The sequence below is a fragment of the Marinobacter sp. G5_S1_61_S3 genome (assembly GCF_054968585.1).
In genome coordinates, this window is record NZ_JBQKUK010000003.1 from 1 (window position 1) to 115,343 (window position 115,343).

96 protein-coding genes, 1 other RNA gene and 1 pseudogene (1 of these 98 running past the window's edge) are annotated in these 115,343 nt (G+C 57.3%); 71 read left to right on the forward strand and 27 right to left on the reverse strand.

Annotated features, from left to right (window positions below; all coding sequences use genetic code 11):
* The 7 genes from ACTRWH_RS02925 to ACTRWH_RS02955 all read right to left on the reverse strand — a co-directional run.
* On the reverse strand, positions 1 to 940 hold a 940-nt coding region (locus ACTRWH_RS02925), incomplete at its 3' end, for a PA14 domain-containing protein (protein ID WP_462825870.1).
* Between the two features lie 128 nt (positions 941 to 1,068).
* Positions 1,069 to 3,765: a tetratricopeptide repeat protein gene (locus ACTRWH_RS02930; RefSeq protein WP_462825871.1), complete on the reverse strand. Its 2,697-nt coding sequence runs from the start codon at positions 3,763 to 3,765 to the stop codon at positions 1,069 to 1,071.
* 52 nt (positions 3,766 to 3,817) lie between these two features.
* A complete protein-coding gene (gene prsR, locus ACTRWH_RS02935; protein WP_036205429.1) occupies positions 3,818 to 5,191 on the reverse strand; it encodes a PEP-CTERM-box response regulator transcription factor in 1,374 nt (457 codons plus the stop codon).
* A gap of 121 nt (positions 5,192 to 5,312) precedes the next feature.
* Positions 5,313 to 7,445 carry an XrtA/PEP-CTERM system histidine kinase PrsK gene (prsK, locus tag ACTRWH_RS02940; RefSeq protein ID WP_091641154.1) on the reverse strand — a complete coding sequence of 711 codons (2,133 nt, stop codon included), beginning with the start codon at positions 7,443 to 7,445 and terminating at the stop codon, positions 5,313 to 5,315.
* A 61-nt stretch (positions 7,446 to 7,506) separates the two neighbouring features.
* Positions 7,507 to 8,454: an SDR family oxidoreductase gene (locus ACTRWH_RS02945; RefSeq protein ID WP_036205431.1), complete on the reverse strand. Its 948-nt coding sequence runs from the start codon at positions 8,452 to 8,454 to the stop codon at positions 7,507 to 7,509.
* The gene (locus tag ACTRWH_RS02950; protein ID WP_036205432.1) at positions 8,454 to 9,269 is read right to left on the reverse strand and encodes a lysophospholipid acyltransferase family protein; all 816 of its coding nucleotides are present in this window, start codon (positions 9,267 to 9,269) and stop codon (positions 8,454 to 8,456) included. The genes ACTRWH_RS02945 and ACTRWH_RS02950 overlap by 1 nt, the downstream gene beginning before the upstream one ends.
* A 7-nt stretch (positions 9,270 to 9,276) precedes the next feature.
* Complete coding sequence (locus ACTRWH_RS02955; protein ID WP_462825872.1) at positions 9,277 to 10,170, reverse strand: aldose epimerase family protein; 894 nt, start codon at positions 10,168 to 10,170, stop codon at positions 9,277 to 9,279.
* Between the two features lie 177 nt (positions 10,171 to 10,347).
* Between ACTRWH_RS02955 and ACTRWH_RS02960 the strand changes: the two genes are divergently transcribed.
* The 21 genes from ACTRWH_RS02960 to ACTRWH_RS03060 all read left to right on the forward strand — a co-directional run bounded on the left by ACTRWH_RS02960 (position 10,348) and on the right by ACTRWH_RS03060 (position 29,502).
* Positions 10,348 to 11,040, forward strand: coding sequence for a 2OG-Fe(II) oxygenase (locus ACTRWH_RS02960; protein WP_228209720.1), 693 nt, complete (start codon positions 10,348 to 10,350; stop codon positions 11,038 to 11,040).
* A 70-nt stretch (positions 11,041 to 11,110) separates the two neighbouring features.
* Positions 11,111 to 11,207, forward strand: an RNA gene (ffs, locus tag ACTRWH_RS02965) — signal recognition particle sRNA small type.
* Between the two features lie 121 nt (positions 11,208 to 11,328).
* Positions 11,329 to 13,257: a DNA polymerase III subunit gamma/tau gene (dnaX, locus tag ACTRWH_RS02970; RefSeq protein WP_462825959.1), complete on the forward strand. Its 1,929-nt coding sequence runs from the start codon at positions 11,329 to 11,331 to the stop codon at positions 13,255 to 13,257.
* Positions 13,258 to 13,316: 59 nt separating this feature from the next.
* On the forward strand, positions 13,317 to 13,640 hold the full coding sequence (locus ACTRWH_RS02975) for a YbaB/EbfC family nucleoid-associated protein (RefSeq protein ID WP_174447635.1): 324 nt from the start codon (positions 13,317 to 13,319) through the stop codon (positions 13,638 to 13,640).
* Positions 13,641 to 13,653: 13 nt separating this feature from the next.
* On the forward strand, positions 13,654 to 14,256 hold the full coding sequence (gene recR / locus ACTRWH_RS02980) for a recombination mediator RecR (protein WP_007152558.1): 603 nt from the start codon (positions 13,654 to 13,656) through the stop codon (positions 14,254 to 14,256).
* Between the two features lie 19 nt (positions 14,257 to 14,275).
* Positions 14,276 to 15,424 (forward strand): HRDC domain-containing protein, encoded by a 1,149-nt coding sequence (locus ACTRWH_RS02985; protein WP_462825874.1) that lies wholly within the window; start codon positions 14,276 to 14,278, stop codon positions 15,422 to 15,424.
* Positions 15,421 to 15,714: a YcgL domain-containing protein gene (locus tag ACTRWH_RS02990; RefSeq protein WP_127401415.1), complete on the forward strand. Its 294-nt coding sequence runs from the start codon at positions 15,421 to 15,423 to the stop codon at positions 15,712 to 15,714. Before ACTRWH_RS02985 ends, ACTRWH_RS02990 begins: the two co-directional genes overlap by 4 nt.
* Positions 15,711 to 16,157, forward strand: a complete 447-nt coding sequence (locus ACTRWH_RS02995) for a YcgN family cysteine cluster protein (RefSeq protein ID WP_036205444.1) — start codon at positions 15,711 to 15,713, stop codon at positions 16,155 to 16,157. The genes ACTRWH_RS02990 and ACTRWH_RS02995 overlap by 4 nt, the downstream gene beginning before the upstream one ends.
* On the forward strand, positions 16,157 to 16,501 hold the full coding sequence (locus ACTRWH_RS03000) for a hypothetical protein (RefSeq protein WP_036205445.1): 345 nt from the start codon (positions 16,157 to 16,159) through the stop codon (positions 16,499 to 16,501). The genes ACTRWH_RS02995 and ACTRWH_RS03000 overlap by 1 nt, the downstream gene beginning before the upstream one ends.
* A gap of 38 nt (positions 16,502 to 16,539) precedes the next feature.
* Positions 16,540 to 18,528 (forward strand): VWA domain-containing protein, encoded by a 1,989-nt coding sequence (locus ACTRWH_RS03005; RefSeq protein ID WP_462825875.1) that lies wholly within the window; start codon positions 16,540 to 16,542, stop codon positions 18,526 to 18,528.
* A gap of 108 nt (positions 18,529 to 18,636) precedes the next feature.
* Positions 18,637 to 19,479, forward strand: a complete 843-nt coding sequence (locus tag ACTRWH_RS03010; protein WP_036205447.1) for an AAA family ATPase — start codon at positions 18,637 to 18,639, stop codon at positions 19,477 to 19,479.
* 22 nt (positions 19,480 to 19,501) lie between these two features.
* The gene (locus ACTRWH_RS03015; protein ID WP_007152565.1) at positions 19,502 to 20,680 is read left to right on the forward strand and encodes a vWA domain-containing protein; all 1,179 of its coding nucleotides are present in this window, start codon (positions 19,502 to 19,504) and stop codon (positions 20,678 to 20,680) included.
* Positions 20,681 to 20,985: 305 nt separating this feature from the next.
* Entirely contained in the window at positions 20,986 to 21,546 is a 561-nt protein-coding gene (locus tag ACTRWH_RS03020; RefSeq protein WP_052479513.1) for a hypothetical protein, read from the forward strand.
* A gap of 9 nt (positions 21,547 to 21,555) precedes the next feature.
* Complete coding sequence (locus tag ACTRWH_RS03025; protein WP_462825876.1) at positions 21,556 to 23,199, forward strand: tetratricopeptide repeat protein; 1,644 nt, start codon at positions 21,556 to 21,558, stop codon at positions 23,197 to 23,199.
* On the forward strand, positions 23,196 to 26,000 hold the full coding sequence (locus ACTRWH_RS03030) for a tetratricopeptide repeat protein (RefSeq protein ID WP_462825877.1): 2,805 nt from the start codon (positions 23,196 to 23,198) through the stop codon (positions 25,998 to 26,000). The genes ACTRWH_RS03025 and ACTRWH_RS03030 overlap by 4 nt, the downstream gene beginning before the upstream one ends.
* A complete protein-coding gene (locus ACTRWH_RS03035) occupies positions 25,990 to 26,457 on the forward strand; it encodes a tetratricopeptide repeat protein (RefSeq protein WP_199480484.1) in 468 nt (155 codons plus the stop codon). The genes ACTRWH_RS03030 and ACTRWH_RS03035 overlap by 11 nt, the downstream gene beginning before the upstream one ends.
* Positions 26,458 to 26,808: a hypothetical protein gene (locus ACTRWH_RS03040; protein WP_462825878.1), complete on the forward strand. Its 351-nt coding sequence runs from the start codon at positions 26,458 to 26,460 to the stop codon at positions 26,806 to 26,808.
* Positions 26,809 to 26,826: 18 nt separating this feature from the next.
* Positions 26,827 to 27,471 carry a MotA/TolQ/ExbB proton channel family protein gene (locus ACTRWH_RS03045; protein ID WP_036205450.1) on the forward strand — a complete coding sequence of 215 codons (645 nt, stop codon included), beginning with the start codon at positions 26,827 to 26,829 and terminating at the stop codon, positions 27,469 to 27,471.
* Positions 27,472 to 27,486: 15 nt separating this feature from the next.
* The gene (locus ACTRWH_RS03050; RefSeq protein WP_036205451.1) at positions 27,487 to 28,002 is read left to right on the forward strand and encodes an ExbD/TolR family protein; all 516 of its coding nucleotides are present in this window, start codon (positions 27,487 to 27,489) and stop codon (positions 28,000 to 28,002) included.
* Positions 27,999 to 28,493: an ExbD/TolR family protein gene (locus ACTRWH_RS03055; protein WP_036205453.1), complete on the forward strand. Its 495-nt coding sequence runs from the start codon at positions 27,999 to 28,001 to the stop codon at positions 28,491 to 28,493. The genes ACTRWH_RS03050 and ACTRWH_RS03055 overlap by 4 nt, the downstream gene beginning before the upstream one ends.
* Entirely contained in the window at positions 28,486 to 29,502 is a 1,017-nt protein-coding gene (locus ACTRWH_RS03060) for an AgmX/PglI C-terminal domain-containing protein (RefSeq protein WP_462825879.1), read from the forward strand. The genes ACTRWH_RS03055 and ACTRWH_RS03060 overlap by 8 nt, the downstream gene beginning before the upstream one ends.
* Positions 29,503 to 29,520: 18 nt before the next feature.
* On the opposite strand, the gene ACTRWH_RS03065 is transcribed toward ACTRWH_RS03060, so the two are convergent.
* Positions 29,521 to 30,006, reverse strand: a complete 486-nt coding sequence (locus ACTRWH_RS03065; RefSeq protein WP_036205454.1) for a MaoC/PaaZ C-terminal domain-containing protein — start codon at positions 30,004 to 30,006, stop codon at positions 29,521 to 29,523.
* Between the two features lie 193 nt (positions 30,007 to 30,199).
* Here ACTRWH_RS03065 and ACTRWH_RS03070 point away from each other — a divergent pair, with 193 nt between their 5' ends.
* The 3 genes from ACTRWH_RS03070 to ACTRWH_RS03080 all read left to right on the forward strand — a co-directional run bounded on the left by ACTRWH_RS03070 (position 30,200) and on the right by ACTRWH_RS03080 (position 37,181).
* The gene (locus ACTRWH_RS03070; protein WP_091641125.1) at positions 30,200 to 31,876 is read left to right on the forward strand and encodes a long-chain fatty acid--CoA ligase; all 1,677 of its coding nucleotides are present in this window, start codon (positions 30,200 to 30,202) and stop codon (positions 31,874 to 31,876) included.
* Between the two features lie 155 nt (positions 31,877 to 32,031).
* A complete protein-coding gene (gene hrpA, locus ACTRWH_RS03075; protein ID WP_462825880.1) occupies positions 32,032 to 35,958 on the forward strand; it encodes an ATP-dependent RNA helicase HrpA in 3,927 nt (1,308 codons plus the stop codon).
* A 101-nt stretch (positions 35,959 to 36,059) separates the two neighbouring features.
* Positions 36,060 to 37,181, forward strand: a complete 1,122-nt coding sequence (locus tag ACTRWH_RS03080) for a beta-ketoacyl-ACP synthase III (protein WP_462825882.1) — start codon at positions 36,060 to 36,062, stop codon at positions 37,179 to 37,181.
* 24 nt (positions 37,182 to 37,205) lie between these two features.
* Here the strand turns inward: ACTRWH_RS03080 and ACTRWH_RS03085 are convergent, their stop codons facing one another.
* Complete coding sequence (locus tag ACTRWH_RS03085; RefSeq protein ID WP_075195252.1) at positions 37,206 to 37,613, reverse strand: acyl-CoA thioesterase; 408 nt, start codon at positions 37,611 to 37,613, stop codon at positions 37,206 to 37,208.
* Between the two features lie 95 nt (positions 37,614 to 37,708).
* Here ACTRWH_RS03085 and ACTRWH_RS03090 point away from each other — a divergent pair, with 95 nt between their 5' ends.
* The 5 genes from ACTRWH_RS03090 (at position 37,709) to dinG (ending at position 44,793) form a co-directional block, all read left to right on the forward strand.
* A complete protein-coding gene (locus tag ACTRWH_RS03090) occupies positions 37,709 to 38,500 on the forward strand; it encodes an MlaA family lipoprotein (protein WP_041333267.1) in 792 nt (263 codons plus the stop codon).
* Positions 38,501 to 38,536: 36 nt separating this feature from the next.
* A complete protein-coding gene (locus ACTRWH_RS03095; protein ID WP_462825883.1) occupies positions 38,537 to 40,024 on the forward strand; it encodes a DUF3336 domain-containing protein in 1,488 nt (495 codons plus the stop codon).
* 98 nt (positions 40,025 to 40,122) lie between these two features.
* Positions 40,123 to 41,835, forward strand: coding sequence for an AAA family ATPase (locus tag ACTRWH_RS03100; protein ID WP_036205460.1), 1,713 nt, complete (start codon positions 40,123 to 40,125; stop codon positions 41,833 to 41,835).
* Between the two features lies 1 nt (position 41,836).
* A complete protein-coding gene (locus tag ACTRWH_RS03105) occupies positions 41,837 to 42,604 on the forward strand; it encodes a general secretion pathway protein GspB (RefSeq protein WP_462825884.1) in 768 nt (255 codons plus the stop codon).
* Entirely contained in the window at positions 42,604 to 44,793 is a 2,190-nt protein-coding gene (gene dinG, locus ACTRWH_RS03110) for an ATP-dependent DNA helicase DinG (RefSeq protein ID WP_091643854.1), read from the forward strand. Before ACTRWH_RS03105 ends, dinG begins: the two co-directional genes overlap by 1 nt.
* Positions 44,794 to 45,084: 291 nt before the next feature.
* Here dinG and ACTRWH_RS03115 read toward each other — a convergent pair whose 3' ends face one another.
* Positions 45,085 to 47,808, reverse strand: a complete 2,724-nt coding sequence (locus ACTRWH_RS03115) for a winged helix-turn-helix domain-containing protein (protein WP_199480489.1) — start codon at positions 47,806 to 47,808, stop codon at positions 45,085 to 45,087.
* A gap of 248 nt (positions 47,809 to 48,056) precedes the next feature.
* Here ACTRWH_RS03115 and cysB point away from each other — a divergent pair, with 248 nt between their 5' ends.
* A complete protein-coding gene (gene cysB / locus ACTRWH_RS03120; protein ID WP_036205465.1) occupies positions 48,057 to 49,034 on the forward strand; it encodes an HTH-type transcriptional regulator CysB in 978 nt (325 codons plus the stop codon).
* A 14-nt stretch (positions 49,035 to 49,048) separates the two neighbouring features.
* Here cysB and ACTRWH_RS03125 read toward each other — a convergent pair whose 3' ends face one another.
* Complete coding sequence (locus ACTRWH_RS03125; protein ID WP_273623410.1) at positions 49,049 to 49,771, reverse strand: phosphoadenylyl-sulfate reductase; 723 nt, start codon at positions 49,769 to 49,771, stop codon at positions 49,049 to 49,051.
* Between the two features lie 199 nt (positions 49,772 to 49,970).
* Here ACTRWH_RS03125 and thrH point away from each other — a divergent pair, with 199 nt between their 5' ends.
* On the forward strand, positions 49,971 to 50,585 hold the full coding sequence (gene thrH, locus ACTRWH_RS03130) for a bifunctional phosphoserine phosphatase/homoserine phosphotransferase ThrH (protein ID WP_273623408.1): 615 nt from the start codon (positions 49,971 to 49,973) through the stop codon (positions 50,583 to 50,585).
* Positions 50,586 to 50,646: 61 nt separating this feature from the next.
* Here thrH and pabB read toward each other — a convergent pair whose 3' ends face one another.
* On the reverse strand, positions 50,647 to 51,945 hold the full coding sequence (pabB, locus tag ACTRWH_RS03135; protein ID WP_273623407.1) for an aminodeoxychorismate synthase component I: 1,299 nt from the start codon (positions 51,943 to 51,945) through the stop codon (positions 50,647 to 50,649).
* A gap of 127 nt (positions 51,946 to 52,072) precedes the next feature.
* On the opposite strand from pabB, the gene ACTRWH_RS03140 reads away from it, so the two are divergent.
* Complete coding sequence (locus ACTRWH_RS03140) at positions 52,073 to 52,675, forward strand: hypothetical protein (RefSeq protein WP_273623406.1); 603 nt, start codon at positions 52,073 to 52,075, stop codon at positions 52,673 to 52,675.
* A gap of 173 nt (positions 52,676 to 52,848) precedes the next feature.
* Positions 52,849 to 53,784, forward strand: coding sequence for a DUF6160 family protein (locus tag ACTRWH_RS03145; RefSeq protein ID WP_085680530.1), 936 nt, complete (start codon positions 52,849 to 52,851; stop codon positions 53,782 to 53,784).
* 139 nt (positions 53,785 to 53,923) lie between these two features.
* Here the strand turns inward: ACTRWH_RS03145 and ACTRWH_RS03150 are convergent, their stop codons facing one another.
* Positions 53,924 to 54,556: a hypothetical protein gene (locus ACTRWH_RS03150; RefSeq protein WP_036205472.1), complete on the reverse strand. Its 633-nt coding sequence runs from the start codon at positions 54,554 to 54,556 to the stop codon at positions 53,924 to 53,926.
* A 225-nt stretch (positions 54,557 to 54,781) separates the two neighbouring features.
* Between ACTRWH_RS03150 and ACTRWH_RS03155 the strand changes: the two genes are divergently transcribed.
* From ACTRWH_RS03155 to ACTRWH_RS03200, 10 genes are all read left to right on the forward strand, one after another.
* Positions 54,782 to 55,825, forward strand: a complete 1,044-nt coding sequence (locus tag ACTRWH_RS03155) for a DUF58 domain-containing protein (RefSeq protein WP_273623402.1) — start codon at positions 54,782 to 54,784, stop codon at positions 55,823 to 55,825.
* The gene (locus ACTRWH_RS03160) at positions 55,822 to 57,900 is read left to right on the forward strand and encodes a transglutaminase TgpA family protein (RefSeq protein WP_273623400.1); all 2,079 of its coding nucleotides are present in this window, start codon (positions 55,822 to 55,824) and stop codon (positions 57,898 to 57,900) included. The genes ACTRWH_RS03155 and ACTRWH_RS03160 overlap by 4 nt, the downstream gene beginning before the upstream one ends.
* 25 nt (positions 57,901 to 57,925) lie before the next feature.
* Positions 57,926 to 58,930, forward strand: a complete 1,005-nt coding sequence (gene holB, locus ACTRWH_RS03165) for a DNA polymerase III subunit delta' (RefSeq protein ID WP_273623650.1) — start codon at positions 57,926 to 57,928, stop codon at positions 58,928 to 58,930.
* A gap of 146 nt (positions 58,931 to 59,076) precedes the next feature.
* Complete coding sequence (locus ACTRWH_RS03170; protein ID WP_007152597.1) at positions 59,077 to 59,427, forward strand: PilZ domain-containing protein; 351 nt, start codon at positions 59,077 to 59,079, stop codon at positions 59,425 to 59,427.
* 8 nt (positions 59,428 to 59,435) lie between these two features.
* Positions 59,436 to 60,353 carry an alpha/beta fold hydrolase gene (locus tag ACTRWH_RS03175; protein ID WP_075195244.1) on the forward strand — a complete coding sequence of 306 codons (918 nt, stop codon included), beginning with the start codon at positions 59,436 to 59,438 and terminating at the stop codon, positions 60,351 to 60,353.
* Positions 60,343 to 61,245 carry a DUF4892 domain-containing protein gene (locus tag ACTRWH_RS03180; protein ID WP_273623397.1) on the forward strand — a complete coding sequence of 301 codons (903 nt, stop codon included), beginning with the start codon at positions 60,343 to 60,345 and terminating at the stop codon, positions 61,243 to 61,245. The genes ACTRWH_RS03175 and ACTRWH_RS03180 overlap by 11 nt, the downstream gene beginning before the upstream one ends.
* 5 nt (positions 61,246 to 61,250) lie before the next feature.
* On the forward strand, positions 61,251 to 62,456 hold the full coding sequence (locus ACTRWH_RS03185; RefSeq protein ID WP_036205477.1) for a patatin-like phospholipase family protein: 1,206 nt from the start codon (positions 61,251 to 61,253) through the stop codon (positions 62,454 to 62,456).
* Positions 62,457 to 62,550: 94 nt separating this feature from the next.
* On the forward strand, positions 62,551 to 63,435 hold the full coding sequence (gene prmB, locus ACTRWH_RS03190) for a 50S ribosomal protein L3 N(5)-glutamine methyltransferase (protein ID WP_036205478.1): 885 nt from the start codon (positions 62,551 to 62,553) through the stop codon (positions 63,433 to 63,435).
* Between the two features lie 24 nt (positions 63,436 to 63,459).
* Positions 63,460 to 64,554, forward strand: a complete 1,095-nt coding sequence (aroC, locus tag ACTRWH_RS03195; protein ID WP_273623393.1) for a chorismate synthase — start codon at positions 63,460 to 63,462, stop codon at positions 64,552 to 64,554.
* Between the two features lie 271 nt (positions 64,555 to 64,825).
* Positions 64,826 to 65,989: an MFS transporter gene (locus ACTRWH_RS03200; RefSeq protein WP_462825885.1), complete on the forward strand. Its 1,164-nt coding sequence runs from the start codon at positions 64,826 to 64,828 to the stop codon at positions 65,987 to 65,989.
* 28 nt (positions 65,990 to 66,017) lie between these two features.
* Here the strand turns inward: ACTRWH_RS03200 and ACTRWH_RS03205 are convergent, their stop codons facing one another.
* Positions 66,018 to 66,884, reverse strand: coding sequence for a LysR substrate-binding domain-containing protein (locus tag ACTRWH_RS03205; RefSeq protein ID WP_462825886.1), 867 nt, complete (start codon positions 66,882 to 66,884; stop codon positions 66,018 to 66,020).
* Between the two features lie 166 nt (positions 66,885 to 67,050).
* Between ACTRWH_RS03205 and leuC the strand changes: the two genes are divergently transcribed.
* The 20 genes and pseudogenes from leuC to cobA all read left to right on the forward strand — a co-directional run.
* Positions 67,051 to 68,469, forward strand: a complete 1,419-nt coding sequence (gene leuC, locus ACTRWH_RS03210) for a 3-isopropylmalate dehydratase large subunit (protein WP_126812540.1) — start codon at positions 67,051 to 67,053, stop codon at positions 68,467 to 68,469.
* Between the two features lie 17 nt (positions 68,470 to 68,486).
* A complete protein-coding gene (leuD, locus tag ACTRWH_RS03215) occupies positions 68,487 to 69,134 on the forward strand; it encodes a 3-isopropylmalate dehydratase small subunit (RefSeq protein WP_036205483.1) in 648 nt (215 codons plus the stop codon).
* Between the two features lie 44 nt (positions 69,135 to 69,178).
* Positions 69,179 to 70,252 carry a 3-isopropylmalate dehydrogenase gene (gene leuB, locus ACTRWH_RS03220; RefSeq protein ID WP_136633070.1) on the forward strand — a complete coding sequence of 358 codons (1,074 nt, stop codon included), beginning with the start codon at positions 69,179 to 69,181 and terminating at the stop codon, positions 70,250 to 70,252.
* Positions 70,253 to 70,370: 118 nt separating this feature from the next.
* Positions 70,371 to 71,486 (forward strand): aspartate-semialdehyde dehydrogenase, encoded by a 1,116-nt coding sequence (asd, locus tag ACTRWH_RS03225; protein ID WP_036205486.1) that lies wholly within the window; start codon positions 70,371 to 70,373, stop codon positions 71,484 to 71,486.
* Between the two features lie 381 nt (positions 71,487 to 71,867).
* Positions 71,868 to 75,011: a FimV/HubP family polar landmark protein gene (locus ACTRWH_RS03230; protein WP_228209709.1), complete on the forward strand. Its 3,144-nt coding sequence runs from the start codon at positions 71,868 to 71,870 to the stop codon at positions 75,009 to 75,011.
* 107 nt (positions 75,012 to 75,118) lie between these two features.
* The gene (truA, locus tag ACTRWH_RS03235; RefSeq protein ID WP_228209708.1) at positions 75,119 to 76,015 is read left to right on the forward strand and encodes a tRNA pseudouridine(38-40) synthase TruA; all 897 of its coding nucleotides are present in this window, start codon (positions 75,119 to 75,121) and stop codon (positions 76,013 to 76,015) included.
* Positions 76,016 to 76,022: 7 nt separating this feature from the next.
* Entirely contained in the window at positions 76,023 to 76,652 is a 630-nt protein-coding gene (locus ACTRWH_RS03240) for a phosphoribosylanthranilate isomerase (RefSeq protein ID WP_252971506.1), read from the forward strand.
* Entirely contained in the window at positions 76,645 to 77,853 is a 1,209-nt protein-coding gene (trpB, locus tag ACTRWH_RS03245; protein ID WP_197061310.1) for a tryptophan synthase subunit beta, read from the forward strand. Before ACTRWH_RS03240 ends, trpB begins: the two co-directional genes overlap by 8 nt.
* Positions 77,854 to 77,928: 75 nt before the next feature.
* Positions 77,929 to 78,741 carry a tryptophan synthase subunit alpha gene (gene trpA, locus ACTRWH_RS03250; RefSeq protein WP_036205493.1) on the forward strand — a complete coding sequence of 271 codons (813 nt, stop codon included), beginning with the start codon at positions 77,929 to 77,931 and terminating at the stop codon, positions 78,739 to 78,741.
* Positions 78,742 to 78,781: 40 nt separating this feature from the next.
* A complete protein-coding gene (gene accD, locus ACTRWH_RS03255; RefSeq protein ID WP_041333302.1) occupies positions 78,782 to 79,708 on the forward strand; it encodes an acetyl-CoA carboxylase, carboxyltransferase subunit beta in 927 nt (308 codons plus the stop codon).
* Positions 79,692 to 81,017: a bifunctional tetrahydrofolate synthase/dihydrofolate synthase gene (gene folC / locus ACTRWH_RS03260; RefSeq protein ID WP_085680548.1), complete on the forward strand. Its 1,326-nt coding sequence runs from the start codon at positions 79,692 to 79,694 to the stop codon at positions 81,015 to 81,017. Before accD ends, folC begins: the two co-directional genes overlap by 17 nt.
* 112 nt (positions 81,018 to 81,129) lie before the next feature.
* Entirely contained in the window at positions 81,130 to 81,792 is a 663-nt protein-coding gene (locus ACTRWH_RS03265) for an SPOR domain-containing protein (protein ID WP_036205496.1), read from the forward strand.
* Positions 81,793 to 81,887: 95 nt separating this feature from the next.
* Entirely contained in the window at positions 81,888 to 82,457 is a 570-nt protein-coding gene (locus ACTRWH_RS03270) for a CvpA family protein (protein WP_036205497.1), read from the forward strand.
* Positions 82,458 to 82,492: 35 nt separating this feature from the next.
* Positions 82,493 to 84,016 (forward strand): amidophosphoribosyltransferase, encoded by a 1,524-nt coding sequence (gene purF, locus ACTRWH_RS03275; protein ID WP_036205498.1) that lies wholly within the window; start codon positions 82,493 to 82,495, stop codon positions 84,014 to 84,016.
* Between the two features lie 29 nt (positions 84,017 to 84,045).
* Entirely contained in the window at positions 84,046 to 85,287 is a 1,242-nt protein-coding gene (locus ACTRWH_RS03280) for an O-succinylhomoserine sulfhydrylase (RefSeq protein ID WP_036205500.1), read from the forward strand.
* A gap of 6 nt (positions 85,288 to 85,293) precedes the next feature.
* Positions 85,294 to 87,873: a DNA translocase FtsK gene (locus ACTRWH_RS03285; protein WP_228209707.1), complete on the forward strand. Its 2,580-nt coding sequence runs from the start codon at positions 85,294 to 85,296 to the stop codon at positions 87,871 to 87,873.
* Positions 87,874 to 87,885: 12 nt separating this feature from the next.
* Positions 87,886 to 88,542, forward strand: coding sequence for an outer membrane lipoprotein periplasmic chaperone LolA (lolA, locus tag ACTRWH_RS03290; protein ID WP_085680552.1), 657 nt, complete (start codon positions 87,886 to 87,888; stop codon positions 88,540 to 88,542).
* Complete coding sequence (locus ACTRWH_RS03295) at positions 88,542 to 89,885, forward strand: replication-associated recombination protein A (protein ID WP_085680554.1); 1,344 nt, start codon at positions 88,542 to 88,544, stop codon at positions 89,883 to 89,885. Before lolA ends, ACTRWH_RS03295 begins: the two co-directional genes overlap by 1 nt.
* A 90-nt stretch (positions 89,886 to 89,975) precedes the next feature.
* On the forward strand, positions 89,976 to 91,250 hold the full coding sequence (gene serS, locus ACTRWH_RS03300) for a serine--tRNA ligase (RefSeq protein WP_085680556.1): 1,275 nt from the start codon (positions 89,976 to 89,978) through the stop codon (positions 91,248 to 91,250).
* 14 nt (positions 91,251 to 91,264) lie between these two features.
* Positions 91,265 to 92,086: pseudogene (gene cobA / locus ACTRWH_RS03305) on the forward strand (uroporphyrinogen-III C-methyltransferase); the annotation flags it as partial.
* A 2-nt stretch (positions 92,087 to 92,088) separates the two neighbouring features.
* Here cobA and ACTRWH_RS03310 read toward each other — a convergent pair.
* Complete coding sequence (locus ACTRWH_RS03310) at positions 92,089 to 93,162, reverse strand: 3-deoxy-7-phosphoheptulonate synthase (protein ID WP_036205509.1); 1,074 nt, start codon at positions 93,160 to 93,162, stop codon at positions 92,089 to 92,091.
* A 124-nt stretch (positions 93,163 to 93,286) separates the two neighbouring features.
* Between ACTRWH_RS03310 and ACTRWH_RS03315 the strand changes: the two genes are divergently transcribed.
* Both ACTRWH_RS03315 and ACTRWH_RS03320 read left to right on the forward strand, forming a co-directional pair.
* Entirely contained in the window at positions 93,287 to 95,110 is a 1,824-nt protein-coding gene (locus tag ACTRWH_RS03315) for a DUF1631 family protein (RefSeq protein WP_036205510.1), read from the forward strand.
* A gap of 29 nt (positions 95,111 to 95,139) precedes the next feature.
* Complete coding sequence (locus ACTRWH_RS03320; protein WP_036205924.1) at positions 95,140 to 95,550, forward strand: PilZ domain-containing protein; 411 nt, start codon at positions 95,140 to 95,142, stop codon at positions 95,548 to 95,550.
* Between the two features lie 46 nt (positions 95,551 to 95,596).
* Here ACTRWH_RS03320 and ACTRWH_RS03325 read toward each other — a convergent pair whose 3' ends face one another.
* The 7 genes from ACTRWH_RS03325 to gloB form a co-directional block, all read right to left on the reverse strand.
* Complete coding sequence (locus ACTRWH_RS03325) at positions 95,597 to 96,382, reverse strand: enoyl-ACP reductase FabI (RefSeq protein WP_036205512.1); 786 nt, start codon at positions 96,380 to 96,382, stop codon at positions 95,597 to 95,599.
* 104 nt (positions 96,383 to 96,486) lie between these two features.
* Complete coding sequence (locus ACTRWH_RS03330) at positions 96,487 to 98,076, reverse strand: ABC transporter ATP-binding protein (RefSeq protein WP_085680560.1); 1,590 nt, start codon at positions 98,074 to 98,076, stop codon at positions 96,487 to 96,489.
* Position 98,077: 1 nt separating this feature from the next.
* Positions 98,078 to 99,097 (reverse strand): microcin C ABC transporter permease, encoded by a 1,020-nt coding sequence (locus tag ACTRWH_RS03335; protein WP_462825961.1) that lies wholly within the window; start codon positions 99,095 to 99,097, stop codon positions 98,078 to 98,080.
* A 5-nt stretch (positions 99,098 to 99,102) separates the two neighbouring features.
* Positions 99,103 to 100,188, reverse strand: a complete 1,086-nt coding sequence (locus tag ACTRWH_RS03340; protein WP_041333313.1) for a microcin C ABC transporter permease YejB — start codon at positions 100,186 to 100,188, stop codon at positions 99,103 to 99,105.
* Positions 100,189 to 100,226: 38 nt separating this feature from the next.
* The gene (locus ACTRWH_RS03345) at positions 100,227 to 102,050 is read right to left on the reverse strand and encodes an ABC transporter substrate-binding protein (RefSeq protein ID WP_462825889.1); all 1,824 of its coding nucleotides are present in this window, start codon (positions 102,048 to 102,050) and stop codon (positions 100,227 to 100,229) included.
* A gap of 25 nt (positions 102,051 to 102,075) precedes the next feature.
* A complete protein-coding gene (locus ACTRWH_RS03350) occupies positions 102,076 to 103,800 on the reverse strand; it encodes a lytic transglycosylase (protein WP_379865115.1) in 1,725 nt (574 codons plus the stop codon).
* Positions 103,801 to 103,987: 187 nt separating this feature from the next.
* Positions 103,988 to 104,782: a hydroxyacylglutathione hydrolase gene (gloB, locus tag ACTRWH_RS03355; RefSeq protein WP_379865113.1), complete on the reverse strand. Its 795-nt coding sequence runs from the start codon at positions 104,780 to 104,782 to the stop codon at positions 103,988 to 103,990.
* Between the two features lie 93 nt (positions 104,783 to 104,875).
* Between gloB and ACTRWH_RS03360 the strand changes: the two genes are divergently transcribed.
* From ACTRWH_RS03360 to ACTRWH_RS03375, 4 genes are all read left to right on the forward strand, one after another.
* On the forward strand, positions 104,876 to 105,697 hold the full coding sequence (locus ACTRWH_RS03360; RefSeq protein WP_085680564.1) for a class I SAM-dependent methyltransferase: 822 nt from the start codon (positions 104,876 to 104,878) through the stop codon (positions 105,695 to 105,697).
* A complete protein-coding gene (rnhA, locus tag ACTRWH_RS03365; protein WP_091643897.1) occupies positions 105,697 to 106,143 on the forward strand; it encodes a ribonuclease HI in 447 nt (148 codons plus the stop codon). The genes ACTRWH_RS03360 and rnhA overlap by 1 nt, the downstream gene beginning before the upstream one ends.
* A gap of 36 nt (positions 106,144 to 106,179) precedes the next feature.
* The gene (gene dnaQ, locus ACTRWH_RS03370; protein WP_036207494.1) at positions 106,180 to 106,890 is read left to right on the forward strand and encodes a DNA polymerase III subunit epsilon; all 711 of its coding nucleotides are present in this window, start codon (positions 106,180 to 106,182) and stop codon (positions 106,888 to 106,890) included.
* A 251-nt stretch (positions 106,891 to 107,141) separates the two neighbouring features.
* Positions 107,142 to 108,848 carry a FimL-related protein gene (locus ACTRWH_RS03375; protein WP_041333321.1) on the forward strand — a complete coding sequence of 569 codons (1,707 nt, stop codon included), beginning with the start codon at positions 107,142 to 107,144 and terminating at the stop codon, positions 108,846 to 108,848.
* An 85-nt stretch (positions 108,849 to 108,933) separates the two neighbouring features.
* Here the strand turns inward: ACTRWH_RS03375 and ACTRWH_RS03380 are convergent, their stop codons facing one another.
* Entirely contained in the window at positions 108,934 to 109,248 is a 315-nt protein-coding gene (locus ACTRWH_RS03380) for an SCP2 sterol-binding domain-containing protein (RefSeq protein ID WP_007154761.1), read from the reverse strand.
* A gap of 231 nt (positions 109,249 to 109,479) precedes the next feature.
* Between ACTRWH_RS03380 and sohB the strand changes: the two genes are divergently transcribed.
* Together sohB and ACTRWH_RS03390 are read left to right on the forward strand one after the other, a co-directional pair.
* A complete protein-coding gene (sohB, locus tag ACTRWH_RS03385) occupies positions 109,480 to 110,544 on the forward strand; it encodes a protease SohB (protein WP_036207487.1) in 1,065 nt (354 codons plus the stop codon).
* A gap of 24 nt (positions 110,545 to 110,568) precedes the next feature.
* The gene (locus ACTRWH_RS03390; protein ID WP_462825891.1) at positions 110,569 to 111,567 is read left to right on the forward strand and encodes an acrylyl-CoA reductase family protein; all 999 of its coding nucleotides are present in this window, start codon (positions 110,569 to 110,571) and stop codon (positions 111,565 to 111,567) included.
* Positions 111,568 to 111,746: 179 nt separating this feature from the next.
* Here the strand turns inward: ACTRWH_RS03390 and ACTRWH_RS03395 are convergent, their stop codons facing one another.
* The 4 genes from ACTRWH_RS03395 to metH form a co-directional block, all read right to left on the reverse strand.
* Positions 111,747 to 112,250, reverse strand: a complete 504-nt coding sequence (locus ACTRWH_RS03395) for a DUF934 domain-containing protein (RefSeq protein ID WP_036207481.1) — start codon at positions 112,248 to 112,250, stop codon at positions 111,747 to 111,749.
* Positions 112,243 to 113,895, reverse strand: a complete 1,653-nt coding sequence (locus tag ACTRWH_RS03400; RefSeq protein WP_036207478.1) for a nitrite/sulfite reductase — start codon at positions 113,893 to 113,895, stop codon at positions 112,243 to 112,245. The genes ACTRWH_RS03395 and ACTRWH_RS03400 overlap by 8 nt, the downstream gene beginning before the upstream one ends.
* Positions 113,896 to 114,226: 331 nt before the next feature.
* The gene (locus ACTRWH_RS03405) at positions 114,227 to 114,493 is read right to left on the reverse strand and encodes a DUF2970 domain-containing protein (protein ID WP_036207475.1); all 267 of its coding nucleotides are present in this window, start codon (positions 114,491 to 114,493) and stop codon (positions 114,227 to 114,229) included.
* Positions 114,494 to 114,535: 42 nt separating this feature from the next.
* On the reverse strand, positions 114,536 to 115,343 hold the end of the coding sequence (gene metH / locus ACTRWH_RS03410) for a methionine synthase (protein WP_036207472.1). The gene runs 2,900 nt beyond the window's last position; 808 of the gene's 3,708 nt are visible here — the last part of the coding sequence; its start codon lies off the right edge, out of view; it ends in the stop codon at positions 114,536 to 114,538.

A 115,343-nucleotide genomic window follows, 5' to 3' on the forward strand; every position in this document is an offset into this window, starting at 1 on the left:
TGGCGTCTCCAGGATCAAGAGGATCCATACCGTAGGCATACTCAGCGCCATCGGGAATGCCGTCTCCGTCTGTGTCGGCGTTGTTTTCGGCGGTTCCCAGCAGGAACTCATCCGCCGCACTTAACAGGTCATCGTCTGGGTCAGAGGTGGCGTCAGCCGGGTTGGTTGGGTTTAGCCCGTAAACGGTTTCCCACTTATCGTATAAACCGTCCTGGTCTTCATCGAGTGGTGGGTATTCGGAGTTGAAGGCTATACCTTGGTCACCATCCAGATAGCCAACACGATAGCCCAATGAGTATGCTTCCCTCTCGGAAAGGCCGGCTGTCTCACTTGGCTGTGCATACGAATGGATATAACCGGAGCCGATTATTTGTTGGCTAATTCCAGGACCTTCCCAGGCAACTGCGAAATGGTCACTCCCGGCGCCCTCCTTATGGAGAACTTCGAAATAGTAGCGCTGAGAAGCATCCATTGTTATGTATGGGGATGTTTGGGAGCTGTATTTAGTAAACTGATTGATGTAGGTCCAGCCTGGCACTGTGGCAAGAATGTCGGCGTCATCCGGTGAGCTTGAAGTACTCAGCCAGAATTCAACCTTGTCGTTACCGCTAACAAAGAAGCGATATTCGCCGGATGCCGGTGGCTTAATGAACCCTCTGACGTAGGACCCATAGTTATCGACACGATTTTCGGGGTCTTCGAGGCTGGTTAACGTATCAACGTCATCCGGGTTATTCGGAAATTTGGTGGCGGAGGTCAGGGAGTCAATCTCGACACCATCAAGGTTATCGTAATACCGAATTTCGACGGCACCAGGTTCGCTGGTTTCGGGGAGGGCAGCCGTTGGAGGAAGGTCCTCGATGTCGTGAAACTGCCAGCTTTGACATCCGCTGATGAGTATTACCGTACCACCGATACCAAGTGCTTTCGTAATAGACATCATGCCTCACCTCATCGTTCCCGGATTCAGTAGGACAAGTATTGTTTGATAAAGTGAGGGCTGCCAGTTATTGGTTGTACCGTTTTGATCTTTGAGGGCAAAGGTTATATCGGATGGTCATGACGCGATTAACCCTGCCCATTAAATTTTTCGAGCACTTTCTGTGCTTCGTTGTTTTTACCTGATGCGCGATACGCCTCTGCCAGATGCAGTGCGATTTCTTCCGACTCCGGTTGTAGTTCATGGGCCTTTTCGAGAATGGGTACACTGGCTTCGTGATTACCGGCCTTGAGCATGATCCATCCGTAGGTGTCCGCGACTGCCGCGTTGCCAGGGCTAAGCTCGTAGGCTTGCTTCGCCAGATCGATTGCCCGCTTGTCCCCATTTTCGTGATAGATCCAGGCCAGGTTATTTAGCACCACAACGTTGCCGGGTGCGCTTTCAAGCAGGGTCTCATAATTCGACTTGGCGCTTTCATACTGGCCCTCGGATTGCTGCAGCAGCGCCAGCGTAAGAAGCAGCTGGTTACTGCCGGGATACGTTTTGCGGGCGGACTCGAGGAAAGAGAGTGCTTCCTGCGCCTTGCCGGATCGTTGCAGGTTTGTCGCGTATCCATTTGCGAGCTCGGCGCTGGGGCGCTTGTCGAGGGCGAGTTGGTAGAGTTCAGCCGCTTGCTGATACTCTTTTTGCCGTTCGAAGTAAGCGGCTTCCGTTACGTAGGGCGCAGAAGATTCCGGGTGTTGCTGCTTGGTTTCCTGAATAATTCTCCGCGCTTCGTCTTCCTCGCCTTCGTTGAAGGCTTGCTGAGCGGCTTGAAGAGCGATGTCCTGGTTGTCCGGGAACAGTGCGCGAGCCCGGTCAAGGAGAGCGGCCGCCCGGGCTGTTTCTCCCGAGCTCTGGAATGCGGTTGCTGCGCTGCTATAGATGCCTGCAACGAAGGGCGTTGCGGGTGATGGGGTCGATTGCTCGTTTCGCTCCAGCAGGGAGGCGGTTAAATCGTCCGCTTCCTGCTGGTTGTTATCCATGAGGGCAACCTCAAGCAGAATCAGGCGAGGGCCGGTCGCTTCCGGATTCTCTTTGAGAATCTCCCGCATGAAACCTGTGGTTTCTTCGCGATCCAGAACGGTCGCCAGCCCTTGAAGCGCCTGGCGGCTATCCGGGGCGAGCCTGACTGCTGCCCGGAACTGCTTCTGCGCTTCCGCTTGATCGTTCTGAGTCAGCGCCAGTCTACCAAGAGCGATCAGCGGTGCTGGTGATTCTGGCGCTTTCTCCCTGGCCTTGTTGAAGTCTGTTTTAGCCGCGTCCACATTGCCTGCGGTGGCTGCAAGGCTTCCCCTGGTCATCAGGGCATTGATACTGTCAGGAGCTTCTTTAATCCACTGAGAGGCGGATTTTACAGCCTCGTCCATGTTGCCAGAGCGAGCCTGAGCTTCAACGATGACGCTGCGTGCCTGCTCCAACTCAGGGGCGCTTTCAAGAACCCGGGTTGCCTCGGCGATCGCTCGGTCATGTTCACCCCGCTGGTTGAGGTAGGTCGCATACCGTAGCCTCAGCTGGTGGTTGTCGGGGTTGCTTGCCAGGGCCTTGTCCATAAGCGTTTCGCCCGTTTTCAGGTCGCCGCTGGCAAGCGTGGCAATGGCCACCATGGCAAGCGTTTCCGGATCGGAGTCTTTGTCCTCCAGATTCGAGAGTATGGCCTGGGCGCCTTCTGGATTTCGCATTTGCAGCCGTGCGGCGGCCAGTAATTTGCTGGCGGTTTCTGAATTTCCCGCTTCTGCGATGGGTGCCAGCAGCTTTTCAGCATCCTCTACCCGGCCTTGCCTGAACCGGACAAGGCCGAGCATCAACGATGTCTGCTCATGGTTGGGAGCTTGCGCCAGAACTTCCTCCAGATAGCGCGCGGCCTCATCGAGGTCACCCTGTTCCACTGCCGCCTGGGCGGCCATCAGGTTGCTCTTAATCGTACCGGGGGCGGACTTGGCCAGTATTTCTTCGTATACGAAAGCTTCTGACTGCTTCCCCTGGGCTCTAAGGACGCGAATAAGGGACGAAATCGTGGCGTATTTGCGCTGGGTCATTACATCGTACTGACCGATGTCTTCGAGGGCCCGGATATAGGCATCTTCCGCTTTTTGCCACTCTTCCTGAGAAGCTGCGAGCTCGGCCTTCCAGAGCCATAATTCACCATTCGCCTCATCGACCTCTTCCGCCTCGGTGACCAGTTTTCGGGCCTTCGATACGTCGCCGCCGGCGAACGCTGTTTTCGAGAGTCCTATCACCGATTCAACTTCCCCGGAGTCTATTTCCCGTGCTCTGTTGAACGCAGTGCGGGCTTTTTCAAGTTCATTGGATGCCAGGTAAATCTGGCCTTCCAGCAGTGCCGCCTGGGTTTCCACCGGTCGGTCCGGGGAGGTGATGTCATCGAGAGCCGCCAGGGCGTCTTCAAAATCTTCCTGAAGCAGATTGGCTTCTGCGAGGATCAGGCTGGCGCGGTTCCGAACCTTTGCATCGATCTGCTCTGCAGGGAGGCGCTCCAGGATCTGGTTAAGGTGCCGTTCGGCATTGGCCGCATCGCCTGCCTTGAGGAGATTGTTGACGATCAGGAAATACGGTTCGATCTTTTCCGGTTGAAGCTCGATCGCGCTCCTGGCTTCCAGTGTGCTCGCCTTGAGTTCACCCTGACGCTGGAAAAAACGTGACTGGTCAATATGACTCAGGTACTGGATGTCGTCCTGGCTCATCTCATTGCTGTCGCCACAGCCGGCGAGAGCGAATGAGATTGCGACTGAGAGGAGGGTGGCACGTACTGCTGAAACTGGCTTCATGGCCCTGGTCCTTTTCCTTATCGGGTCTTGTTCTGGATTCCTTGCCTGCTATTCAGGCGCCTGACGATTCGGGGGATGTTTCAATCCGATATTTATCAGTCAGGTTATACAGCGTTGGTCGGGTTACGCCGAGCAGACGTGAGGCCTGCGCCATATTAAAGCTACAGGACTGCAGTGCCTGCACAATGGCGGCACGTTCCGCATTTTCCCTGACCTGCCTGAGATTCAGTTGGCTTTCGGGGCCTTCAAGGTCGCAGTTTAGCTCAAGGTCGGCGGCGGTAACACGTTTGCCGTCGGCCATGATTGTGGCCCGTTTCACCTTGTTGATCATTTCACGCACGTTGCCGGGCCATGGGTGTGTCTTGATGGCCTTGATGGCGTCTTCGGTAAAGGCCAGGTTGGGCCGATCCATTTGTTTGCCCAATGACTGCAACAGCGACTGCGCAACAACGAGGGCGTCGCCTTCGCGCTCACGAAGTGCGGGAACGTCGAGAGTAATTTCACTGATCCGGTAATAAAGGTCCTCGCGGAAAGTCTCCTGATCGATCAACTGCTGTACGTCCCGGTGAGTTGCGCACACCACGCGGACATCGACAGGAACCGGGTTGACCGAGCCCACCCGATCGACCACGCGCTCCTGGAGAAAGCGGAGCAGCTTGGCCTGGAGGGGCATGGGCATGTCGCCAATCTCGTCCAGGAATAGGGTGCCGCCATTGGCGCTTTCGATTTTGCCTTTCTTGCTCTGGGTGGCGCCGGTGAACGAGCCCTTCTCAAAGCCAAAGAGTTCGCTTTCAAGGAGGTTCTCAGGAATAGCGGCACAGTTAATGGCCGCAAAAGGTTTATCGAAGCGGTGGCTCAAATCATGAAGCGCCCTTGCCAGCAGCTCCTTGCCCGTGCCGGTTTCACCGGTAATCAGGGTAGTGACGTCGGTGGGGGCCACTTTTTCGAGGGTGCGACAGATGCCAAGCATCTGTGGGCTGGCCGCGACGATACCTTTGATGTTGGTGCCATTACGCTGACGGGCCAGCTCCCGGTTGTCACGTTCCAGTTCGGCCAATCGCAAGGCACGGTTCACCACGAAGGTCAGAATGTCCGCGTCCAGCGGCTTCTGGTAGAAGTCACTGGCCCCCATACCGATGGCCTTGACGGCGTTCTCCTTGTCTTCCCGTCCGGTGACCACAATGATCTTGGTCATGGGCGACAACCGAAGAATTTCTTCAAGCAGTAGAAAGCCTTCTTTTGCACCGCCTGGATCCGGAGGCAGACCCAGATCCAGAGTAATGACATCGGGTTCGCTTCGACGCAGTGCGGTCAGGGCTGACTCCCGGTCAGCCGCAACGCTTACTTCCAGATCTTCGCTGAAACACCAGCGCATCTGGCTTTGTAAACCCGGATCATCTTCTACGATTAGCAGTCGTCTACTCACAACGGTTACAAATCCCTTTTTGTAATGGTGACGGTCTTGCGATCAATCCTCTAAACCCTGATTCTTAACCGAAGATTGACACTTTGCAATGATAGTGTTCGCTGTATTTCGGTTTCGCCAATTATTTGGCATTCTGCTGCGGCAGTGGGTCGCCGGTAATCAGTCGCTCGGGTTCTTCCGGAGCCTGTTCCGGTTTGAACCGGGCAAGCGGGAACCGGATTGAGAAACAGGAGCCCAGGTCCGGTTCGCTGGTTACATCTATATTACCCCCAACATTGCGCACATACTCCCTGGCCTGATAGGCACCAATGCCCATGCCCGTCAGCCCCTTGGTACTTTCGAACGGTTTGAATAACTGGGTCTGGATAAAGTCCTCGGTCATGCCGGAACCGGTGTCCTGGATGAACAGCACAACGTTGCCCTTGGCGGTTTTCAGGGTGAGAGTGATTTCGCCATCGGGTGGGGTGGCATCCTGCGCATTCTGAATCAGGTGGCCGAGAATACTGTAGAGTTGCTCCCGATCGGCATTGATGAAAATGTTTCCGGGATTATCGGCAACCCTCGGTGCAGGTTGGCGGCGGGAGTAGTGCTCCGCCAAATGGCTGACAACCTCAGTCAGGTCGATCACTTCGGTCACCAGGGTTTCGTCCGCTGGCTTGCGGATGTGATCCACCAGGTTCGACATCTTGCGCACGGCATGGTCAGTGGTGTGAATCATATCGTCGATAAAGGCCGGGTTGTTCCGGTGCCTGGGGGCGTTTTTCACCAGCAACGATAGTTGAGCAATCAGTGTTTTCAGGTCATGCACCATGAAGGCAGACGCTTTGCTTACGGCCTCAAACTGCATGGCCCTGGAAAGTCGGTTCTGGGCGTCAGTTTGTGCAAGCAGGTTACAGGTCTGTCGGGCGACAACCTTGATCAGGTCAAAGTTCTCCCAGTTGAGTTCAACGCGCGCGTAAGGGTTGCCGACCATGGCAATACCGTATAAGTCGTTGCTGAGGTATAGGGGAATGACCAGCCAACCATCCGGTGTATGTGATATCGGGTCGGGGATCTCCAGCAGGTTGTAGCTGACCGGATCGCCACGATATTCATGAAGGTCGATAATCCACTCCCGTTCCCCAAAGAAGCGGACAAGTTCGGAGTTGGCGTCGATGGTCGTGTACTTGGGCGTGACCATGTTGACTGCGTTCTTGAGGATGAAGTCGCCTCTTTCCTCTCGTATCCAGAGTGCGCCGGCGTTGCTTTCAACCAGGCTCGAAAGAATGCGGATGACCCGTTCCGGAAGTGGTGGGCTGTCGCTGAGGTCGGCCATTTCCCGGGTCATTTTCAGCCATTCGTCGCGGTAGTCGTATTTGTAATCGAAAAAGTTCTGGCTGATAAACACCATTAGCCGGGAACGCACACGGCGCGAGACCAGCAGGGTGACGAGGAATACCAGTGCGATGCTGAAGAAGAGTACCTGCAGGGCGTCGCCCCATTCGCCTCCCAGGGTTTTGACGTAGTAGCCACCCAGTGACAGGAACAACAGGTAACCACCGGCGAGTATCAGGGCTCCGGCGTGGAAGACGGCTGAACGGGAGAGCTGGAAATCCACTGGCTGTTTGCGGGTGTTAATCACGTTGACAGCAAACAAGGGCACCAGTGCAGCGTTGACCAGGCCACGGGCGTTCCAGAACGACTCCGAGACCTGGCCAAAGAGCAGGGTGTCGGCATACATGAAGAAATCAAAGGCAAACAGGCTGCCAACGGCAATACAGACATACTTCATGCTGGACCGACCGAATGACACGGAGTTTCGCCAGATCTGCTCAATCAGCGATAAGCCGAGTAAGGATAGGGCTATCTGGCCAACCACTTTGGTTTTACCGTCCAGAATGCTGAGCCCGAAGAAATATTCCAGGACACCGCTGCCGAGTAGGAGAGCAACCAGGATCAGGGTGGCTGCCGCCAGCACTTTTCGTAGGCGACCGACAAGATTGGCAGACCGGAATGAATCGCGAAGTAGGGCGAAGAGGACGGTAATCCACGCGGCATCACGCAGAAGTTCCAGCAGGTAGCGAATAAAAAAGCTTGGTTCGCCCCAAAGGCTTTGGGTAACAAGTGAGCCGGCCCACAGCGTGGTGACCACGGCGGCGAGGAGCAAAGAACGATCAATGTCCCGGCGCAGGTATCGTGTGGCAATCAGCAGCGATAGCAACCCAAAGGCAATGGCTGCCGTGGAATGACTGATCAGGCTGAAATTATTCAACATGTTTCGCTTCCTGCGCTATGCGCCACTTTCCATAACGGCACCGATTTCGATCCTGTGCCGTTCACACCGGCTTCTTGTTCTCCCGGTAGAACCGGAATATCTCTTTTAGCGGGCGCCTGGGAGTGAAACCGAATTCCCTGGCGAACGCCCTGCCGTCGATGACTACAGGATACTTGAAAAAGTGCATCAGGTACGAAGGAAAACTTCGCAGGTTGAGTGTGCGCAGTATCATCCTGGGCAGTATGGGGGGAATGGATGGTACTGGTATGCGGCCGCAGCCGCAGAGCTTCAACGCATGCTGGTAGGCCACCCAGTCCTGCGGCGCGACATTGAAAATTCCCCGCTGGGGTTTGTTGTAAGCCAGCACGATGGCATCCGCCATGTCATCGATATGGATAAACTGCATCATCGGTGAAAAACCGGCCAGAACAGGTGCCCGTTCCATGCCCAGCAAGGTGCTGATGGAGTTGCGCACGCCTGGGCCGACAATGTTGCAGGGCCGCAGAATGGTGATATTCAGGTCCGGGTAGCGCCACAGGTAGATGTTGGCCAGGTTCTCCAGTTCCACGGAATCAATCAGGTCCGCGCTCAGCCCCGCACTTTTCAGCGGAGCTTCCTCGTCTATCAGCGCCGGGTTGTAGGCCACCGCGCCATAGACGTGGAAGGTCGACAGGACCACCACCCTTTTGATGTTGTACTTGTGGCTCAAGTCCAGCAGTTTCTGGGTACCGAGAACGTTGGCGTTGTACCGGCGCATTCGGGTGAGCTGGCTCGACATGATGCGGCCGAGATGAATGACGCCATCAAACCGGTAACGCCGGAAAAGGTCTTCGAAGGAGCGTTTGTTGAAGTCGATGCAGTAGCTGGGGATATCGTCGCCCAGATAGACCTGTTCTCGAAAATCCACGGCAACGAGGTTGCAGGTATCCCGCAGGCGGCTGATTACCTGTTGAGCCAGGGCGCCAGCTGCACCTGTTACAAGAATCTGGGGTCTGCTTTTTTCAACCATCAGAACAGCCTTTTCCTTTCGCTCAGTCCGGTATCGATCAATTCACTGATCGCTGCCTTCACCTGTTCAACCCGCTCTGTCACCTGTTCTTCGGGAATTTCCAGGTCGTCAAACACCATTGGATCGCCAAAGTTCAGGTGGACTTTGGCCGGCAAGACAAACGGCATGGCCACCGGAGCGTAGGGAATGCCGAGCCACCGAGCCAGTGGTTTGATGTTGGCGATGGCGGGAATGGTTTCCTCACACCCGACCACGCCCACTGGCACAATGGGTGCCTTGTACTTCATGGCCAGGTGCATGAAGCCGTTACCGAACCGCTTGAGCTGGTAGCGATCCTGATACAGCTTGCCAGACCCGCGAATGCCTTCGGGGAATACGATGACGGCCTCGCCGTTGGCCAGCATCTTGGCGCAATTGGTGGGATCGCCCAAAACCGCGCCAAACTCGTTCAGCAAATTGCCGAGGTAGGGGACGGTCGGGAAAAAACGTTCGATCATTGCCCGGGGAATGCGCGGGTTTTTCTCGCGAGAGGCAAGGGCGTAGGCGATCAAAAGTCCATCTACCGGCAACTGCCCACTGTGATTCGGGACGATCAGCACCGGCCCCTCCGAGGGAATTTTGTCAACGCCGGTGGCCTCCACTCGAAAATACTTTTCGTAGATCTGGCGGGTCAGGGAGAAGCCGTACTTCATCACTTCGTTGTTATAGCCCCAGGGATCGTACCCCAGAGAACCAATCGGCTTGCGGATGCGATTGATGTGATTTTCCAGCTCTGCCGGGATCAACCGTGACTTCAGAATCGATGCTAGACCCATGTGATTTCTACTCTCTTCCTATCATAACGCCAAGGGTATGGCTCTGGCCCGCATTAAGCACACGGTAGTCACCAAGGGCATTGGCACTTTCAACGCACAGCATGGACTGCCAGGCAACGTCAGGAAAATCCGATAAACGTGCCGCCTTCTCCGGCCCCGGATTCCAGACAACCGTGGAGTCGCTGCCAATGGCGGCGATGCGCTGGTTCCCGGACGGGGTTTCAACCATCAGCGAATGACCGCTTTCGTAGATGCGGTCAGTTTCACCCTCGAAGGTCACCGGGCCTTGCTGTGTGTGGTAACTCCAGTCTTTCAGGGAATCTATATATCCACAGTTCTCGAGGCCCGTGACCCGGGTTTTGGAAATGTCCGGGGTCGGAAGGTAGGTGTGAAGTGCCTGGGTAAAGGCCAGAGGCTCCGAGCCCGAATTGCTGGTGGTTAATGCCAGTTGGCAGCCGTTAGCAGAAAAGTGGAAGGTCATCAGTAACCGGGCGCGGCCGTTCCAGGCATCGGAAAAGTCACTGTTTGCGTCCAGAGAAAGGCTGATCTCCACATCGTGCGCGGTTTCCTGCACATCCTCCAGTTCCCACACCGCAGTGCGGGCAAACCCGTGGGAGCTGGTGGTCAGTAGCCTGCGGCGAACTTCCGGGGGATTTTTCTCGGGCGCCCCAAACCAGGGCCAGCATATGGGGATGCCACCACGGATGGCCACGCCGGGTTCAAAACGCGCGATGTCGCTCATCCACAGCCAGTCTGGCTCGTCGCGGGCGGCAAAGTGGGTGAGGTGAGCGCCCTGCAGAAAAAGGCGGGCGCGGAACAAGGGGTGATGTACCTCCATGGCTTCCAGTTGCCCGACGGTTGCCCATCGGGTGAACGACCAGTGCCCGGGTTTTAGTGTCACGTAGTGCCTCGTTACAGCGTTCTGAGTGGTCAAAGGATTGTCGGTCTGAGTTCGGCCAGAGTTCCGGCCAAAGCTCCGATCATCATTACGGCATGTCCTTATACTCAGGGTAAATTAAAACTGTCCTTACGGCGAGAAACCATCATAAAATCGGCCGTCCCCGTCGGAGTTTGATGAATGATTGACCAGATTACTGCCTCAGTTCCCGAGCCTTGTCAGGCTGGACTCGATCTTTCGACGCCGGGAAGCGATCAGTGGCTTGATGACTTGGCCGATGGTCTCACGGAGCACGGCTGGATGAGCCAGGATGTGTCTTTGCTGTTAACTCCGTCCCTTTTAAAGGGGCTTAGCAGTGAAGTTCGGATATTGGACCGGACCGAGGCACTGCGTAAGGCGGGTGTGGGGCGTGGTCAGGACTTGCTCCAGGACAGATCCGTAAGGCGAGACAAGATTGCCTGGCTGCAGGGGGTGACACCAGTTCAGGCGGCGTTGTTCGAGTTCTTCGAGTCGGTCAGGGTGGGGTTGAATGAGCGGCTGTTCCTGGGGCTGAAACGGTTTGAGGCGCACTACGCCACCTATCACAACGGTGACTTTTACCGTCGCCATGTGGATAGCTTCCAGGGCAGGGCGTCGCGGGTTGTCAGCCTGGTGTTATACCTTAATGAGGGTTGGCAGGAAGCCGACGGCGGCGCGTTGCAGATTTTCAATCGTGAAAACGAGAACGAGGTATGTGGCGTCATATTGCCGCTGGCAGGGCGGATGGCGCTGTTCATGAGCGAAGAGATTCCCCATGAGGTGTTGCCGGCCCACCGTACCCGTTACAGCGTCGCCTGCTGGTTCCGATGCGATGAAGTGCCACTGCCATTGTAGTGCCGGAACCCTTTTGCTAATATGCGCGCCGCTTTGAGGGATTTCGCCCCAAAGCCCGTTATGGTGGCTCCATTGGTGCCTCCGCAACGATAAACCGTGAACCCGGTCAGGCCCGGAAGGGAGCAGCCGAAGCGGTGGACTTGTGTGCCGGAGTGTCGCTGATGGAGTCACCCCCAGATTTTTCCTTTTAACGCCCCGATTATCCCTCTCTGATTGCTTCTTGTTGGCTTCTTCTAACATCCTGACCGTGCTATGGTTAAACCCATTTTTAACGGCAGTTGGCAGAACATGAGCTACCAGGTACTTGCCCGTAAGTGGCGCCCCCGGACATTCGAAGATATGGTCGGCCAGGAGCATGTGCTCCAGGCACTGATCCACGCCCTGGACAACCAGCGGCTGCACCACGCCTATCTGTTTACCGGTACCCGGGGCGTAGGCAAAACAACCATTGGCCGATTGCTGGCCCGATGCCTGAACTGCGAAACCGGCGTTACCGCCACGCCGTGTGGAACCTGCTCCAGTTGCCAGGAAATCCAGGAAGGGCGGTTTGTTGATTTGATCGAAATCGACGCAGCCTCCCGTACTGGCGTGGATGATATGCGGGAACTCACCGATAACGTCCAGTACTCGCCAACCCGTGGCCGCTTCAAGGTGTACCTCATTGACGAGGTGCATATGTTGACCAACCAGTCCTTTAACGCCTTCCTCAAGACCCTTGAAGAACCCCCGGAACACGTCAAATTCCTGCTGGCGACCACGGATCCCCAGAAGCTGCCGGTGACCGTGTTGTCCCGTTGCCTGCAGTTCAACCTCAAGCGGATGACGCCCGAACACATTGCCGGGCACCTGCGCCACGTGCTGACCCAGGAAGGCATTCCTTTCGAGGAACCGGCCCTGTGGCTATTGGCACGTGCCGCGGATGGCAGTATGCGGGACGCCCTGAGCCTGACAGACCAGGCCATTGCCTTCGGCAATCAGACGCTCAGCGGCAGTGATGTCAGCAACATGCTGGGCACGATTGATCAAAGTGATATCGAGAACCTGGTGAATGCGCTGGTGGAAGACGATGGGCCCGCGCTGCTGTCCGAGATCAATCGTATTTCCGATTTTGCGCCGGATTACAGCGTGATCCTGGCGGACCTGTTGTCGCTGTTCCATCGGGTGACGATGGAACAGGTGGTGCCGGGCAGTGTCGATAATGCCCTTGGGGATGCCGCGCAGGTGGAGTCCCTGGCGCGCCGGCTGAGCGCGGAAGACGCGCAACTCTTCTATCAGGCCGCGCTGATGGGCCGTAAGGACCTGGCGGTCACTCCCGATGCCCGCATGGGGTTTGAGATGACGTTGCTGCGAATGCTGGCCTTCCGGCCTGGCACTGACCGCCGTGAACCACCGGTGGTGGTCTCCGGGACTTCATCATCAGGGCAGGAGTCCCGGGAAGACCCTGAGCCTGGCCCGGCAGCGTCGGAGAAAGAAGCAGCGGCTGCCGGGTCTGAACAAGTGCCTCAACCAGAGCCGGAGCGGCTTGCGGCAACGGAACCTGAGCCGGCACCTCAACCGGAAACTCAGGAGCCCGTACTGGAATCCCAGCCCACTCCCGCGCCAGAGGAACCTGATGCTGCCTGGCTGGCGAGCCTGGATGAGGCGGCTGAGTCTGCAGCGGCCGAAGCTGCCAGCGCTGAGGATTATGATCCCGAACCCGTGGCGCCTGAGCCGGAATTCATTGAAGAGCCCAAGGTCGAAGCATCCCAGGCTGAGCCCGCAAAGCCCGAAGAGCCGAAAGAGTCGACAGGGCCAGCTGAACCGGTTGAAGAGCTCGTGGATAACGGCGAATTTGCCTGGGAGCGTGATTTCCGCAGCCTGGGCATTGTGGGCATGCCGGGTAACCTTGCCAGTAACGCTGCCATGACCCGCCACGGCGATGAAATCGTGCTGACCATCGATGAAGGTCACGCGCGGTTGCTGAACGCCCGCCATGAAGAAAAAATTCTCGAGGCGTTGAGGAATCGGTTCGGTGCCACCATAACCCTGCGTGTGGAGCAGGGCGATGCGGGTGGCAAAACGCCGGCCGCCTGGGAAGAACGCCAACGACAGGCGCGCCAGAAGGCGGCGGAAGACTCAATTCGCAATGACCCCGCAGTGCAGTCGATTGTTGAACGATTCGAGGCTCGGGTCGTCGAAAACAGTATCCGGCCGCCGAATCAGGCAAAGTCCGGCTAAGGGCTGCGGTTGGAGCCACATGGTGGCAACTCTCTAAGGCAATTCTGTAAAAGGTGAGCGTGATGAACAATATGGGCGACCTGATGAAAAAGGCCCAGCAGATGCAGGAAGAAATGAAGAAGGCCCAGGAAGAGGCTGCCAAGGCCGAGATCACCGGTGAAGCCGGTGCGGGTCTGGTCAAGGTGACCATGAATGGCCGCCATGACGTGCGGAAAGTGGATATCGATCCATCCCTGCTGAGCGAAGACAAGGAAATTCTGGAAGACCTGCTGGCGGCTGCTATCAACGATGCCGTGCGTCGTGTTGAGGAAAACCAGAAAGACAAAATGTCCGGCATGATGTCCGGTATGGGTATGCCTCCGGGCTTCAAGATGCCGTTCTGATAGAGGATCGCTGATGGCTTTTAGTCCGTTGGTAGACGAACTGGTGGAGTCTCTCCGCTGTCTGCCTGGTGTCGGCCAGAAAACGGCCCAGCGCATGGCGTTCCACTTGCTGGAGCGGGGCCGTTCCGGAGGCTCGCGGCTTTCTGACGCACTGGATCGGGCCATGACCGGTGTGCGCCGCTGCGAAAGCTGCCAGAACTTCGCCGATACGCCTACCTGCAATATCTGCGAAAACCCCGAGCGACGTACTGGTACGCTCTGTGTGGTGGAAAGCCCCTCCGACCTCCTTGCCATCGAGCAGGCGGGCGATTACCGCGGCAGCTATTTCGTGCTGATGGGGCACTTGTCGCCCATCGACGGCGTGGGCCCCGAGGAAATCGGTATTGAGCGCCTGCTGAAACGCATCCACGGAGAAGGGGTTACGGAGCTCATTCTCGCAACTAATCCAACCGTGGAAGGTGAGGCAACTGCCCACTACATTGCCGACAGGCTGGATGGACGCGATATCCTGATTACCCGTCTTGCCCATGGTATCCCGGTGGGGGGCGAACTGGGTTATGTTGACGGATTCACCCTGACCCATGCCTTCCGTGGCCGAAAACCTCTGACTGAATAAACCTGACCGGGATTATTATATGGATTCCAACTCCCCGGCCGCTTCCGTTCCTGCGGCTCCCGACACGGTTACCTGGATTCGGGAGCCGGACGACCTGGACCGCTGGCTTGCCGAAGGGCAGGACGAACCGCTTGCATTGGATACCGAGTTCGAGCGCGTAAACACCTTCTTTCCGATTCCGGGCCTGGTCCAGTTGGGGTTGGGGCAGAGGTTCTGCCTGGTGGACCCTTCGGTTGCAGAGGCTTCCGAGGGCTTTCGCAATGCGCTTACCGACCCGGGCACTCCAAAACTGCTATACGCCATGAGCGAAGACCTGGAGCTGTTCCGACATTGGTTGCAGTTGGAACCGGAGGGTGTTGTCGACCTTCAGATTGGTGCTGCGCTGGCTGGCGCCGGCTTTTCCGTCGGTTATGCTCGACTGGTCGAAACCCTCTTCGGTGAGTCACTGGATAAATCGGCGACGCGATCGGATTGGGTCTCTCGCCCGCTTTCAGCGGCTCAGGAACGCTACGCTCTGGATGACGTTCGCTTCCTTGTTCCCTTGTATCACTGGGTGATTACTCGGTTGCAGAAACGGGGCCTTGAAGCGGCATTGGCTGACGAATCCACTCGATTTTCAAAGGAACTGGCAGCCCAGGATAATCCCGACAACCATTACCTGAAATTGCGAGGCGGCTGGACATTGAGCCGCCAACAACAGGGGGTGCTGAAAACCCTCGTGTGTTGGCGGGAACACGAGTCACGCAGCAGGGATCGGCCCCGCAACAGGGTTGTGGCCGATGCACTGCTGATTGCCATCGCCCAGAGACTGCCACAGTCAGTACGGGAGCTATCGAATATCCAGGGCTTGCCTCCGGCCGTGGTCAGGCGCTACGGGGATACGATTATTAATATGGTTGCGGAGGCATCGACCGCGGATAATTCCGGCATCGACGTTATCGCCGCTCCCCTGAGCCGCCAGGACCAGATGTTCTATAAACAGCTCAAACGGCTGATGGTGAAGGCGGCGGAGGAACGGGATGTGCCGGTGGAACTGCTGGCGCCTCGCAAGCGCCTTGAGGCTGTTGTACAACAACGAAACCTGGCTGCCGGGCTGTTTGACGAGGGTTGGCGCCGTGACCTCCTGGCACCGGTGCAGGAACAGATTGAGGAATTACTGAAATCATGACCGAAAAGACCTTTGTGTCGGTGTTTCGCAGCAGTAAAAAGCCGGACACGTATATCTACGTTCGACGGGGCCAGGCCTGGGAAGACCTGCCGGATAGCCTGCGGGGCATATTCGGCCAGCCAATACACGCCATGGACCTGATCATGACACCGGAACGGAAGCTTGCCCGAACGTCTGGCAAGCAGGTTCTGGAGGCTATTGCCGACAAGGATTTCTTCCTGCAGATGCCTGAGGAATCCAGCGGCTACGTTGTAGACTTTCGCCGTAAACCGGAGCCCGGCCGGGAATGATTGCAGAGATTCCGTTCTGGCAACGCAAACGTCTCCATGAGATGACCGCCAAGGAATGGGAGTCCCTGTGTGACGGCTGCGGAAAATGTTGTCTGGCCAAGCTGGAAGACGAAGACACCGGCGATGTCTACTACACTGAGCTGGTATGCCGTTACATGGAGCAAGACACCTGTCAGTGCAGCGTGTACTCCGAGCGTTTGCAGAAAGTGCCTGCATGCACGGTGCTGACACCGGATACGCTGAGCGACTACCATTGGCTGCCGTATACCTGTGCCTACCGCACACTGGCGGAAGGGCGTGCGCTTGCAGACTGGCACCCGCTACGGTCGGGTGACCCCGATACGGTTCATGAAGCGGGTGTATCGGTGCGTAATCGCGTGATCTCGGAAGCCGATGTACCGGAAGACGATTGGGAAGAACACATAATTCACTGGATCCTTTGATGATAGACGCAGAAACAAACCTTGCTTACGGAATATTCTGGGCCCTGTACGCCGTCGCCTTCGTGGTGTTCTTCTACACCATATCCCGCCTGTTTCGGGTAATTCCGGTTTATGCCATCCGCACGCTGTTGCAGGCCGCGTTGATTGTCCTCCTGTTGACCCCGGTCGAGTCCGGAGAGGTAGCTGGCTGGTGGATGCCGGCCTGGTTGCACGGCGGCTACGAAACCATTCTGGGTGATGCCGCCAACGCGGGCCGGGCCTTTGTGAACATGGGTATAGCATCCCTGGTTATGGTGTTGGTGTGGGTTCTTGACCTCGTCAGATACCGGCTGGTTAAACGCTGAGACTTTCCTTGATCACCACCTCGCATGGAGCTGCCCTGATGCGACTTCTAAGCCGCCTGTTTGCTGTCATCCTCATCCTGCCAATTACGGCGCTTGCACAGCAGGCGCCAACCCTGCAGTTACCCGACAGTGCCGATGTCCGAATTATTGTCGACATCTCCGGCTCCATGAAAACCAACGATCCGGACAACCTGCGCCGCCCGGCTGTGCGCCTGTTGGCGCGTATGCTGCCTCGGCAAGCCAATGCCGGAGTCTGGACCTTTGGTCAGTACGTCAACATGCTGGTGCCCCATGGCAAAGTCACTGATGACTGGCGGGGGCTGGCTGTCGAACGCTCAGATGAGATTAATTCGGTCGCCCTTCGGACCAATCTGGGGGAGGCGATTCAGGTTGCCAGTGATGATTACCTGTTGGGCTCGGAGAGCCTCGATAATACGGACTTCATTCTACTCACCGATGGCAAAGTGGATATCTCCGACAACGAGAGCGCCAATGATCGGGAGCGTGAGCGGATTCTGGGGGCATTGCTGGACGATCTGAGCAGCCGCGGTGCCACCCTTCATACCGTCGCATTGTCCGAGGAGGCAGATCTTGCTCTTTTGAAGAGCCTTGCGGAACGCACCGGGGGCCGCTATGCCCTTGCGTCGTCCGCTGATGCACTGACTCTGGCTTTTCTTGAAGCGCTGAACACCGCTGTACCGCAGCAGCAGATTCCCATTGAGGATAATGGCTTTCAGGTGGATGGTGGCGTAGAGGAATTTACCGCGCTGATTTTTCGCGCTGGTAACGAGTCTGCCGCTAACCGAACGCTTGAACTGGTCAGTCCCGGCGGCACCAAGGCAGGGCCGGACTCAGCCACCGAGGGAATGCGTTGGGTGCGCGAAACGGAATACGACCTGATTACCGTCACCGATCCTGAGGCGGGCGACTGGACGATCAACGGCGAGTTGGGTGAGGGCAGTCGGGTCACTGTCGTCAGCGATCTGCGGATGGTGGTGAGCCCGGTCCCGCCAACATTCACGGAGAACGAACCAGTATCCCTTCAGGTGGCCTTCTTTGAGGAAGACCGAAAAATTGAAAACCGGGACTTCCTGGGGGTTATCGATGTCAGTGTGTCACTAACCTCAGAGGACGGGCGCAGCGGTAACAAGGTGTTGTCTCCGGATGAGCCGCCGCAGGACGGCGTCTATACGGACACCATCACACGACTGCCTGATGCCGGTGAATACCAACTCAGCGTTGTTGCGGACGGTCAAACGTTCTCCCGACGCTTCAGTACCGTTACCCGATATATTCAGCCCGAGGGCGAACAAGCCCCAATTGAGGCAGTCGTTTCTGACGAGCCCTCGCAGGAAGCGTCAGTGATGGAGGATGAGTTGCCAGAGGCCTCACCCGCTCCCGAAATTGAATCGCCTGTGTCCAGTTCCGGGCCGATCGATATCAGCCAGGTTGAAGAGCCAGAACCGAAGCCGCTTGAGGAGCAGCCTGTCGATAAGGAAGAGGCGGAACCGGAAACGCCGGCCACCGTTGAGGAGGCGGCGAGCGGCATTCCGTTCTGGGTATGGGCCGCTGCCGGCACCTTGGGTGTGGTGGCTGTCGCCGGGGTGGCATTCCTGTTCGTCAAGCGCAGAAAATCAGCGCAGGATCAGGGCAACAACGAGGAGCCGCCCCTCGTCGCAGAGGAAACGCCGGAGGAAGAGGCTACCGCCGCACCCGAATCTGAACAGGCGCCTGAAGACGTACCCGCAGAGATACCAGAACCGGTGCCGGAACCCGAACCGGAACCCGAACCCGAACCGGAAGAATTGCCGGAACCTGAAGAAGTGCCGGAACTTCAGCAAGACGAAGCGTTGCCCGAGGACGATATCCCCGTTGCTGATGCGGAGGTGGAGGACGGTGAAGACGAATTCGGGCTGGAGGACTTTGATCTCTCCGAGTTCGACGATTTGCCAGCCACTGATGAGGATAGTGAGCCCACCGACGACGAGTCTGAAAACGACGATAAGGATGGCGGAAAGGATCGGTAGTTGGCGGTTAATCGAACAGGGCTCTTATCAGAACGGCTTCGGTTCTCTATACTCTGAGTCTATTTTCAAACAGACGTTTAACCGTTAATTGAACAGGACACTATCAGCATGAAGTTTACCGGTACCGAGAAATATGTTGCCACTGATGACCTGCAGATGGCCGTCAACGCAGCCATAACGCTGCAACGCCCGCTACTGATCAAGGGCGAGCCCGGCACTGGTAAAACCCTCCTGGCCGAAGAAATGGCTGCGTCCCTCGGCCTGCGCCTGATTCCCTGGCACATCAAATCCACCACTAAGGCTCAACAGGGACTGTACGAATACGATGCGGTCTCCCGTCTGCGGGATTCCCAGCTCGGTGACGAGAAGGTCAAGGACATCAGCAACTACATCGTCAAGGGCAAGTTGTGGGAAGCCTTCGAATCCGAGGAACAGGTGGTACTGCTGATCGATGAAATCGACAAGGCGGACATCGAGTTCCCGAATGATCTTCTGCTTGAACTCGATCGCATGGAATTCTTCGTCTACGAGACACAGCAGTCTGTGCGTGCCAAGCATCGGCCTATCATCGTGATCACCAGTAACAACGAAAAGGAACTGCCGGACGCTTTTCTGCGCCGTTGTTTCTTCCACTACATCAGCTTCCCGGATCACGACACCATGAAGAGCATTGTGGACGTGCACTTCCCGGGTCTGCAGCAGCAGGTAGTTCGCGATGCGCTGGAAGTTTTCTTCGACGTTCGCAAGGTGCCAGGGCTGAAGAAGAAGCCGTCCACTTCAGAACTGATCGATTGGCTCAAACTGCTGATGGCGGATGAGCTGTCTGCCAAAATGTTGCAGGAGAAGGACACCAGTTCCGCCTTGCCGCCGCTGTATGGCGCACTGGTGAAGAACGAGCAGGATGTTCACCTGTTGCAGAAGCTGGCCTTCATGGCCCGTCGTCGCAGCTGAAATTCAGCAAGAGCAGCACCCTATGTTGATTGATTTCTTTCTCGAAGTCCGGCGGGCCAAGGTGCCCGCCAGTCTGCGCGAACTCCTCGACCTGCTTGAAGCTCTGCAGAACAGGCTCGCCTTTGCGAATATGGAAGAGTTTTACTACCTGGCTCGTGTCTGCCTGGTCAAGGACGAGCGCCATTTCGATAAATTCGACCGGGCGTTCCAGGCCTATTTCGAGGGCATAGAAAACCTCGATGACCTGATGCAGGCGTTGATTCCGGATGATTGGCTGCGCGCGGAATTTGAAAAGCAGCTGTCAGAAGAGGACAAGGCCAAAATCGATTCCCTCGGCGGGCTGGAAGAGCTGATCGATACCTTCAAGAAACGCATGGAAGAGCAGAAGGAGCGTCATCAGGGCGGCAACAAGTGGATTGGCACTGGTGGTACCTCACCCTTTGGTGCGAACGGTTACAACCCGGAAGGTTTTCGCATTGGCCAGAACAAGGGGCGTCATGGCCGCGCCGTAAAGGTTTGGGAAAAACGGGAGTTCAAGGACCTGGACGACAGCGTCACTCTCGGCATTCGCAATATCAAGGTGGCCATGCGTCGGCTGCGTAAGTTTGCTCGCCAGGGTGCCGCGGACCAGCTCGACATGGACGATACTATCCGCTCCACTGCCCGCAATGCCGGGTACCTCGACTTGAAGATGGTTCCCGAGCGGCACAATGCGGTCAAAGTCCTGATCTTCTTCGACGTGGGTGGCTCCATGGACCCTCACGTGCGGGTCTGCGAGGAGCTCTTTTCGGCTGCTCGGCTCGAATTCAAGCACATGGAGTACTTCTACTTTCATAATTTCATCTATGAAAGCGTGTGGAAAAACAACATCCGCCGGATGAACGAAACAACGAGCACCTGGGACATTCTTCACAAGTACACGCCGGACTACAAAGTGATCTTTGTAGGGGATGCCACCATGGCGCCCTATGAGGTGTCACACCCCGGCGGGTCCATCGAACACTGGAACGAGGAAGCGGGCGCAACGTGGTTTCAGCGCATTACCGATCACTTCCGCAAGGTGGTGTGGATCAATCCATTGCCGGAGAGCTACTGGGGCATGGGTGGGTCGCTCGGTATGACCCGTCAGCTGGTTAATGACCACATGTATCCGTTGACCATTGAAGGCCTGGAATCGGCCATGAAACAACTGAGCAAATAAAAAAAAGCCGATGCGGTTGAGAGCATCGGCTAAGCTCGGCATATCAAACGGGGTGGCCAAAAGGCTGTCCCGCGCTTCTCTCGGAGCAAATCCGGGGCCAGTTTAAAATAGTTAATATAAATCAGTTAATTAGAATAATTTTCGTGCATCTCCCGTGAACGGGAGATTCCTCGACGTTTTGCTCCTGTCAAAAAATCCGACGGTTTCGGATTTCCAATTGGTGATCTGGATACCGTTCTTGCCTGTTACCAAGTGTTACTCTTTCTGCCGGTTTGTTACAGAACATTGCTAGAGGCAGGAAGCGTATGGTCGCCGGAGCGCAGCAAACAGTAACGGTCGGGCGCCAGGTCAGGGTGGCGTGGCTGGTCATTTTGGTCATGATGGTGGCATCTCAGCTCGGTTTGACGCGTAGCGCCTTTGCTGAATCGCTGGACCAGGAGATCGACCGCCTGAAAGCCGATGTGGCGGACCTCAGCCAGACCTTGTACCAACTGGAGGAGAACGTACTCTACCCAGTCGACACGCAAGTGGCAGTTTTCCTGACACTCAGGAATCGGGAGGGGCTGGATCTGGACTCGGTTGAACTGTACCTGAACGACACGCCAGTTGCTTCTCACCTCTATACCGACCAGGAACGTGACTCCCTGAAGCAGGGCGGTGTCCAGCGGCTCTATATCGGTAACCTGCCTCATGGCGCCCATCAACTAAAAGCGGTTCTGACGGCACGTTCAGCGAACGAGCGCTTTGTTCGCCGTGAAGCGACCCATCAATTTCGGAAGCGGCCCGGTGAATCCCGCATACAGATGTCTCTGGATGCCGCGGCGCCGGACTACGAACCAGTGGTTTCGTTTCAGGAATGGAAATAGGGCGAAAGGATGGTCGTGCTCGCTAAGCTTCGGAAAGTCTCCACACTGTTTGCTCTCAGTCTGACCGCGGCCCTTATCCCGGGGCTGGCGTCCGGAGGCAGCGATTTGGTGTCGTTGCACTTGGGGCTCGCACAATTCGCCCTGGACACCCATGACCCGGCTGCAGCATTGCGTTATACCCGGAATGCCACTACCGAAGCCGAACGCCTGGTTCGCGCTAAAGCACTTTTGGTTACGGGGAGTCATCAAGAGGCTGAACGGCTGCTGAAAGAACTGATCGAAGGACAGTATTACCGGGGGCAGGCGGCACTATTGCTGGCGGAACTGCCGACGGACTCTGGAGACAACAAAACCCGGGAATACCTTGAAACTGCTGCGAAGCGGGCCAGTGGCAGTGACCGGCAAAAGGCGCTTTATCGATTGGCCGAGATTGAGCGGGAGGCGGGGCATACCGATCGGGCCGGGAAGGTGCTGGCGTCCATGGAGCCAGGCTATTGGGCTGCGCTGGGTTACATGAACATTGCGGCTGACTACGGCAGGCAGGACCGGAATCCATCGCGAGCACTGGTTGCACTTCGAGTGGCTCTGGCCATGTCCGAAGAAGACGTCGACAGCCAACGCAGCCAGGAACTCAGAAGCCGACTACTGGTTCGCGCCGGCTACCTTGCTTACGATCACGGAGACTACGAAAAGGCCATCGGCTTCCTGGAGAAAATCCCCCTGGAAAGCTACAGCACATCCCATGGCCTCTACCTTCACGGTCTTGCGCTCTCTGCCAGTGGCAACCAGCGGGCGGCAATGCAGTCCTGGCATCGCGCCAAAAAGTACCCACTGGCCTATCCTGGTGTGGCCAATGCCTGGCTTGGAACGGGTAGGGGGTACGACCTCGCCGGTTACCTGGGGCAGGCGGGTGAAGCTTATCTAGCAGCAAATGCGTCCTATGAAAGTGAACGGGTGACCCTTCGCAAACTGGCTGACCAGATCCGTCAGAAAGGTGCGTATCAGGCGCTGGTACTGGATGCACGGAACTCTGAGGCCCAATGGTTCCTTGCCGACAACCGTACGCTCACACAGCCCCGTACTGCCTATCTAATTCGTTTCATTGAGCAGCCCGCTGCCCAGGCCGCCGTCAACCGGGTGGCTGAACTGAAGGAGATGAGGCAAACACTGAATCAGCGGGAAGACAGCCTTGCTGTTTTTCGGGGGGCCATCAGTGAACGTTTGGGGCCTGTGGGGCACAACGTTGATGGCGGTCCCTTCAACGAAGAAATCAAAGAGCTGGTGCAGCGGTTGGCGAACCTGAAAGCCCGGACCATCTCTCCTGCACAACAAGAGGCGCTGAAAGGTGTAGCCAGGACATTGGCCGATCTGAAAGTGTCCGTTGGCAGGCTTGATGGAAGATTGAAAAAGAAAGATCGCAAGCTCAATGAACTGATGACACGCACCGACCATGCGCTGGAGCGGATACGGACGGTCCGTCGCACGGCCGATGCACTTCTGAGCAGGGCGGAGTCGGAACTGGATGAACTGGCTCTGGCCTATGTCGAAGAGCAGGATCACCGTATGGCGTTTGCGTTGGATCGGACCGAGCAGCAGATTGCCCACCTCTACGAGTACCTGGCCCTGGAAAACCTTGAGCGAGGTCAGCCATGAAGCCAGTGGTGTCAATTTCCCTGACGGTGCTGTTTACAGCGTTCGCGGCGAGTGCCCAGGCACAGGAATCTTTCCGGGTAGAGCTGGGTCGCGACGGCGAAACCATCGCTGATATGCGCCCGGTTTTTCTGGAATTCCAGTCCCGACCGATGCCGGCCATATCGCCAACAGAAGTTGCCCGTCGATACCAGCGATTGTTTGAACACTCTGATGAACCTGAAGTACGCATTGATGCACTTAACCGACTTTCCAATATCCAGAAGGTGACTGACGAGGACGTCAGCTTCAGCGAAGAACGCGAACAACAGGTATACCGACAGGCGCTGGAAAGTTACGAATCCATTCTCGACAGGGGCGCCTACCAGGGCCGGCTTGATGAATTGCTATACCAGATGGCGAAGGCTCATGCCTACACGGGGCAGGCGGAGGAGTCTATTGACCGGTTACGCCAACTGGTTGGTCTGTATCCTTCGTCCTCCCTGGTACCTGAGGCCCGCTTCCGCATTGCCGAGGCAGCGTTTTCGGCGGGAGACTATGCCGAGGCTGAGTCCGAGTACAGCCGTGTGATCTCGAGTGACGGCACCGATAGCCTGAAAACCAAGGCCCGATATATGCAGGGCTGGAGCCAGTACAAGCAAGGGTCTTCTGGCCGGACAAGGGCCGCAAAGACGTTCCTGGCGGTACTGGACGGTGTCGGTGAGGAAACCAGTGGGTTTCGCCGCATTCCTGCCAGCGACGCTGAACTGGTTGACGACACCTTCAGGATTGTCGCTCTGATGGCGGCGGAAGACCGGGGCGTTGAATCCCTGGCAAGCTGGTTGACCGATGCGGGTGGCAAGGGCTTCGGGTACCTGCTGTACGACAGGCTGGCAGATTACTACGCCAGCAACCGGCGTTTTGAAGACAGCGTGGCGGTGAACAATGCCTTTGTTCGCGATTTCCAGGCGCATAACGCCGTACCGGCCTTTCTGGCCCAGAATGTGGATGTCCGGCGCATGGCGGGGCAAACTGATCGCGCAAGGGCCGCCAGGGCTGAGTATGTCCAGGCATTTGCGGGCGATGCCCGTTACCAGCAACTCGCGAAAGCGGATCAGGAACGCTGGCAGAATTTCAGCCGGTCACTGGCGGACTATCACTATGATCAGGCCGAAGAGGGGCAAGCGGAGCGCCAAGTGGCATCTTTCCGGTTGGCTGGGGGTTACTACAGCCAGTTGGCTGGCCGGAGCGGCGAGAAGGGGGGCGTTCTTCGCCTGGCCGGTGATGCGTTCCTGCAGGCAGGTGACCACACTGACGCCTTCGAGCATTACCAGCGTGCGGCTTATGACACGGATCATGAGACAAAAGAGTATCCGGGGGCGGCGGATGCCGCCTGGGCTGCCATCGTAATTCAGCGTGATGCGCTGGACAATCGCAATTCACTTCCCGCGACACTGGACGACCTGGCTGCAGCCGCCGACCGCTTTGCGGCTGAGTTCCCAGAGGACGAACGTCAGGCTGGTCTGACGGCGGATATCGCCAACCGAATGCTCGCGGAGCATCGTTATGCTGAGGCCCTTCGGTTTGCCGAGCTTGCCATAGCCCATCCGTTGGTCAGCCCAGCCGAACGCTACAGTGCCTGGGTCGCAGCCGGTGAGGCGAACCTGGCGATGGCGTCTTATGGGCTTGCTGAAAATGCCTGGCGTCAAGCACTGGCACTGATTTCAGAGGGGCTGTTACAGGAAGGGCGGGCCAAAGATACCGACAGTCTGAAACGGCAACTAGCCAGCAGCATCTACTACCAGGGGGAGAAAGCGGCGAGTGAGGGCCGGATTGATACCGCCGTGGCGCATTTTCAGCGTGTGGAGTCTGCGTTTCCGGGGTCGGACATTGCGATCAAGGGCCGTTACGACGCAGCGAATACACTTCTGAAGGCAGAGCGCTGGCAGGCTGCCGTTAATGAACTGACCCGATTTCGCACGGATTACCCGCAGCATGACCTGACCCCAACCGTAGGCGAAAAGCTGGTGTTTGCCTATCAGTCATCGGGCCAACGGGTGCGCGCGGCGGATGAAATCATGCGTGCCGACGAAGGAGAGTCGCCGTCCTGGGATCAGCAACTGAGGGCGGCTGAGCTGTATCACAAGGCAGAGGCCCATGCGCGTCGCAATCGCATCTACGTCGCGTGGCTCAACCGCGATTCCGCTGCCGCCGATTCCGAGAGCCATATCCGTAGTCAGACCCTGCGCCAGCGTCTTGTGCTCGACGATGTGGAGCCGCGGCGATATCGAATCGAGTTGGTAGAGCGAGAGCTCGCCAGCCAGTGGCATTCGGAAGACACGCTGGCGTGGGCTGGTCGGGCAGCCATCGTGCTGGGGGCGGAGGACTCCGAGCGCTTTGCCGATGTTTCGCTACAGATTCCATTGGCCGAATCCCTGGCGCGTAAACAAGCGGCCCTCTCGGCTGCGCGGGAGCGTCTATCACAAGCTGAGAAGCTGATTGGTGAGGGTGCGCGTTCGGAAATTCTGTTCCGTCGGGCGGAGCTGTACCGGGTGATGGCGCAGGATCTCATGACGTCAGAAGCGCCGGCGAATCTGAGCGACCTTGAGGCAACCCAGTACCGGATGTTGCTTGAAGAAGAGGCCTACCCGTTCGAAGAGAAGGCTATTGACCTGCACGCAAGGAATCATCAACGCCTGGCGGAAGGCCGGTTTGATGAGTGGATGGAACGCAGCCTGCAAGTTCTGGCGGACCTGTTCCCCGGCAGGTACGACCGGGAGGTGCGCTGGATGACGTGGAATGAGGAGGTCAACGATGATGCCTGAAACAGCACGTGCGGTTCTGCTCACAGGGTGTCTCGCATTGCTGGCGGGGTGCGCCAGCCAGCCCAGGCCGGAGCCGGTGGTCGTCGACACCGCCGAGGCCAGTGAACTGGCACGTCAGGCCTGGGAGGCACACCAGCAGGGACGCAAGGAAGAGGCCCTCGAACGGTACCGTGAGGCTTTTGATATGAACCCGGGCAACGCGCTCACGGCTAACAACCTGGCATTGTTGCTGCGAGAACAGGGACGATTTGAGGAGGCGGTGGCGGTGCTGGAGACGGGGCTCAGCCATTCCCCGGCTACCGCCGAACTGCATTACAACCTTGCCGTTATCTCAGAGCTGTATCTGCTGGACCTGGACGGCGCACTGGCGCATTACCGCCGTTACCGCGAATTGGCGGGCACCGAGGAGAAGCAGGTGGCCGGATGGATTGCGGACCTTGAAAGGAGGCTGGACTGAATGCGCTTTTATCGACGATTGGCGACGGCCGGGATGAGCTTGATGCTTACCCCGTTCATGGCTTTTGCAAATGAGGCGTCCAATGCCTCGGAAGCGGTTGTGTCTCAGGCCGCGGATAACACCGTCGCACTGGGCGTGGAGGGAATCAACCGCCATACCGGGGACGATGATCCCGGCGTGCTTTATATCCTGCCCTGGCAGCCGCCGACCTTGCCGCGGCGTTCACGCGCTGAACTGGATGCCGGAAGCGAGGAACTGCTCGAACCCAAGGACCCGCTGACCCTTGAGCGTCACCGGACGTTTCGTACAACCCTGAATCCATTGTTGGATTCCACTCTTTCCCTGCAGTAGAGAACCGGGAGTCTGAATATGCTGGAAACTGTTGTTCGTTTTTTTCAGGAAGGTGGTCCCTTCATGTACCCGATTGCCATTGTGCTGGCCATCGGCCTGGCGATTACCGTTGAGCGTTTCATCTATCTCGCTTCGGTGCGCCGCCGGAACCGGCTTGCCTTTGAAAAGGGCATACTGCCGCTGCTGAGGAAACGGGATTACCAGCGAGCGATGAAAGCCGCGACAGGCTCTGACAGTGCCATCGCGTCGATCATGAGCGCTGGCATTGGTCGGCTACTGAATAATCACTCCCGCGAAGATGTTGAGTACGCCATGGAAGAGGGGTTGATGGAAGTCTTGCCCCGTCTTGAGAAACGTACCCAATACCTGGCAACCCTGGCCAACATCGCGACACTCCTGGGCTTGTTGGGCACGATCATCGGCCTTATCGCCGCGTTTACGGCAGTGGCCGCTGCAGATCCGTCCCAGAAGGCGTCGCTGTTGTCGGAAAGTATCTCCGTTGCCATGAATACCACGGCGTTCGGGCTGATGTCGGCCATTCCCCTGTTGATGTTTCATGCACTGCTTCAGACCCGTACCAATGAAATCGTCGACAGTTTCGAGATGGCCGGGGTGAAGCTGCTGAACATTATCTCCGAGCAGCCCGCCCCCCAATCCGCCTGAGCCAGGGTTTGCCGCATGAGACGAAAACATCGCAGGCTTGTCAGCAATCCGGAACTGGATATCACGCCATTCCTGAATCTGATGATCGTGTTAGTCCCGGTATTGCTGCTGGGCATGGTCTTTAGCCAGATTCGTATGATTGAGCTCGACTTTCCCGGGATGGAGTCGGGTGAGGCGCCACAGGCTGATGAACTGCGGCTGGTGGTGGCGTTGATACCCCAGGGCCTGGAAGTGCTGGACAGTGAGAGAGGCGTGATCCGGACCCTGCCGTTGATTGAGGGGGAACAGGACTTCGACGGCCTGAGGGAAACTCTCAAGCAGATCAAGAAGCGGGTGCCGGAGAAGACTGACATCGTTCTGGAGGTCAGCCCGGACATCGACTATCAGACTCTGGTGACTGCGATGGATACGCTCCGCTCCTATCCGGCAGTTGTTGCGGCCAGTGTGGTGAAGGGAGAGCTTTTCCCGGATGTGGCACTGGCAGACGCACCTGAAAACCGGACGTTATCGGTCGAAGGGGAGGGTGCATGAAGACCTCCCGCCGTGCCCGTCGTATCCAGCGCCACTACAGCCGTATGCACCGCCCGGGAGGCCTGAATCTGGTGTCCCTGATGGACATCTTCACGATCCTGGTGTTCTTCCTGATGGTGAACTCGTCCGATGTAAAGGTTATGCAGAACACGGCCGATGTCCCACTGCCGCAATCGACCGCGGACAAGGAGGCGGTCGAAACCCTGATGGTCCAGGTAATCGGACGGTCCATTCTCGTGCAGGGCCGGGAAGTTGCACGGTTGGATGGCATTGAAACCGGGGACAGCACCATCGGTGGGCTGGCGGATGAGCTTGCCTGGGTGCGTAACCGGAGGGGCCAGGTGCCGGAGCAGGGTCATGAGGTGACCATAATGGCAGGGCGCGCCACCGACTACCGGTTATTGAGAAAGATCATGCAAACCTGCATCGATGAAGACTTCCGGCAGGTCCGGCTGGCTGTTGAGTCGGCGAAGGAGGTCGGCAATGGCTGAGCGTCAGAACCTCTCTCCCAACAATCTCGCGACCAAACACCTTTCATCCGGGTTGCCATGGGGCGCGGAAAAGGGAGAAAACCGCCGTTTTGTGCTGGCATTGTTGGTGATGGTGGCGGTCTTTCTGCCTCCTGCGCTGCTTATTCCGGCGTTTCAGCTTCCGGAACCCGACCGCAGCGAGGCGGAGAAGATTCCGCCCCAGTTGGCGCGACTGGTAGAGCAACGCGAGGCGCCAAAGCCGATTCCAGTGCCTGAGGTTGAACCTGAACCTGAACCCGAGCCGGCTCCGGAATCTGAGCCCGAGCCCGAACCTGAAAGTACAGAACCCAAAGCGGTGGAGCCGGAATTGGCTGAAGAGGTGCCCCCACCCGAGCCTGTGCGCCCGACACCCGCTCCTTCCCAAACGGTCGAGCAGGCGCGTGAAACCGCCTCCAGATCGGGTCTGATGGCAATGCAGGACCAACTTGCCAGTATGCGGGCGCCAGAGCCGGACGCCGTGGACACCCTGGCGGCCAACGTCGATGCCGAGACCGCAAGCGGCGATGGAGATCTGTTCGGTGCCGAAACTGACCCCGGCAGGGCGCTTGCTGGCAGCGGCGGCGTCACTCGGGAAGCCGCGCCAGAAACTGAGGTGGCAGTGGCTGGCCATCAGGTTCGTAACGTGGAGGTGGCGCAGGAAGCAGCGCCAGAAGCTGCGCCGGAGCCCACCGGCGGACCGGGGCAGCGGGGCATGAGCAACATCCGCCAGGTGTTCGACGCCCAGAAAACGTCACTCTACTCCCTCTACCGACGCGAGCTGCGTCAGGACCCGACGCTGGAAGGTAAGGTTATGCTGGAATTGGTGATCGAACCGGATGGGTCAGTATCGCGTTGCGAGGTGGTGAGCTCCGAGCTGGGCAATCAAAGCCTGGAGCAACGCATTGCCATGCGCGTGCGCCTGTTCAATTTCGGCGAGGACGATGTGGAACCCAGGACGGTGCGATTCCCCATCGATTTCCTGCCGGGTTAATTCAGTGGCCCGTATACGCTAGTGCGCTATGGTAATTTTTGGTAGCTGTGGCTTGCTCAGGGACATCTTCTGGGTAGGGGCGATCACTTTCGCCTCACCGGTCACAACCCGCTCATCGTTCTGATTGCGGACATCGCAGGATAGGGTTACGCGGTTTTTGCGTTCCTTGGCCAGTACTGTCAATGTCACCGTCAGGGTGTCGTCCAGCTTTACCGGGCGCTTGAAAGCCAGGCTCTGTTCCAGGTATATGGTGCCGGGGCCCGGCATCACGGTGGCCAGGGCCGCGGAAATCAGTGAGCCGCTCCACATGCCATGGGCAATCCGCTCCTGGAACATGGAGTCGGCGGCAAACTCCGAATCCAGGTGGACCGGGTTCACATCTCCGGAGACAGCAGCGAACAACACCAGTTCGTCCTCGGTCAGTGTTTTCACATAGGTTGCGGAGTCGCCTTCCTGGAGTTCGTCGTAGGTGATGTTCTCAAGCGTGTCCAAAGTGTCGCTCATGATGGGCTCCAGTGTTGGTGTGATTAGGTTGGTGGCTGCAACCGCTACAGTTCTGCTTTGAAAACTACCTCATCGTTCACAAAACTGCTATTCTCTCCCGACTTTTCGAGGCTGATACTTTTGTCTGGTTGATTTTTTGACCAAAACGACATTGGTAAACATTATAAGCACAAATGCCAAACAGGAGATGGTGATGGATTTTGAGCAGTTCTATCAGGACAAATACCCCGCTGGCGTGTCCCTGAACGTAGACCTGGATAAATACAGTAGCATGGTTGACGTATTTGATCAGGCCGTGAACAAGTACGCTGACCGCCCCGCGTTCAGTGCCGTTGGCGCCACGCTCACCTATCGCGACCTGGACACCCAGAGCCGGAATTTTGCCGCCTGGCTGCAGAACAAGACCGACCTCAAGCCGGGCGACCGGATTGCGGTGCAAATGCCCAACGTGTCCCAGTACCCTGTCGTAGTGTTTGGGGCCATGCGCGCGGGCCTGATCGTGGTGAATACCAACCCGCTGTACACCACTCGCGAAATGGAACACCAGTTCAATGACTCCGGTGCCAAGGCGCTTGTAGTGCTGGCGAACATGGCTCATAACGCAGAGAAAGTGCTTCCTCATACCGGCATCGAGCATGTCATTGTTACCGAAATTGCCGACATGCATTCGCCGCTGAAGCGTACGCTGATGAACGCCGCCGTGAAGCACCTGAAGAAAATGGTGCCGGCATTCAGCCTGCCCCAGGCTCACAAACTCCCGGCGGTGCTCAGTGCAGGGGCCAGGGAAAAATTCTCGCCGGTGGAGTGCAAGAAAGACGACATCGCCGTTCTGCAGTACACCGGTGGCACCACCGGTGTGGCCAAGGGCGCGATGCTGACCCACGGCAATCTGGTCGCCAACCTCCTGCAAGCTCGGCCGATGATGGAAGATTCGGTGGAGGAAGGCACGGAAGTGGTTATTGCTCCGCTGCCGCTTTACCACATCTACTCGTTCACCCTGAACTGCGGCATCATGCTTGAAGCTGGCGCCCACAACGTTCTTATCCCGAACCCCCGTGATATCCCCGGGTTTGTGAAAGAGCTCAAAAACCATCGCTTCACCGCATTCCTGGGGCTGAACACGCTGTTCGTGGCGCTGTGCAACAACGAAGAATTCAAGGCCCTGGATTTCAGTGCCCTGAAACTGACGTCGTCCGGCGGCATGGCGCTGACCAGCGACACCGCGAAGATGTGGCAGCGTGTTACAGGGTGTGAAATCAGTGAAGGTTACGGCATGACTGAAACCTCTCCGGTTGTCACCTTCAATCCGAACAGCGCGATCCAGCTTGGCACCATTGGCCTGCCGATTCCCGGCACCGAAATCAAAACCATCGACGACGACGGCAACGAAACGCCTCTTGGCGAGCCCGGCGAATTGTGTGTGAAGGGGCCACAGGTGATGCGCGGATACTGGCAGCGTCCGGAAGACACCCAGAAGTCCTTCACTGACGACGGTTTCCTGCAGACGGGTGACATTGCCCTTATCCAGGAGGATGGCTACATCCGCATCGTCGACCGCAAGAAGGACATGATTATCGTGTCTGGCTTCAACGTCTTCCCCAATGAGATAGAAGACGTGGTCAGTGGTCATCCGAAAGTGGTTGAGTGTGCCGCTGTCGGTGTTCCCGATGACAAGAGTGGAGAGGCGGTTAAGGTCTACCTGGTGGCAACCGCGGAAGGTGTTACTGAAAATGAACTGAAAGAGTTCTGCCGCGAACGCCTGACCGCTTACAAGGTCCCCAAATCCTTCGTGTTCCGCGATGAACTGCCGAAGACCAACGTAGGCAAGATCCTGCGGCGCGAGCTGCGTGACGAAGCCAACAGCAAGTAACCGGTTCGTGCGGGCGGTTTAATCGCCCCGAACGGATGATGTGAACCCCGCCTCGGCGGGGTTTTTCCGTTTAATGAGGCGCGGGATATCGTTAGACTGTCGCCACGCCCGAAGCGAACCGGGTATCCAAGATCCAACAACGGTAAAACGGACCGATGACGCAAGCCCCCCCGGAACAGTCCACGAATACGCCAGACAGCAAGGCCGCCGTAAAAGCCATCATGGAGCAGTTGGATGCCTGCAACCAGTTGGAAGCCGCCCGTATTCACAAGTTGGTCGCCCGGAAAAAAGGGCGTCCGGGGCAAAAGGACCTGGAGAAGATGGCGCAATGGCTCGATCGGGGTCAGGCGCGTGTCACGGAACGCCAGGCATTGCATAAGCCGGCCACCTTTCCGTCATCGCTGCCAGTGTCTGAACGGGTCGATGATATCCGTGAGGCCATTGAACAGAACCAGGTGGTGATTATTGCCGGCGAAACCGGTTCCGGTAAGACCACCCAGATCCCCAAGATCTGCATGAACAGCGGTCGGGGTATTCGCGGGCTGATCGGCCACACCCAACCCCGCCGGATTGCCGCCCGTACCGTAGCCGGTCGTATTGCTGAAGAGCTTGGAGAGCAGACTGGCGGGCAGGTGGGGTATCAGGTACGTTTTACCGACACCACGTCCGACCAGTCGCGGGTCAAAGTCATGACCGATGGCATCCTGCTGTCGGAGGTCCAGCACGACCGGTTCCTGGATCGTTACGATACCCTGATTATTGATGAGGCCCACGAACGCAGCCTTAATATCGACTTTCTGATGGGCTACCTGCGGCAACTGTTGCCGAAACGGCCTGATCTGAAGGTCATCATCACCTCCGCCACCATCGAAGTGGAACGCTTTAGCGAGTTCTTTAGTGGCGCGCCGGTCATCGAAGTCAGCGGGCGAACCTATCCGGTAGATGTGCGTTACCGTCCTCTCACTGGCGATGAGGACGATCGGGACCAGGGTTGGACGGATGGCGTGCTGCGTGCGATGGAGGAAATCGAACAGCACGAACGTGCAGAAAAGCAGCCACCGGGCGACGTACTCGTATTCCTGCCCGGCGAGCGGGAAATTCGCAGCCTCAGCAAGGTACTGCGACACGCCGAGCTGCGCCATACCGAAGTTCTACCATTATATTCTCGGCTCAGTAACCAGGAACAGAACCGGATATTCCAGGGCCACCGGGGGCGTCGGATCGTGCTCTCCACCAACGTCGCGGAAACCTCCCTGACCGTGCCCGGCATACGCTATGTCATCGACACCGGCGTGGCCCGTATCAGCCGTTACAGCGTACGTTCCAAAATCCAGCGCCTGCCCATTGAGCCGGTGTCCCAGGCCAGCGCCAACCAGCGTGCCGGGCGCTGTGGCCGGGTTGCTCCGGGGATTTGTTTCCGGCTTTACGACGAAACCGATTTCATCAACCGGCCCGAGTACACCGACCCGGAGATCCTGCGCACCAACCTGGCCTCGGTTATTCTGCAGATGACCACCTCGGGGCTTGGGGATATCCGCCATTTCCCGTTCCTGGAGCCACCGGACCGTCGCCTGATCAACGATGGCTACAAATTGCTCGAAGAGCTTGGAGCCGTTGATGACAAGCGCCGTCTGACAAACCTTGGCCGCACCATGGCACGCCTGCCGCTGGACCCAAGGCTGGCGCGCATGCTGGTGACCTCCTCGGAACAGGGCAGTCTGGCAGAAACGTTGGTGATCATTGCCGGCCTGAGCGTTCAGGACCCGAGAGAGCGCCCCCAGGACAAACAGCAGGCTGCCGATCAGGCCCACGCGCCGTTCAACGACAAGGAGTCGGATTTCCTGACCTTGTTGAATATCTGGAATTTCTACGAGGAACAGCGCCAGGAACTGTCCCAGAATCAGCTAAAAAAGGTCTGCCAGAAGAGCTTTCTGTCGTGGATGCGGATGCGGGAGTGGCGCGACATTCACCGGCAACTGACGCTGATTTGCCGTGAGCAGAAACTGAAACTGAACAGAGATGCGGCCAGTTACGAGTCTTTGCACAAAGCCATTCTTGCGGGTTTGCTGGGCCAGGTGGCGGTGAAGCTTGAAAAGAAGGAGTATCTGGCCACCCGCAACCGTAAGGTCATGATCTTTCCGGGCTCAAAAGTGTCGAAAACCGGCCCGAAGTGGATTGTGGCGGCGGAAATTGTCGAAACCAGCCGCGTGTTTGCGCGGGTGGTGGCGAAGATTGAGCCGGAGTGGACCGAGCCCCTGGCCGGGCATGTGGTGAAGCATCACTTCTTCGAACCCCACTGGGAACAGAAACGTGGCCAGGTCATGGGCTATGAAAAGGTCAGTCTTTACGGCCTGGACATTATTGCCAAACGCCGTATTCCCTACAGTAAGGTGGACCCGGAGGAGTGTCGCAACCTGTTCATCCGCCGTGCCCTGGTGGAAGGCGACTACCAGTCCAAGGCGCCCTTTATTGCCCGTAACCGCGAACTGTTGGACACCGTTGAAAACCTGGAGCGCAAAACGCGGCGGCGGGACCTGTTGGTTGAGGACGAAGTGCTGGTGGCGTTTTATGACCAGCGGCTGCCAGCGGACATTGTTAGCGGCCGGCATTTCGAAAGCTGGTGGAAGCAGCTGAGTGCTGACCAGCTCCGTGACATGGAATTGACGGAGGCCGATATCCTCCAGCGCCCGGTGGATGAGCAGGCGGGCTCACTGTATCCGGACTACCTGGAGTGGGAAGGGGTGAGATATCCCCTGAGTTATGAGTTCGAGCCCACCAGTGAGCGCGATGGCGTTACGCTCCAGGCACCGGTGATGGCCCTGAAACAGCTTCCGGCGCGGCGGCTTGAATGGCTTGTGCCGGGGCTCTTGAGGGAGAAGTGCATCGCACTGGTCAAAGGCCTTCCGAAGGCGTTGAGGCGCAACTTTGTACCGGTACCGGATTTCGTGGATGCGGCTCTGGAAAACCTTCAGGCTTCAAACGAGCCATTGGCGCTGCAGCTGGGCGAACAGCTCCGGCGAATGACGGGTGTCAGGATTGACGCCGATGCCTGGCCACAGGAGGATCTGCCGAAGCACCTGAGAATGAATCTTCGGGTTGTTGATGATGCGGGCAAGCCCATCGCCGAGGGGCGGGAAACCGAAAAGCTGCAAAGCGAACTGGAAGGGCGGGCAGAAGCTGCGTTGTCTTCGGCAACACGCAGGGAGCCCTCGACCGAGGCTGCGAGTGCGTCAACGCGATGGGATTTCGGGTCGCTGCCCGAATCTGTCAGGACCGAAAAAGGCGGTATGGAAGTCACCGTATACCCGGCATTGGAAGACACGGGGGATTCCGTGCGCCAGACACGGTTCCTGGACCGGCTTACGGCGGAGGATGCAACTCGCAAAGCGGTGGCGCGACTGATACTGATTCGGCTGGGCAATACGCTGGAGGACATCGAGCGGAAGTTGCCGAACTTCAAGTCATCGGCGTTGATGTTCGCGCCGGTGGGCAAAGCCCGGGTGTTGCTGGATGACCTGTTGCTGGCCACGGCGATGCAGCATTTTGTGCCCGATGACGTACCCCGGGACAACAACGCGTTCGAGAACGCGTTTAACGCCGGGAGGGCGGAATTCGTACCGGCACTTGAGCAGGCTGACGAGCGGCTACACCAGGCCATGACGGGCTATCATGGCGTGATGAAACAGCTCAAGGGCAAAATCAACCTCGCGCTCGCGAACAGTATGGCGGACTTGAAGTTTCAGCTGCAAAATCTTGTGTATCCGGGTTTTATTGTTGCCACGCCGCCGGAATGGCTTGCCCATTTTGGACGCTACTTTGAGGCCGCCAGCATCCGCTTCGAGAAAATGCCCAGGGAGCTCGGGCGGGAGCGGGAGTTCCTGCACACCATGGAGCCGCTCTGGTCCCGCTATGCCAGCAAACGCGATGAGCAGCAACGTCAGGGGGTAAGGGACCCGGAGCTATTGCTCTATCGCTGGATGCTTGAGGAATTTCGGGTCTCTTTCTTTGCACAACAGCTGGGCACGGCCGTGCCGGTATCGGTCAAGCGCCTCGACAGGCAGTGGGAGCAGACGCGCGTGTAAGCCGGTCACGTTTGCGGGCAAAACGTTTAGACTGTGTTAGTATTTGGTCAATATTGGTGCAGTTAGATTGTTTGTTTTTACAACTATGACGTGGGGTTAGCGTGATTAGAGCCGTTATCAGCGGGACCGGGTTGTACACACCGCCAGCAACCATTACCAACGAAGAACTGGTGGAGGCATTCAATGCCTTCGTCGAACTTCACAACGCACGTCATGCTGACGATATTGCCAGTGGCGATCTTGAGCCCCTGCAACCGTCTTCGTCCGCTTTTATTGAAAAAGCGTCCGGCATCAAGCGTCGCCACGTGATTGACAAGCAGGGCATACTCGACCCTGAACGGATGTGCCCGAACATACCGGACCGACCCAACGAAGAAGCCTCGGTGCAATGCGAGATGGCGCTTTCAGCCTGCGAAGAGGCGCTCAAACAGGCCGGCAAGACTGCGGCCGATGTTGATGCGGTTATTGTCGCCTGCTCCAACATGCAGCGCCCATACCCGGCTATATCTGTTGAGGTTCAGGACGCGTTGGGCATCGAGGGCTTTGCCTACGACATGAACGTGGCGTGCAGTTCCGCGACCTTTGGGCTGCAGGCGGCGGCGAACGCCGTAGAGAATGGCACGGCCAGGGCGGTGCTGGTGGTTAGTCCGGAAATCTGCTCCGGCCACCTGAATTTCCGTGACCGGGACAGCCACTTCATTTTTGGCGATGCCTGCACCGCCATCCTGGTGGAAAGAGACGCCGATGTTGCGGAAGGGCAGGGTTTTGAGGTTCTTGGAACCAGCCTGCTGACCAAGTACTCCAATAACATTCGCAACAACTTTGGTTTCCTGAATCGGGGCGATAAAGAGGGCATTAACAAGCCGGACAAGCTGTTCGTGCAACAGGGGCGCAAGGTGTTCAAGGAAGTGTCGCCGTTGGTGGCGGAAACGATCCTCAAACAGCTGTCCAGCCTGTCGTTGTCGCCAGATGACCTCAAGCGAATGTGGCTGCACCAGGCCAACCTGAATATGAACCAACTGATCGCCCGCAAGGTGTTGGGGCGCGACGCGGACACGAAAGAGGCGCCGGTCATTCTGGATGAGTACGCCAACACCAGCTCCGCTGGCTCGATCATTGCGTTCCACAAACACAAGGACGACTTTGGCGCTGGTGAACTGGGCGTGATCTGTTCGTTTGGTGCAGGCTATTCCATCGGCAGCGTTGTGGTTCGCCGCCGATAGGGTCTGGGGTGGCGATAGGCGGTCTTAACTGGCCGCCAACGCCCTGAGCTTGTCAGGCAGCGCCATCGACGTGCGTTTGGTGCGGTCAAACCAGACAATTTTCGCATAGCCTTCCGCGTAGAGTGTGCCGGTCTCGGTATCGGTCAGCGTATGATAGGTATCGAGGCTGGTATTGCCGGCTTTGTCGGCGTATGTTCTGACCTCAACCGTTGCCGGATGGGCCAGTTCCTTCAGAAAGGTGGCGCTGGTCTTTATAATGACCGGACCGTCGGGGTCGTTTTCCGCGCCCAGCTCCAGGGACGCCAGCCAGGTGATGCGGGCTTCCTCGAAAAAGCGGAAATAAACCGTATTGTTGGCATGGCCGTATGCGTCCATATCTCCCCAGCGCAAAGGCATGGAGAGTGTGCTAACCAGATTCCCGGGTACTGACATCGGGGCTACTCCTGAAGCAAGGGGTTAATAATAAAAAAGCAGAGCGCCGGTATTTTCGACGAACAGTAACAGTTTTAACAACCTCAGGTCTGACGATGAGAGACATTTTTTTCCGGCACCCAGCAATCGGCGCCCTGATTTTTATCTGCCTGTTTTCAGGCAATGCGGTCGCGCAAACCGTGCAGCCAGTCGATCCTGACATGGCAGAACGAAAGCTTGATGCCCCTCCGAGCGAGGTCGATCCCTATGAGGACTGGAACCGGAAGGTCTATGGCTTCAACGAAACCATCGACAACTGGTTCCTCCGCCCTGTTGCGAAAGGGTACCGCACCGTCATGCCAGGCTTTGCGGACCGTGCTGTCACCAATTTCTTCAACAACCTGACTGAAATACGTAACTTCGCCAACAGTATCTTCCAATTGAAGGGAGAGTCTGCCGTCGTGGCGGCGGGTAGGTTTACCTACAATACGGTTTTTGGTCTGGGCGGGTTGATTGATGTGGCTACCATGTTCGATTTGCCTGAGCGTCCAGAAGACTTTGGCCAGACCTTGGGCTACTGGGGCACGGGCTCTGGACCTTACCTGATGCTGCCGTTTTTGGGGCCTTCGAATCCCCGGGACTTTGGTGGGTTTGTATCCGACAACCTGTTGTTGCCCTCAGCCTGGGACCTGGCTGAAACGCCGGATGTCTATTATGCGAGGGCGCTTCAGATTGTTGACAAGCGTGCCGATCTGATCCCTGCGGAAGGGTTCATCTCAGGTGACGGCTATACGTTCGTGAGGAACGCGTACCTGCAACGGCGGGCTTACCTGATCAACGATGGCAGAACCGTAGACGATCCATTTGCCAGCGATGACGATGAGGATTTGATGCTCGAGGATTTCTGACGCATCGAATCGGCTGGAACAACGGAGGTTTACCAGATGGTTGATGACCGTATCCGGAAATTCCGCAAGATGCTGGCGGAGGCGCCCAATTACGAAGTCTGGAAGGCTGCAGCGCTGGAGCTGGATTTCCTTGAGGGCAATGTGGAGTGGAAAGAGGAGTTTGGCTCCGACCTTTACCATTACGAGCTCATCTACGACCGGCTCAGCAACCTCCGCACCTACCGGCATCAGAATGATTTCGAGCGCCTGAAGCGTGCATTGAGAGAAGGGCTTCATCACGACCTGGGCAATATGGGCAATACGGCCCTGTATACCCGCTCCCGGGTTGGCACCAAGCATCTGATCGATGAGTACATCACCCAGGTGTGCGAATCGCTGGATTTCCTGTGCGACACCAAGGTGCCGGGATTCCCAGTGGCCGAGAAGCTGCAGTTCTTCCGCGATACCCTGACCAGTTATGGCCGCCCGGCTTTGCTGCTCAGCGGCGGTGCCACGCTGGGCATGTTCCATTTCGGCGTTATAAAGGCACTCTGGGAAAAAGGGTTGTTGCCGCAGGTCATTGCCGGCTCCAGCATCGGCGCCATTATCGCTGGCATACTGGGTGTCCACAGCGATGCGGACATACCGGACATGCTGGTGCCTGAAAACCACGACATGAGGGCCTGGAAATGGCGAGGGCTGTTCAGTGCCATCCGGGGTGACGGCCTGATGGATCAGGAGCAGTTAAAGGCGTGCCTGCGTGCCAATATCGGGGAATACACCTTTGAGGAAGCGTTCCAGAAGACCGGGCGTTCCATCAACGTCAGTGTGTCACCGGTCCAGACCCACCAGAAAGCCCGTTTGTTGTGTGGCTACACGTCACCCTATCTGTTGGTCTGGAGTGCCGTGCTGGCCAGCGCGGCAGTGCCGGGCATCTTCCCGCCGGTACCGCTGATGAAGAAGGACATTCAGGGCAACGTGCTGCCCTACATGTCGCGGCTGAAGTTCGTGGACGGGTCGGTGGTCAGCGACTTGCCCATCGAACGGCTGATGCACCTTTACGACGTGAACTTCACCATTGTCAGCCAGACCAACCCCCATGTGGTGCCTTTTCTGAACCGGCGAGGCCGGGATGAAAAGATCAATGTCGCCAATCTGCCGATGCACCTGCTGAAATCGGAAATCCAGTTCCATGGCCAGGGCCTGTTCGATTATCTGCGAAAACGCGTTCAGCCGGAAATGCTTCGGCAGGTAGCGGGCCAGATGTACACCATTATGGGACAGCGCTATTCCGGGGATGTCACCATCTCGCCGACGTATCGTCTTCGTGACTACCGTCGCATGTTATCCAACCCCGATCCGGCATGGGTCCGGGAGATGATATTGCAGGGCGAGCGTGCGACCTGGCCCAAGATTTCGATGATTCGCTCCCACGCCAGAATCTCCAAAACCCTGGAGCGATGCATTCGCCGGTTGAAATCCGAACAGCGCCGCTCCACAGCCGAACTGAGACTGGTAAGCAATGCGGATTCCGGCGCTTCATGAGATGACAGCCCCGGGAGCCGGGCGGTATGATACCGCGATAGCCGGGGAGCCCGATGGCGGCTCCCGCAAGCTCCGCCTGAGCACCTGACTGGACACGCATGTACTACGATTTCTTCGGTTTTCGGGAGCCCCCGTTTTCGATAGCCCCGGACCCCCGCTATCTGTATCTGAGCGAACGCCATAAAGAAGCGCTGGCGCATCTGATGTATGGCGTACAGGGGCAGGGCGGTTTTATCGTGATCACCGGAGAGGTCGGCACGGGCAAGACCACTGTCAGCCGCTGTTTCATCGAGAATGTGCCGGATCATGTAGACATTGCACTGATCCTCAATCCCAGGTTGTCTGCCCGTGAGCTGTTGTCATCCATCTGCGATGAGCTTGAGATTGCCCATCCGGTCGGATCATCCATCAAGGAACTGGTGGGACTGATCAACGATGACCTGCTCAAGGCCCATGCAGCGGGCCGCCATAAGGTTCTGATGATTGATGAAGCCCAGAACCTGTCCGCCGAAGTGCTTGAACAGCTCCGATTGCTGACCAATCTCGAAACCGCTGAGAAAAAACTGCTGCAGATTGTGTTGCTGGGACAACCTGAACTGCAGGAGATTCTGGGGCTACCAGAGCTCCGCCAGTTAAATCAGCGGGTAACGGCCCGTTATCACCTCGACGCCCTGGGTCGAGCAGAGATAGAGGCTTACCTGCGTTACCGGCTCAGCGTGGCAGGCCTCCGGGGCGAGATCTTTACTGATCGCGCGATCCGGGCTTTGTACCGCGCCAGTCATGGTGTACCGCGACTGATTAACCTGATCAGTGACCGTGCATTGCTGGGCGCCTACGCCGAAGGCGAGCACCAGATCACTGCTCCCCATATCCGTAACGCTGCCCGGGAAGTGAACGGCCAGAATCTGCCCAGGCGCGCTGGGCAGTCTCGAAAGTCCCATGCGCTGATGTTGGCTGCAGCCCTGCTGATGGCCATCATCATGACCACGTGGCTGTTCATAGGGCTTCCGGGGAGCGGTGGACCCGAGCCCGATGCTGTCGCCGAAAATCAGGGAAGGTCCCTTACTGGCGCCATCGAACGGGTCGAGCTGGATATGCCTGTTGTCGAGTTGTCGGAAAAGCTTCCCGAAGCCAGTGAGCAGACCAGTGACTCACGCGAGGAGGAACCACTGCCCGAATTTGAGTTCCCGGACCAGACCATCTCTTTGCCAGTGGCTTTTCGCGAGCTGTTTGAACTATGGGGGTTGGAATACCGCGCCTCGGAAAGCCCAGTGGCGTGTGAGTTTGCCGAGGGGCAGGGACTGCGTTGCCTGCAGAACAAGGGTGCACGCCGAAGCCTGGAGTTTCTGGACCGGCCGGCGATACTTCAGCTTCGCAACGGCAATGGGGACAGTCACTATGCGGTCCTGAGCGGCCTCCAGGATAATCGCGCCACTATCGAACTCCCGAGTGGTCGCCGGGAGGTCACCTTCTCCAGCCTGGAGCCCTATTGGTTTGGCGAATTTACCGTACTTTGGGAAGCGCCCGCCTACATTTTGGGCGATGCGTCCGGTAGTGCTCAGGGTAATGAAAGGGTGGCCGAGCAGATCTGGATGGGCTCAAGAATGATGGAGCTCGCCAGCCGATACGCCGAAAGCCGGCAGGAAGAGAGCCGCGTCAACCGTATGCCGATCGAAGAGCAGGTCCGCTGGTACCAGCAGCAAAGAGGCCTGACGGTCGATGGCATTGCCGGTGCCATGACCATCATCCAGATGAATAACGACCTGGAATCTGCCGTGCCCCGGCTGACGTCCGGAAGGATGGTGAACTGACATGTCCTATATCCTTGATGCTCTCCGCAAATCCGAAACTGAAAGACGGCAGGGTCGGATTCCGGACCTTGGCCAGCAGGTACAGCTGATCCACAAACCACGGAAAAAATCGATTCCGATTCTGGTGTGGGTTGCGCTGGGGCTGGTGCTCAACGCGGCTGTATTGGCCTGGATCTTCTGGCCCCAGGGGCGTCAGGCTTCCCTGACGGATCAAACAATCCCGTCGGCTGGCGTGGCTGCGCCCGCACCCACACCCACCGTTGAACCGGTTATAGTTGATGACAAGCCGGAACCTGCGGGCCAGGTATCGACGCCCGAACGTGTACAATCGCCGCCGACCCGTGACACGCTCGAGGGTGCTATCGAGATTCCAACACCGGGAGCGAATACCGACTCTCCAGTGGATGCGGTAGCGGAAACCGGTGACGAGAATGAGCGGGAGCGACCCACGGTGATTGTGCCCACGCCGCGAACGCCAAGTGCTGTCAATCCCAGCGAGCGGGACGGTGTCACCGCACAGACGGCGCCGCACCTTGTAGAGCTTCCACTTTCCTTCCAGAAAAGGGTGCCAGACCTGATTTTTAACAGCCATATCTATGCGTCCGAGCCGTCGGCCCGCCGGGTCATGATCAATGACAACTACCTGCGCCCCGGAGAGTCGTTTTCCGGTATCACTGTCGAACGGATTACCGAGGAAGGCGTGGAGCTGAGCATGGATGGCCGTCGCTTCCGGGTGGGTGTGGTTCGCAACTGGGTGAGCCCCGACTGATGGCACTCACCGAGGACGTCAAACAGCAGATTCAGCAGACCTACCGTGACGTGTTGGCCGGCAAGGACATCCGTGCCCGCTATGGCCAGCGCCTGATGATCGCCGAGATTGCCCGCTACATGGGCGAGATCACCGAGAATGACGGCCAGCGCACCTCTCCAGCCGGCACCTGCGTGGTGGAGGCGGGCACAGGCACGGGCAAGACCCTGGCCTATTTGATTGCCGCCATTCCGGTGGCCCGTGCCCTTGGCAAGACACTGGTGATATCAACAGCGACCGTTGCCCTGCAGGATCAGATCGTCCACAAAGACCTTCCGGACCTGAAAAAGCACAGCAAACTGGATTTTACCTGGACCCTTGCCAAAGGTCGTGGCCGCTACTTGTGTATGTCTCGTCTCGAAGCTCGCCTGCATGACGAGGGTAACGGCGACAGCGATACCATGCCGCTGTTCCTGCTGGATGGGCCCGGCAAGGAAGAACCCGGCACCCGGGCCTATTTTGAAGACATGCTGGCCAGTTACGGGTCCCGGAAGTGGGACGGTGATCGCGACCATTGGCCGGATCAGATACCCGATGACATCTGGCGCCAGGTCACCACCGACCATCGTCAATGTACCAATCGCCACTGTAGCTATTTCGACAGCTGTGCCTTCTTCGACGCCCGAAAAGACCTCGATGATGCCGACATCGTGGTGGCTAACCACGACCTGGTGCTGGCAGACCTTGCCCTTGGCGGTGGTGCCATTCTGCCGGAGCCGGAAAATGCATTGTTTATCTTTGATGAGGCACATCACCTGCCGGACAAGGCACTGAATCACTTTGCGGCGTCGGTGCCGCTGAATGCCACGCGGCAATGGCTCAAGCAGCTATCCCAGGCACTGGGAAAGATGCAGCCGTTCCTCACGCCCGGCACCCAGGCCGCGAAGACCATCGACAGGATCAGTTCCGCCTCCCGTGAAGTGGATATATGTCTGACGAGGGTATACGACGAGGCCGAACAGAATACCGGTTGGGAGTTCAATGAGGAGCGACGCTCCGCCCAGTGGCGCTACCCGGAGGGCGAATTGCCCGAGGTGCTTGCCGGCCTGGCGGTGGAAACCCGGGTGGCGACGGCCACCCTGGTTCGCCAGCTTGGTGTGATGGTGGACGAATTACAGACGGCCTTCGATGAACGCAAGGCCAGCGATGTCGACCGCGATACGGCGGAATCCTGGTATCCGGTGATTGGATCGTTCCACAGCCGTGCTGAGGACCAACTGCGGTTGTGGGTCGCGTGGTGTGATAATCCGGGCCAACCGGCCAGTGAGCCGGCAGAAGGTGAGGAATCAGCGCCTGAGCCTAAGAAGCGGTCCGGGCCACCGGCCGCCCGTTGGTCGGTGCGACAGCGCTGGGAACACGCGGAAGACATTACGCTCTACAGTAGCCCGGTGCTGGCGGATAATCTGCTTTATTCCAGGCTCTGGTCGCGGGCCTATGGCGCTGTGTTGACCAGTGCAACCCTGACCGCCCTTGGGCGCTTTGATCGGCTCAAGGCCAGAGCAGGTTTGCCCGAAGCCAGCCGCTTCGTGGTGGTGCCCAGTTCCTTCCGCTATGGCGAAATGGCAACCGTGGAAGTGCCGGCCATGACCGCCATGCCCACGGACGATAGCTTTACGGACCAGGTGGTGTCGCGGCTACCGGCCTTGTGGGCCGGGGAGAAGGCGACACTGGTACTGTTTACCTCCAGGCGCCAGATGCAGTTGGTGCGGGATGCCCTGGTGCCGGAATACCCGGATCTGATCACCACTCAGGACGATATGGCCAAGGGCGAGGTCCTGCGCCGCCATTGCAGCCGTGTAGATGAGGGGCTGCCCAGTGTGTTGTTCGGTGTGGCAAGTTTTGCAGAGGGCATTGACCTGCCTGGCAAGTACCTGAGCCATGTGGTGATTACCCGACTGCCGTTTTCGGTACCGGATGATCCCATCGAAGCCAGCCTGGCGGAATGGGTGACGCACCGCGGCGGTAACCCGTTCATGGAAATAACCGTACCCGACGCCTCCATCAAACTGGTGCAGGCCGTTGGTCGCCTGCTACGGACCGAGTCGGACACCGGCCGCGTCACCATCCTTGATCGTCGCATCATCGCCCGTCGATACGGGCAGTTGTTGTTGGACGCATTACCGCCTTTCCGGCGAATCATAGAGCCCTGATCAATAGAGCCCTGATAAAAAGAGAGCCATAAAAAAAGAGCCAACCCATGTGGGTGGCTCTTATAGAGTGGGTCCTTATCGAACCCGGGCGTCGAAACAACGCGGAACAAGAAGTCTGAAGGCCTGAAGTTTCAGAAATCTTACCGAGGTTTCCCTCAGCGTTGGGAGCATAGTAAGGGAGGAGGGGGCGTATCCGGATCGTCCAAAGGGCGTAGTGGGCGTATAAAATTCGACAAAAGTGTGATGCGCGTCACAAAAGTTGCCCGAAAGACAGCTTCAGTGAGTCAAGAGTCAGGCCAGTAGCCGAAGTTCCCTTGCTCTTGCCAACGCCTCGGTGCGGGATCCGACTGCAAGCTTGCCGTAAAGGTTGCGAATGTGGGCTTTTACGGTGGTAGGCGCCACCCCCATCGTGTTTGCGATGTCCTTGTTGGCGAGGCCCTGATTGATGAGATCCAGCACTTCCAGTTCCCGCTGACTCAGGGGTTCGGGGAGATCTGTGTTGCCCGGGGCTGCCTGCGTATCCCTCTGCGAGTCTTCCGGCTCTGTTTCAGCGGTTTCTGCCTCTGCCAGTTCCGAGAGCATGGCTGTGACCCGGCTGTTCCAGCGGCCCGGCGCCTTGAGAACCGGCAGCGCTCTACACAGCTGGCGGATGGTAGGACTCTCCTCCGCAAGCAGGCGCATGAATCCGGCCTCTGATGCCCGCTGGACGGCCTGGGCCAGCATCTGTTCCGCTTCTATCGTTTTACCTTCGGCGAACAGCGCCTCGCTGTAGACCAACTGGATTTCCACCAGATGGCGGTAGTGCTGATCCTGCTCTGCGCTGAGTCGGAGGGGGGCCAAAGTTGCCATGGCGTCGCCCGGGCGGCCCAGCGCCACCTGAACACGGGCGATGCTAATTTGGTTCTGTTCCCGGTTCAGCGGATTGGTGAACCGGTCAGTGCTCACCTGTTGCACCCATTTTTTCGCCAGATCCAGATGACCGGTGGCGAGATAGCAACGAGCCAGCATGGCGGAGCATGCTGGAGGCTCGAACAGGATGTGGTCCCGACGACGTCTTGCAACGCTGGCGGCATCTTCCAGTGCTTCCATCGCTTCCTGGTAGCGCCCTTCACTGAAGGCCAGGTGGCCACGCACGTACTGGATAACCACGTGCTGCCCCGGTTCGGTGCCATTGTTGACATGGTCCAGCAGCGGGGCCAGGTAGGAGGCGGCCAACTGGGGTTCGTTTCTCTCCCGGTAAATCTCGATCAGGGCGCTGTTTTGCCAGCATGAAATTAACATGGGCTGGCGTGGGTCGCTGTGGTGCTGGTCGACCCATTGCCGCACACGGGTGCAGGTATCCAGGGCTTCGTCGATATCTCCGCGGTTGTACTGAATCCATGCAAGCAGGCCGCCGCTTGAGAGTACGGTACTGGGTTTGCGCTCCAGTTCCCCATAACGCACAGCGGAGGTCAGGGCGTCCTCGGCGGCTGCCAGGTCCCCCTTACCGTAATAGTCCAGTCCGACTCCGTAATAGGTCACGGATTTCAAGGGGATGCGGGTGTGGTCAATGTCACGCAATACCTGCTGGGTCAGGTCGCTGGCGCTTTTATCGTCGCTTTTTGATCGCGCGAGATAAGAGCGGATCAGTGAAATCTCACTCTGCAGGCCCAGGGCGCCCTCGGCATCGGGGTGGGAATCGGCCACCTGTTGGTCGAGCATGTCTTCCAGTTCGCCCAGGAGGGGCTCCAGCACGTCTACCCGGTTGGCGAAAAACAGCGCCCACACTCTCAGCATCAACAGTTGTGGGCTGTCCTGCAGAGTGTTGGCGGGCAGGGAATCCAGCCAGCTCAGCACCGGAAGATGAAAACCGCCGTGGATCAGGTTGTTGCCGTGTTCAGCCAGTACCTTTGCGAGCCAGGGCCAGTCCTGATGCTGGACAATCTGGGAAATGCCTTCCTGAACGTGGCCATGGACCAGTAACCAGTGGACTGCTCGCTGCCATTGCTTTTCGGTATCTTCCGGTTTGAACTGTCTCACCCGTTGTAACAGCGCGTCCCGGAACAGGTCGTGATAACGGAACCATTCATTGTGGGTATCCAGCGGGATCAGGAACAGATTTTCACGCAGCAGCTGTTCCAGCAGGACCTGACTGTTGGTGGTGCCGCGAACGGCGTCGCAGAGTGAGGCACACAGCCGGGGACAGCAGGCGGTGTCGAGCAGGAAGTCGCGCACCGGCGCAGGTTGCTGCTCCAGCACCTCTGTCAGCACATAATCACTGATGCGGCGCTCGTCCAAATCGATGCGTTGGTGACCCGTTCCAGGTTTTTGATCGTCAATGCTGCCGCCGGACAGCGCGGACAATTGCATGGCGGCAACCCAACCCTCAGTTTTACTGCAGATCCTGCGAATTTCCTGCTCGGAGAGTTCGAGCCCCATGGTGTCGTGGAAGAAGCGCTGGCACTCCTCCTCGGAGAATGCCAGCAGCCCCGGGTGTATGTCCTCCACCCAGCGGCGCACCCGCCAGCGTGAAAGCGGCAGGGCTGGTTCGGTGCGGGATGCCAGGGTCACCAGGACCCCTGGCGGCAGGTAGTCCATGAAATATGACACCTGGCGCTGTAATTGTGGGTCGCGGATAAAATGATAGTCGTCCAGGACCAGCGACCAGGGTGCGCCATCGGCGGCGAGAACGTTAATCAGCCCGGTAATGGGGCCTTCCAGTTCCTGGAGGCTGCAATGGCTGAGTTGTTGACGGCATTGCTCCAGACCTGCGAGGCCATTGTGTTCAAACGCCCCCACCACGTACTGCCAGAATCGGCGGGGCTCGTCATCATGCTCATCCAGGGATAGCCAGGCAACGGTAGACGGTGACTGGGAGCACCATTGGCTGACCAGTGTGGTCTTGCCAAAACCCGCTGGTGCCACCACCAGATTCAACCGCTTGGCACCGTCCGGCTGCAGCAGGGCGCTCAGGCGATCCCGTTGTACCGAACGGGGATCCGCGGTTGGTCTGAGGAATTTGGTGGTTAACAGCATCGTTTCCCTGAATGCCCGTAAATGTTTCGATAACGGATTGTGTGCTTTGTCACAGTTAAGTCAAGGGCCGCAAAGACAAATGACGCTGTCGTCATGCTGCGTTCTGGCGTTTTTGGTCTAAACTGTGTTGGAAGGGATTCTGTATACTCAATAAGAATGAAAAATCACGTTTTTATGCGTATTCTTCTAATAAGAGCAGCGTATACATGCCCGGTCTGTACCGGGCCTTATGGGGAGCGACAGGGTAGATGAAATTACAACAGTTGCGCTATATCTGGGAAGTTGCGCACCATGATCTCAACGTATCCGCCACTGCCCAGAGTCTTTTTACTTCACAGCCGGGAATATCCAAGCAGATCCGTCTTCTGGAAGACGAACTGGGCCTGGAAGTGTTTGCCCGCAGCGGCAAACACCTCACCCGTATCACACCGGGCGGCGAGATCATCATCCGTGAGGCCGGTGAGATATTGCGCCGTGTGGAAGGTATCAAGAAGATTGCGCAGGAGTTCAGTAACCAGCGCAAGGGCGACCTGAGCATTGCCACCACCCATACCCAGGCCCGCTATGCGCTACCGCCGATCATTCAGGGCTTTATCGAGTCCTACCCCGAGGTGTCCCTGCACATGCACCAGGGAACTCCCATGCAGATTTCAGAAATGGCCGCCAATGGCGCGGTGGATTTTGCCATTGCCACCGAGGCCATGGAGTTGTTCAACGACCTGATCATGATGCCGTGCTACAAATGGAACCGGAGCATCATTGTGCCGAAAGATCACCCTTTGGCGCAGAAATCCGAACTGACGTTGCCGGATCTTGCCGAATTTCCGCTGGTCACCTACGTGTTTGGCTTTACCGGCCGTTCGAAGCTGGACGAGGCGTTCCAGGCTCACGGATTGACCCCAAAAGTGGTGTTTACCGCCGCCGATGCCGATGTGATCAAGACGTATGTGCGGCTGGGTCTTGGGGTTGGCATCATCGCCAGCATGGCGTTCGACGAGCAGAATGACCCCGATCTTGTCTGCCTGGACGCCAGTCAACTCTTCCGTCCGAGCGTGACCCGGATTGGCTTCCGCAAGGGGACGTTCCTGCGCGGTTATATGTACGATTTCATCCAGCGATTTGCACCACACCTGACCCGTGAGCGGGTGGATGAGGCCGTGACTCACCAGGGCAGCAGGGCGGAGATCGAGGAACTGTTCAACGACATCGATCTACCGACCTACTGACGGCCCGGGAAAGATTATTCGCGGGCAATCAGGTTTCCGGCGTGTAGGCCACATTCCTTCTGCGTGGCTTCTTCCCACCACCAGCGGCCCTCGCGCTCGTGCTGTCCTGGCAGGATAGGGCGTGTGCAGGGTTCGCAGCCAATGCTGACAAAGCCCTTTTCGTGCAGTTTGTTGTAGGGGGCTTCCGTCATACGGATATAGTCCCAGACTTCCTTCGAGCTCCAGTTCGCCAGCGGATTAAACTTTACCAGCGTTTTCTCGTCCGTAGAGAAGGCGTCGTCAATCTGTACCACAGGCACGTCATTGCGGGTACCGGGGCTCTGGTCCTTGCGCTGGCCGGTAATCCACGCATCAACCGTGGCCAGTTTTCGCCGTAACGGATTGACCTTGCGGATACCGCAGCATTCGCCATGGCCGTCTTCATAGAAACTGAACATGCCCTTGCGGGTGACCAGATCCTGCACTTCCGCAGCATCGGGGAACATCACCTCAATGTTAATGCCATAGTGCTCGCGGACCCGATCAATGAACTGATAGGTTTCCGGGTGAAGGCGCGCCGTATCCAGGGTGAATACCTGAAGGTTGTCGGTCAGCTTATGGGCCAACTCAATCAGTGCGACGTCTTCCGCACCGCTGAAGGAAATGGCAATGTTGTCGTACTTCGCCAGAGCGGCCTGGAGGATAGCCCTGGGGCTCGCGCCTTCAAGCTCGGCCTGTAACTGTGCAATGTCCGTCATTTGAAAGGATCACCTGGAGTGTAAATGTGTGATAAATCTACCATTAACCGGCAACAGTCTGAAGGAATGGGGGAGTATATCGTTATAGCCGCACAGATGTACGATGCATTCCGCCCCGGTTTTTCTTATCATACCGCCTGATTCCAATCCCCGGCGGCCTTCGCCGGGCTGACCAGCGTTCAACTATCAGGAGACCATTGTGGAACTCGCGTGCCTTGACCTTGAAGGAGTATTGATCCCGGAAATCTGGATCGCGTTTGCGGAAAAAACCGGCATTGAGGAGCTCAAGGCGACCACCCGCGACATTCCCGATTACGACGTACTGATGCAGCAGCGCCTGAAACTGCTGGACCAACACGGCTATGGCCTGCCGCAGATCCAGGAAGTGATCGGCGAGCTGGACCCACTGCCCGGCGCACGGGAGTTCCTGGATTGGCTGCGGGAGCGGTTCCAGGTGGTGATTCTTTCCGACACCTTCTATGAATTCGCCATGCCGCTGATGGCCAAGCTGGGCTATCCGGCACTGCTGTGCCACAAGCTGGAAGTAAACGAAGACGGCAGGATTACCGATTATCTGCTACGCCAGCGTGACCCCAAGCGTCAGTCAGTGCGTGCCTTCCAGCTGCTGAACTACCGTGTTATTGCGGCGGGTGATTCCTACAACGACACCACCATGCTGGGCCAGGCGGAAGCGGGCATCCTGTTCCATGCGCCGAAGAACGTGATCGAGGAGTTCCCCCAGTTCCCGGCGGTACATACGTTTGAAGAGCTTAAGGGCGAGTTCCTGAAGGCCAGCGCCATCCATAACGGATAGCGCGGACAAGAGGCCGGGGCAAGCTCTTTGTCCTGGCTTTTCCTCCTTTGCAATTTGCTCTCTATAGCGCTTCCAGTACGCTCATCAGCTTCTGAACCTTGTCCACGGATTCCCGGTACTCATCATCCGGGTCTGAATCCGCGACGATGCCACATCCCGCCCAGCAGTGAATCTTTCCTTCCGAATCCGTCATCAGGGTTCGGATTGCGATATTGCTCTCCAGGTTATTGGAAAAATCCCAACGGAAGACCGAGCCGCAGTAGGGCCCGCGACGATGGGGTTCCAGGTCGTCGATGATCTCCATCGCCCTGCGTTTGGGTGCACCCGTGATAGAGCCCCCGGGGAAGGCAGAGAGAAGGGCTTTAAACGGTGTGTTCTCTGGTTGCAGCCGGCCTTCCACCGTGCTGACCAGTTGATGGACGTTTTCATAGCTCTCGATACTGAAAAGCTGTGGCACCGAGACGGAAAACGGCTCGCAGAATCGCGACAGGTCGTTGCGAATCAAGTCCACGATCATCAGGTTTTCGGCCCGGTCCTTTTCAGCGGCGGCCAGGGATTCGGCAATCCGCTGGTCGTTCTCCGGCGAGTTCAGATCCCGGGGCCGGGTACCCTTGATGGGTTTGCTGATGACCCTGTTGCCATCTTCAATGCTCAGGAACAGCTCTGGTGAAATGCTGAGGACCTGATAGGAACCAGCGTTGATGTACGCAGCGTGGGGGACCGGAACGGCCTGGCACAAAGCCCGGAACGCTGTGTACGGGTCGCCCTGGTAGCCGCCGGTGTACTTGTTGGACAGGTTGACCTGATAGCAATCCCCGGCATGGATATAGCCAAGCACCCGGGATACGCCATTGCGGTAGTGTTCGGCGGGTTGGTCGGCTGTAAATCCCGGGCTGATGTGAAAAGGAGTAGGGCGCGTCGGCTTTTCGCCGGTGAGGTTCAGCACCCGTTCACGGGTTCGGTCGTCACACTCGGGATGAAAATCGAGCCTGGGCGAATTGGCACCCGAAACATCCAGCGTCAGTTGCCAGAGGTAGAGCCCGACATAGCCATAGTCCCCCGCGCTGGCCTCGCCGGAGAATCCCGGCACCGTGTGGTTTCCAGCTTCGTAGAACAACGTGCCCATGATGCCGCCTGCCAATTCCCGGCCCTGCTCTTGGGCCAGTCCCGCCCACGCCTGATCCAGCTCTTCCGCCAGGCATGAAAAGGCGAGTGCATCTTTGGGTATCGGCCAATGCTTTATCGGGAACGCCGTAATGATCCGCCGTTGCCTGCCGGCGTCGGTGTAGTCGATAAACCCATGTTGGCTGCTGATCTGTGAAACGAGGCGTTCTGCCTCTTCCGCACTTAATGTTTTCACGATGTTACATACTTAACAAAATCTTGCATGGGTTCACGGTAGCCTGTGCGGCAAGTCACCTGATTTCGGGCTTGGGAAGGCTTGGGCCGGTGCATTCTAAACAATAATCCTAAGGGCAGTAACCAGTATGAAGACTTGTAACGGCATTGGTAAGCGATTTGTTTTGGCTATGATCGCAGGGTTTGCGTTTTCCACAGAGGTGTTGGCGCAGGATGCGATTGATCGGGAGGACCATGTGCTGTCGGATGGCAAGCTGGACGATAAGGATCTGGCGGCGGTCGTCGCGGTTGCGCAGCGACACCTCACGGAACTGACCGACTCGGTGGTTAAAAACGCCGGTACAGAACTTGAGGAAGCCGGCATTTTCCGTCCAATGGCGTTCATGGTGATGAAGTCCGACAAGGTCCAGCAAATGAGGCTGGAGGAAAAGGCTGAGGAAGCACCGGGGCAGGTCAAGGTACTGATGTATCGCGCAGGTCTGAAATCGATTGCCCGCCGCGGGGAAATCCATGCGTCTGCGATCGCATACCCAGGCAGCGTTGAGAAAGATGGAGAAACCATCCGTGCGCTGGTTCTTGAACACGAACATCGTCTTGGCATCTCGGGTTTCAAGCTGATCCCCATCAACCTTGAGAACGGAAAAGCCAGCTTTGGAAAACCAATGTCGCAGGAAAAGCCGTTCCAGATTTTTTACGACGACAAGGGTGAGGGAGATTCTTCAACTAGCTGATATTAAAGAGTATATCGGTCAATTATTACGAACCGAGTTGTTTTGTGACAATTTGTGAATGCATTCACGGAACCAGACTGTAAAACAATCTTAAATGGAGTGGTGAGGTTGAGCCTCACAACAAGGTTAAAACGTTCAACCGGATAACAATAAGTTCAATCAAGGAGAACAATATGAAAGGCCTGAAGAAAATTGCACTGGCAACAGCTGTTGCTGCTGCGCCCTTCGCCGCTCAAGCCGAGCTGCAGGCGATGGACGACAGCATGATGGGTAACGTCACCGGTCAGGCCGGTGTGACCATCGAGCTGGAAACCCAGGTAAGTATCGGTCAGTTCACCTACACGGACGAAGGCACCTTCGCCGTTAAGGACATTGAGCTGGGTGGTGCGTTGGCCAGTAGCTCACAGTCTGCTGCAGACTATGCTGCGGCTACCGGCGCCGGCGCTCTGTTGGACCAACTGAAAATTGACATCGACATCGCTGACGATGGCGACGCGATCATTCACGTTGGCTCTCTCCAGACTGATGGCAGTGGTAACCCGATTCCCATCGACTGGGGTATGACTGCAGGCTCCATGGAGCTTGAAGGTAACGGCGGTGAAAACACCGTTCTCGTTTCCAACATGGACGCATGGGGTCTTCTCGGCGCTCTGGACATCGTTGTCGACACTGACGACGTAGATGGCCAGGCTGGTACTGGTACCCTGAACATTGACGCAGCGTTCACCGTTGAAGAAATGAGCTTCGACGTTGACTTCCTGGGTGTTGGCATCGCTGGCATGACCATCAAGGGCTCTGAGTCCGGCGGTGAAGCACTTGGTGCAGCCGGCCTTGCTCAGATCTTTGGTGAAGATCCTGCCAACCTGACTCCGGAAGAGCAGCGTAAAGTTGGTCTGGCTCAGGCTGGCTTCGCGATTGTTGGTCTGGACATCTACAAAGGCGACGGCCTGGGCGCTTCCACAGCGACTGGCGTACTGCGTGTAGATGTTGATGACGTCCTGATGGACATCAACGTTGCCGAAACCAACATCGGCGGTGCAAACATCGGTACCATCGGTATCGACAACCTGCACATCAGCAACACCAAGCTGGCTGTATACGGTCACTAAGCTGATCGCATAACACCTTTGGTGTGAACGCCCCGCGCTGCGGGGCGTTTTTTTATGCCGGTCAAAAAAGTACTGGTAAAAAAAGCGGTGACTCGCAAGGAGTCACCGCTTTTTATGTTTCGGACCTGTAGAGATAGTCTTAGCGATCCGGCACCGCTATAGACAGATCAAACCCACCGCCAGGACGGGGTGTTAATGTGATCGGGCCTTCGTTAATGCCATGGGGCACCTGGATCGTATCAATACCCGGCGGGTTGCCAATGGTGAAGTTCAGGTTCTGGCCGTCAAACCCAACGCCCAGTTGATCGTTCAGAAAGGTCTGGCTGAATGGCTCGTCGGGTATTTGGGCCTGCTGTCCGAAAATAATGGGCGGAATGGTTGGGGTGAACTCCGCTGGGGGCTGCACCCGGGCGAGTTCTTCCTGGGGCAGCAGCAGAGCGCGCCGGAGGAACTCCTCTTCCGCGCTCTCAAGGGCACCTTTCTTGCCTTCCCGTTCGAAGCGTTCAAGGGCTTCGCGATAGGCTTCCTCTTCCGCTTCCGTTAGCACCGGCTCACCCGGAGAAATGGTCAGGGAGCGGATAATCTGCTGCCGGTCCGCGTCGGTTTTCTGCCGTTCTTTAGGCACCACGATGACGGCGGAATCCTTCACGTAGGTTTCAACCATTTCGTCAGAGGTCAGGGTCTGCACCCCGGCCATCAGCGGGGAGCTAAACGAAACAGCCAGGCTGGCCGTACCAGCCAGAGCGATGTACAAGGGTGTTCGGCGGTTCATGGCGTAGCCTCTTGCCGTGTCCAAACGCGAAATGGAGGCGCTTCCGACACTAAACTGCAGTCAGTATGCTCCTTGGTTGCAGTATTCTTCTCAGAGATTCGGATTTCAAGGCGATTTTGTGGTGTTTGTGATCAGAATCGGACTATTGTCAGTATTCTTCTGTAAAACCGCGCAAACGTGTTTATATAACAGGCGTAACCATCCAGTTTTTGTAACAGGACTCTTATGTTGAAGGCATTTCGTTCGCGATGGCAGCGCTGGGTCAACCAGCGGATTCCGCGAGCCGATCAGCGAATATTCGGACAGCGCAATGTTTTTATCCTGCCCACGGGTGCCGGGGTGGTGTTTGCCGGTTTACTGTTGATCATGCTGATTACCGGAATTAACTACCAGAACAGCCTGATATACATGCTCACATTTCTGTTGGGCGCAGTAGTTGTTGCGGCCATGCACCAGACCCACCGCAACCTGTCGGGGCTGGAACTGACACTCATACAGGCCGGTGATGGCTTTGCCGGCGATACGATACCCTTCCGTTTAAGGGCTGTGTCGCCCCGTCATGATTCGCTGGCGATATCCCTGTTCTGCGATGACAGTCAACTCGAAAACCAGCACGTGCCAGCCGGGCAGCAGGAGGATATGACCCTGGCGATACCGTCCTATCAACGTGGCTACCTGCAGCCGGAACGTATCCGCGTGGAAACCCGCTTTCCTTTTGGCCTTTTCAAGGCCTGGTCCTGGCTGCGGCCGGTCACGTCCGGCATTGTCTATCCAAACCCTCTGGCCGCCCCGGATGTGACCAGCACGGTTCAGGACGGAGAGGAGCAATCGAAGGCCCGCTCGACGGATGGGAATGACCATGCCGACATTCGGCCCTGGCGGGAGGGGGATCTGAGCCAGAGGGTTCAGTGGAAACGATACGCCCGTACCGGTGAGATGGTGATTACCGATTGGGAAGGTGAACAGGGCAGCCCCCACTGGCTTGATTACGACGCTTTCAGGGGCGTGGACCGTGAGCTGCGCCTGGGTTACCTGGCTCATCAGGTGATGGAACGGGCCCGCAACAACAGCCGTTTCGGGTTGAATCTGCCGGGGCAGGTGATTGAACCGGACACCGGTGCTGCTCACGCCAACCGGTGCCTTAAGGCGCTGGCCATCTTTGGCCTTGAACAACCAAGGGAAGGTGGTCCTCTGCCCCATGGTACCCGCTCCGAAGAGGTTGGGAATCGGACCTCTGCGTCTTCTGGTTTCGGGGAGGGACGGGCATGATTCGCAGGTTCCTGAGTAATTCGCCGAGTTCACGCTCCTTAAAGGCTGCGGAATTGGTATCGGGCCGCGCGTTGATATGGCTGATCGCAGGCTTTGGGTTGTTGCTGATTCCCCAGTGGGACCGATTGCCGATCTGGCTGGTGGCCAGTTGCGCTGTACTTGCTGGCTGGCGGTGGCTGGCGCAATCCGGGCGGGTCAGGTTACCGGGAAGGTGGATGCGTACCGGGATCATGCTGGTACTGGTGGCCGTTTATATCGCAACTGTGCAGGGGCGTTTCACCGTTGATACTGCGGCGTCGTTTTTTGTGCTGGCGGTGGGGCTTAAATGGCTTGAGACCCGATCCACCCGGGATTTCTATGTGCTGTTTTTTATCCTGGTGTACCTGGCGACAGTCAACTTTCTGTTTCATCAGGAGATTCACTGGAGTGTCATTAACATTGCGGGCGTTGCCTTATTGTTAATCGGCCTGCAGGTGGTGAATGCGCCGGAAATTCCCGGTGCCATGAAGAAGGGATGGCGGCGCTTGGGGCTGATGCTGGTTAAGACCTTGCCGATTGTAGTGCTCCTGTTCGTGTTCTTCCCGCGCATGTCGCCGCTCTGGAGTGTGCCGCTGGTTTCCGGCGAAGCCCGAACTGGAATCAGCGACACCATGACTCCCGGTGACATCTCGAGTCTCGCCCAGAGCAGTGAGCGAGCCTTTCGCGTCACCTTTGGCGGTGAGTTACCGGCCTACCGGGACCGATATTGGCGCGGGCTTATCCTGGATCGCCTTGACGGAGACACTTGGCAACAGGGCCTTGGAAAGCCGTTTCGCCGGCTTGGCCGTGTTGACGTTGATGGTGGCGTAGGGCCGCTCGGGCCCAACCAGTACGAGGTGTTATTGGAACCGACGGACCAGACCTGGGCCTTTGCTCTGGAGAACTCCAGGGCGGTCTCCAATAATGTAAAGCAAACGGATGAGAATCTGTTCCGGTTTGACCGGCCGGCTGACAGCGCGGTCCGTTACCGGATGGAGTTGGTCGGGAACCAAACAACGGAGGATGCCAGTGCGGAGCCCGATAACCTTCAGCGTTATCTCCAGTTACCACAAAGCGGCAACCCGAGGGCAAGGGCGTTCGGGCAACAACTGGCTGGCCAACACGACAACCCTCAGGCATTGGTGCAGCAGCTTCTGACCCGTTTCCGGGAGCAGGCCTATTTCTACACCCTGCGCCCACCCGCTATGCCCGTGGATGGCATCGACAGCCTGTTATTCGATGAAAAGCGGGGTTTCTGTGCCCACTACGCCGGGGCTACCACGTTTGTGTTGCGCGCAGCGGGTATTCCGGCCCGAGTGGTGGTCGGATATCAGGGCGGGTCACCCGGCGCAGATGACGAATATCTCATTGTGCGGCAGTACGATGCCCATGCCTGGGTGGAAGCGTGGTTCCCCGGCCAGGGTTGGGTGCGGGCGGACCCGACAGCTGCCATTGCTCCCGAGCGTATTGAGTTTGGTCTACGGGAGGCGGTGGCTGAGGAAGGCTCGTTCCTTGAGAACGATTGGACATCGCCACAGCGCTACGGCGATTTGGCGATGCTGCAGTGGGCTTCCCTGCAGCTCGATAAGATTAATTACCACTGGCAGCGCTGGGTTGTCGGATATCAGGGGCAGTCACAGATGGACCTGATGTCGCGTTTGCCTGGAGGGATAGGAATGCGGGAGCTTGGCTATATTACCGCGGGCATTGTCGGTATGGCGCTGTTACTGGCGGGTTTGGTTACCGCCTGGCAGTACCGTCGCGTGGAAAGCCGGGACCCGCTTGGTCGTCTCGTCAGCCGCTGGTATCGGTTGTGTGACCGTTCGGGAGTGCCTGTACGTCACGGTGAAACACCCTCCCAACTGGCCTCAAGGCTTGCCCGGGCAAAACCCGCGGCGGCCGGCACAGCAACGGCTTTTGCCCGATTGATCAACAAACATTACTATGGCCGGAGTTCCGAAACCGGTCATCATGGCGAACTGGCGAAAATGAAGCGATTGCTGGCCACGATGAAACGACAGGCGGATCGACCGTCAACCAGTTCATCAGAGGGGTGAATACGTGAACGCATCCATAGCAACCATGGCATGGCTTGAAGACGCCTGGAGCCGACTGCTCCAACGCATCGCCGGCAACAGGATGCCCCATGCCCTGATGGTGACGGGCGAGAACGGCGTGGGAAAGCGTCTGTTTGCCAACGCGCTGGCCGGGTTGCTGGTCTGTGAAAAGGCGGATATGGACGCAGGGTCCCCTTGTGGCATCTGTAAGCAGTGCGAGCTGGTTGCCGCGGGCACCCATCCGGATATTCGGATTTATGCACCGGAAAAATCACGGATGATCAAGATTGATCAGATTCGTGCGCTGTCCGCATTCGCGGTCGGCTCTCCCCAGGTGGCCTCCCGCAAGGTGGCCATTATTGATCGGGCGGACCAGTTGAACATCAATTCCGCCAACGCGTTGCTGAAAACCCTGGAAGAACCCGCCAAAGATGTGGTGCTTCTGCTGCTACAGGAGAGTGGCAGGCCGGTATTGCCGACGATCCGTTCCCGCTGCCAGAGTTTGCTGATTGCTACGCCGGACAGGGATCAGGCTGCTGGTTGGCTGGCGACGGCGGTCAAAGCGATGGATGGCGACAACAGACCAACGCCGGAGCAATGCGCCAAGGCGCTGGTACTGGCAGCCAATGCGCCGCGGCTGGCCCTGGAATATGCTACCGGAGAGTTTATTAGCCTGCGGGATGAGGCGTTGGACAACTTCCGCCATTTCATGAAGGGTCAGCTCACTCTTTCCGAGGCTGCAAAGCCGTTCAAGGCAATGGGGCTTGAAAGTGCTCTATGGCTATTTGAAGGCTGGGCTGGTGACCTGGCCCGCATCAGTGCCGGGGGGCAGCCCCGGGATGCGGAAGCGGCGGACATGTTAACGTTCCTTGCCAGAAACAATCCTTCCTGGCGGGCCCATGAACTCCTGGATGCGATCCACGAGTCCAGGTCTGCCGGCGTTTACAACGTGAACCCTGAGTTGGAAACGGGCCGATTGCTGATCGCATGGCAGAAACTCATGCCGCGCCGCAGGCCAGCTGCGGGATAAACGGAGTGACCAATGGCGCGGCAGGATAGGGCAGTGATTAACAACTACTGCTATGATTGCGGAATATCAGGAGTTTATTGACTCCGGTTGTTATCAATCCGGTTGCTATCAATACAGAGCTATCAATACAGAGAAAGGTGTTTACTATGGGGCCTGGTTTTGGCGCACGCAGTGGCATTCTCACGCTGACCATCAAGGACAAGGCGGTACTCTACGCCGCCTACATGCCTTATATCCGGCAGGGCGGGTTGTTTATTCCCACGCAAAAACAGTATCAATTGGGCGATGAAGTGTTCCTGTTGCTCAACCTGATGGATGAGCCGGAAAAAATCCCCGTGGCGGGCAAGGTGATCTGGATTACCCCGAAGGGTGCCCAGGGCAACCGTGCAGCGGGCATTGGTGTGCAGTTCGATGGTGAAGACGAAACCGCGCGTACCAAAATCGAGTCCTACCTGGCGGGTTCATTGAGCTCGGATCGACCCACCCACACTATGTAAGCGCTTCAATGAACGACACCATTCTGGAAACCCCACCTGATACAACAATGACGTGTCGGGAAATCAACTGGTCTCTTAAACACATCGACCTGGCAGGCCTGCACTGGCCCGCTGCCACGGCCTCTGAAACCTGGCCGGTGCTGATGATCCACGGCTGGCTGGATAACGCCCTGTCATTCGCCAGATTGGCCCCGGCGTTGGCGGGCAATCGCGATGTGTACTCCCTCGATATGGCTGGGCACGGGCGTTCCGGGCACCGGCCTGAAGGCCAGGGTTACCAGTTGATGGATTATGTGGCGGACCTGGCAGAACTGGTTGAGACCCATTTCAAAGACTCGCCGAAAGGGCAGATTGATCTGGTGGGTCATTCACTCGGCGGGATTGTCAGCGTGCTCTACGCGGCGGCGTTTCCGGAACGGGTGCGTCGGTTGGTCATGATCGACAGCATTGGGCCGATCAGTCGTAAACCGGATGAGGTGATCGATCAGATGCGCAAGTCGATCATCAAACGAATGACGGGTTCAGGGAAAGCGGTCGTATACCCTGACATAGAGTTGGCAGCCAAGGCTCGGGAGGGTGGCATGATCCCCCTGTCGCCAGAAGCCGCGAGAATGCTGGTAACGCGGAGCATGAAGTCTTCCGGTGATGGTTTCGTGTGGCAAACCGATCCGCGTTTGCGCCATCCATCGATGATAATGATGGACGAAGCGCAAGTGACCGCTTGCCTGAAGAAAGTCGTCACGCCAACACGTTTCCTGCGTGCGACGCAGGGGCTCCTGGCCAGTCGCCCGGAACTTGATTCACGTTTGGATGCGATCGCGAACCTGGATGTGGTGGCCGTGCCCGGAGGCCACCATTGCCACCTGGACGGGAATGTTGAACCCGTCATTGATGCAGTCAGAGGCTTTTTAGACGATGCAGAATAAGCGCTTGTCGCAGTCAGTAGTGTGGGTCGCCGCCATGTTCATGGGGTTTTCGACCATGGTGTCGGCGCAAATGCCACCGCCGGAACCGTTTCCGGAGGCGCGCCTTGATCAGGAAATCAGCATCAAGTCGCCGGGGCATCTGGTGTTGTTCAGCCCGGTTCGTGAGGTGAACAACGAGATCCGCTCCGCGTCCATGGCCCGGCTCCCGGTCAAGGGCGTCGGGCAGTTATATGAAGTCCAGGGCGGTGCCAACCGGGAAGAGGCTCGCGATCACTATCTAAGGGAATTGCAGGCCCGTGGCGCCCAGATACTGTTTGAATGTTCCGGAAGGAATTGCGGGCGCAGTAACGTGTGGGCCAACCAGATTTTTGATCAATCCAGTCTCTATGGGCGGGACAACAATCAGGACTATCTTGTTGCCGGTTCGGTCGATGAGAATGGCCAGCCGTGGCTGACGCTGGTGTATACGGTTACCCGCGCCAACCAGCGCCAGTTTGTCTGGGTTGAACATTTGGTCGCGCCTCAGGGAACTGATATTCCGGGAATGGGCAACGAAAGCGCCAGAATCAAGGGGCCGGTGATTGTGCCCTGGCAGGGTGGCATCACCTACCGCTTTGAGTGGAGCGGTGCCGACCGGCGCATCATCAATGACTGGGCCGGCGAGGCTGAAGCCCGGGTAGTACTGACGGCCTATTCCCAGCTCAAGGATAATGAAACCCTGGAAGCGTCTATGGAGCGGGCAGAGGCTGCAGCGCAGTCACTTTCCCAGGTGTTGGCCAAAAGTGGCGTTTCCGAAAGCCGCCAGATGATCATTACGGTTGGCCCCACGGTTGTGATACCAAATCCCGATCGGCAAGGTGACCGGGTTGAAGTGATGGTGATTACGAGGTGAAGGGAATGAACAGGCCATCCGGGACAGAGCTTCAGGACGAAGATCAGAAGCCGGCAGACGATATCTCCCAGATTGTCACGAGCACCGGAATATCCGCTGCTCAGTCGGCGTCCGAGAAAGGCGATCCCCGGCCGACGGCTCCCGGCAAGGGCAAGACCGTAGCGCTGACTCTTGGCAGTGGCGGGGCCAGGGGCTATGCCCATATAGGTGCGATCGAGATACTGGTGGAAAGAGGCTACGACATTGTCGCCATTTCCGGCTGTTCCATGGGAGCCTTGATCGGGGGCGTGTTTGCAGCCGGCAAGATGAAGGATTACAAGGACTGGGTAACTGGCCTGGGCCAGTTCGATGTGCTGAAGCTGCTGGATGTGACTTTTAGCTCCGTCGGCGCCATTCGTGGAGAAAAGATATTCTCCGTGGTGCGGGAAATGATTGGAAATACCCGAATTGAAGACCTTCCGATCGCCTATACGGCTGTGGCGACGGATCTCCTTGCCCATAAGGAAATCTGGTTTCAGGAAGGGCCGCTGGATCAGGCCATCCGGGCGTCGGTTGCCATACCCAGTGTGGTGACGCCTCTGGTGTTGAATGGCCGCGTGCTGGTGGACGGCGCTTTGCTCAATCCACTGCCGATCATTCCGACCATTTCCTCCCATGCCGATATGATTGTGGCCGTAAACCTCAGTGGCGAAGATGACCGCGGGCGGCGATTGCCGGATGCGGCGTTTGCAAACCCTGACGACGATGATACCGAGGAATGGGTCGAAAAAATCCGTGATAAGGCCTCCCGCTGGTTTGACTGGGATGCCCTGAAGACCTTCAGTACCAAGAAAGAGGGTGGTTCGTCGGCTTCACCGGAAGAGAAAATCAGCAAGGCGGTGGCGAAGAACGAGCACAATAAAAAGACGCCCGCGATAAAATCGGAACCGAAGAAACATCAGGATGATCACGAGACTATTGACTGGGATAAGCTGGGTATTGGTAAGTTCGATGTCATGAACCTGACCGTCGAAACCATGCAAAGCGCCTTGGTACAATACAAGATCGCTGGGTATCCACCCGATTTGCTGGTGAACATTCCCAAGAACGCCAGCCGCAGCTATGACTATCACAAGGCGCCGGAACTGATTCAGCTTGGACGGGAACGTATGGCCGCCGCGTTGGACCGGTACGAAGAGAACCAGAACAGCTCTGGCCCGATGGCGATATGACCCTGAAACCGCGATTGCGGCGGTGGGCTGCAGCCTGTGCCGGAAAGAGCGTATAATTCAGCGCCTTGATCATTTCCGAACAGGATGAGCGTGCGTGAGTAACCCCATTGATGACCTGCACACCGTCAGAGACTACCTGAGGTACGTTTCTTCTCGTTTTGCCGATTCGCCTCTTTATTTTGGCCACGGCACTGACAACGTGTGGGATGAGTCTGTGCAACTGGTTATGCGCAGCCTCCATTTGCCTCTGGAAAACAATACCCTGTTTCTGGATGCGCGGCTGACCCGTGAAGAACGAGCGTTGATCCTTGATCGCATGCAACGCCGTATTGACGACAGGGTCCCCTTGGCTTATCTGTTGGGTGAAGCCTGGTTTATGGGGCTGCCATTTCATGTGGATGAACGCGTGCTGGTGCCGCGTTCACCATTGGGAGAGCTGATTCAAGGCGGGTTGCAACCCTGGTTGGGTAACAAGCCCGTGGGCAGGATCCTGGACTTGTGTACTGGCAGTGGCTGTATTGGCATTGCAGCCGCGAGCGTATTCGAGGACGCCGAGGTGGACCTTGCGGATATCTCTACCGACGCCCTCGACGTGGCCGCGGTCAATATCGATTATCACGAGGTTGGTGACCGGGTAAGCACCGTACGGTCCGATGTGTTCGATGGGCTTGAAGGTCGATACGATGTCATCCTCAGCAACCCTCCCTATGTGGACGCTGACGATATTGCGGATATGCCGGCGGAGTATGGCCACGAACCGGAACTTGGCCTTGCTGCCGGGGGAGATGGGCTGGACATCGCTCATCGGATACTCGCGAGGGCAGCCGATTACCTGAACCCGGGTGGCCTCTTGATTGTTGAGGTCGGGAATAGCTGGGTGGCGTTGCAGGAAGCCTATCCGGATATGCCGTTTACCTGGCTGGAATTTGAGAATGGCGGCGACGGTGTGTTTCTGTTGACTGCTGAAGACCTACATTAAATACCCTGGATAAGATACTGAATCATGTCGGGAAATAGCTTCGGAAAATTGTTTACGGTGACCAGCTTTGGTGAGAGCCACGGGGCTGCGCTCGGATGCATAATTGATGGTTGCCCTCCGGGGCTTGAGCTGTCCGAGGCTGATATGCAGCGGGATCTGGACCGCCGCAAGCCCGGCACTTCGCGTCATACCACCCAGCGCCGGGAAGCGGACGAAGTGAAGATCCTCTCGGGGGTGTTCGAGGGTAAGACCACTGGCACCCCCATTGGGTTGGTGATCGAGAATACCGATCAGCGCTCAAAGGATTATTCGAAGATCTCGGAGCAGTTCCGTCCTGCCCACGCCGACTATACCTACATGCACAAGTACGGTGTTCGGGATTATCGGGGTGGAGGTCGGTCTTCTGCACGCGAGACAGCGATGCGGGTCGCCGCCGGTGCCGTTGCACGGAAATTTTTGGATCAGCGCCTTGGCATCACGATCCGGGGTTATCTTTCCCAGTTGGGACCAATCCGCATTGAGAAGATCGATTGGGATCAGGTTCACCAGAATCCGTTTTTCTGCCCGGATGCCGATAAGGTGCCGGAGATGGAAGCCTATATGGATGCCCTGCGCAAAGAGGGCAATTCCATCGGTGCGCGTATCAATGTGGTCGCTGAGGGCGTTCCTCCCGGCCTGGGTGAGCCGATTTTCGACCGGCTGGACGCGGACCTGGCTCATGCGTTGATGAGCATTAACGCGGTGAAGGGTGTTGAGATTGGAGCGGGCTTTGGGTGTGTTGACCAGAAAGGCACGGAGCACCGGGATGAGTTAACCCCTGAAGGGTTCCTGTCGAACCATGCCGGTGGTGTTCTCGGCGGCATTTCGTCGGGGCAGCCAATCCTGGCCAGTATTGCGCTGAAACCGACGTCCAGTTTGCGGTTGCCGGGGCGGAGTATTGATGTTCACGGTGATCCCGTGGAGGTGATTACCACGGGGCGGCATGATCCCTGTGTGGGCATTCGTGCGACGCCGATTGCGGAGGCGATGATGGCCATTGTGTTGATGGATCATTATCTCCGCCATCGTGGTCAGAATGGGAATGTCACGGTGTCTACGCCTAATATTGGGCAGGCGTGAGAGTATTGGAGTTTTCAGCCAGCCTGCGAAGGAACAATTCGCCAACTAGCCGGTCGTCTTAATTCGCGAAGCGGTTCCGGCGGTGAGCATGGTTCAAAAAACGCCCGTAAATACGTCCCTGTAGGGCTCGGTCGCGGTTGGTAATGGTGCTCGCTGCGGCAAGCAGGGCCTCTCAAAACACGCCGCAAGTACGTCCATGTAGGCTCGGTTGGGCCATCCCTGGCCCTCCACGGTTTTGAAAGGCCCTGCTTGCCGCAGCGGTCGGTCTTCTGTGATATCTCATTGGAGCATTCCTATCTATTGGCGCCTTTCAAACCTCTACTTCTGGTTTTTCGCTCTCCTCGGCGGTTTGCTGCCGTATTGGTCCCTGTATCTGGAAGGCCGGGGCTTTTCCTACCTTGAGATCGCCACACTGATGGCGACGATTCAATTAACCAAGATTGTGGCGCCCAGTGTGTGGGGATGGCTGGGGGATCGGACTGGGCAGCGGGTGCGGTTGGTTCGGTTCGGTGCCATTACGGGGTCGCTGTTCTTCGCCGGCGTGTTCATGGAGCCGGGGTTCTATGGGCTGTTGCTGGTCATGCTGGCGTTTACGTTCTTCTGGAACGCGATTTTGCCGCTTTATGAAGTGATCACGTTGCGGTCGCTGGGAACGCAACGTGAGAAATACGGCAAGGTGCGGTTATGGGGGTCGGTAGGGTTTATTGGCGCGGTGGCGCTGGTGGGCGGGATTCTGGAGCTGATCCCGATCACTCTGTTGCCGTGGTTGTTGTTGCCGGTGTTTGCGGGGATTGCGGTGTCGGCGTTTCTGGTGCCGTCGGAGCGGGGAGAGCGTAAGCCACCGGCGCCCAAGGGCAGTCTGAAAGCGATTGTGACTCACCCGGCGGTGGTGACGTTCTTTTTGATGAACTTTCTGCTGCAGGTATCCCACGGGGCGTACTACACGTTTTTCAGTATTCACCTTGAGCAGCACGGGTACGGTAAGTTGGCGATCGGGTTGTTGTGGTCGCTAGGGGTGCTGGCAGAGATTGGGTTGTTCCTGGTGATGCATCGGCTGACCCGCAATTTCACCGTGAGGCAGATTGCGATTGCGGCATTGGCACTGACGATGATCCGCTGGGTGTTGATCGCGGAAGTGACGAATGTGGTGGCGGTGCTGATTTTCGCGCAGTTGCTGCATGCGGCCTCGTACGGCGCTCTGCACGCTATTTCGGTGCAGTATATTCAGGGTTTCTTCGGGCAGCATCATCACGGCCAGGGGCAGGCGCTCTACAGTGGGCTGACCTTTGGTGCCGGTGGCGCACTGGGCGCCTGGTTGTCGGGCTTTCTGGTGGACGGGTTCAGTACCTCCGCCGCGTTCTGGGGCGGGGCGGCGGCCATGGCCATTGCCATTGTCATCACTTGGCGGGGCCTGAGGCCGCCGCCCGAGCATTGATTGGTGTTGCTGTGGTGTTGAGCGGGTTTTATTGAAGATCTGCTGCGATATCCAGCAGTGCCTGTGCCTGGGGGCTCAGCGATCGGCCCTTCAGTCCCACACCGCCGAGAATGCGGCTTACGGAGTGGGGCACAGAAAGCACCGTAAGTGAGTCGTCGACCATGCTCACCGGCAAAACGCTCCACCCAAGCCCGACGCTGGCCATCATCTTGATGGTTTCCAGGTAGTTGGTGGGCATCTGGATTTTCAGGGGCAGGCTCGCATCGAGAAACAGTCGGCTGATGGATCGGTAGGTGGCGGTGCCAGCTTCGGGGAGCAGGGCGTCATACCGGGACAGATCCCCGAGCCCCGGGTTGTCCAGCGAGGCCAGTGGATGTTCCGGCGACACCACGAATGCCATGGCATCTTCCCAGCGCACGTGCACATCGAATGCCTGGTCCATGCTCTCGCTCAGGGTCACGAACGCGAGCTCTGCTGTACGTTTACGCATCTGCCCGAAGGCGCTTTCAGAATCCATGAACTGCAGTTCCAGAGACACCTCCGGATAATCCCGGTTCAGCCGCCGTAACCAGGCAGGGAGATGATGCAGTCCGATGTGGTGGCTGGCAATCACCGACAGCTGTCCTGAAACCGATCCCTCACGATCTGACAGCGCCTGTCGGGCATTGTGCACTTCATCCAGAATTCGCCGGGCATGGGGTAGAAGGCGTGCCCCTGCGTCCGTCAATCGGATCTGTCTATTGCTCCGGTCGATCAGCTTCGTTCCCAGTTGGTTCTCCAAAGCAGCCAGCCGCTTGCTGATTGCAGGCTGCGTCAGGTGTAGCAGTTCTGCCGCCTCGGAGAACGACTCCTGGTCGACGATGGTGAGGAACGCTTTCAGGGAATTTGCATCCATTGTGGTTGAATCCGTAACTGCAGCTTTTGGTGGAGGTCCCACCAAATCCTAATATTCCATCATGGAATGCGCAACATAAAAAACATGAATTGAGGTTATTCAAGGCTAGGCGTTAAAATAGAACCATACTGAAAAAACAGAAACCCCCAGAGAGTGAGAGAGAACCATGGCGGGCAAGACCTTATACGACAAATTGTGGGACGACCATCTCGTCAAACAGCGGGATGACGGCTCCGCATTGATCTACATCGACCGGCACCTGCTGCATGAAGTAACCTCGCCGCAGGCCTTTGAAGGCCTTCGTCTGGCTGGGCGTAAGCCCTGGCGGCTGGATGCCAACCTGGCGACGCCGGACCACAACGTACCCACCACCGACCGCGCCCGAGGCATTGAAGGCATTGTTGACCCGGTATCCCGGATTCAGGTGGAAACCCTGGACAAGAACTGCGACGAGTTCGGCATCCTGGAGTTCAAGATCAAGGACCAACGCCAGGGCATCGTGCATGTGATCGGGCCAGAGCAGGGCGCGACACTGCCTGGCATGAGCATTGTTTGTGGCGATTCCCATACCTCCACCCACGGTGCATTCGGCTGCCTGGCTCATGGTATCGGCACGTCAGAGGTGGAACATGTGCTGGCCACCCAGTGTCTGGTTCAGCAGAAAATGAAAAACATGCTGGTGAAGGTGAATGGCAAGCTTGGGCCCGGCGTGACCGGGAAAGACGTTGTCCTCGCCATTATCGGGAAGATCGGCACCGCCGGCGGCACGGGCTGTGCGATCGAATTTGGCGGTGAAGCGATTCGAGGCCTTTCGATGGAGGCCCGAATGACGATCTGCAACATGTCCATCGAGGCCGGTGCGCGAGTGGGCATGGTCGCGGTAGACCAGACCACCATTGATTACGTCAAGGATCGCCCGTTTGCCCCCAAGGGCGAGATGCGCGAGCAAGCCATTGAATACTGGAAGACGTTGCACAGCGATGACGATGCGGTGTTCGATAAGGTTGTTGAACTCGACGGTTCCGAAATTATGCCGCAGGTGAGCTGGGGGACGTCTCCCGAGATGGTCGCCGGCGTTGGCGGTAATGTGCCGGACCCGGAAGCGGAAGCCGATCCCATCAAGCGCGAGGGAATTGTCCGTGCCTTGAAGTACATGGGCTTGAGGCCGAACATGCCGATTACCGAGATCAAGCTGGATCGTGTGTTTATTGGCTCCTGTACCAACAGCCGTATAGAGGACCTTCGTGAAGCAGCGGCGGTCGTGAAGGGGCGGAAGGTGTCGTCATCACTCAAGCAGGCGATGGTGGTGCCCGGTTCCGGTCTGGTGAAAGTTCAGGCGGAACAGGAAGGGCTGGACAAGATCTTTATTGAAGCCGGTCTTGAGTGGCGTGATCCGGGCTGCTCCATGTGTCTGGCCATGAACGCCGACAAATTGGGGCAGGGAGAGCATTGCGCCTCCACTTCCAATCGTAACTTCGAGGGCCGCCAGGGCTTCGGCGGGCGTACCCATCTGGTTAGCCCGGCCATGGCAGCGGCGGCGGCGATCAACGGCCACTTCGTTGATGTCCGCGAGATGATGAACTGATCCACAGGAGAGACACCATGCGAGCCTTAAAGCAACACCAGGGCATTGTTGCCCCCATGGACCGGTCCAATGTGGATACGGACATGATCATTCCCAAGCAGTTTCTGAAGTCCATCAAACGTACCGGCTTCGGGCCGAACCTGTTTGACGAACTGCGTTACCTTGATGAAGGCAAGCCGGACCAGGACTGCTCACAGCGGCCCATCAATCCTGATTTCATGCTTAATCAGGATCGCTACAAAAATGCCAGCGTGCTCCTGGCGCGGCGCAACTTTGGTTGTGGCTCCAGCCGCGAGCACGCCCCCTGGGCGCTTGAGGATTTTGGGTTCCACGTTATCATTGCGCCCAGTTTCGCCGACATTTTCTATAACAACTGCTTTAAGAATGGCTTGTTGCCAATTGTTTTAGATGAAGAAATTGTAGATCGGCTGTTTCATGAAACCGAGGCGGAAGAGGGCTATCAGTTGGCGATAGATCTCGAAGCCAAAACCGTTACCACGCCGTCCGGCGAATCGTTCAACTTTGAAGTTGATGATTTTCGTCGACATTGCCTGCTGAACGGCCTGGACGATATCGGTGTTACGCTCGAAGACGCGGAGGTCATAAAGGCCTACGAAGCGTCGAGGCGCGAAACGGCACCCTGGTTATTTGATGCCGGTCGCTGATCCGCCCTGAATTACCACAACGAATCGACCTTCAAGGAATCACTATGTCCCGTTCTATCCTGATGCTTCCTGGCGATGGCATTGGCCCGGAAATTGTTGCCGAAGCGGAAAAGGTTCTGCGTAAGATAAACGAGCAATTCGGTCTGGAGCTGCACTTCGAGTCCGCCCTGGTTGGCGGTGCCGCCATCGACGAAACGGATACGCCACTTCCGGAGGATACCCTGGACAAGGCGCGTAAGGCGGACGCAATCCTGCTGGGCGCCGTGGGCGGCCCCAAGTGGGACAAGCGTCCGATGGCCAGTCGTCCTGAAAAAGGACTGCTTGGGCTGCGCTCCAACCTTGAGTTGTTCGCCAATCTGCGCCCGGCCATTCTGTATCCTCAGCTTGCTTCTGCATCCTCACTGAAGCCAGAGGTGGTCTCCGGCCTTGATATCATGATTGTTCGGGAGTTAACCGGCGGCATCTATTTTGGCCAGCCACGGGGCGTCCGCGAACTGGAAAGTGGGGAGCGTCAGGGCTACAACACGTACGCCTATACGGAATCGGAAATTCGTCGTATTGGCCGTGTCGCCTTTGAAGCGGCGCAGCAGCGTGGCAAGAAGCTCTGCTCTGTCGACAAGGCGAATGTGCTGGAAGTGACTGTTCTGTGGCGGGAAATCATGGAAGACCTGCGCCGGGAATACCCGGATGTTGAACTCTCCCATATGTACGTGGATAACGCCGCCATGCAGCTGGTCAAGGCACCCAAACAGTTTGATGTGATTGTGACTGGCAACATGTTTGGTGATATTCTTTCTGACGAAGCGGCTATGCTGACGGGGTCGATCGGGATGTTGCCCTCTGCGTCTCTGAACTCTGAGAAGCAGGGTATGTACGAGCCCTGTCATGGGTCAGCGCCCGATATTGCAGGTAAGGGCATAGCCAACCCGCTGGCTACTATCCTCAGTGGCGCAATGATGTTGCGGTACAGTCTTGGCGAGGAGAAAGCCGCCGAGGCGATAGAGGCGGCGGTCAGCAAAGTGCTGGATCAGGGCCTGAGGACAGCGGATATCATGTCTTCTGAGGGCCGGAAGGTATCGACCCGAGAGATGGGCGATGCCGTTCTGGCGGCACTCTGAGGCCGGCAAGTTTTGAGACCCGACGACAACGCGATGCGGTTGTCGCGGGATCATCCATCCTGTCCCTGCCAGCGATACAGGTAGAGGGCGGGCATAAAACGAGGTTCAAAGGTCGCACATGAAGCGAGTTGGACTTATTGGCTGGCGCGGTATGGTGGGCTCTGTCCTCATGCAGCGCATGCGCGAAGAAAACGATTTTGCAGATATCGAACCGATCTTCTTTACCACTTCCCAGGCCGGAAAGCCGGCACCGGACGTAGGCAAAGAGGGTGTGCCTGCGCTGCAGGATGCCTTCGATATCGATACCCTGAAAACGCTGGATGTGGTGGTTACCTGCCAGGGCGGGGATTACACCGGTGCCGTGTACCAGAAACTCCGTGATGCCGGATGGCAGGGGTACTGGATTGACGCCGCTTCCACGCTGCGGATGGTCGATCATTCCGTCATCGTTCTTGATCCGGTCAACCGCAACGTGATTGACGATGCCCTGGCGAAGGGCGTGAAGGACTACGTTGGTGGGAACTGTACTGTCAGCCTGATGATGCTGGCCCTTGGTGGGCTGCTGGAGCAGGACCTGATTGAATGGGTATCGCCTATGACCTATCAGGCGGCGTCTGGTTCCGGTGCCCAGAACATGCGGGAACTGCTCAACCAGATGGGCGAGCTGAAGGGCAGCGTGAGTGACGAGCTGGCGGATCCATCCTCGGCTATCCTCGATATCGATCGCAAGGTAACCGAAACCATGCGTTCGGACGGCTTTCCCACCGAGCACTTTGAAGTGCCTCTGGCAGGCAGCCTGATTCCGTTTATCGACAAGCAGCTTGATAACGGCATGAGCAAGGAAGAATGGAAAGCGGGCGTCGAGACCAACAAGATTCTTGGTCGCAGCAGCAATCCGATTCCGATCGACGGCATCTGCGTTCGCATCGGTGCCATGCGTTCCCACAGTCAGGCCTTGACCATCAAATTGAAGAAGGACCTTCCGGTTTCCGAGATTGAGTCCATCCTGGCCAAAGCCAACGACTGGGTGAAGGTGATTCCCAATGAGCGGGATGCCACCCTTCGGGAGCTCACCCCGGCGAAGGTTACGGGTACGTTGAGTGTTCCCATTGGCCGTATCCGCAAGCTGACCATGGGGCCTGAGTACATCTCAGCGTTCACGGTTGGTGATCAGTTGCTGTGGGGTGCGGCGGAACCGCTCAGGCGGATGCTTCGCATACTGCAGGAGCAGTAACGCAGTCCCGCAGCGGGCAATATTATGCCAACTGTGTCCGGTTTCAGAGAACCGGCTGGGGGCGGAGGCTGAAATACGCCTCCGCCCCTGTTATTTTCGGAAGCGTTTTGTACATGTTTGGGTTCTTGTGGGCTAGACTTTGGCTATTCGGGGGCACCGGATCATCGTTCGGTAACAATATGTTCCCGACCATTTATGAAAAAATGGTGCAAGGACTGCGGCTGATTGATTGATAAAAGAGGTTTTATCAACAATACTTGCCGGGCTGAATATTAAAAACTTTACATAATAACGATAGTAATCAAGACGGAAGTCATCCAACCTCGTCCGATTCTGTTTGTGAAAACAGTAACGAATAACGGAGACTGGTAAGGAAAAAGCATGAAGGTACGCAAGCTTGCGGTTGCTCTGGCTCTGGCGGGAGGGCTTGGTTCTGGCGTCGCACAGGCCCTGGGTCTGGGTGAGATTGAATTACAGTCCTATCTGAATGAGCCTCTGGACGCGGATATCAGTCTGCGTAAAAGCGAGGGCGTCGACCCTGGTGATGTATTTGTAAACATCGCTCCCGATTCGGCCTATGAACGGGTTGGTATCGACCGGAACTATTTCCTTACCAAACTTGATTTCCGCGTCACCACAGCCAGCGATGGCAGTCTGGTGGTGAACGTGTCGTCCCGTGAGCCATTACGGGAACCCTACCTCAATTTCCTGCTTGAAGTGACCTGGCCTAATGGGCGGTTGATGCGGGAATACGCGGTTCTGGTTGACCCCCCGGTGTATGCGGAGGAGTCCGGTGTGCGGGAAGAGGTTGCCGCTCCAGCCACTCGCCAGGTTTCCGAGCCAGCCCGTCAACAGCAGGCCAGATCGACATCCCAGGAGCCCCGGCGCACAACCACTCAGCGTGCGAGGACTCTCGGGCCCACCGGGCCTTCCGATACCCTCTGGAATATTGCTGAGAGTGTTCGCCCCGACAGCAGTGTGTCCATGCAACAGGTCATGCTTGCGCTCCAGGACCTGAACCCTGACGCGTTTATTGCGGGCAATATCAACCGGCTCAAGCGTGGTGAAGTGCTGCGGGTGCCGGATATGGAACAGATTCGCAGTCGTTCCCGTGCCGAGGCTAATCGGCAGGTGGCTGCACAGAACGAAGCGTTCTCGACGCCGCAGCGCACGGTGGATGCCACAGATACTGAAGTTGCTTCAGGGCAAGCGGGTGGTGAACAGACTGGCGGTGATGAGCTGAGATTGCTTGCAAGTGAAGACAGCAGCACTCGTGATGCCGAAGAGGGCGGTTCTGCCGGCGGTGACGGTGATACCGCCGGTGGTGTAGACGCCGGCTCCGCCGTCGTCATGGAAGAGCTCGAAAGCGCCCGGCGAGAAAATGAAGAGCTGGGTGGTCGGGTTGATGATCTTCAAAATCAGGTCGAAACCCTTCAGCGTCTGCTGGAACTGAAAAATACACAGCTTGCCGAAATGCAGCAGGCTCAAGGTGACAGCGGCCAACCTGCAGATGCACCTCAGGCGGAGACATTGTCTGAGCAAGTCGCTGAAGAGGAGATGGAAACGTCCCCCGATGGCGACGCTACTGATATGGCCGCAGAAGACATGGATGCCGCGGACGGTATGGCCACCGACGAAGATGCGGCTGATCCTGCGGCAACCGACATGGATGAAACCACCGCAGCGGGCGCCGAAGAAGGTGCTGACGCACCGGCGATGGGTGATGATGCCGATATGCCAGAGGCCGACGTTGCGTCCGATGAGATGGATGCCGGTACCGCGCCTGAGGAAGAGGCCGGTCAGCAGGAAGCCGATGTAGCATCACCGGCATCCGAGCAGCCTGCCAGCGAGGTGTCGACATCACCGGCGGAGTCTGACAAGGGCTTTCCGGATAACATCATCAGCGCGATTACCAACAACCCGATGTATCAGATAGCGCTTGGCGGTGGTCTGGTTGTTCTGTTGTTGCTTCTGCTGTTGCTGGCGCGTCGCAATGCCAATCGTGAAAAAGCGTTTTACGACCAGCTGAATAGTGAAACCGACGCGGAGACCGATACCTTCGATCTCACCCTGGATGACGAAGACGGTGCGGATGCACCGGAGAGTGACCCTCTGGCGGAAGCCGACGCCTACATTGCGTATGGGCGTATGGATCAGGCGGCACAGTCTCTGGAAACCGCAATTTCCCGTGAACCCAGTCGTACAGATCTGCGCTTGAAACTGCTTGGGGTGTACGCGGATACCCAGGACAGACAATCCTTTGAGAAGCAGCTCGGTGAGGTTGAGACCCTGGACGACGAACAGGCTATCGCCGAAGCTCACGAAATGCGCGCTCGCCTCGAAGAGGCTGAGTCAATGCCTAGCATTGACGATCTGGAATCTCAGCTGAGATCGGATTCTTTCGACACCAGCTCACGTGACGAGGATACCGTATTTGATGAGCCGGCTTTGGACAGCACATCGGATGATGAGGCTGAAGATGAGTTTGGTAGCCTGGAGACGGATTTTTCCGATCTGGACGAAACTGACGACACCTACGCCGAGGAATCCGAAAAGGAACCGGGCCCGGATGATCTAATCGAGTATGACCTCTCTGGTATCGATACCTCGAGTGGTAAAGAAGAGGCGACCACAGAAAAATCCGATGATCTGGCTGACGACGCCTTCGACTTTTCACTAGAGGACGATTCAGCCGAGGAGCCGAAAACATCCGAGGAAGACGATGATCTGAGCCTCGATTTCGCGGAGGATGAACAGGAATCCAGCGAAACAACGGACGACTCGGATGAATTCGACTCACTGGAACTTGATGAGGACGATCTGGAAACAGCCGGCGCTGACGACTCTGAAGGTCAAGAGCCGGAAGTTGACAGCCTGGAAGAAAGCGATCTGGATTCCCTGGACGAATCCTTCCTGGACGAACTGGATGCTGAGCTGGATAAAGTTGCCGGCGAAGATGAGACGTCTTCCGACGACGAACAAAGCGAACTTGACGACCTTGAGCTTGACGTTTCCGACGAGGACCTTGCGCTTATGGAAGAGTTTGCCGATTCCGGCGATTCCGCCGGTATAGATGCGAATAACGATCAGCAGGAGGATTCTACTCCTCTGGATGAAGAGCTCGGCCTTGAGGATACCCTGACGGGTGAGGAGCCCGCAGATCCGGAAGAGACCGTTGCAGGCGTCGAGGAAGTGGAAGAAGATCTTCCAGAACTTAGCGATGATGATCTCGCGACTGCCGAGTCCGCGGAGGAAGAGTCAGGTGAGCCTCCCGTGGCATCTGATCCCGCGTCCTCAAAGACTGCGTCCAGCGCGGATGACATCGAAGAAGCCGATCTTGGCGACGACGATGACTTCGATTTCCTGACAGGCACCGACGAAGCGTCAACCAAGCTTGACCTTGCCAGAGCCTACGTGGAAATGGGCGACGTCGATGGAGCCAGGGATATCCTTGAGGAAGTGGCTCTGGAAGGAAATGAGGAGCAGAAAGCGGAAGCGCAGGATCTCCTTAAAAATCTGTCCTGATTCGATATAATCAGTACAGCGAATGCGAAACGCCGGTTACCGGGCCCGTCCCGGATTAAAGCCGGCGTTTTGTTTTTTATTATCAGCTTGCCAATCCGGACACTTCATTGTTTGTTACGCCACAACCACTGACCACTGACGGCGCCATCGGGGCGGGGCGGGTCGCGCTTGCCTTTGAATACGATGGCCGGGGCTTCCACGGCTGGCAATATCAGAAATCAGGCGTGCGGTCGGTTCAGGGAGAACTGACCCAGGCAGTTTCAAAGGTTGCTGACCATACTGTTGAACTCGTATGCGCGGGTCGCACAGATGCGGGCGTGCACGCCAGTTACCAGATTGCCCATTTCGAGACGCCCTCGGTGCGTAATCCCCGGTCCTGGGTCATGGGAATCAACACTTCATTGCCGCAGGATATTGCGGTTCATTGGGCCGGTAATGGGGTGGATGACTTCCACGCCCGTTTTTCCGCGACGTATCGCCGGTACCGTTATGTAATCTATAACCATGCGGTAAGGCCGGGCATCCTTTATGGCCAGGTTAGCTGGACGTTTCGCCCCCTGGATGCAGCGCTGATGCATCAGGCTGCCCAGTTTCTTTGCGGTGAGCACGACTTCTCCTCATTTCGTGCGGCTGGCTGCCAGTCGAGGTCACCCATTCGGTTTCTTGAAGCCATCGAGGTAACCCGAAAAGGGAACTTCGTCGTAATAGATGTGCAGGCAAATGCGTTCCTGCATCATATGGTTCGCAATATCGCCGGTGCACTGATGTCGGTGGGTACAGGGAAGCAGCGGCCGGCCTGGATTCGTGAGATACTTGAGGCCAGAGATCGGACTGTTGCAGGCGTAACGGCACCGCCCCATGGACTGTATCTGGTGGATGTAGGGTATCCGGAAGGGTTCTCTATCCCGGCAGCTCAGTGCGGGCCAGCGTTCGTCGCACCCTGGTTTGAGGCTGATGAAAACCGACCACGCAGCCCGACTCACATACACCGAAAACAGCGATAGACGGCTTATGAGAACCCGGGTCAAGATCTGTGGTATCACCCGAAAGCAGGACGTTATTGCCGCTGCCAACGCTGGAGCGGATGCCCTGGGCTTTGTATTCTACGAGCCCAGCCCAAGATATGTGACACCTGATGCCGCCAGGGAGCTGGTGGATGCGGTTCCTCCCTTTGTAGCGGCAACGGGGCTGTTTGTTAACCCCGAAGCGTCATACGTCCGGGAGGTGCTGTCACAGGTGCCGCTGGGGCTTCTCCAGTTTCATGGCGATGAATCTCCGGAATTTTGCAACAGTTTCGGTGTTCGCTGGATCAAAGCCGTGCGGGTGCGCGAAACTGATGATATCGAACATGCCTTTGAGCATTACCGTAACGCCAGCGGCCTGCTGGTGGATGCATGGGACCCGAAGAAATACGGCGGTACCGGACAGTCCTTTAACTGGTCATTGATACCGTCCACGCGCCCATTGCCTCTCATATTGGCCGGCGGCCTGGCTTCTGATAATGTATCCCGCGCTGTTGCGCAGGTGCGCCCCTGGGCCGTCGATGTCAGTGGTGGTGTGGAAAGCAGCAAAGGCATCAAAGACGACGAAAAGATCACTGATTTTATAAACGAGGTTCACCGTGTCGATGAAACTGACTGAAGAAATGCTCAAGGCGCTTCCGGATGCACGGGGTCACTTTGGTGCTTACGGCGGAAGATTTGTCTCCGAAACCCTGTTTGATTCGCTGATGACCCTGGAGCGTGAGTACAAAAGACTAAAGGACGATCCGGAGTTCCAGGCGGAGTTTGATCGGGATCTGGCGCATTATGTTGGCCGGCCCAGCCCGCTGTACTTTGCTGAAAGACTGAGCCGGGAAACCGGTGGTGCACAAATCTGGCTGAAGCGTGAAGATCTTAACCACACGGGCGCGCACAAGGTAAATAACACCATCGGTCAGGCACTGCTCGCGAGTTTCCTGGGTAAAAAACGGGTCATTGCAGAAACGGGTGCCGGGCAGCATGGCGTTGCTACAGCGACCGTGTGCGCGCGCCTGGGCCTTGAGTGCCACGTGTTCATGGGCGCCGAGGATGTAAAGCGACAGTCCCTGAACGTTTACCGGATGAAACTGCTTGGCGCTGAGGTTCACTCCGTTCAGAGCGGAACGCGCACACTCAAGGACGCCATGAACGACGCGATGCGTGACTGGGTGGCGAACGTTGACGACACCTTCTACATCATTGGTACGGTTGCCGGGCCTCACCCTTATCCACTGCTGGTGCGTGATTTCCAGTCAGTCATCGGGCGAGAAACCCGCGAACAGTCCCTGGCCCAGGCGGGTAAACTGCCGGATGCGCTGGTGGCCTGTGTCGGTGGTGGTTCCAACGCCATCGGCATGTTCTATCCGTTCCTGACCGACGAGAGTGTGGAGATGTACGGTGTGGAAGCCGGTGGCCTGGGTATTGAGACCGGAAAACATGCGGCGCCGCTGAGCGCGGGACGTCCGGGTGTGCTTCACGGTAACCGGACGTACCTGATGGAAGACGAAAATGGCCAGATCGCGGGCACCCATTCGGTCAGTGCCGGCCTTGATTACCCGGGCGTCGGGCCTGAGCACAGCTGGCTCAAGGACATTGGCCGGGCCCACTACGTGTCGGTGACCGATGATGAAGCTCTGGATGGCTTCCGGAAGCTGACACGGGTGGAGGGTATTATGCCCGCGCTTGAGACCGCCCATGCGGTGGCCTACGCTATCAAGCTGGCCGCTACGATGGATAAGGACCAGATGGTGGTGATCAACGTCTCCGGTCGCGGTGACAAGGACATACACACCATCGCTCAACTGGATGGCATAGAAGTTTAAGCAGTTGCCCGGTATCTGACGGCAGGTCGCCGGGCTGGTACGGACTGCAGTGCAGGAATAATCACAGGAGCAGGCATGAGTCGAATCGAAGGGGTGCTGAAAGCCCTGAAAGGGCAGGGTCGCAAGGCGCTGATTCCGTACATTACCGCTGGCGATCCACATCCGGATCTGACCGTTGACCTGATGCACACTTTGGTGTCGGCGGGTGCTGATATCATCGAACTGGGCGTACCGTTCTCCGACCCAATGGCGGACGGCCCGGTGATTCAACAGGCGTGTGAGAGAGCGTTGGTGCACGGGACGTCATTGCGTCAGGTGCTGGGAATGGTGAAAACGTTCCGTGAGAAAGACAATGCCACACCGGTCGTGCTGATGGGTTACCTCAACCCGATGGAGGCCATGGGTCAGGAGAAATTCGCTGACGCGGCTGTTGATGCCGGGGTTGACGGTATCCTGACGGTGGATTTGCCGCCGGAAGAGGCGGACGAAGTGGCGCCGTTGTTCACGGCCCGGAACCTTGATGCGATTTTTCTGTTGGCACCAACCACGACGGACGACCGAATTCGTGCAATCAGTGAGCACAGTTCGGGCTATGTGTACTATGTTTCATTCAAGGGTGTTACGGGCGCCGGTAAGATCGATGTGGATGAAGTGGCCTCGAAGGTGTCCCATATTCACGAACTGACTGCGCTTCCGGTGGGTGTTGGATTTGGTATTCGTGACGCTGCAACAGCGGCAGCGGTCGGTCGGGTATCCGATGGTGTAATTGTCGGCAGTGTACTGGTCGATACAATAGCCCGAAATCAGGCGGATCCTGATCAGCTCAAACGGGCATTGTCGGATCTGCTCCACCCGATGCGAGAAGCACTGGACAGCCTGGCTTCGTGACAGTCGGGTTCCCGCAGGCATCAAAGGACAGGATGAGATCATGAGTAACTGGCTGGACAAGATCATGCCGAGCAAGATCCGCTCGGAATCCAAACAACGGACCGGTGTTCCTGAAGGTCTGTGGAAGAAATGTCCCAAGTGCGGGGCGTTTTTGTACAAGCCGGAGCTGGATAAGAATCTGGACGTGTGCCCCAAGTGCCAGCATCACCTGAGGATAACTGCCCGCCGTCGTCTGGATGTTTTCCTGGACGCCGACGGCCGCCAGGAGATCGCGGCTGATCTGGAACCTTGGGACCGCCTGAAGTTCAAGGACAGCAAGCGTTACAAGGATCGCCTGAGCCAGAACCAGAAAGCCACTGGTGAGAAAGATGCCTTGGTTGCCATGCGTGGCTCCTGCCTGGATATTCCGCTGGTTGCGGTGGCCTTTGAATTCAACTTCCTTGGCGGCTCCATGGGGCAGGTCGTGGGTGAAAAGTTCGTTCAGGCGGCCAATGTGTGCCTGGAAGAGCGGATTCCATTGGTGTGTTTCTCTGCCAGCGGTGGCGCACGGATGCAGGAGGCAATCCTGTCGCTGATGCAGATGTCCAAGACGGCCGCCGTGCTTGAGCGCATGAAGCAGGAGGGCATTCCCTATATCTCGGTCATGACCGACCCGGTATTCGGTGGCGTTTCCGCAAGTCTTGCCATGCTGGGCGATCTGAACATTGCGGAACCTTATGCGCTGATCGGTTTCGCCGGTCCTCGTGTTATCGAGCAAACTGTTCGTGAAAAGCTGCCCGAAGGTTTCCAGCGCAGCGAGTTCCTGCTGGAGCATGGCGCCATCGACATGATTCTTCATCGGCATCAGATGCGTGAGCGCATTGCTGCCTTGTTGGCCAAGTTTACCGATCTGGATAAGCCGGCCACGGAAGCGCCCATCGAGTTCGAAGTGTCGGAGCGACCGGAAACCGATGCCCCCGCAGAATAGCCCTGTCGCCCGGGGCAATGCTGTCCCGGGCGATAAAGCCACGCTTGACCAGTGGCTTGGTTACCTCGAATCGATCCACCCTTCTGAAATCGACCTTGGCCTCGACCGAGTGTTGCTGGTGTTGCGACGCCTGTTTCGCCGCAATCCGGCCGGGCGAATCATCACCATCGCAGGTACCAATGGAAAAGGCAGTGCGGTAGCGGCACTTGAGAAGCTGTTAATGGCATCGGGGCGGTCCACCGGGGCCTATACCTCTCCCCACCTCCAGAACTATAACGAGCGGGTAAGGATCAACGGGGCGGATGTTAGCGATGACCAGTTGGTCCGTGCGTTTTCCCGGGTAGAGGAAGCTCGCCGTGATACCACGCTAACGTATTTCGAGTTTGGAACCCTCGCTGCTTTTGTACTGTTCCAGGAAGCGGGTGTCGAGGACTGGGTTCTTGAAGTTGGGCTGGGTGGGCGCCTTGATGCGGTCAACGTTCTGGATCCGGATCTGGCCATTATTACCTCCGTTGATATCGATCACGTTGCCTTTCTCGGAGACAACCGTGAGGTCATCGGTTTTGAGAAGGCGGGCATCCTTCGCCCCGGCATACCCGCTGTCTACGCCGATATCGATCCACCTGAGTCGGTATTGCAGCAGGCGGCCGCCCAGAAGGTCCAGCTGGAAAGGCCTGGAGAGACGTATCAATTGGTGCCGTGCGACCCAGGCATAGCACCAGCTGGCAGTCTTTGGCTGGAGCAGCCTCGCTACGGCGACCGGGTATTGCTTCCAGACAACGGGCTTCCCGTCCACAGTCTGGCCGCAGCAGTCGTTGCTGTCAGACAGTTGGCGCCGGAATTGGCGCCCAGTGCCATTGAGCAGGTTATCGCCCGGCTGACGTTGCCGGGTCGCTATGAAGTCTTGCAGCAGCAACCTCGGGTGGTGGTTGATGTCGGCCACAATCCCCACGCCGCCAACTGGCTGGCGGCTCGAATCGGGCGGCGGGAGCCCGGGGCCGGTCGTGTTATTGCTGTCTACGCCGCCCTCGAAGACAAGGATGTGGAAGGGGTAGCGGGCGCAATGGCTCCGGTAGTCGACGAGTGGCACCTGGCTGGTCTGGACGTTCATCGTGGGTTGTCCGGTCCTGAGCTGGTTGACCGAATAGGTGGTCTGCTTCGGCTGCCTGCAGCCACAGTTTCCGTCTCGGTCTCAGCGGCCGTGGAGGAAGCTCTGGGTGGCGCCGGTCCGGAGGATATGGTGGTGATATTCGGCTCCTTCTACACGGTAGCGCAGGCCAGGGTGTCCCTGGGGAGAACGGCGCCTTAAATATCCTTCATTCCGTCGTCGAAGCTTTGAGTTCTCAGCATTGGGCGGTTAGTATCGGGCACAGAAAGTCGTCAATGATGGCGGGGCAGGAACAAACAGGGGACAACCTAACGTGGACGGACTGAAACAAAGAATCATCGGGGCTCTCGTGCTGGTGTCACTTGCCGTAATCTTTGTGCCGATGATGTTCGATGAACCACATTCCGAGCGCGAATCCACCACAATCAAGATCCCGGAAGAGCCGCCGTTCCCCGAAGTGGATGCACCCGAGCCAGAACTTTCCGATGCCCCGGCGTACCGGCTTGAGGAAAGCGATGCGGCTGGCGAGCCGGACTCGACCCCCCAGCCGTCAAACGACCAACCAACACCCGATGCTGACATGGCGGGTACAGAGCCTCAACCTGTCGCCAATGCCGTCGAAGAACCTCAGAATCCTCCAGAGCCAGCGCCATCTGAAGAGCCGTCGTCATCCGCCAACACCGGCTCCGCTGATCCGGCGACTGAGACGGATTCAGCGGAGTATACCCGCTCGCTGGAAGGCGCGTGGGTTGTCCAGTTAGGCAGTTTTGGCAGTGGTGATAACGCCAGGCGGTTGCGTGACAAGGTTCGTGACAAGGGTTACAACTCCCACCTGCAGCAGGTGACACGCGGTGACACCGAGCTGACCCGTGTCTTTAGTGGTCCTTTCGCGGAAAAGGCGGAAGCTGAAAGAGCAAAACAGGCGCTCGACAAAGCCTTTGGTCTCAACAGCCTGGTGACCTCCGGCGACAAATAACCCGGGCTTCTCCGGTCACTTATGCGCACAGGGCGGTTTGGTCGGGTGACGTTTCCTGATAGAATTCGCGCTTCCTTATTTTCACCGGGTTTTCCATGGATGCGCTGATCTGGATCGACTGGGTCATCATTGCCCTGATAACTGTTTCCACCCTAATCAGCCTGAAGCGTGGCTTTGTGAAAGAGGCGCTCTCGCTGATCACGTGGGTGGGGGCGTTTATCCTTGCCCGGACATTCCATCCCCAGATGCAATCTCTCCTCGAGAGCACCGTTGAAACGCCGCTTGTGCGGCTTGTCGCTGCCTTCGCGATCCTGTTCTTTGGTACCCTTATTGTTGGTGCCATAATCAATAACATGATCGGCCATCTGGTCAGGGCGACCGGGCTTTCCGCCACTGACAGAGTGCTCGGTATGGGATTCGGCCTGTTACGGGGCGTTGTGGTGGTGATTGTCGGGATTGCACTTACCCGCTATACGCCGCTGGCACAGGACACCTGGTGGCGTACGTCCATCATGATAGACCGTCTGGCCGTGGTGGAAGATTGGTCAAGAAGAACCCTCGGAGACGAATTTGCCCGCTTTCTCGGGCCGGCAGGCGGGGAAATGGATAACCCCTCCGGTTCTCAGCAGGAAGATAACGTGGAACCCGCTTCCGCGTCCCGCTAACATTCAGTATTAACGCTTCGGAGATCACCGTATCCATGTGTGGCATTGTCGGCATAGTCAGTACTTCCAACGTGAATCAGACGCTTTACGATGCGCTGACCGTATTACAACACCGGGGCCAGGATGCGGCGGGAATTGTTACCTTTCAGGATGAGCGTTTTTACCTGCGCAAGGACAACGGCCTGGTGCGGGATGTATTTCGTACCCGTCACATGCGCCGCCTGGTGGGTAATGTTGGTATCGGCCATGTTCGGTATCCCACGGCGGGCAGTTCAAGCTCGGCGGAAGCGCAGCCGTTTTACGTCAACAGCCCCTACGGCATTACCCTGGCCCATAACGGCAACCTGACCAACGCCGACGACCTTAGCCGTGATCTGTTTCGCACCGATCTCCGCCACATCAACACCAACTCTGATTCCGAAGTCCTGTTGAACGTGTTTGCCCATGAGCTTCAGAAACTGGGCAAACTCGACCCGACCAAGGAAGAAATTTTTGCGGCTGTTCGGGCCGTGCACAAACGCTGCCGCGGCGCCTATGCGGTCATAGCCATGATCACTGGATATGGCATCGTCGGTTTCCGAGACCCCAACGGCATTCGCCCCGCCTGTTATGGCGTGCGCAAGACCGAAGAGGGTGAGGAGTACATGATTGCCTCCGAGAGCGTGGCGCTGAGTGCCGCGGGCTTCAAACTGGTGCGGGACATCGCGCCGGGTGAGGCGGTGTACATTGAAACCGATGGCACGCTTTATACCCAGCAGTGCGCTGAGGAAGCTCACCTTTACCCCTGTATATTCGAGCACGTGTATTTTGCGCGGCCAGATTCCATTATCGACAAGGTATCGGTCTACAAGGCGCGGCTGCGGATGGGGGAAACTCTGGCGGAGAAGGTGCTGCGGGAGCGTCCGGACCATGATATCGATGTGGTGATGCCGATACCGGATACCAGTCGCACCTCTGCGATGCAGATGGCGCATCGGCTGGGGGTGAAGTTCCGTGAAGGCTTTATCAAGAATCGCTATATCGGCCGTACCTTTATCATGCCGGGCCAGAAGATGCGGAAGAAGTCCGTGCGCCAGAAGCTGAACCCGATCGATCTCGAGTTCCGGGGCAAGAACGTCATGCTGGTGGACGATTCCATTGTACGGGGAACCACCTGCAAGGAAATCGTGCAGATGGCCAGAGATGCCGGTGCCCGTAAGGTTTACTTCGCGTCAGCAGCGCCCCCGGTTCGTTACCCCAATGTCTACGGCATTGATATGCCGTCGGTGAACGAGTTGATCGCCCACGACCGAAGTGTTCAGGAGATTGGCGAGCTCATCGGCGCGGACTGGTTGCTGTACCAGGATCTGGATGATCTCATTACCTGTGTGAATGACGTTAATCCGGAGATCGAGGGGTGGGAGTGTTCCGTCTTTACCGGCAATTACGTTACTGGTGATGTGGACGCAGCCTATCTCAATAAACTGGAGGCGGCCCGCAATGACGAGAACATGTCCCAAGCCGGTGCCGGGGATTCCTCCGACAACGGCATTATCGATCTGTATAACGACGAAGACTGACCCAGCATGGCCATAAACAGGAGTTTGTCATGACCTATCGCCGCGAAGAACATGTTCTGATCCCCGAGTCGGATCTTGAGGGCATGTCGGTGGACACTCTCGCGGTCCGTGCCGGTCAGATTCGCACCGGCCAACTGGAGCATAGCGACGCAATTTTCCCAACGTCGAGCTTCGTTTATGGCAGTGCCGCACAGGCAGCGGCCCGGTTTGGTGGTGAGGAGCCGGGCAATATCTATTCCCGTTTTACCAATCCCACGGTACAGGCGTTTGAATCCCGTATTGCGGCGATGGAAGGCGGAGAGCGTGCTGTAGCGACGTCGTCCGGCATGGCGGCCATCCTGGCGACCTGCATGGCGCTGCTGAAAGCGGGTGATCACGTGATTTGCTCGCGGGGCGTGTTTGGCACCACCAATGTGCTTTTTCAGAAGTACCTGGCGAAGTTCGGTGTGGACACCACCTTTGTGGGCCTGACGGATATGTCGCAATGGCAGGCTGCGGTGCGCCCTGAAACCCGGATGCTGTTCATCGAAACGCCAACGAACCCGTTGTGCGAAGTCGCCGACATGGAGGCACTGTCCGGGTTGGCCCGGGCGAATGACGCCTTGTTCGTCGTGGACAACTGTTTCTGTACACCCGTGCTGCAGCGCCCATTTGAGCATGGCGCCGATGTTATCATTCACTCTGCCACCAAGTATCTGGATGGCCAGGGCCGATGTGTCGGTGGTGTCGTTATTGGTCCCAACACACTGATGGAGGAGGTCTACGGCTTCCTTCGTTCTGCCGGTCCCACCCTGAGCCCATTCAACGCGTGGGTTTTCCTCAAGGGTCTGGAAACCTTACCAATCCGTATGCGCGCCCATTGTGACAATGCGTTAGAGTTGGCGACATGGCTTGAAGGGCAGGGCGCGGTGGATCATGTATTCTATGCCGGTTTGCCCGATCATCCACAGCATGAATTGGCGAAGCGTCAGCAAAGCGGGTTTGGTGGAGTCCTTTCCTTTACCGTGAAAGGTGGCCGGGAAGAGGCCTGGGCGTTCATCGATGCGACGCGAATGATCTCCATTACCGCCAATCTTGGTGACGTCAAAACCACGATTACCCATCCGGCCACAACCACGCACGGTCGCCTGTCTCCGGAAGACAAGGTTCAGGCGGGTATTACTGAAAATCTGGTACGGATCTCGGTGGGTATCGAAGCTGTTGAGGACCTCAAAACCGATCTGCAACGCGGGTTTGAGGCTCTTGAAAATTACCGTCAGGGAACTGTCTGAGCATTCATGGCTGAGAGCGTAAAAGCGAAAAAATCCGGTGAGTTGACCGAAAAACAGGAGCGGTTCCGTCGCTTCCTGGCCCAGGGGGCCAGGGAAGGAGCGGTGATCGCCCTGATCGCACTGTGCATTTATCTGGGAATGGCGCTGGTTACCTTCAGCCCTTCGGATCCTGGTTGGGCCAGCATTGGCCACGACACCAGTGTGCAGAATTACGCAGGCCGAACGGGCGCCTGGTTGGCCAGTCTACTACGTGACTTTTTCGGCCATGTCGCCTTTCTGTTTCCCGTAATGATCGCCGGCTATGCGTTGATGTTGATTCGCCGCCGGAACGATCCTATCGACATGCACATGCCGCTGTTTCTGCTCCGTTTTGGCGGTTTCCTGTTGATCTTGCTGTCGGCGACAAGCCTACTGTCGCTCTATTCTGTGTTCGGTCTTGGGGTAACGTCGGGCGGTGTGCTGGGCTCCGCGGTGTCTGAGGCCATGGTGCGCTTCTTCAACCTGCCGGCCACGACGCTGCTGCTCATTGCGATTTTCCTGTTTGCACTGACGGTCAGTACGGGGATGTCCTGGTTCTGGCTGATGGATCAGGTTGGCAATCTGACGCTCCGTATCGGTAATGCCATCAAAAACCTTTTCTCCTCTTCCGACAAGGAAAAGCCCAAACCGGCAGCAAAAGCCCCGGCTGCACCCGAACCCGCGAAGAAACCAGCGGAGCCGCCCACGGTGCGGGACAGGGTGGCAAGCCAGAAAACCCCGGCGGCAGGCAACTCCTGGTGGCGGCGCCTGTTGGGCCTGGGTCCGCGTGCTGAAAAGGTCAAGGCACCTGCATCACGCCCAGAGCGAAAAGAACCGGGCCTGGAAGGCGTACTGCCAGTTGATGATGCCGAACCCGCTCGGCTGGAAAGCTTCAGCTCCCAGGATGACACGACACCGGTGGCCAAACCGTCGCCAAAGGGGAATTCCAAGCCGCCCGGGAAATCCCTGAAGATATCCCCGTTCAAGCGGGATGATCAGTCCGCCGGCAGCACCAATGGCGCCAAGAGCAAACAGGCGTCGTTGCTGGAAGATATTGAAAGCACCATTCCGCCCATAACCCTGCTGGACCCACCGGAGGAGCACAAGGAAAGGGGTTATTCCGAGGAGTCGCTTCAACACATGTCGCGGTTGCTGGAAGAAAAGCTCGCGGATTTCGGCGTCTCCGTGGAAGTGGTCGAAGTTAACCCCGGGCCGGTTATTACGCGATTTGAGATTAAACCCGCGCCAGGCGTCAAGGTCAGCAAGATTTCCAACCTGGCGAAGGATCTTGCCCGTTCCCTGGCGGTCCTCAGTGTTCGCGTGGTTGAGGTGATTCCGGGCAAGTCCGTGGTGGGTATCGAGATACCGAACGAAGAGCGGGAAATGGTCCGGCTCAGTGAGGTGTTGAACGCCCGGGTGTTCCAGGACTCATCGTCTGCCTTGACCCTGGCGTTGGGTAACGACATCGGCGGTAACCCGATGGTGGCCAATCTGGCGAAGATGCCGCACCTGCTGGTGGCCGGCACAACCGGTTCCGGCAAGTCGGTGGGCGTCAACGCCATGATACTGAGCATGCTGTTGAAAGCCACTCCCGAAGAAGTTCGTTTCATCATGGTCGACCCCAAGATGCTTGAATTGAGCATCTATGATGGTATTCCGCATCTGTTGGCGCCGGTGGTCACCGATATGAAAGACGCGGCCAACGCGCTGCGTTGGTGTGTAGCGGAAATGGAGCGCCGGTATCGGCTGTTGGCGAGCCTGGGTGTACGCAACCTGGCCGGCTACAACCGCAAGGTTAAGGATGCAGCCGCCGCGGGTGAGCCACTGCTGGACCCAACGTGGAAGCCGGATGAGTACCTGGCGGATGACGAGCAGGAACGCCCGGAACTGGAAACCCTTCCGTTCATCGTGGTGGTCATTGACGAATTTGCCGACATGATGATGATCGTTGGCAAGAAGGTCGAGGAGCTCATTGCGCGGATCGCCCAGAAAGCCCGTGCTGCCGGCATTCATCTGATTCTGGCTACGCAACGGCCGTCTGTGGACGTTATCACGGGCCTGATCAAGGCCAACATTCCGACGCGGATGTCCTTCCAGGTATCGTCCAAGATCGATTCCCGCACGGTACTGGACCAGGGTGGGGCGGAACAGTTGTTGGGGCATGGTGACATGCTCTACCTGCCCCCGGGCTCCGGACTGCCGGTGCGGGTGCATGGCGCCTTCGTAGACGATGACGAAGTCCACCGGGTTGTCAGTGCCTGGAAGGCTCGTGGCGAGCCCGTTTATGTGGACGATGTACTGAACGGGGCCGAAGGTGAGAACCTGCCTGGCGTGCCTAACCTGAGCGAAGGCGGCGGTGACAGTGAGGGGGATGCTCTGTTCGACGAGGCAGTAGCCTTTGTTACTGAGGGCAGGCGGGTGTCAATTTCATCCGTACAACGTAAATTCAAGATCGGCTATAACCGGGCCGCGAACCTGGTCGACGCCATGGAAGCATCCGGTGTGGTCAGCGCAGCCGGGCATAATGGCGCCCGTGAAGTTCTGGCACCACCGCCACCGAGAGATTAGGAGTAGCGATTCATGAGAGTTTCAGCAAAAGCCCTTTGGTTGGTCACCGCGTTTTCGGTCCTGATATCGGTGATCACGCCGGCCATGGCGGAAGATACCAGTGCAAAGGCCGCAGCGGATCTGTCTGCGCTGCTCAAGAATTACGAATCCTTCCAGTCTGATTTTATTCAGATCGTGGTTAACGAAAACGGCAATCGCGTTCAGGAGAGCCGTGGTTCCCTGAAGGCCAAGCGTCCTGGGTTGTTTTATTGGGAAACCCGAAAACCCCATTCACAGTTCGTCGTCAGCAACGGTGAAACCGTGGAAGTCTACGATCCTGATCTGGAACAGGTCACCATCCACAACCTGGACGAGCGTGTACAGACAACACCAGCGCTTCTTTTGAGTGGTGAGGTTGATAACCTCAATGAGACCTATCGCGTGTCCTCCCGCTCTCCTGGGGAGAATATCCGTGAGTTCACCCTGGAACCGCGAAGCGAGGATTCCCTGTTCGTATCCCTGAGGCTGACCTTCCATAACGGTGAGCTGCAGGAAATGCGCATGCAGGATTCACTGGCGCAGCTCAGCGTTCTCAGTTTCGAGGACATTCGCCTGAACGCCCCGGTGGAGGACAATGCGTTTACCCTGAATTACCCTGACAGCGTGGATGTGATCCGGGACGGGGCCTGATGCAGGATAGCCTGTTCGCGGAACAGCAGGGTTTCCGCCCGCTGGCTGCGCGAATGCGCCCGGCGAGCCTTGATGAATACGTCGGCCAGTCACATCTGGTGGGCGAGGGCAAGCCGCTCCGCAGGGCGGTTGAGCAGGGACAGCTCCACTCCATGATCCTGTGGGGCCCTCCGGGTGTCGGTAAGACCACCTTCGCCCGCCTGCTGGCCAACCTCAGTGATCTCAGCTTTGAGACCGTTTCGGCCGTTCTCAGCGGTGTAAAGGATATCCGTCTCATTGTTGAGCGGGCGAAAGACCGCAAGCGCAGCGAAGGGCGCGACACCCTGCTGTTTGTCGATGAAGTTCACCGTTTCAATAAAAGCCAGCAGGATGCGTTTCTTCCTCACATTGAAGACGGTACTTTCATCTTTGTCGGTGCCACCACCGAGAACCCTTCCTTTGAACTGAACAGTGCGTTGCTCTCCCGTACCCGCGTCTACGTGCTGAAGAACCTTGAAGAAACCGACATTCTGGAACTGCTTGGGCGGTCACTGTCTTCACCAGAGGGGCTGGCAGGGCGATTCACCGTGGAAAAGAGCGTCCTGGAGCTGATGGCAACCGCATCGGGCGGCGATGGCAGGCGTGCGCTGAATATTCTGGAAGTGGCAACGGATCTTGCAGAGCCTGATGAAGACGGCGCCGCCAGAATTACCTCCGATCATCTGGAACAGGTGCTGCAAACCAGCCTGAGGCGGTTCGATAAAGGCGGCGATGTCTTCTACGACCAGATATCGGCACTTCACAAGTCTGTGCGGGGCTCCGACCCCGATGGCTCCCTATACTGGCTATGTCGCATGCTGGATGGCGGTTGTGATCCGTTGTATGTGGCCCGGCGTCTGGCGCGAATTGCCAGCGAGGACATAGGCAATGCCGACCCGAGGGCGCTGCAGATTGCCATGGACGCCTGGGAGGCCCAGGAGCGACTGGGTTCCCCCGAGGGCGAACTGGCGCTCGCTCAGGCAGTTACCTATCTTGCCCTTTCGCCCAAGAGTAACGCGGTCTATTCCGCCTTTAACCAGTGTATGGCCGATATCCGCAATGACCCGGACTATGAGGTGCCCGTTCACCTGCGCAACGCCCCCACCAAACTGTTGAAGTCCATGGGGCACGGTGACGAATACCGTTATGCCCATGACGAGCCGGAAGCATTCGCCGCCGGAGAATCCTATCTCCCCGAGGCCATTCACCGGCGCCGTTACTATGAGCCAGTCCATCGGGGCCTGGAAATCAAACTCGCCGAAAAGCGTGACCGGCTCGACGACTGGAACCGCAACAGCGACCGCAAGCGTTACCCGCAACGCTGAAATCCGCCAGCCGCTTTCGCCCGCTGTGGTCATAGCCGGCCGCGCAGGTATAATGCCCAGTCAATCGTGAACAACAGAAACAGGATAATCATGCTCGATCCCAAACGTGTCCGCACCCAGACTGAAGAGATCGCCCGTCGCCTTGCTATCAAGGGGTACACCTTTGACAAAGCCACATTCGATCAGCTCGAGGAGCGCCGTCGCGCGATCCAGGTGAAAACGGAAACTCTGCAGGGCGAGCAGAACCGCCGGTCCAAATCCATTGGCAAGGCCAAGGCGGCCGGTGAAGACATCCAGCCATTACTGGACGAAGTGGAAGACCTGAAGAAACAGAAGTCAGAAGCGGAAGACGAGTTACGGGTGTTACAGGAGGAATTGAACGACTTCCTCGCCAGCATACCGAACCTGCCCGACGACACCGTGCCGGCCGGAGAAAGCGAAGACGATAACGTTGAGGTGCGTCGCTGGGGTACCCCCAGACACTTTGATTTTGAACCAAAGGACCACGTTGCCCTGGGCGAAGCCCTTGGTGGCCTGGACTTCGAGACCGCCACTCGTCTGGCTCATTCCCGTTTTGCTGTGATGCGCGGCCCGGTTGCCCGCCTGCATCGGGCGCTTGCCCAGTTCATGATCAACCTCCACACCGACGAGCATGCGTATACGGAAGCCTACGTGCCGTACCTGGTCAACGCAGACACGCTCTTTGGGACGGGTCAGCTTCCCAAGTTTGAGGAAGACCTTTTCCGCATGGACGGGGAGAAGCCTCTTTATCTGATTCCCACGGCGGAGGTTCCGGCCACCAACCTGGTTAGCAACACCATTCTTGATGCAGCAGAACTGCCCCTGAAGCTGGTCTGCCACACTCCCTGTTTCCGTAGTGAAGCCGGCTCTTACGGCCGTGATACCCGCGGGATGATCCGCCAGCACCAGTTTGACAAGGTGGAGCTGGTGCAGGTCGTTCGCCCGGAGGACTCCGAAGCGGCGCTCGAGGCGCTGACCGGGCACGCCGAAAAGGTACTGCAGCTCCTCGAACTACCGTACCGGTTGGTTGACCTCTGTGGCGGCGACATGGGGTTTGCGGCCGCCCGTACCTATGACATCGAAGTCTGGTTACCGGGCCAGGACAAATATCGCGAAATATCTTCCTGTTCCAACGCCAGGGATTTTCAGGCACGGCGCATGCATGCACGCTGGCGTAACCCGGAAACCAATAAGCCGGAGCCCGTTCATACCTTGAACGGATCCGGGCTTGCCGTTGGCCGCGCACTGATTGCGGTGATGGAGAATTATCAACAGGAAGACGGCAGCATCCTGGTTCCCGAGGTCCTGAAACCGTATATGGGAGGCGTAGACAGAATACAATGAGTGACAGACTCGACGATGCACCATGGAAGGGCGTTGGTGCAAAGCCTGCACCAGTTCGGTACCACAAGAATCCGGTAACGGAAAATCCGAATAGCTCCGAAGGGGAGGTTGCACTCGTGGGTGCCGGCCCCGGTGATCCGGAGTTACTGACATTGAAGGCGTGGCGCCTGATCCAGTCAGCGGAAGTGGTGTTGTACGACCGCCTGGTGTCGCCGGAAATCCTGTCGCTTATTCCTGAATCCGCCGAGCGTATTCATGTGGGCAAGCAGCGTGCTAACCACACCTTGCCCCAGGATCAGATCAACAGCCGCCTGGTGGAACTCGCCCGCAAGGGACGCAAAGTGGTGCGGCTCAAGGGTGGTGATCCCTTTATTTTTGGCCGTGGCGGCGAGGAGATTGAAACCCTCGCGGCGGCCGGTGTGCGCTTCCAGGTGGTGCCCGGTATTACCGCTGCTTCCGGTTGCGCCGCCTACGCCGGCATTCCGCTTACGCACCGGGACCACGCCCAGTCAGTTCGATTTGTCACCGGCCACCTGAAGAATGACACCTGCGACCTGCCTTGGAAGGATTTCGTCCAGAACAACCAGACCCTGGTGTTCTACATGGGCCTGGTCGGGCTACCGATTATCTGCCAGCAACTGGTTGCCCACGGTATGTCTCCGGAGATGCCGGTGGCGCTCGTTTCAAGAGGGACAACGCCCCACCAGCAGGTTGTGACCGGGGACCTGACAAACATCGTGGAAAGGGTGGAGAGGAATGCGGTGCCTGCCCCCACATTGGTCATCATCGGCAACGTGGTGACCTTGAGAAGCAGGCTCGACTGGATCGGGGGCTGAAATCAGCCCCGACGCTTCGGCAGAACGTCCTTCAGTTTCTCCCGCATGTCACGCAGGGCTTTTTCAGTGGTCTCCCAGTCAATACAGGCGTCCGTCACGGACACACCGTATTTAAGATCGGCCAGGTTTTCAGGAATCGACTGATTGCCCCAATTCAGGTTGCTTTCCACCATCAAACCCTGGATGGACTGGTTGCCCTCAACGATCTGATGGGTGATGTCCTGCAATACCAGAGGCTGTATGGCCGGGTCCTTGCTGGAATTGGCGTGGCTGCAGTCAACCATGATCGACTGACGGAGTTTGGATTTCTCCAGTGCCTGCTCACACAGGGCAACGTTGACTGAGTCATAGTTGGGTTTGCCACCGCCGCCACGCAGAACCACGTGACCGTAGTTGTTGCCCCGGGTACGGATGACCGCGACCTTGCCTTGCTGGTCAATGCCCAGGAAGCTGTGAGGGTGGGAGACCGACTTCATGGCATTAACCGCAACGTCCAGGCTGCCATCGGTACCGTTCTTGAAGCCAATGGCCATGGACAGGCCACTGCTCATTTCCCGGTGAGTCTGAGATTCTGTGGTGCGCGCGCCAATAGCGGACCAGGAGATTGTATCCTGCAGGTATTGCGGGGAGATAGGATCCAGTGCTTCTGTCGCCGTGGGCAGTCCCAACTCGGAGATATCCAGGAGCAGACGGCGGCCGATGTGGAGGCCCTGTTCAATGTCGAAGGTGTCGTTGAGGTGGGGGTCGTTAATCAACCCTTTCCAGCCAACGGTGGTGCGAGGCTTCTCGAAATACACCCGCATGACGATCAGCAGGGTATCGCTGACTTCTTCTGCCAGCTTCTTCAGCCTGGCGGCGTATTCCCGAGCAGCTTCGACATCATGAATGGAGCAGGGGCCCACCACCACAAACAGGCGATGGTCCTTGCCGTCCATGATGTCATAGATGGCCTGGCGGCCTTTTTCCACGGTTTCCGCGGCCTTGCCGGAAAGCGGCATCTCCTGCTTGAGCGCTTCAGGGGTAATCAAAGGTTCCTGACTCGCCACATTCAGATTCTCTAGTTTGGTGCCCGACATTCTGTTGTTATCCCCGTCGCATAAAACATGACTGGCCGGCGCTTAGTTGCGGTAAACCCCGGCGAGTTGGTTATACTGCGTTATTTGATGAACCTTTTCAACGCTTCTGACGCGCGGGGAACGGATGCAGCAGAGCACGCAGAAAAAGCGCAAAGTACTGTCCCGGAAACAGGTGGTAAAGAGGATTGGGGACGTGCTTTCAGGCATTCGTGTACCCGATCTTCCCTATCCCGCGGGAAAGGTTGCTGCAGACGCAGCCAGCGACTGGCGCCCATTGTTGCTGTCCTGCTGGACGGAGCAGCGGGATGAGCCCGTGACCCGCGTTATCCGCTCGGTATCCTTGACCTGGTCGGTTAGGCAGATCAATTCCGCCTATGTGGCGGACCGAATCATGGATGTGTTTCTCAAGACCAGCGGCCTCCATCCCGAACTGGCCCTGCGAATTGCCCGCCTTCGGTTCTTTCTCGCCTGGCGAATGAACCTTGAGGGAGCCGGAGCGCTGAACGATACCATCGTGCACTGGCTTGACAGCCTGCAGGACTGCAGGGGATGGAGTGGTTCCGGCGGGCGCTCAGGGAGGGCCCTCCTGGATCAGTTGGATTCACTGACCATAGCGGTGTCCGGCTGTTTCGATTCCGGGGACGTCGGGCCGGTTATCGAATTCTGCCGTCAGTGGGAAGAGGATGCGGGAAAGCGCGAACAGCAGAATGAGCGTTTACGTCAGCGGTTGCTGGAAACCGAGCAGGGCGCCGCCCGTCAAAGAAAGTCGGAACAGACGGCTAGGGCATTGGTGGGCCGGGCCCTCCAGAATCGTCAGCTGCCGCAAGCCGTGGTTCGGTTTATCTTTGATCACTGGTTTGCCCTGATCAAGCAGATTGTCTGGCAGGAAGGCACCGAGGGCGACAACTGGCGGCATGCCAGCAAACTGTTGGAATGGCTTGTCTGGATTGGTGATCCGGCGCTTTCCGACAAGGACAGGAACCGCCTCTATACGGTGGGGGAGCAAATTGGTGACCGGATCAGCGACGTCTGGAACCGCGTCAACGGTAAGCCCCTGGATGACTCGGCCCTGCAAGGAATCCAGTCGGTTATGGTGGATCGTCTGAGGGGCGAAACGCCCGAGCTGGTTTCCGCGTTGCCGGAAGGCGACCGATTCTCCTGGGATCCTTCCTGGTTGTCGTTTTCCGCACCGCCTGAGGCCGAGGTTGAGCCGTTGTTGGGAAAATGGTTTGTGGAAGGTGAGGGCGCCGCGGAGCGACGTCGGTATTTCTTTGCTCTGCTACCGGATACCTGTGAAGTGCTCTGGACCAATGGTGCCGGGGTCAAACTGGGACTAATGCCCTGGCCAAGGTTCTCCACGGCTCTCGATAGCGGCACCCTGAGATTATTACCACCATTGACTCCCTTCGGTCAGGTGTTGGCGGAAACCATTACCTCGCTATCTGTGGTGCTTGAACGCCAGACGTTGCAACGGGAAGAAGCCGCCAGGGAGGCGAGAGCCCGGGCAGAAACCTTGCGTCGGGAAAAGGCGGAAGCGGAACAATTGCGCCAACAGGAGGAAGCCGCCAGGCAGGCTGAACTCGCAAGGCAGAAGAAAGCGGCAGAAGATCGACGTATCGCTGATGAAGAAGCCGAGCAGCAACGCCTGTTGCAGGAGCGGGAGACCGCTGCGAGGGAGTTGGTGGAAGGCATCAAACTGGGCGGTTGGATCGTCGAGGAAAGTAGCGGTGAGGGCAAGGATGCCGTTCGCCTGAAGCTGGCCGTACGGATCAATGCCTCCCGGAAGTTGGTTTTTGTGGACCGACTGGGGCTGAATCGCCGCGAATTCCTGGTGGATGAACTCGTGGATCACGTGGTGATGGGCCGGGTACGCGTACTTGGTAGCTCTGCAGAGTTTGATGACGCTCTGTCGCGGGTGGTTGGCCGTATCAGGGTCGGTCGAAACTGACCGGATAAAACACTATCGGATAGATGATCATGAGCGATATCGATTACAGTTTTGGCGACTACGAGGATGCTCCGGAATCTGGGGATAACCGTTCCGAGTACCGGCTGGCTGCGAGCGCAAGTGTGACCCTGGAGCTGGAATCACCGATTCCGGATGTCGAGGGGGATCAGTCCGGGCGGTCTCTGGTATCACGCACCAGCGATGTCTCTGCCCGTGGTATCCGGTTGACGACCGCAGAACCGGTAACCCAGGGTGCACTCTTACCTGCCTGGGTCAGTCTGGAGGATGACAATAAGCCGTTTGGTCTGATGGTGGAGGTTGTCTGGTGTCGTGCAAGCACTGAAACCAGTTGGCTGGTGGGACTTCAGATACTGGAGTCGGATGACACGTCCTATCTGGAGTGGGTGGAAGCCGTCGCAAAGGCGATGTCTGAGGGTTAAGTCGTCCCGGCAAGGCCCGAAAGCCCTGCCGGGAAAACCGGGAGCTTCAGTCTTCCAGCTCGCCCATGCCGGTAATGTTGAAGCCGGCATCAACGTACATGATTTCACCAGTAATGCCGCTGGCCATGTCAGAACACATGAAGGCAGCAGCGTTACCCACTTCGTCGGTAGTCACGTTGCGGCGTAACGGTGCCCGCCTGGCATTCTCGGCCAGCATACGGCGGAAGCTCTTGATGCCAGAGGCCGCCAGGGTCTTGATTGGCCCTGCCGAGATGGCGTTGACCCGGATGCCATCACGCCCCAGACTGCCGGCCATATAGCGAACGTTCGCCTCAAGGGAAGCCTTGGCCAGTCCCATGACGTTGTAGTTCTGCAGTACTTTCTCGGCACCCAGGTAGCTGAGGGTCAGCAGAGAGCTGTTTTCATGCATCATCTTGCGACCGGCCTGGGCCAGGGCAACAAAGCTGTAGGAGCTGATGTCGTGGGCGATGCGGAAGCCTTCCCGCGTGGTGACGTCCACATAGTTGCCATCCAGCTCGTTGGCCGGGGCGTAACCGACAGAGTGGACAATAATGTCGATGTCGTCCCAGTGCTTGCCCAGTTCGGTGAACACAGCTTCTATTTCGTCATCGCTGGCAACATCGCACGGGAAAATCAGCGAACTGCCCCAGCCTTCGGCGAATTTCTCTACTCGGGATTTGAGCTTTTCATTCTGGTAAGTGAATGCCAGCTCGGCGCCTTGTTTGGCAAAGGCTTCGGCGATGCCATAAGCGATCGAGTGTTTGCTTGCAACGCCGACAATCAGTGCTTTTTTGCCACTGAGTAATCCCATAACGATTCTCCCTGTGTTTCAGTTTAAGGCATTATCCATGAACCGCAGCGGTGCGGGTAACGCTCAATTGGTCGTAGTAATCGGGCGTGGCCTGTCATTGCGCTTTATTGGCTGTAGAACAGGGCCGCCCCAAGCAGTTCACGGGTGTAATCGTGCTTTGGTGTATTGAATATCCCGGCGGCATCGCCGTATTCCACGACCCGACCACTCTTCAGTACCAGCAATTTGTGGCTCAGTGCCCGGACCACGGCCAGATCGTGGCTGATAAACACATAGCTTAGACCATATTTGTCCTGGAGATCCCGCAGCAGGTTAATCACCTGTTTTTGCACCGTCCTGTCCAGGGCAGAGGTGGGCTCGTCCAGAATGATGAGTTCTGGCTGCAGCACCAGCGCCCGGGCGATGGCAATGCGTTGGCGCTGACCGCCGGAGAACTCATGAGGGTAGCGGTGACGGGCCTGTGGGTCGAGCCCGACGTCGGTGAGCGCCTGTATGACCCTTCGGTCCTGTTCTTCGGGTGTTGCCGGTACGTGTATTTCCAGGCCTTCACGCACGATCTCGGCGACTGACATCCGCGGGCTGAGGCTACCGAATGGGTCCTGGAACACAATCTGAATACGGCTGCGCCATGGCCGGAACTGCTTCTGGTCGAGCGGACCGAGTTCTTCGCCGCTGAGCCGAATACTGCCGCGACTGGAAGTGAGCTTCAGCAGTGCGTGGCCGATCGTGGTCTTGCCACTTCCGCTTTCACCAACGATACCCAGGGTTTCGCCTTCGTTGAGCGAGAAACTGACGTCGTCGACCGCCTGAAACCACGACTGAGGCCGACCAAACAGGCTTTTGCGAGTAACGAAGCGCACATCAAGGTTGTTCACGTCCAGCAGCGACTTGTTGTCGACCATGGTGCCCGACGGCGAGGCCGGTGGTTCTGCGTCAAGCAGGCGTCGGGTATAGGCATGCTGTGGGGCTTCAAACAGCTTCGCTGTCGGAGCTTCCTCAATCAGTTGTCCCTGCTCCATCACCACGACATGGTCTGCGTAGCGCCGTACGATGGACAAGTCGTGGGTGATCAGCAAGATGGCCATGCCCAGCTTTTGTTGCAGGTCTTTCAACAATTCCAGTACCTGCTTCTGGACAGTGACGTCGAGTGCTGTTGTCGGCTCGTCCGCGATCAGCAGGTCCGGCTCGTTGGCGAGGGCCATGGCAATCATTACGCGCTGCTTCTGGCCGCCGGAGAGCTGATGAGGGTAGCTCGTCAGGCGCTCTTCAGGCGAGGGGATGCCGACCAGATCCAATAGTTCCACGCAACGGGCACGAGCCTGTGGGCCGCGCATCCCCTTGTGCAGTGCCAGGGTTTCGCTGATCTGCTTTTCCACCGTGTGCAATGGATTGAGCGAGGTCATTGGCTCCTGGAAAATCATGCTGACGTGACGTCCGCGGATCTGTCGAAGGCGTTTTTGGCTGGCCTTCAGCATGTCCTCTCCCTGGAACAGGATCGCACCTGAGGGATAACTGGCGTGGCGTTCGTCGAGCAGTCGGAGGATGGACAGGGCGGATACGGATTTCCCGGAGCCGCTTTCTCCCACCAGGGCGACGGTTTCACCATTGTCGATACTCAGCGACAATCGATCCACGGCCTGAATGGTGTCGTCAAAACGTATGGACAGATCCCGGATTTCCAGCAGTTGCGACATATCAGTTTTTTCTCGGATCGAAGGCATCACGGACGGCTTCACCGACAAACACCAGCAGCGTCAACATGATGGACAGGGACACAAACGCCGATATACCCAGCCACGGGGCATGGAGGTTGGATTTACCCTGGGCGATCAGCTCACCCAGTGAGGGTGACCCGGACGGTAGGCCAAATCCCAGGAAGTCCAGTGACGTCAGGCCGGTTATGGCACCGGTCAGGATGAACGGTAGAAAGGTGAGGGTGGCCACCATCGCGTTGGGCAGGATATGGCGGAACATGATCTTGCGGTTGCCCAGACCCAGGGCTCTCGCGGCCTTAACGTATTCGAAATTGCGGGCGCGCAGGAATTCCGCGCGAACCACATCCACCAGACCCATCCAACTGAACAACAGCATGATGCCCAGCAGCCACCAGAAATTAGGTTGCACGATGCTGGACAGAATAATCAGCAGGTAGAGCACCGGAAGCCCTGACCAGACTTCGATAAACCGCTGCCCCAGCAGATCAACCTTACCACCGTAGTAGCCCTGGATAGCACCCACAACCACGCCCACGATGCAGCTGAGAATGGTCAGCACAAGCCCGAACAGGACGGAAATGCGGAACCCGTAAATCACCCGCGCAGCCACATCCCGGCCCTGGTCATCGGTGCCGATCCAGTTTTCAGCGCTGGGTGGGGCCGGAGATGGTACCTCAAGGTTATAGTTCGTGGTGTTGTAGCTAAAACGAATGGGGGGCCAGATCATCCAGCCATTTGCCTCGATTTCATCGGCGATAAACGAATCGCGGTAGTCGGCTTCGGTGGGCAGAAACCCGCCGAACGTCTCCTCGGGTACACTTTCCACGATCGGAAAGTAAACATCCCCTTTGTAGTAGGCGACCAGTGGCACGTCATTCGCAATCACCTCGGCGATGAGTGAGAGCCCAAAGAGGGCCAGAAATACCCACAGGGACCAGTAACCACGACGGTTGTTGCGGAAGTTGCGCAGTCGCCGTTGCTGGATGGGAGAGAGCGTCACCATACCTACGATCCCTCCCGGCTTTCGAAATCGATGCGGGGATCCACCAGAACGTAAGTGATATCGCTGATCAACTTCAGTACCAATCCCATCAGCGTGAAGATATAGAGGGTGCCGAATATCACCGGATAATCCCGGTTCAACGCTGCCTCAAAGCCCAGTAATCCGAGGCCATCCAGGGAGAAGATCACTTCAATCAGCAATGAGCCTGTGAAGAATAGCGACACAAGCACGCCGGGAAGGCTGGCAATGACGATCAGCATGGCGTTGCGGAACACATGCCCGTAAAGCACCTGTTTCTCTTCCAGACCCTTGGCCCTGGCGGTCACCACATACTGCTTGCTGATCTCATCGAGGAAAGAGTTCTTGGTCAGCAGGGTGAGGGTGGCAAAGCCACCGATGACATTGGCCGTTACAGGCAATGCGAGGTGCCAGAAGTAATCTCCGATTTTCTGGTACCAGGTAAGTTCATCGAAATTGGACGACGTCAGCCCCCGCAGCGGAAACCAGTCCAGATAACTGCCCCCTGCGAACAGGACGATCAACAGTATCGCAAACAGGAAGCCTGGTATGGCGTAACCCACCACGATGGCAGAACTGCTCCAGACGTCGAATCGCGATCCGTCGGTGACCGCCTTGCGGATGCCGAGGGGGATCGAGATCAGGTAGATGATCAGGGTGGACCACAACCCCAGGGAGATGGACACCGGCATCTTGTCCAGAATCAGTTCGATCACCGAGCGGTCCCGAAAAAAGGATTCGCCAAAATCAAAGGTGGCGTAATCCCCGAGCATCTTCAGGAATCGCTCGTGGGCCGGCTTGTCGAAGCCGTACATAACCTCTATTTCTTTGAGCAGCTCTTCCGGCAGGCCACGGGAGCCGCGGCTGTCGCCACTTGAGGAGGTAACCTCGCCGCCGGCACCACCGCCGCTGGCCCGGGAAAGGGCGCTACCACCGTGCCCCTCGGTTTCCGCAATCAACTGCTCAACGGGACCGCCAGGGGCGGCCTGAACAATGACGAAATTGAGCAGCATGATCCCGAGGAGGGTGGGGATTATCAGCGCAAGGCGCCTGAGGATATAACTGCCCATTCAGCGGAACTCCGTCAAAGTTGTATCAGAGATCTGCGTCATTGGTCAGTGCTTTTTACCCACCAGTTGTTGATGTCCACACCGTTTTTGGGAACCGTCTCCGGCCGTTGAAGGAACGACCAGTAGGCGATCCGATCCTTGGCCAGGTACCAGTTTGGAATCACGTAGTGCCCATGCAGCAGCACACGGTCCAGCGCCCGCGTACGATGAACAAGCTCCCCTCGGGTAGGCGCCTGGATGACCAGGTTGACCAATTCATCCACCACCGGGCTATCCACCCCCATATAGTTGCGCGAGCCCTTCACATCGACATTGGAGGAATGCCAGTACTCCCGCTGCTCATTGCCAGGAGAGTCGGACTGGCCGATGCCCTGGACGGTCATGTCGTAGTCGAACTCACGAAGACGCTGGATGTACTGGTTGGTATCCACCAGGCGTACGGACACATCAATGCCGAGTCTTTCGAGGTTGTTCTTGAAGGGCAGCACCACCCGTTCAAAGGTTTTCTGAAAGATCAGGATCTCGAAGGCCAGGGGATTACCGGTTTCCCGGTTCACCATGGTGCCATCCCTGACCTCATAGCCGGCCTCCCGTAACAACGTCAGGGCTGTACGGAAGTTATCGCGAAGCCCGCCTTTACCCGCCGTCGAAGGGGGTTGATACTCTTCATTGAATACATCGTCGGGCAATTGATCGCGGTAAGGCTCAAGGACCTCCAGTTCGCGGCCTTCGGGCAGTCCTGATGACGCCAGCTCGCTGTTCTCGAAGTAGCTTGAGGTACGGGTGTATTGCCCGAAGAAAAGATTTTTGTTGGCCCATTCAAAGTCAAACGCGTAAGCCAGCGCTTCCCGTACACGAGGGTCGCTGAATACCTGGCGGCGGGTGTTCATCGCGAACGCCTGCATGCCGGCAGGGCGGCCATGTTCTACGGCTTCAGTTTTAACCTTGCCGGAGTCAAACTGGTTACCGGTGTAGGCGGTGGCCCAGTTCTTAGCCGAGGACTCTACCCGAAAATCGAAATTACCGGCACGGAAGGACTCCAGGGCGACGGTGTCATCTTTGTAGTAGTCATAGTGAATTTCATCGAAGTTATACCGCCCCTTTCGCACTCCGATGTTCCTGGCCCAGTAATCCTCCACCCGTTTGAAGGTGATGGAGCGGCCCGCCTCGAAGTCGCTAATGCGATACGGGCCACTGCCAACGGGCGGTGTCAGACCGTTGTCGCCAAATTCACGATCTTTCCAGTAATGGCTTGGAAGAACGGGCAGTTGGCCAAGAATCAGTGGCAGTTCACGGTTGTTGGTGTCACCAAACTCGAAGCGGATAGTCCGCTCATCTTCGATGATTACCTCGGACACGTCTGCATAATAGTTGCGATAGAAAGGATGGCCTTTGGTGGTCAGAACATCGAACGAAAACTTCACGTCCTTCGCGGTAATGGGTTCACCATCCTGGAACCGGGCTTCATCACGCAGATGAAAGGTCACGTAACTGCGGTCTTCAGGCGTCTCGATAGACTCAGCAATCAGGCCATACGCGGAAAAGGGTTCGTCCGCCGAGGGTTCCATCAGGGTGTCATAAAGGTAGGCGTTGATTCCCGCCGCGGCTACGCCGCGAATAACGAAAGGGTTAAAGGTGTCGAACCCATTGGCGACCACGGCCATTCGAAGCACGCCGCCTTTGGGTGCCTCGGGGTTAACGTAGTCAAAGTGCGGGAAGCCTTCGGAGTATTGGGGCTCGCCGTGCATGGCGATGCCGTGACGTGCGTCCGGCTCGGCTGAAGCTGATTGCCATGGGAGGAGAACCATGGCGGTAACGGTCAAAACACTGATGAGGGATGAGGCTTTCCGTGTTCTTGTCATAGATCTCGCACGTTTCGGTTCAGACTCAGGGGCTGTTTCTTATGTCGACATAGAGTACCAGACTTTGCCCGGGCTGAAGATAACGTGAGGTGTTGAGGTCGTTCCAGCTTGCGATGTCTCTCACATTAACCGCAAACCGGCTGGCGATGGTCGACAGGGAATCCCCTTTGCGGACTTGATAGCCCACCTTGCGTACCATGCCTTTGCCACGATTGGTGCTGGCCAGCATGGCGGGTTGTTTCGACTTGGACCAGATGACGAGTTTCTTGCCGGGCATCAGTGGATCACCAGGTGCCATGCCATTCCAGGACGCCAGCTGGCGGACGGACACCCGATGCTCGCGGGCAATATCCCAGAAGGTGTCCCCGGAGCGAACCTTGTAGTCAACCCGAGTGCCATTGGTGTTCTTGCCGCTCCGTTCCTGCTTTCTGGCGAGTCGTTCACTGGCACTCAGGGAATAGGTGCCCGCCTGTTCGGCAGCTGAGGGAATCACCAGCCGTTGGCCAATGCGGATGATGTGACTGTCGAGGTTGTTGACCTGCTGTATCACCGAGGGTGTGGTGGAATAACGTTTGGCAATGGTGCTCAGGGTGTCGCCGGATTCCACCTTGTAATTCCGCCAGGAAACGCGCTTCGCCGGATCCATGCCCTTGAGGGCCGTCGCGAAGGTTTCAGCATGGTCGCGGGGAACTAGCAGACGGTGGGGGCCATCCGGTGATGTCGCCCAGCGATTGTACGAGGGGTTGAGCAGGTAAATCTCGTCGATATCGACACCGGCGAGTTCCGCTGCCTGGGCCAGATCAAGCTGCGAACCGGTGTCCACGATTTCAAAGTAGGGCTCGTCGTCCAGCGGGGGCAGTTCAATACCGTAAGCCTGCGGGTCATCGAAGATCTTCGCCAGGGCGATCAGTTTGGGGACGTAATGGCGGGTCTCGCGGGGTAGGTCCAGAGACCAGTAATCCGTTGGTTGATTGCGCTTGCGATTGCGGCGCATGGCGCTGGAAACCGTGCCCCCACCACTGTTATAAGCTGCAAGTGCCAGCATGTAGTCGCCGTCAAATCGCGTTGCCAGTCGGTCAAGGTACGTCAGCGCCGCGTCGGTGGCAGCAATGATGTCGCGGCGATCGTCATGCCACCAGCTTTGGGTCAGGCCAAAATACTTACCCGTGGAAGGAATGAATTGCCACAGGCCGGCAGCACGACCGTGGGAGTACGCAAACGGATCGAAGGCGCTCTCCACCACGGGCAGCAGGGCCAGTTCCGTGGGCAGCCCGCGTTTCTCGGCTTCGGAAACAATATAGTGCAGGTAGCGGCTGCCACGATCGACGACTCGGTCAATGTAGCGCGGGTGCTTTTTGTACCAGTTCAGTTGCGCCTGGACCCTGGGTTCGCTGGCATCGTGATCCAGCGCGAAGCCTGCCCGCAGGCGGTGCCACAGGTCCGGTGTGGCGTCATTCTCTTCCGCGATCTTCTGGTCAGGATCGTCCAGCTTTTCCCTGGCGTCTTCCGCGGTTTTCTTGAGCGTTGGGTCGATGGCGTCGTCGAGCTTCGTCCGGGACGCGCGGCCGGTTGATTCGTCACCAGGCGAGGACTCAATCGCTTCTTTAAGCTCATCGTCACCGGCGGCCACGGTCAGTTTTTCTGAGGCCAGTACGTCACTTGATGGAGACTCTGAGAAAGGATCAAGAGCGCTGCAGCCACTGGCAAGTGCGCCAAGGAGAAACAGGGTGGAAAATCGCGAGACCGTCATATGACTACTTCCGGTGGCTGGTCGACGCCGGGGTGAACTGTATGAAAACCCGGCATATTTAATGAGTTATGACACAAAAGTTTCACGGATTCTATTGGAAGGCTTTTCGGGGGGTCAACAAGACTCGCGTTACGTCATTGATAGAAATTGTTACCCGCCTCTGAGCGTATCCTTTAGAACGTGTCCTTTAGAATGTGTCTTTGCCGTGCCTTGTGGCTGCGAACACGTCGTTGTCCGATTCGACGGCCAGGCCCGCTTTCTGAGCGTATTGGTGCGCAGCTTCGATGACCGCCTTGTCGTCCCAGCGCAGGAAAGGGTTAAGTTGCTTTTCCTCACCAAGGATGGATGGAACGGTGGGCATGCCATCGTCGCGACGTTTCTGGCAGCGGGCTTCGAAATCCCTGAGCGGCTCGTCATCAGGTAGCCAATGACGGGCGAACTTAAGGTTGGCTAGTGTGTATTCGTGGGCGCAATACACGGCTGTGTCGTCTGGCAGGCCCCTAAGGCTTTCCAGCGAGCGTTTCATTTGCTCCGGAGACCCTTCAAACAGGCGTCCACAACCGCACACAAACAGGGTATCGCCACAAAACAGGACCGGACGGTTGTTGACATGAACGTCGGTATAATAGGCAATGTGGTCGAGAGTGTGCCCGGGAACACCAAGGACACTGAATGTGAGCTGTTGCCAGACCACGTCATCCCCGGGGTGCACCTCACTGGTGGCGCCCTTGAAGGGAGAATTCGCCGGGCCGATGATTCTGCAGTCGGATACTGTTCCGGCGAGTTTGCTCACGCCGCCAACATGGTCAGGGTGGTGGTGGGTCACCAGGATGGTGTCCAGTTCCAGTCCGTTGTCTGCCAGGAACTCGATGACCGGCTCCGCCTGCCCGGGGTCCACGATCAATGCCTTACGGTCCTCACTGTTGGACAGGCACCAGATGTAGTTGTCATTGAAGGCTGGAATAGCGTTAATGGTCAGCATAGGCTCCACATGTGCGATACGAGTGTGACTGTTATCATAGAGTATTAATCCCGGTGCCCCAACACCGGAGAAACGAACCAGGGGAACGCAGCAATGAGCCCAACAGGTGACGTTGACTATCCCGCCCGACATGACAGCTTCGAGAGCTGGTTCCAGACGCCTCTGGGCCGTTCACTGCTGGCTGACCAGCGCGCCTGCGTTGAGCGCCATGTTCGCGCCCTCTCCGGTGCGAGACAGTTGCAGGTTGCCGTCAGTCATCGCCTGCCACTGGCCAGTGGGACGGATTTTGCCCAACGTGTTCTGACGACGCCGAACTGGCAGTCTTCCATTCCCGACGGTGTGGCGGTCTGCGATGCCGATGAGTTGCCCTTTCCCGGTGACTCCATGGACCTGGTGATTCTCCACCACACGGCGGATTTTTCGCCGCATCCCCATCAGGCTTTGCGAGAGGCCTCCAGGGTGCTTAGGGGGGAGGGCATGATGGTGCTGATCGGGTTTAACCCGTTTAGCCTTTGGGGCGTGAGGAAACTGGTTTCCAGGCACCATGAAGGCCCCTGGGGTGGTCGTTTTCTGATGAAGGGACGCATGGAGGACTGGCTCCGGCTACTGGACTTTTCTGTGGAGTCCTCGGGCTCCTCGTTTTTCCAGGTTCCGCTTCAGCGGGCGGCACTCGCAGAGCGCAGGGGCCTGATGGAAAGGGTGTGCGGCAACCGTTTCCTGCCGGTGGGGGCTTATTACTGTATCCTTGCCAAAAAACGCGTTTACTCCAGGTTACAACGGAGACCAGCCTGGCAGGGGCAGAAAGTCATTGCCTTGCCAGGACGGGGCGCAGTGGGAGCTTCCCGTGACTACCCGGCGCGCCCCGAAAACGGTCGGTGCGCCATACTGAAACACAAGCATGTCGAGGAGTATTGATGGCCGGTAAGGTTGTTCTCTATACCGATGGGGCCTGCAAGGGCAACCCTGGGCCAGGAGGCTGGGGCGTTGTTTTGAGGTACGGCGATGCCAACAAGATGTTGCACGGTGGTGAAGCGAATACCACCAATAATCGCATGGAGTTGATGGCTGCGATACAGGGTTTGAAAGCGCTCAGGCGCGCCTGCGACGTGGAACTTTATACCGATTCCCAATATGTCCGTAAGGGCATCACCGAATGGATGACGGGCTGGAAGCGAAACGGTTGGAAAACATCCGCAAAGAAGCCGGTCAAGAATGAAGATCTCTGGCGGGAGCTGGACAATGAGGTGGCCCGCCACAAGGTCAATTGGCATTGGGTGAAAGGGCACTCGGGCAATCCTGACAACGAGCTGGCAGACGAGCTGGCCAATCGCGGTGTGGAAGAACTGGCGAACGCCGGATAACAACGGCGTAACCAATGGGGTAACCATAGGAAAACCATGAGACAGATTGTACTGGATACGGAAACCACCGGTATCGACCCGACGGAAGGTCACCGGATTATCGAAATTGGCTGCGTTGAGTTGATGGAGCGTCAGATTACCGGTCGGCACTATCACGTCTACATTAACCCGGAGCGGGAAGTGGAGGCGGAAGCCATAACGGTTCATGGCATCACCAACGAGTTCCTGGCGGACAAGCCAAAATTCGCCGAAATAGCCGACGAGTTCTTTGAATTCATAAAAGGGGCCGAGCTGGTTATTCACAACGCGGCGTTCGATATTGGATTCATGGATTCCGAATTTGCCCGTCTGAAGCCTGTTCGCAGGACGACTGAACATTGCGGCGTGGTGGACTCCCTTGCCATTGCCCGCAAGAAGCATCCCGGCCAGAAAAACAATCTGGACGCCTTATGCAAGCGTTACGGGATCGACAACAGTAATCGCGAGCTGCACGGCGCTTTGCTGGATGCGGAAATCCTTGCTGACGTCTATCTTTTGCTGACTGGCGGGCAGACAGCGCTCTCCCTGGACGCTGGCGGTGACGAAGCTGGCGGTGAGGGCGGTATCCGTCGCCTGGCGGATAATCGCAATCCATTGCCGGTACCCAGGGCCAGTGACGATGAGCGCTCCGCCCACGACGAATTCATGGCATTGCTGGCAAAGCAGGCCGGTACAACTGTATGGGATAAGCTTACAGCTGAAGAATAAGCCGAGCTAAGCAGAATATTCTTTTGGCAGTGCGAACTGTGTGTCGCGCTGTACGTTTTGTTACATTCCTGCTTTCTTGAGCTACTTGAGTTTTGTGTTATAAGTAATGATAAGTTCGCGAGTTTTCGCGAACTTTTTATTTTAGCCGGGAAGGGTAAATCTGGCTCATAAAATGATTCTTCAAACAACCGAAAAGATCACATTCCAAGAACAGGACGCGGTAGTTTCCGCATAATTTACAGGAAGCGTTTATGGTTCAATCGTCTCTGGCGACGAAATCACAGTCATTTGATCTGGTCAAAAGTGAGATTGAGCAGACCATCAGACAGGCAGAGTCCAGCCTTGAACGCTTTCAGGAAAACCGTGAAAGCGGTGAGGATCTGCAGAACTGTGTGGATTTTCTGAATCAGCTCCGCGGTATTTTCATTCTTGTCGAACTGCGTGCCGGCACTCTGTTGTGCCAGGAAGCCGTCAGTATGGCCAATGATGTTCCCGTTGGCGCCAACGATGACAAGAATATCCTCCTGACGACTCTCAACAGCGCATTGTTCATTTTGCGCCGTTATGTTGAATACTATCATCAGCAACGTGCGGACCATCCGGAGCTGCTGCTGCCGGTTATCAATGATCTGCGCGAAGCCCGCAAGGAAAAACCCTACCCGGAATCCTGTTTCTTCGATGTTGACGTCAAGGAACGGCCGGACTTCTGCTCGGGGCTTTCTCTTCAGGCGTTTGACGGTAACGAAGCGGAATACGAGATACTGGCCCGCCGTATGCGTTTGACGTTCCAGGTCGCGCTGTTGGGTGTGCTTCGTGAAAAGAACGATGTGGTGAGTAAAAAGTTGTTTGGCCGGGCGGCGCGTGGATTTGCTCGGCTTTGCCAGGGGCAGCCCATGGGGCAGATGTGGTGTCTGGTTGCCATTGTGGCGGATACCATGCTTGATCGGGTCATGGGGTTCAGCAAAGCCCGCAAGCGCATGTTCATGCGTATCGAGAAATATTCCCGTGAAGTCGTATACGTCGGCAAGGTGGCCACGGCCAAGGATGCGCCGGATTCTCTCATTCGTGATCTGGTGTACCTGCTCTATAGAAGTGGATCGGCAAATCCCGAGGTAACCTCCGTGTTGTCAGCTTATCGACTGACGCCCGCGGAATTCCCGGACTCCATGCTTGATGCCCACGCCCGTCGTCTTTATGGCCCGGGCACCGATGTTCTCAAATCGTTGTCGACGGCGTTGCAGGACGAACTGAATCAGCTAAAGGACAAGCTGGACATTGTTGAGCGCGGCATCGAGCCGGACCTGGCGGAGTTGTCCTCCATTGCAGATGCGCTTGAGCGCCTTGCCAATACACTGGTGATGCTGGATCTCAACCAGCTGGGAACCATGGCCCGGGGTGAGGCCGTGAAGTTGCGGACCTGGGAGGAAGAGAGTCGCCTGCCAGCGGACGATGAGCTCTACAAGCTGGCCGATTCCGTATTGGGTATCGAGGACGCCGTGATGCAAATCGTGGTTCGTGGCATCACCTCGGAAACCGACGCTCTTGCTGGTGGGCAGCGTACCCGTGAAGAATCTCTTTACCTTCAGGAAGCCACCTACGTGGTGGCCGACGAAGCGAAAAGTGCGCTGACCCTCGCAAAACGTGCCATAACGGCGTTCATCGAGTCCGACTACGACAAGCTCCACCTCGCCAACCTGCCTGCTACGTTGCACAGTATCTGGGGTGGTCTGCACATGCTGGACGATCCCGGCGCGGCTTCGGTGTTGGAGCGTGTGGCGGCGTCCATTCAGGAACGATTACTGGATGCCAGGGAAGCGCCTCAGGCTCAGGTGTTGGAAGCACTGGCGGACGCACTAACGTCCCTTGAGTACTATATAGAGAGTGTAGGCAGGCGCGAAGATCGAAATGCTGACCTGTTGAAGCTGGCGGAATCCTCATTGGAGGACGTGGGGCTTTAGCCCTGTTGCGTTATTCAATGGCCAAAAAAAACCTGCCGTTTGGGCAGGTTTTTTTTTGGCGTTCAAAGAGCGATCAGCCTATCGATCAGCCCATGTTGAACAGCTCGCCCAGCTTGGTTGCCAGCATCATGTCGCCTTCAGCGCGCAGCTGACCGGCCATAAAGGCTTGCATGCCATCGGTTTCGCCGGAAACGATGCCCTGCAGGGTTTCGGAGTTCATGATCAGGGTGACGGAAGGATCGTCATGGGCGCCTTCAGCCATCTTGCAGGTGCCATCCTTGATAACCAGGTGATAGGTCTTGTCGTCCTCGATGTCGAACTGGAATACCAGATCCAGGCCTTCAGCTGCGTCCGCGTTAAAATTTTGTTCGAGTTTCTCGAATATCTGAGCTACAGACATTATTTTACCCTTATTGATGGTTGTCGTGGCGTATTGACGGCTTCTGGTTCCTGGCCTTTCGCCTGCATGGAAGCCCGGGTGAGCCGACGTAGCCATTCGACTTTAGGGTTAGACATTACTGGTGTCAAGCTCGATCGAACGCTTGTTTTAATTTGTTATTGGTTCTATGGCTTGTACCTCAGGGCACCTCGGTTACAATCGAGCGCTCAAGAATAATCCTGGAGAAGCAACTTGGAATTTCTGACAGAGTTCGGTTTGTTTATTGCGAAAACGGTCACCCTCGTGGTGGCGCTTCTGGTCATTGTCTCAGTGGTTTTATCCGCTGCCCATAAAGACAAGGACGATCAGGGGAGTGACGGTGAGCTGCGGGTTCGCAAACTCAACGAGAAATACCGCAAGCTGAGGGAGTCACTTCAGGCCAAACTGCGCAGCGATTCAGAGCGCAAGGCTTTTGAAAAAGCCCGTAAAAAAGAAGACAAGGCCAAACAGAAAGCCGAGAAGGCCAAGCGCAAATCCGGTGATGCTGAGGAAAAACCCCGCCCCAAGGTGTACGTGCTGGACTTTGACGGCGATATCAAAGCCAGCGATACGGACTCTTTGCGCCGCTCGATCACAGCGGTGCTCAGCGTTGCGGAGCCCGAAACCGATGAAGTGGTGATACGTCTCGAAAGTGGCGGCGGCCTGGTTCACTCTTACGGACTCGCGGCTGCCCAGTTAGACCGTATTCGCGCCAAGGGTATCCGGCTTACGGCCTGCGTCGATAAAGTCGCCGCAAGCGGCGGTTACATGATGGCGTGCGTGGCTGACCGGATTGTCGCGTCGCCATTTGCGATTCTCGGGTCCATTGGTGTTGTTGCCCAACTGCCCAACTTCCATCGTTTCCTCAAGAAAAACGACGTCGACTTCGAAATTCTGACCGCTGGTGAGCACAAGCGCACCATGACCGTATTCGGCGAGAACACGGATAAAGGCAGAACCAAATTCCTTGAAGACCTTGAGGATACCCACGTGTTGTTCAAAGAGTACGTGGGTGAACGCCGTCCGGAACTGGATATTGCCGCCGTTGCAAACGGCGATATCTGGTTTGGCCGCCGCGCGCTGGAGGTCAAACTGGTGGACGAGATCAAGACCTCCGACGAATATCTCATTGAGGCCTGTGACAGTGCAGACGTAATCTCGGTAGGTTTCCAGCGCAAACGCACGTTGCCGGAAAAGCTTGGCCTGGCCACCAGCGCGGCACTTGAACACACCGTATGGCGGGTACTGGGCGCATTCCGCAACCAGAAAATCCAGTAAACCTACAGTAACGGGAACAGAGTCATGACAAACGACACCGAATTCAAGGCATGGCGCGTTCAGGAGCAGGACGGCGAATACGAGGGCTCTGAGCAGACGCTGCACGTATCCGATCTGCCCGAAAACGACGTCCTGATCAAAGTCAGTCATTCGTCCCTGAACTACAAGGATGCCTTGTCGGCCTCCGGCAACAAGGGCGTTACACGTAACTTCCCCCACACTCCAGGTATCGATGCCGCCGGGGAAGTCGTAGAAGCCTCCTCTGGCTCCTTTTCAGCCGGCGACCAGGTACTGGTAACCGGCTACGACCTGGGCATGAACACCGACGGCGGCTTCGGCGAATACATCCGGGTACCGGCCGAGTGGTGTGTGGCAATGCCCAAGGGCTGGAGCGCCCGCACCGCCATGATATACGGCACGGCCGGCCTTACGGCGGGTCTGTGTGTACAAAAACTATTGACCATGGGTGCTAGGCCAGAGCAGGGCAAAGTCGCCGTCAGTGGTGCCAGTGGCGCTGTGGGAAGCGTAGCGGTTGAGCTGCTTGCGAGCCTCGGCTTCGAAGTCGTGGCTATCAGTGGCAAACAAGATCATGCCGACGCTCTCAAAAACCTTGGTGCCGCGGAAGTGCTGGGGCGCGAAGCTCTGGCAGCCGAAAAGAAGCCAATGCTGAAGCCCGCCTATGCCAACGCCGTGGATACCGTTGGCGGTGGCCCACTGGCGGAATTGCTGAAGCAGATCCACCCAGGCGGGTCCGTTTCCTGCTGCGGTCTGGTCGCCGGGCCACAACTGGAAACCACCGTTCTGCCGTTTATCCTGCGGGGCAACAACCTGCTGGGCGTGGATTCGGTTGAAATTCCGCTGTCGGACAAACAGTCAGTCTGGGACAAATTTGCCGGTGACTGGGCGTGCAAAAAGACAGAAGCTTCGGCGCGGGACATCGGGCGTGGAGAGCTGGATGGCGCTTTGAAGGCGTTCCTGAAGGGGGAGTCATCCGGGAAGATTGTTCTCGACCATTCCAAGTAAGGAACGACGAGACCTCTCAGAGGCGGGCTTCTAAAAAAGTCCGCCAGAACGAAGAGGGAGCTGATTATCAAAACTGTGCGGAGCCATGGATGGCGGAGCCCAAGCCGAACAGGACGTCTTGAGGCGTGTTTTGGTAATCAGCTCCCTCTTTGTTCGTCTGGGGAGTAAAAGACTAAGAGTCAGGAAGCCCGACGACGAAACAACGGCTCATCCGTATCCGTTGCCGCCTGATACCCCTGGGTAAAGAAGTTCAGGCAACGAGCTGCCTTGTTGATATCCTTGTCGGCGCGCAGTACGTACGTGTCAAAACCGCACCGCTTCATAAACTGCAGCTGATCAAGAAGCACATCACCGACCGCACGAAGTTCGTTCCGGTAGCTCAGGCGCTCCCGAAGCAGCCGCGCGATACTGTAACCGCGGCCATCGCTGAACTTCGGAAAGTTCACCGCAATCACCGGCAGCTCATTGACCACGCCAGCCAGAATCTCCGGCTCATCATGGCTGTCGAGCCATACACCGATGTCATCACGGTCTTCAAAGTGCTCCTTGCCCGCCAACCAAAGATCGGCCGGAATCAGGGCAGGTTGCTCGGGAACATCCAGGGACTCCCCGTCTGCTGGCCTTGGCACAACAACCCAATCGTCCTGACGGATACTTCCGTCACTGGTGATCACATCAGGCATAAACCCGCTCCTTGAATGGCTCGATGCCAATACGGCGATAAGTATCCAGGAAAGGCTCTTCCTCGGTCCGGTTATCGACGTACACATTAATGATTTTCTGCATCACTTCCGGCATATCTTCCCGGGCAAAAGAGGGCCCGAGAATCTTGCCAATCGCGGCATCGTGATGGGAGGAGCCGCCCAGGCTGATCTGGTAGAACTCCTGACCCTTCTTGTCGACGCCAAGGACGCCAATGTTGCCCACATGGTGGTGACCACAGGCGTTCATGCAGCCGGAAATGTTCAAATCAATGTTGCCGATGTCGTACAGGTAGTCCATATCATCGAACTGGCGCTGAATGGACTCCGCCACGGGAATAGACTTCGCATTCGCCAGGGCGCAGTAATCGCCACCGGGGCAGCAGATAACATCGGTCAGCGTATTCAGGTTCGCCGTGGCAAAGTCCATCGGTGTGATCGCTTGCCACAGCTCAAACAGTTGGTCTTTCCGGACATCCGCCAGAACTACGTTCTGCTGATGAGTCACCCGTACTTCACCAAAGCTGTACTGGTCCGCCAGGTCGGCAATCTGTTCAAGTTGGCGATCACTGACATCACCCGGCGGCGTGCCGGTTTTCTTCATGGTCAGTGTCACAATGGCGTAGCCAGGGTTCTTGTGGGTATCCACGTTGTGGCTGATCCACTGATCAAACTCGCGGTTCTCGAATCGTTGGGTTGCCAAAGCGTCCTTCACATCCGGAACCTGCTGGTAGTCCGGCTCAGTGAAATACCCTTTGAACTGCTCAATGGCTTCCTGGGTCAGGCGAGTGGGAGAGTCCTTGATGTGGGACCATTCGTCTTCCACCTTCGCCGCAAAGCCTTCGGGCGTCAGGGCCTTCACCAGAATCTTGATGCGGGCCTTGAATTTGTTGTCCCGGCGACCGTAACGGTTGTAAACACGCAGCACGGCTTCAAGATATGTGAGCAGGTCCAGCTCCGGCAGGAAGTCACGGATAACCGGGCCTACCATCGGCGTACGTCCAAGACCGCCGCCCACGTGAACACGGAAGCCGAGTTCACCCTGATCATTGCGCACCATCTGCAGGCCGATATCATGCACCTGGATAGCAGCGCGGTCGGTATGTTCGGAGGCGTTGACGGCCACTTTGAATTTGCGCGGCAGAAAAGCGAATTCCGGGTGGAAGGTAGACCACTGGCGGATGATTTCGCAGTAAGGGCGCGGGTCGGTGATCTCGTCAGCCTGCACACCGGAAAACTGATCCGTGGTGGTGTTGCGAATGCAGTTGCCGCTGGTCTGGTTGGCGTGCATTTCCACTTCCGCCAACTCGGCCAGGATATCCGGTACGTCTTCGATTTCCGGCCAGTTGAGCTGAACGTTCTGGCGGGTTGTAAAGTGCGCATAACCTTTGTCATAGTCACGGGTTATGCGTGCCAGGCGGCGAAGCTGGGTAGAACGGAGCATTCCGTACGGAACCGCGATGCGCAACATCGGGGCAAGACGCTGTACATACAATCCGTTCTGAAGTCGCAGTGGAAGAAACTCGTCTTCGCTCAGCTCGCCAGCCAATGCTCTCTCGGTCTGGTCACGGAATTGTGCAACGCGCTCGGCAGCCATCTGCCGGTCGTGTTCGTCATAAACATACATAGTGGAACGTCCTGCTGAAACGCTGGAAATACGGCTTTAGTGCCATTTCTTGCGTGGGAGAATATCACCGTGTCATTATTCTTAAAATGATTATTTCCAAATATGTTTATCGACTAAGGTGATATAGAAAGCCAGATATTGCTGGACTGATTACAATTTCCCGCCTAGATTTAAAGAGGCGTGTGCGACAAAACAGATAATAACGACATAGCGAGGAAAGAGTATGAAGAAGACCGCGAGAACCGACAGTCAGGCCGACGCCGTTGCCGCCGTTTTACTGGTAATGCTGGTCGTTGCCTTCGCCGTAGTCTGGGTATCCGGGCAGTAATCGCTACTGGCCGGCAAGCACCAGCTTGACGACCACCACGAGGGTAACAACGAAGCCGACCGTAAACAGGATGCCGGCGATGATGTACGGCCAGGGACTGTGGCTTGAGAAATCCTCCTCACGGCGCTTGTCGGACTGAACGCCGAGTGCGCCGGCAAGGATGCTCTGCATCACCTTGAGAACCCCCGGTCCTGCCTTCGCTTTCTTTGCAGATTTGGCAGGCTCGGCAGGCTTGTCGGGTGATTGCTCGTTTTCGTGTTTATCCGTCATGCTTGGCTTCCGCTGGTGTGTGAAGGCGGACACCGGCGGTGATTATTCCGCCGGGTCGTACGCAAGGCTGGGCGCCAGCCATCGCTCTGCTTCGGCCTTGGATATTCCCTTTCGTGTTGCGTAGTCTTCAACCTGATCCACGCCAATCTTACCCACCGCAAAATACTTTGATTCGGGATGGGAGAAATACCATCCGGAAACCGCCGCAGTCGGGAACATGGCAAAGTGCTCGGTCAGTTCCAGTCCAGCGTTTGCCGGTGCGTCGAGCAGGTCGAACAGGGTGGCCTTCTCCGTGTGGTCCGGGCAGGCGGGATAGCCGGGCGCTGGCCGGATGCCCCGGTACCGTTCACGGATCAGGTCGTCATTTCTGAGTGCCTCGTCTTCGGCATAACCCCAGAATTCCTTCCGTACCCGTTCGTGCAGGTGCTCGGCAAAGGCTTCCGCAAGACGGTCCGCCAGGGCCTTGACCATGATGGCGTTGTAATCGTCGTTGCGATCCTTGAATTCCAGTGAAAACTCTTCCGCGCCGATGCCAGTGGTTACAGCAAAGCCGCCCACGTAATCCACGGGGCCGTCGCCTTCCGGCGCTACAAAATCCGACAACGTCATCATTGGCTTGCCCGGTGCCTTGTCATCCTGTTGGCGCAGATGGTGCAGGGTGGTGAGTTCCTTTTCCCGGGTTTCGTCGGTGTAGAGCACAATATCGTCGCCGCGACGGTTGGCAGGCCAGAAGCCGATCGCCGCCTTGGCGGAAACGCGTTTCTCGTCGATCATCTGCTGAAGGATTTTTTGACCGTCCTCAAACAGCGTTCTGGCGGCTTCACCGCGCTTTGGGTCATCGAAAATGGCG

What these genes read in the sequence shown, in the direction of transcription:
- aroC (WP_273623393.1), top strand. Translation starts at nt 63,460, where the DNA reads ATGTCGGGAAATAGCTTCGGAAAATTGTTTACGGTGACCAGCTTTGGT.
- ACTRWH_RS02950 (WP_036205432.1), bottom strand. Translation starts at nt 9,269, where the DNA reads ATGGGTCTAGCATCGATTCTGAAGTCACGGTTGATCCCGGCAGAGCTG.
- ACTRWH_RS03055 (WP_036205453.1), top strand. Translation starts at nt 27,999, where the DNA reads ATGAAGACCTCCCGCCGTGCCCGTCGTATCCAGCGCCACTACAGCCGT.
- ACTRWH_RS03035 (WP_199480484.1), top strand. Translation starts at nt 25,990, where the DNA reads ATGATGCCTGAAACAGCACGTGCGGTTCTGCTCACAGGGTGTCTCGCA.
- prsK (WP_091641154.1), bottom strand. Translation starts at nt 7,445, where the DNA reads ATGTTGAATAATTTCAGCCTGATCAGTCATTCCACGGCAGCCATTGCC.
- ACTRWH_RS03285 (WP_228209707.1), top strand. Translation starts at nt 85,294, where the DNA reads ATGGCTGAGAGCGTAAAAGCGAAAAAATCCGGTGAGTTGACCGAAAAA.
- ACTRWH_RS03040 (WP_462825878.1), top strand. Translation starts at nt 26,458, where the DNA reads ATGCGCTTTTATCGACGATTGGCGACGGCCGGGATGAGCTTGATGCTT.
- dnaX (WP_462825959.1), top strand. Translation starts at nt 11,329, where the DNA reads ATGAGCTACCAGGTACTTGCCCGTAAGTGGCGCCCCCGGACATTCGAA.
- accD (WP_041333302.1), top strand. Translation starts at nt 78,782, where the DNA reads ATGAGTAACTGGCTGGACAAGATCATGCCGAGCAAGATCCGCTCGGAA.
- dnaQ (WP_036207494.1), top strand. Translation starts at nt 106,180, where the DNA reads ATGAGACAGATTGTACTGGATACGGAAACCACCGGTATCGACCCGACG.
- ACTRWH_RS03375 (WP_041333321.1), top strand. Translation starts at nt 107,142, where the DNA reads ATGGTTCAATCGTCTCTGGCGACGAAATCACAGTCATTTGATCTGGTC.
- ACTRWH_RS02930 (WP_462825871.1), bottom strand. Translation starts at nt 3,765, where the DNA reads ATGAAGCCAGTTTCAGCAGTACGTGCCACCCTCCTCTCAGTCGCAATC.
- ACTRWH_RS03100 (WP_036205460.1), top strand. Translation starts at nt 40,123, where the DNA reads ATGTACTACGATTTCTTCGGTTTTCGGGAGCCCCCGTTTTCGATAGCC.
- ACTRWH_RS03230 (WP_228209709.1), top strand. Translation starts at nt 71,868, where the DNA reads ATGAAGGTACGCAAGCTTGCGGTTGCTCTGGCTCTGGCGGGAGGGCTT.
- leuB (WP_136633070.1), top strand. Translation starts at nt 69,179, where the DNA reads ATGTCCCGTTCTATCCTGATGCTTCCTGGCGATGGCATTGGCCCGGAA.
- purF (WP_036205498.1), top strand. Translation starts at nt 82,493, where the DNA reads ATGTGTGGCATTGTCGGCATAGTCAGTACTTCCAACGTGAATCAGACG.
- ACTRWH_RS03125 (WP_273623410.1), bottom strand. Translation starts at nt 49,771, where the DNA reads ATGACGGACATTGCACAGTTACAGGCCGAGCTTGAAGGCGCGAGCCCC.
- ACTRWH_RS03340 (WP_041333313.1), bottom strand. Translation starts at nt 100,188, where the DNA reads ATGGGCAGTTATATCCTCAGGCGCCTTGCGCTGATAATCCCCACCCTC.
- ACTRWH_RS03325 (WP_036205512.1), bottom strand. Translation starts at nt 96,382, where the DNA reads ATGGGATTACTCAGTGGCAAAAAAGCACTGATTGTCGGCGTTGCAAGC.
- lolA (WP_085680552.1), top strand. Translation starts at nt 87,886, where the DNA reads ATGAGAGTTTCAGCAAAAGCCCTTTGGTTGGTCACCGCGTTTTCGGTC.
- ACTRWH_RS02945 (WP_036205431.1), bottom strand. Translation starts at nt 8,454, where the DNA reads ATGGTTGAAAAAAGCAGACCCCAGATTCTTGTAACAGGTGCAGCTGGC.
- ACTRWH_RS03155 (WP_273623402.1), top strand. Translation starts at nt 54,782, where the DNA reads ATGTTGAAGGCATTTCGTTCGCGATGGCAGCGCTGGGTCAACCAGCGG.
- holB (WP_273623650.1), top strand. Translation starts at nt 57,926, where the DNA reads ATGGCATGGCTTGAAGACGCCTGGAGCCGACTGCTCCAACGCATCGCC.
- ACTRWH_RS03330 (WP_085680560.1), bottom strand. Translation starts at nt 98,076, where the DNA reads ATGTCGCAACTGCTGGAAATCCGGGATCTGTCCATACGTTTTGACGAC.
- ACTRWH_RS03005 (WP_462825875.1), top strand. Translation starts at nt 16,540, where the DNA reads ATGCGACTTCTAAGCCGCCTGTTTGCTGTCATCCTCATCCTGCCAATT.
- ACTRWH_RS03170 (WP_007152597.1), top strand. Translation starts at nt 59,077, where the DNA reads ATGGGGCCTGGTTTTGGCGCACGCAGTGGCATTCTCACGCTGACCATC.
- rnhA (WP_091643897.1), top strand. Translation starts at nt 105,697, where the DNA reads ATGGCCGGTAAGGTTGTTCTCTATACCGATGGGGCCTGCAAGGGCAAC.
- ACTRWH_RS03380 (WP_007154761.1), bottom strand. Translation starts at nt 109,248, where the DNA reads ATGTCTGTAGCTCAGATATTCGAGAAACTCGAACAAAATTTTAACGCG.
- leuD (WP_036205483.1), top strand. Translation starts at nt 68,487, where the DNA reads ATGCGAGCCTTAAAGCAACACCAGGGCATTGTTGCCCCCATGGACCGG.
- ACTRWH_RS03175 (WP_075195244.1), top strand. Translation starts at nt 59,436, where the DNA reads ATGAACGACACCATTCTGGAAACCCCACCTGATACAACAATGACGTGT.
- ACTRWH_RS02960 (WP_228209720.1), top strand. Translation starts at nt 10,348, where the DNA reads ATGATTGACCAGATTACTGCCTCAGTTCCCGAGCCTTGTCAGGCTGGA.
- ACTRWH_RS03350 (WP_379865115.1), bottom strand. Translation starts at nt 103,800, where the DNA reads ATGACGGTCTCGCGATTTTCCACCCTGTTTCTCCTTGGCGCACTTGCC.
- ACTRWH_RS03395 (WP_036207481.1), bottom strand. Translation starts at nt 112,250, where the DNA reads ATGCCTGATGTGATCACCAGTGACGGAAGTATCCGTCAGGACGATTGG.
- ACTRWH_RS03150 (WP_036205472.1), bottom strand. Translation starts at nt 54,556, where the DNA reads ATGAACCGCCGAACACCCTTGTACATCGCTCTGGCTGGTACGGCCAGC.
- ACTRWH_RS03320 (WP_036205924.1), top strand. Translation starts at nt 95,140, where the DNA reads ATGAGCGATATCGATTACAGTTTTGGCGACTACGAGGATGCTCCGGAA.
- ACTRWH_RS03090 (WP_041333267.1), top strand. Translation starts at nt 37,709, where the DNA reads ATGAGAGACATTTTTTTCCGGCACCCAGCAATCGGCGCCCTGATTTTT.
- ACTRWH_RS03180 (WP_273623397.1), top strand. Translation starts at nt 60,343, where the DNA reads ATGCAGAATAAGCGCTTGTCGCAGTCAGTAGTGTGGGTCGCCGCCATG.
- ACTRWH_RS03085 (WP_075195252.1), bottom strand. Translation starts at nt 37,613, where the DNA reads ATGTCAGTACCCGGGAATCTGGTTAGCACACTCTCCATGCCTTTGCGC.
- folC (WP_085680548.1), top strand. Translation starts at nt 79,692, where the DNA reads ATGCCCCCGCAGAATAGCCCTGTCGCCCGGGGCAATGCTGTCCCGGGC.
- ACTRWH_RS03315 (WP_036205510.1), top strand. Translation starts at nt 93,287, where the DNA reads ATGCAGCAGAGCACGCAGAAAAAGCGCAAAGTACTGTCCCGGAAACAG.
- ACTRWH_RS02990 (WP_127401415.1), top strand. Translation starts at nt 15,421, where the DNA reads ATGACCGAAAAGACCTTTGTGTCGGTGTTTCGCAGCAGTAAAAAGCCG.
- dinG (WP_091643854.1), top strand. Translation starts at nt 42,604, where the DNA reads ATGGCACTCACCGAGGACGTCAAACAGCAGATTCAGCAGACCTACCGT.
- ACTRWH_RS03065 (WP_036205454.1), bottom strand. Translation starts at nt 30,006, where the DNA reads ATGAGCGACACTTTGGACACGCTTGAGAACATCACCTACGACGAACTC.
- ACTRWH_RS03280 (WP_036205500.1), top strand. Translation starts at nt 84,046, where the DNA reads ATGACCTATCGCCGCGAAGAACATGTTCTGATCCCCGAGTCGGATCTT.
- ACTRWH_RS03060 (WP_462825879.1), top strand. Translation starts at nt 28,486, where the DNA reads ATGGCTGAGCGTCAGAACCTCTCTCCCAACAATCTCGCGACCAAACAC.
- trpA (WP_036205493.1), top strand. Translation starts at nt 77,929, where the DNA reads ATGAGTCGAATCGAAGGGGTGCTGAAAGCCCTGAAAGGGCAGGGTCGC.
- ACTRWH_RS03050 (WP_036205451.1), top strand. Translation starts at nt 27,487, where the DNA reads ATGAGACGAAAACATCGCAGGCTTGTCAGCAATCCGGAACTGGATATC.
- ACTRWH_RS03310 (WP_036205509.1), bottom strand. Translation starts at nt 93,162, where the DNA reads ATGTCGGGCACCAAACTAGAGAATCTGAATGTGGCGAGTCAGGAACCT.
- ACTRWH_RS03020 (WP_052479513.1), top strand. Translation starts at nt 20,986, where the DNA reads ATGGTCGCCGGAGCGCAGCAAACAGTAACGGTCGGGCGCCAGGTCAGG.
- ACTRWH_RS03240 (WP_252971506.1), top strand. Translation starts at nt 76,023, where the DNA reads ATGAGAACCCGGGTCAAGATCTGTGGTATCACCCGAAAGCAGGACGTT.
- leuC (WP_126812540.1), top strand. Translation starts at nt 67,051, where the DNA reads ATGGCGGGCAAGACCTTATACGACAAATTGTGGGACGACCATCTCGTC.
- hrpA (WP_462825880.1), top strand. Translation starts at nt 32,032, where the DNA reads ATGACGCAAGCCCCCCCGGAACAGTCCACGAATACGCCAGACAGCAAG.
- ACTRWH_RS03015 (WP_007152565.1), top strand. Translation starts at nt 19,502, where the DNA reads ATGTTGATTGATTTCTTTCTCGAAGTCCGGCGGGCCAAGGTGCCCGCC.
- ACTRWH_RS03140 (WP_273623406.1), top strand. Translation starts at nt 52,073, where the DNA reads ATGAAGACTTGTAACGGCATTGGTAAGCGATTTGTTTTGGCTATGATC.
- recR (WP_007152558.1), top strand. Translation starts at nt 13,654, where the DNA reads ATGGCTTTTAGTCCGTTGGTAGACGAACTGGTGGAGTCTCTCCGCTGT.
- ACTRWH_RS03030 (WP_462825877.1), top strand. Translation starts at nt 23,196, where the DNA reads ATGAAGCCAGTGGTGTCAATTTCCCTGACGGTGCTGTTTACAGCGTTC.
- ACTRWH_RS03105 (WP_462825884.1), top strand. Translation starts at nt 41,837, where the DNA reads ATGTCCTATATCCTTGATGCTCTCCGCAAATCCGAAACTGAAAGACGG.
- ACTRWH_RS02995 (WP_036205444.1), top strand. Translation starts at nt 15,711, where the DNA reads ATGATTGCAGAGATTCCGTTCTGGCAACGCAAACGTCTCCATGAGATG.
- ACTRWH_RS02985 (WP_462825874.1), top strand. Translation starts at nt 14,276, where the DNA reads ATGGATTCCAACTCCCCGGCCGCTTCCGTTCCTGCGGCTCCCGACACG.
- ACTRWH_RS03345 (WP_462825889.1), bottom strand. Translation starts at nt 102,050, where the DNA reads ATGACAAGAACACGGAAAGCCTCATCCCTCATCAGTGTTTTGACCGTT.
- ACTRWH_RS03270 (WP_036205497.1), top strand. Translation starts at nt 81,888, where the DNA reads ATGGATGCGCTGATCTGGATCGACTGGGTCATCATTGCCCTGATAACT.
- serS (WP_085680556.1), top strand. Translation starts at nt 89,976, where the DNA reads ATGCTCGATCCCAAACGTGTCCGCACCCAGACTGAAGAGATCGCCCGT.
- ACTRWH_RS03295 (WP_085680554.1), top strand. Translation starts at nt 88,542, where the DNA reads ATGCAGGATAGCCTGTTCGCGGAACAGCAGGGTTTCCGCCCGCTGGCT.
- ACTRWH_RS03405 (WP_036207475.1), bottom strand. Translation starts at nt 114,493, where the DNA reads ATGACGGATAAACACGAAAACGAGCAATCACCCGACAAGCCTGCCGAG.
- ACTRWH_RS03115 (WP_199480489.1), bottom strand. Translation starts at nt 47,808, where the DNA reads ATGCTGTTAACCACCAAATTCCTCAGACCAACCGCGGATCCCCGTTCG.
- ACTRWH_RS03000 (WP_036205445.1), top strand. Translation starts at nt 16,157, where the DNA reads ATGATAGACGCAGAAACAAACCTTGCTTACGGAATATTCTGGGCCCTG.
- ACTRWH_RS03160 (WP_273623400.1), top strand. Translation starts at nt 55,822, where the DNA reads ATGATTCGCAGGTTCCTGAGTAATTCGCCGAGTTCACGCTCCTTAAAG.
- ACTRWH_RS03400 (WP_036207478.1), bottom strand. Translation starts at nt 113,895, where the DNA reads ATGTATGTTTATGACGAACACGACCGGCAGATGGCTGCCGAGCGCGTT.
- ACTRWH_RS03390 (WP_462825891.1), top strand. Translation starts at nt 110,569, where the DNA reads ATGACAAACGACACCGAATTCAAGGCATGGCGCGTTCAGGAGCAGGAC.
- ACTRWH_RS03145 (WP_085680530.1), top strand. Translation starts at nt 52,849, where the DNA reads ATGAAAGGCCTGAAGAAAATTGCACTGGCAACAGCTGTTGCTGCTGCG.
- ACTRWH_RS03025 (WP_462825876.1), top strand. Translation starts at nt 21,556, where the DNA reads ATGGTCGTGCTCGCTAAGCTTCGGAAAGTCTCCACACTGTTTGCTCTC.
- ACTRWH_RS03010 (WP_036205447.1), top strand. Translation starts at nt 18,637, where the DNA reads ATGAAGTTTACCGGTACCGAGAAATATGTTGCCACTGATGACCTGCAG.
- ACTRWH_RS03095 (WP_462825883.1), top strand. Translation starts at nt 38,537, where the DNA reads ATGGTTGATGACCGTATCCGGAAATTCCGCAAGATGCTGGCGGAGGCG.
- ACTRWH_RS03185 (WP_036205477.1), top strand. Translation starts at nt 61,251, where the DNA reads ATGAACAGGCCATCCGGGACAGAGCTTCAGGACGAAGATCAGAAGCCG.
- ACTRWH_RS03360 (WP_085680564.1), top strand. Translation starts at nt 104,876, where the DNA reads ATGAGCCCAACAGGTGACGTTGACTATCCCGCCCGACATGACAGCTTC.
- ACTRWH_RS03205 (WP_462825886.1), bottom strand. Translation starts at nt 66,884, where the DNA reads ATGGATGCAAATTCCCTGAAAGCGTTCCTCACCATCGTCGACCAGGAG.
- ACTRWH_RS03070 (WP_091641125.1), top strand. Translation starts at nt 30,200, where the DNA reads ATGGATTTTGAGCAGTTCTATCAGGACAAATACCCCGCTGGCGTGTCC.
- gloB (WP_379865113.1), bottom strand. Translation starts at nt 104,782, where the DNA reads ATGCTGACCATTAACGCTATTCCAGCCTTCAATGACAACTACATCTGG.
- cysB (WP_036205465.1), top strand. Translation starts at nt 48,057, where the DNA reads ATGAAATTACAACAGTTGCGCTATATCTGGGAAGTTGCGCACCATGAT.
- ACTRWH_RS03045 (WP_036205450.1), top strand. Translation starts at nt 26,827, where the DNA reads ATGCTGGAAACTGTTGTTCGTTTTTTTCAGGAAGGTGGTCCCTTCATG.
- asd (WP_036205486.1), top strand. Translation starts at nt 70,371, where the DNA reads ATGAAGCGAGTTGGACTTATTGGCTGGCGCGGTATGGTGGGCTCTGTC.